Raw genomic sequence first — 115,343 nt, 5'->3', positions numbered from 1 at the left:
TAATCCACCAAAGGAGGAGGTGGAGGAGACAGATCAAATTATATGAGCCCCCCTTGTGCGACGCAAGAACATTTGCATTGCGAAATTCAATTTCATAATGCGGCAATCGCATTTCGCGATTTCCGTTTCGAGAATACCCTTTAAAATCAATCAGAAAAGACCGATCGGTCGGCCGCGCTGCTAGACATTGCCTAGAGTAAAACCCCTAAATCCGTCAGGGCATTCCCGAATCGGCCGCACATGCCGCATCGCAACACGCAAGCCGTCATCAGGCATAACTTGCGGCAAAAGTCGCTTCGGACGGACACTCAAACCCCGGGCTACAATGCCGTCTCGATATAGCGAAGCGCGGTGGAGCACAGCATGGAATGCAAAGTAAGCTGGATGGGGCAAGACGGGATGGCGTTTGCAGCCGAGACGGGCAGCGGCCATCTGGTGGCGATGGACGGCGCGCCTGAAGGCGGCGGCCGCAACCTCGCGCCGCGTCCGATGGAGATGGTTTTGCTCGGCACGGGCGGCTGCACCGCCTACGACGTCGTGATGATCCTGAAGAAAAGCCGCCAGGAAATCGCCGGCTGCTCGGTGACGCTAAAGGCCGAACGCGCCAGTGAAGACCCGAAAGTGTTCACCAGGATCCACTTCCACTTCACCGTGACGGGCAAGAATCTGAACCCGGCCACCGTGGAACGCGCGATCAACCTGTCGCACGATAAATACTGCTCGGCGTCGATCATGATCGCCAAGACCGCTGAATTGACGCACTCGTTCGACATCGTCGCGGGTTAAGCGCCATCTCGCGGTGGCGGCCGCGGTGCGCGCCCAAACGCCCGCCGCCTGACACGCGCACAAAGAAAAATGCCGACGTCCTGATGGACGCCGGCATTTTTTTGTCAGGTGGCAAAGCAAGCCGATAAGCCGGATTCTGTGCACGCGTCACGTCCGAAGACGCGACGCGCGTGGCAGCCATTCCTCTAGGCGCGCCATTACTGACGCGCTCAAGCTTCCTACCCGCAGACGTGACAGGGGCCCCGTCCTGCATCTCGAAGATGCTAGCCTGCCTACTTGGAATTGCTCCGGGTGGAGGTTACCTTGCCGGTCTGCCTTGCAGCAGCCGCGGTGCGCTCTTACCGCACCGTTTCACCCTTACCTGATCCCGGCTTGCGCCGGGCCATCGGCGGTTTGCTTTCTGTTGCCCTGTTCCGCGTGTTGCCACGGATGGCCGTTAGCCATCACCCTGCCCTGTGGAGTCCGGACTTTCCTCGCCCTCATTGGCCGAAGCCGCCAAGGCCGCGACTGCCTGGCCTGCTTTGCTGGGGCGGATTTTAACACTGCCGAAGCAGCAAGCCGGTTCAACGGCTGAAATAGCCAAACGGACAACGGATGCTCCGCCGAACCTTAGCGCGCTTCAGCGTGCGCGCCGCCCCGCGCGAAACACGGAAGTGTCGTCGTAAAACGCGTGCGATTCGTTCTCCGGCCACCAGCCTGGAATGCCCAGCACCGGAAGCGGCGCGAACATGCGGCTCGTCAATGCCTCGGTGTGCAGCAGCGCCGCGGCGACGGACTCGTCCAGCCACGCGTCTCGCTCCACAGCGTCCCACTCGAAATACGCCGCCGGCACATCGACGATCCACGCGTGCCCAGTGCAGGCCTTGAACGGCGCAATCAGCTTTTCCAGCAACGCATGACCGAAGCAGCGCACCTCACAACTCGCGCCCCACGCATCGCGCCGCGCCACCAGCAGCGTGAGCCAGTCGAACCCGCGCAATGCCGCGCTCAAAGCGGGATCGGCGCAAGCGAACAGCAGCGCGTTCTCGTCGAACAGGGTCAGCGTATCGCGTACGCCGCCGCGAGTCGGACCGACGCCCAACACGTCGATGGCCGCCGACTGCCGCGCGTTCAACGCCGCCTTGATGCGCGGAAAAGCAAACCACATCGACGCATTGAAGAAGTCGTGCAGATTGTGGCGCGTCGGCACGCAGCCAGTAGACGCGATATGCGCCTCGTACGCCGCGCCGGGCGGCAGATCGTCCTGTGCGATGAACGCGAGGCGTTGACCACGCCCCGTGGTCTGCCGCATCTCGCCGGCATCGGCGTTCATTTCGGCGAGCAGCGCCTCGTAGCTCGTCAGCGCGGCCTGCTGCCAGCGCTCGCCACGTCCGGCGAACGGCGCGAACCACGGTTTCGACCAGTCGATTGCAGCGAAGCCCGGCGGCTCCGCCTCATACGCCTGCATCTGGCCGATGCCTCAAACCAGACGCCAGCCGATCGACTCCCCGCCGCGCAGCGGCACGACCGGCGTATCGCCGGCCGGCAGTTCGGCCGGCAGAGTCCATTCCTCCCGACGCAGCGTGACCTTCTCCTCGCTGCGCGGCAGACCGTAGAAATCCGCACCGAAGAAGCTCGCGAAGCCTTCGAGCTTGTCCAATGCGTTGGCTTTGTCGAATGCTTCCGTATAAAGCTCCAAAGCGTGCAGCGCCGTATAGCAACCCGCGCAGCCGCACGCGTGCTCTTTCAGACCCTTCGGATGCGGCGCGCTGTCCGTGCCGAGGAAGAAGCGCGGATTGCCCGAGGTCGCCGCGTCGACCAGCGCCACGCGATGCGTCTCGCGCTTCAACACGGGCAAGCAGTAGTAATGCGGGCGAATGCCGCCCTGGAAGATTGCATTGCGGTTGTACAGCAGATGGTGCGCCGTGATCGTCGCGCCCAGCAGTTCCGGCGCCACGCCGGCCTCGCGGATATAGTCGACCGCGTCTTTGGTGGTGATATGTTCGAACACCACCTTCAGCGCCGGAAACGCGCGGCGCAGCGGCGTCATGACCCGGTCGATGAAGACCTTCTCGCGGTCGAACAGATCGATCGACGAATCGGTCACCTCGCCATGCACGAGCAGCGGCATGCCGACTTCCTGCATCGCCTCGAGCGTTCTGGCGCACTTCATGAGGTCGGTGACGCCCGCGTCCGAGTTGGTCGTCGCGCCCGCCGGATACAGCTTCACGCCATGCACGAAGCCGCTTTCGCGCGCGCGCCGGATTTCGTCGGGCGGCGTGTTGTCGGTCAGGTACAGCGTCATCAGCGGTTCGAACCTGGCGCCTTCGGGAATCGCGGCGACGATCCGCTCGCGATACGCCCGCGCCATCGCGGTGGTCGTGACCGGCGGTTTCAGGTTCGGCATGATGATCGCGCGGCCGAACTGGCGCGCGGTGTCCGGCAACACGGCGGCCAGCATTGCGCCGTCGCGGACGTGCAGGTGCCAGTCGTCCGGACGGGCGAGCGTGATGGAGTCGAGGGAAGCGTTGGAAGCGGTCATGGCGGCGGGGACGAGATTCGACGACAAAAGCCAATCTATGCAGTCAAACCGCAACGTTGCGGTATAAACACACGTCAATTTTGCTATTTGGCGTTTCTGGCTCGGTGATATGCTTGGAAAATCATCATTGTAACGGCTCGCCCCGTTCACAGGCTTATCCGCAACATGTGCCAACTTCTCGGAATGAACTGCGCCGCGCCAACGGATGTCACGTTCTCGTTCACCGGCTTTGCGGCGCGCGGCGGCGTCACCGATCACCACGCCGACGGCTGGGGCATCGCCTTCTTTGAAGACAAAGCCTGCCGCCTGTTCATCGACCATCAATCGTCGGCCACCTCGCCGATCGCCGAAATGGTCAAGCGCTACCCGATCAAATCGAAGAACACGATCGCGCATATTCGCAAGGCGACGCAAGGGCACATCCTGCTGGAAAACTGCCACCCGTTCATGCGCGAACTGTGGGGACGCCACTGGATCTTCGCGCACAACGGCGACCTCCAGGATTATTCGCCGGTCCTGTCGGGCGTGTATCAGCCGGTCGGCACGACCGATAGCGAGCTCGCTTTCTGCGCGCTGCTCGAAGGCTTGCGCAAGGCGTTTCCCGGCGCGCAGCAGCCGCCGCTCGACGAGCTGTTTGCCGCGCTCGAAACCCTCACGCGCGAGATCACGCAGTTCGGCGTGTTCAATTTCCTGATGTCGAATGGCCAGGCGCTGTTCGCGCATTGCTCCACGCATCTGCACTACATCGTGCGGCGCTGGCCGTTTTCCACCGCGCATCTCGTCGACGCGGACGTATCGATCGATTTCGCCAAATACACGACGCCCGAAGACCGCGTTGCGGTGATTGCCACCAAGCCGCTGACCGACAACGAAGTCTGGAGCGCCTTCGAACCAGGCGATCTGATGATGTTCCAGCACGGTGAGGTGATTGGGCGCGTCAACGTGCCGGTGCCGGCTTCGGTGCTGGAAAAGCTGCGCAATCCGGCTTTGGATGCGTCGGCTTCGGCAACCACGATCGCGGCTTCGGCTGAAGCGTTACCCGAAGCAGAAGCCGAGGTCGACCTCGAAGCGGCTGACGACGCGGCCGCATTCGAATCCTGAGCACTCGAGCATTCGCTCAAAAAATCGGTCCACCAGAAACAACAAAGCCGCTTCTTCCGAAGCGGCTTTTTTCTGCCCGCGCCACGCCGTCTAAACGGCGCGACGCCAAGACAACTCAGTGCAGGATCTTTGCAAGAAAATCCTTCGCGCGATCCGACTTCGGATTGGCGAAGAAGTCTTCCTTGCGGTCGTCTTCCACGATCAAGCCCTTGTCCATGAAGATCACGCGGTGCGCGACCTTCTTCGCGAAGCCCATTTCGTGCGTCACGCACATCATGGTCATGCCTTCCTGCGCGAGTTCGACCATCACGTCGAGCACTTCGTTGATCATTTCCGGATCGAGCGCCGAGGTCGGCTCGTCGAACAGCATGGCGATGGGGTCCATCGACAACGCGCGCGCAATCGCCACGCGCTGTTGCTGACCACCCGACAACTGGCCCGGAAACTTGTCCGCATGCGCACGCAGGCCAACGCGATCGAGCAGCTTCAAACCCTTCGCCGTCGCCTCGTCGTTCGAGCGGCCGAGCACCTTCACCTGGGCGAGCGTGAGGTTCTGCACGATCGACAGATGCGGGAACAGTTCGAAGTGCTGGAACACCATGCCGACCTTCGCGCGCAGCTTCGACAGATTGGTTTTCTTGTCGGTGAGCGACTGGCCGTTGATGACGATCTCGCCCTTCTGGAACGGCTCGAGGCCGTTGACCGTTTTGATCAGCGTGGACTTGCCCGAACCTGACGGCCCGCACACCACCACCACTTCACCTTTTTTGACTTCCGTCGTGCAGTCGGTCAGCACTTGAAACTGGCCGTACCACTTCGAAACATTCTTGATTGAGATCATCTTGCGACCTTTTTCTGAAGACCTTTGACGAGGCTCGACGCGACCACACAGATCACGAAATAACACGCGCCCGCGAACAGTACCATCTCGACATTCGTACCGTCACGGTCGCCAATATTCGTGGCGGTGCGGAAGAAGTCGGCGAGGCTGATCACGTAGACGAGCGACGTATCCTGAAACAGCACGATACCCTGCGTGAGCAGCAGCGGCACCATCGCGCGGAACGCCTGCGGCAGCACGATCAAACGCATGGCCTGCGAGTAGCTCATGCCGAGAGCGAACGCCGCGTTGACCTGCCCGCGCGGCACCGACTGAATGCCGGCGCGGATAATTTCCGAATAATACGCCGCCTCGAACAGCGAGAAAGCGACCATGGCCGACGCAAGGCGAATGTCGATATCCGGCGACAAGCCGAGCACGTTTTGCAGCACTTGCGGCACGATCAGGAAAAACCACAGCAGCACCATCACCAGCGGGATCGAACGGAAGATCGTCACGTAGCCTTTCGCAAACCACTCGAAAGGTTTGAACGACGACAGCCGCAACATGGCGAGAACCGTGCCCCAAACAATGCCGAACACGATCGCGATCAGCGTGATCTTAAGGGTGACGATGGCGCCGGTCCACAGCGTAGGCAACGCGCCCGGAATACCACTCCAGTCGAAATGGTGCATCACTTGCCTCCGATATAGCCGGGCAACCGGGTTCTGGCTTCGACCCAGCGCATGAGTTGCATGACGACCAGATTGATCAGCATGTACGCTATCGTGACCGCGATGAACGACTCATACGTCTGCGACGTGTAATCGACCAGTTGGCGCGCCTGAGCGGACAGATCGAGCAGACCGATCGTCGACGCCACCGCCGAGTTCTTGAAGATATTCAGAAACTCGGAAGTTAGCGGCGGCACGATGATCCGGTACGCGACCGGCAGCAGCACATAGCGATACGTCTGCCATTGCGTGAAACCCATGGCCAGACCCGCGGCGCGCTGGCCCTTCGGCAACGCGTTGATACCCGAGCGCACCTGCTCGCATACGCGCGCGGCGGTGAAGAGCCCGAGACAGATGATCGACGACGAGAAAAACTGCGCGCTCGGCGGCAGCTGCTTGAACCAGTTGCCCATCGAGGGAGGCAGCAACTCCGGTATCACGAGATACCAGATGAAGAACTGCACGATCAGCGGGATGTTACGGAAAATCGCGACATAGACGGTGCCGATGCCCGACGCCCATTTGTTCGGCACCGTGCGCAGCACGCCGAACAACGAACCGACGATCAGCGCGATCACCCATGCCGACAGCGATACCGTAATCGTCACCCAGAAGCCCGAGAGCAGCCAGCCTAAATAGGTGGTCGGCTCGCCGGTGGAGACGGGACTCAGCAGAATGCCCCAGTTCCAGTGATATGACATGACCAAGACTCCAGCAAAAAGAAACGGAAGAAGCGCGTGGCCCCTTCCGTTTCGTTCAGCGTTTCAAAAAAACAGCTAAGGTTTAATCGATTGCCTTGTCATTCGGGCTCTTGAAGAGCGCCTTCATGTCGTCACTTTCCGGGAAGTTGAGGTTCAGGCCCTTCGGCGGAATCGGCGATTCGAACCACTTCTTGTAGATCTGATCGGCTTCGCCCGAGGTTTCGACCTTGGCGATCGCATCGTCGACCACTTTCTTGAATTCCGGATCGTTCTTGCGGATCATGCAGCCGTACGCTTCATGCGATTGCGGCGCGCCGACGATCACGAAATCGCCCGGGTTGTTCGACTTCGCGCGTTCGCCCGCGAGCAGTGCGTCGTCCATCATGAAGGCAGCGGCGCGGCCCGTGGACAGCGTCAGGAACGACTCGCCGTGGTCCTTCGCGCTGATGATGTTCATGCCCATGCTCTTGTCCTGGTTCATCTTGCGAAGCAGGCGCTCGGACGTGGTGCCGGCGGTCGTGACCACCGTCTTGCCCTTCAGGTCGGCCCAGTCTTTGATGCCGGAGTCTTTCTTGGTCATCAGGCGCGTGCCGATCACGAAGATCGTGTTCGAGAACGAAGCCTGTTGCTGGCGTTCAGCATTGTTCGTGGTCGAGCCGCATTCCATGTCCACGGTGCCGTTCTGCACCAGCGGAATACGGTTTTGCGACGTGACCGGCGTGAGCTTGACCTTCAGGTTCGGCATGTTCAGCTTCTGCTTCACCGCCTCCACCACTTTCAGGGCGAATTCCTGCGAGTAACCGATGACGTTCTGCTTGTCGTCGTAATACGAAAACGGGATCGACGATTCGCGGTGACCCAGCGAAATGACACCCGTGTCCTTGATCTTTTTCAGCGTACCAGCGTCTTGCGCATGCGCGCCAACCGTAAACAGTCCGAGAGTCGCGAGCAGCAGCGCAGCTTTTTTAACCTTCATTTGTGATCTCCTTGGCAAGAACCGGCGCCAGTTTAGCAAAGTAATTATTCTGAAAGTATCGCTATAAACCATGTTGTTGCGTGTGCGCCGCTACAGACTTACGGCGCTTCGGGCCGGTCGGCCAGCCTTTTCCGCATATGCAAAGGCGGGCCGCATCGATACGATGCCGCCCGCCGGGTCGAACACGCCGTCTTGTGGACCGCGTTGAAGCAAGGGTTGGCGGCGGATCCGCGCGATAGCGAAACCGCCGTTTGAAACGGAAAGAAGCGGAAAGATCAGGGATACAGGCCGCGCAGTTCGCGTGCTTCGAGGATCCGCTTACACGCGACGATAAACGCCGCGGTGCGCACGGACACCTTCTGCTCGCTCGACACCTGCCACACCGCGGCAAATGCTTCACGCATCACGCGCTCGAGGCGCTGGTTGATCTCGTCTTCCGTCCAGAAGAAGCTCGAGAAGTCCTGCACCCATTCGAAGTACGAGACGGTCACGCCGCCAGCATTCGCCACCACGTCCGGAATCACGAGGATGCCGCGATCGTGCAGGATGTCGTCAGCCGCCGTGGTGGTCGGGCCGTTCGCGCCTTCCACGACGATCTTCGTCTTGATCTTGCCGGCGTTCTTTTCGGTGATCTGGTTTTCCAGCGCCGCCGGAATCAGGATGTCCGATTCGACAGCCCAGAATTCTTCGTTCGTGACCGCGTCGGCCTCAGGGAAACCACCCACGCCGCCCGTCCTGGCCACGTGTTCCAGCAACGCCACAGCGTCGATACCCGTCGACTTGTACAGCGAGCCGGTGTGATCCTGCACCGCGACCAGCTTCGAACCCGCTTCCTGGAACAGGCGCGCCGCGATACCGCCCACGTTGCCGAAACCTTGAACCGCAATGCGCGCGCCTTCGATGTCGACACCGATACGGCGCGCGGCTTCGGAGGCGACCACGAACACGCCACGGCCCGTCGCCTCGCGGCGGCCGAGCGAACCGCCCAGCGTGATCGGCTTGCCCGTCACGACGCCAGTGGCCGTTTGGCCCTGGTTCATCGAATACGTGTCCATCATCCACGCCATGATCTGCTCGTTCGTATTCACGTCCGGCGCGGGAATGTCGGTATTCGGTCCGATGATGATGCCGATTTCGCTGGTGTAGCGGCGCGTCACGCGCTCCAGCTCACCACGCGACAAGGTGCGCGGGTCGACACGGATACCGCCCTTCGCGCCGCCGTACGGCACGTTCACCGCGGCGTTCTTCACCGACATCCACGCCGACAAGGCCATCACTTCCGACAACGTCACGTCCTGGTGGTAACGCACGCCACCCTTGCCCGGACCGCGCGACACGTTGTGCTGCACGCGATAGCCTTCGAAGTGAGCGACGGTGCCGTTATCGAGTTCGATAGGCACGTCGACGACCAGAATGCGCTTCGGGCGCTTCAGGGTTTCGAGCCAGCGGGACAGCGAGCCGAGGTACGGCGCGACGCGATCGACCTGACGCAGGTAGTTGCCCCACGGGCCAAGATCGTCTTTATTCAGGTAGGAAGGAACCGACTGCAACGTTAATGCGGATTGTGCTGCTTGTTGCTGGGATGACATGAACGCTCCGGCGTTGATCGAGTAACAGCATTGTCGAAAAACGCCGTTTTGAAAGCCAATGCCGTTTCCTCATCCCGTTATGTTCTTTTTGCATAACCTTCAAGAACTCGCAAATTCGCGCCGCAGGGAGGCAGGATTTCAGCCCACGCCTTACGCTAACTCCCCCGACACCACGTCCCACAATTGACGCACGAGTATCTGTCGCGCGTCGTCGCCCTTCGCCGCAAGCTTGTCGCGATAGAGACGGATCTCCATGGTCAGCGTGAGCTGACCTTCCGGCGTGCCGCGCGTGGCGCGGTCGAGGCGTATCAGCTTGCCGTCGGCGACGGCGTCTTCCACCGCGCTATGTGGCAGGAAAGCGATGCCGTGGCCGGCCAGCGCCATCGCCTTGAGTCCTTCGGCCATATCGGTTTCATAGAGCCGGTCGAGGTACAGGCGCTCCGGCGCGTTGGCCAGAATCACTTCGGTCATGCGTCCCAGATAGGCGTTCGGTGTGTAGGACAGGTACGGCGCGGGCGCCTCGCCGGTACCCGGCAAAGTGTGGCGCGGCCGGCCGGCGCGGCCCGGCGCCGAGAACGGACTGATCGGCTCGTTGCCGAGCGTCAGCATGTCGTAGCGGCCGGGATCGAGCGCGACCGGATGGCTGGGATGGTGATAGCCCATCATCAGGTCGCAGCCGCCTTCCACCAGCGACAACGCCGCGTCGTGCACGTTCAGGGCTCGCAGGCGCGTGTGGATCGGACCCAGATGGGCTTCGATACGCTGCAGCCAGCGCGGGAAGTAAGTCAGCGAGAGCGTATGCGGCACCGCGAACTCGATGGTCGCCTGCGGCGTCGCCGTATGGCCGCGCAGCAACGCACGGGCCTCGTGGAACTGCGACAGCATCGCAAGCGCCTGCTCGTTGAACACCTGGCCGGCCGCCGTGAGTCGCGTCGGATAGACCGAGCGGTCGATCAGTTCAGTGCCGAGCCAGGCTTCGAGCGCCTGAATCCGCCGGGAGAACGCCGGCTGCGTGACATGGCGCAATTCAGCCGAGCGGCTGAAACTGCGCGTTTCCGCGAGCGAAACGAAGTCTTCGAGCCATTTCAGTTCCATGCGAAGCCTGCTGCGGACGGGAGAGAGGAAGTCAGCATTCTAGTGGGTGTCGTGCAACGGGCCGACGCGAGCGTGCACGAACACGCGTGATAGCCCGCGAATGCGAAATCGGATTGCGCCGATGGCGCCGCCCATTGGCGAGCCGCTATCTTGCTGCGCACACGACGCCCGGCCACCGCGCCGCGTCCTCCACAACCTCTTTCAACAACGCACCTTCCCGTGCGCGAGACCCTCCATGTCCTCACTCGTCTCCATCATCACGCCGACGGCCAATCGCGAGCGTCTGCTGCCGGCCATCGCCCGCTGCGTGCTTCGCCAGCAGGTCGACTGGGAATGGCTGATCCTCGACGACAGCCCCGAGCCGAGCGCGTCCATGCAAGCGCTGGCTTCGCAGGACACACGCATCCGCTACTTTCATTGCGCCACGCGCATGTCGATCGGCGCAAAGCGCAATGCTCTGATCGCCAGAGCGCGCGGCTCGGTGATCGCCCATTTCGACGATGACGACCACTACGCGCCGCACTACCTCGCGCACATGGTCAGGACGATGCAGGAAAACCGTGCGGATCTCATCAAGCTGTCGGGCTTTTTCATGTATGCGCCGCACACGCAATTCTTCGGCTATATGGACCTGAACGCCAAGGTTGGCCTGCACTACGAACTGAGCGGCCGCTCCGTCAGCCACATCGAATTCCACGAGAAAATGCAGATCGGCGCGGATTTCATTCTGTTCTACGGCTTCTCGTACGTGTACGACAAGGCGCTTGCCGCGATCTCGGCCTTCGACGATATCAACCTGTGCGACGACGAGAGCTTCATCCGCCGCGTGGTCGAGGCAGGCCGCAACGTGATCGCGGTGGACGATCCGCAGGCCAGTTGCCTGCATCTGGTCCATCCCGCGTCCACCTCGCGCTGCTTCTCGCGCTATTCACTGCCGCCCTTCACGCTGCACACGCTGTTTCCTGGCTACGAAGGCTACCCGGACTAGCCGCCATGCCGGCGCCGCATGGGCGCCGCGCCGGTCGCGGCGAAATCGGAGCAATTGGCGTCCGGTGGTAAAATTCGCGGTTCCGGCAGTTTCCTCCGCGTTTTCACCCTTGCGTTTTGCCCTCACCCGGCCCCCATCATGTCCGACACTCGCCCCGACACCCTGTTCGCGCTGAACGCGCTCTCCCCGCTCGACGGCCGCTATGCCTCGAAAACCGAAGCCCTGCGCGACTGGCTCTCGGAAGCCGCTTTCATGCGCAATCGCGTGACGGTCGAAATCCATTGGCTGATCGCACTCTCGCGCGCCGGTTTCGCCGAAGTGCCGCGCTTTTCCGAAGCGTCCGAACAATTCCTGCTGCAACTCGCCGAGCGCTTTACCGCGCACGACGCCGCGCGCATCAAGGAAATCGAACGTGTGACGAATCACGACGTGAAAGCGGTCGAGTACTGGCTGAAGGAATCGGTGAAGGGTCAGGCGGAACTGGAGCGTGCGAGCGAGTTCATCCACTTCGCCTGCACGTCGGAAGATATCAACAATACGTCGCACGGCCTGATGCTGGCTGGTGCTCGTGAACACGTGATTCTGCCGGCGCTGCGCTCGGTGCATCAACGTCTCGTCGCGCTCGCCCACGCGCACGCCGAACAGCCGATGCTGTCGCGCACGCACGGCCAGCCGGCCAGCCCGACCACGCTCGGCAAGGAACTGGCCAACGTCGCGGCCCGTCTGGAACGCGCGATCGACCGCATCGCGAAGGTCGAACTGCTCGGCAAGATGAACGGTGCGGTCGGCAACTTCAACGCGCATCTGTCCGCGTATCCGGAGTTCGACTGGGAAGCGTTCTCGCGCGAAGTGGTCGAACAGCGTCTGAAGCTCACGTTCAATCCGTACACAATCCAGATCGAGCCGCACGACTACATGGCCGAACTGTTCGATGCGGTGTCGCGCGCCAACACGATCCTGCTCGATCTGGACCGCGACGTGTGGGGCTACATCTCGGTCGGCTACTTCAAGCAACGCACCAAGGCCGGCGAGATCGGTTCGTCGACCATGCCGCACAAGGTCAACCCGATCGACTTCGAAAACTCGGAAGGCAACCTCGGCCTCGCGAACGCCACGCTGCGCCATCTCGCCGACAAGCTGCCGGTCTCGCGCTGGCAGCGCGACCTGACCGATTCGACGGTGCTGCGCAATATCGGCGTCGCCTTCGGTTACTCGCTGCTTGCGTACGACTCGCTGATCCGCGGTCTGGACAAGCTCGAAGTAAATGCACAGCGCCTGAACGAAGACCTCGACAACTGCTGGGAAGTGCTGGCCGAGCCGGTGCAAACGGTGATGCGCCGTTACGGCATCGAAAATCCGTACGAGCAGTTGAAGGAATTGACGCGCGGCAAGGGCATCACGCGTGAAGCACTGCAAACGTTCGTCAATGGCCTCGCGATTCCGCAGGACGCAAAAGACCGTTTGCTCGCGATGACGCCCGCGTCGTACATCGGCAAGGCGGTCGAGCTGGCCAAGCGCATCGCTTAAACGGCTTGAGTCTTGCATCGCCTCGTAACTTGAGGCGCAAAAAAACCGCTCCTTGCGAGCGGTTTTTTTTGCTGCGACTGCAACGAAGCAAACTTACTTACGCGCTTCAACCTGCCTCAGCACGTCGACGACGATTTCTTCCGGCGACAGTTCAATGCTCACCGTGATCGCCTCATCCGCACCCGGCTCTTCAAGCGTATCGAGCTGGCTTTGCAGCAACGACGGATCGAAGAAATGACCGGTGCGCGTGGTCAGACGCTGCTCCAGCACTTCGCGCGAGCCCTTCAGATACACGAAGCACACGTCCCGGTCGCCGTCGCGCAAAACGTCGCGATACGAGCGTTTCAGCGACGAGCACGTGAACACCGCCGTCTCGCCCGCCTTCTGCTTCTCGACGATCGCCGCGCGGATGGTTTGCAGCCACGGCCAACGGTCTTCGTCGGTGAGCGGAATGCCGTGGTGCATTTTCTCCTTGTTGGCGGCACTGTGAAACGCGTCGCCGTCGGTGAACGCGCAATGCAGGCGTTCCGCCAGCATTTCACCAATTCTCGTCTTGCCGGCGCCCGACACGCCCATTGCGATCAGAATCATCAAAAACTCCTTACACGACCGTCGCGAGAGCGAAGGTCAAACCCAAGCCCATCAGTGAAATGATGGTTTCGAGGAGCGACCATGTCTTGAAGGTCTGCCCCACTGTCATACCGAAGTATTCCTTGATCAGCCAGAAACCGCCGTCGTTCACGTGCGAGAAGATCAGCGAGCCCGAACCGGTGGCAAGCACCAGCAACTCCGGTTCGACATGCACGCCACTAGCTGAAGCGATCGGTGCGACGATGCCACACGCCGTGGTCATGGCGACGGTCGCAGAACCCGTGGCCAGACGAATCAATGCGGCCACCAGCCAGCCGAACAACAGCGGCGACAGATGCATGGCGGTCGCCACATTGACGATTTCCTTCGAAATCCCGCTATCCATCAGCACGCGTCCAAAACCGCCGCCCGCGCCGACGATCAGCGTGATGCCCGCGATCGGCGCGAGACAGTCGCCGCAGAACTTCTGGATCTGCTCGCGATTGAAACCGCGGCTCGCACCGAAGGTCCAGAAGCTGACCAGCACCGCGATCAGCAACGCGACGTCCGAATTGCCGACGAAGTGCAGCAGATCGTTAGGCAAGGTTTTCGGCGTGGTGAAGAGATCGGCCCAGCTTCCCACCAGCATCAGGATCACCGGCAGCAGGATCGTGAGCAGCGTGATGCCGAAGCTCGGCAGTTCGCGCTTCGGCGCGGCGTTTGGCGCGCCGTTTTTGTCCGCGTCTTCGTGTCCGAGAAATTGCGCGGCGAGCGCGTTGTCTTTCGGCAGCTTGATATAGCGGCTGATCAGCAACGCGAACAGCGGGCCGGCGACGATTGCGGTCGGCACGCCGACGATCAGCCCATAGGCGATGGTCCTGCCGATATCCGCGTGATACGCCTGCACCGCGAGCATCGCGGCCGGATGCGGCGGAAGCAGCCCGTGCACGACGGACAGGCCCGCGACCATCGGCAAGCCGACCAGCAGCAGCGACTTGTTGGTGCGCTTCGCGACGTTGAAAGCGATCGGAATCAGCAGCACGAAACCGACTTCGAAGAACACCGGCAAGCCGACGATGATCGCCACGATCATCATCGCCCAGTGAATGTTCTTCTCGCCGAAGAAGTTGATCAACGTGGTGGCGACACGCTCGGCGCCGCCCGATTCGGCCATCATCTTGCCGAGCATCGTGCCCAGACCCACCACGACCGCTATGTGCCCAAGCGTATTGCCATTACCCGTTTCGAACGATTTGACGATGGTGGCCATCGGCATGCCGGATGCAAGACCCAGCAGCAGCGACACGATGATCAGAACGAGGAACGGATAAACCTTGTAGCGCGTGATCAGCAGGATCAGCAATGCGATGGCGATCACCGCGAAGACCAGCAGCGCGCTGCCGTGGACAGCTTCCATGAAGCTCCTCCTTTTGCGTTATTGATTGTGTGAGTGCAGAACAGCCGGCACCCTTGTCTCACGGCGACCTGTGCGGCGCCTTGAAACCGGGCTGACCGCGTGGACGCTGAATTTTACTGTTTGTTGTCTGTAAACGTGCGCCAATTCCGCGCGCATATCGCAAAAGAGCCTCGCCAGGACAGCCCGAGCGGCTGTATCGACGAGGCTCCTTTGCGTAGGACCTTGATAACGTTTAGCGTGCGGGCCGCTTCAGCTCAATGGGCTGGCGCGGCCAACTGGCTCGCGGCACGCGCCAGACGCGTGACCTCGTCCCAGTTTTGCGCGGCGAGCGCGGCTTTCGGCGTGAGCCACGAGCCGCCCACGCACACCACGTTCGGCAGCGACAGGAAATGCGTGGCCGTTTCCGCCGTGATGCCGCCGGTCGGGCAGAACTTCAGATTCGGGAACGGGCCATGAAAAGCTTGCAGCATCGGCACGCCGCCGGCTTGCTGCGCCGGGAAAAACTTCACGATCTCGTAGCCGAGTTCGAGCGCCGCGATGATGTCGGAAGGCGTCATCACGCCCGGCAGCAGCGGCAAGCCCGCATCCTGTGCGGCCTTGTGCATGTCTCTCGTCAGGCCAGGCGAGACGCCGAACTGCGCGCCCGCCTTCTTGGCCTGAGCGCAATGCTCGGGTTTCGTAATCGTGCCGACACCGACCACGATGTCTTCGGCCAGTTGGCTCGCGCGTTCGATCGCTTCAAGGCCTGCTGCGGTGCGCAAGGTGATTTCCAGCACCTTCACGCCGCCCGCGTGCAGCGCGCGAGATACGTGTTCACCCTGTTCGGCGGAGTCGAACGCGAGCACCGGAATCACCGGGCCGAGGCGCACGATATCGCTTACTGTTTTCGATGTCATAGTCAGACTCCTTGTTCTGCAGCACTTAGCTAGCGTGAGTGGTGCTCGTGTGTTTTGCGGTGTGCGCTTTGGCCATTTCGCCGTGATGCGCCGAACGCTCGCCCACCATCGCGCCGAATACCGACGCACCCTGCTCCGCCGGCGCCGCCGCCGCGCGGAATACACCGAAAAGCTCACGGCCGAAGCCGACTTCGTTTTCCGCCTGATGTTGCGGCACGGCGTTAGGCCGGGCTGCCCATTCGGCTGCGTCGATCTCGATGTCGAGCACGCCGGCTTCGGCGTCGATCACCAGCATGTCGCCGGTGCGCACCTTGCCGATCGGCCCTTGCAGCAACGCTTCCGGCGACAGATGAATCACCGCCGGCACCTTGCCTGACGCGCCGGACATGCGGCCATCCGTGACCAGCGCGACATGGAAACCTTGATCCTGCAACACACCGAGCAGCGGCGTCAAACGATGCAGCTCAGGCATGCCGTTTGCGCGCGCGCCCTGGAAGCGCACGACGGCGATGAAGTCGCGCTTCAGCTCGCCCTTGTCGAATGCTTCCTGCACCGCTTCCTGCGAATCGAACACGATGGCCGGCGCCTTGACTTTGCGATGCTGCGCCGCGACCGCGGAAATCTTGATCACGCCGCGGCCGAGTTTGCCCTGCATCAGACGCAAACCGCCGTCCGGCTGGAACGGCTCCTTGATGCCGCGCAGCACCGCCGTGTCTTCGCTGGCCTGCGCCCCCGGCACCCATTGCAGCTTGCCGTCGATCAGCTTCGGCTCTTCCGTGTAGTGCTTCAGGCCCTTGCCCGCGACGGTGTTGACATCCTCGTGCAGCAAGCCGCCTTCCAGCAGATTGCGCACCAGGAACGCGACGCCGCCTGCCGCGTGGAAGTGGTTCACGTCGGCCTTGCCATTCGGGTAAATCTTCGCGAGCAGCGGCACGGCTTGCGACAGCGTGTCGAAGTCGTCCCAATCGATCACGATGCCCGCCGCGCGCGCAATCGCGACCAGGTGCAGCGTGTGGTTGGTCGAGCCGCCCGTCGCCAGCAACGCGACGATGCCGTTGACGATTGCTTTCTCGTCGACCACGTGGCCGATCGGCATGTAATGCCCACGCTCCACGGTCAGATCGAGCACACGGCGCGCGGCCTGCGCGGTCAGCGCATCGCGCAGCGGCGTGTGCGGATGCACGAAAGCCGAACTCGGCAGATGCAAACCCATCACTTCCATCAGCATCTGATTGCTGTTTGCCGTGCCGTAGAACGTGCAGGTGCCGTGGCTGTGATACGCGGCGGCTTCCGCTTCGAGCAACGCGCCGCGGTCGCACTGCCCGGTGGCAAACAGTTGGCGCGTCTTGGCTTTGTCGTCGTTGGACAGGCCGCTGCCCATCGGGCCGGCCGGCACGAAGATGGTCGGCAAATGGCCGAACTGCAACGCGCCGATCAACAGGCCCGGCACGATCTTGTCGCAGATGCCGAGGCACAGCGCCGCGTCGAACATGTTATGGGTGAGCGCGACCGCCGTGCTCATCGCGATGACTTCGCGCGAGAACAGCGACAGCTCCATGCCGGCGTTGCCTTGCGTGACGCCGTCGCACATGGCCGGCACGCCGCCCGCGAATTGCGCGACGCCGCCGTTTTCACGCGCGGCCTGCTTGATGATGTCGGGGTAGTTTTTGTACGGCGCGTGGGCTGACAGCATCTCGTTGTACGCGGACACGATGCCGATGTTCGGCTCTCGGATCTGCTTGATGACGAGCTTGTCGTGGCCTTCGAGGCCCGCGAAACCGTGAGCCAGATTGGCGCAGGAGAGCGCGCCGCGCGCCGGGAACTTGCCCTGCGCGTGGTGGATGCGGGCCAGATACGCCTCACGAGTCGGCTTGCTGCGCTCGACCACGCGTTGCGTGACCTTCAACAATTGCGAATGCGGGGAAACCATCGGAGCTCCTTCATCGCTGGCGTGAGGCGTGCGCGCACTATGCCAGGTAGGTATCGCGGGGATGTCGAACCAGTCGACCACGCCATCTTAGTAGAAAAACTACATGATCGCAATGACCTCCCCTGCTGCACTGCCGCATGTGCAAATCGCCGGAAACGCCCAACAGGCCTGCCATCTCACTTCACGGACAAAACCTAGGGATTACACCTACGGCTCGAAATGTAGTTTTTGTACATCTCCGGCAATCAGCTATAGTCCACGCATTCTTCAGCATAGTGCGAGTTTTCCAATGATGCTGTCTCAGGTGGAAGAGATGCGCGAGCAGTTGCGGCCGTCCGAGCGCAAGCTGGCCGACTACGTGATCGAGGCGCCGCGCGAAGTGCTCGATCTGTCGATGACGGAAGTGGCCGCCCGCGCAGGCGTGAGTCAGCCGACCATCGCGCGCTTTTGTCATGCGCTCGGGTTTTCAGGGTTTCGTGAATTCAAGATCCGGTTGGCGCAGGGAATTGCGTCCGGTGTACCGACCGTCTATCGAGACGTGCGGCCGGACGAAGGTGCGCCCGGCCTGATCGCCAAAGTATTCGACCGGACCATCGGCACGTTGATCGAGGTGCGCAACAGCCTGTCGCCGGATAGCGTCGAAGCGGCCGTGGAACTGCTGACGAACGCGGCACGCATCGAGTTTTACGGAGCGGGCGGCTCGGGCATCGCCGCGCAGGATATCCAGCACAAGTTTTTCCGGCTCGGCATGCCGAGCGTGGCGTACTCGGATCCGCACACCTATTCGATGTCGGCGGCCCTGCTCGGACCCGGCGATGTGGTGGTCGCCGTATCCAATACCGGACGGACTCGCGACATCATCGAAGCGGTGCGCTCAGCGCTCGCTCGCGGGGCGAAGGCGATTGCGATTACGCACGGCAGTTCACCTCTTGCCAAGGTCGCGTCAATCTGTCTGTTCTCGAACGTGGTGGAAGAAAACGATGTGTTTTCGCCGATGACATCGCGCATGTCGCATCTGGCGATCGGCGACATTCTGGCGGTCGGCGTCGCGCTCAGGCGCGGACCTGAGTTGGTGGAGCGGGTGGGACAGGCGAAAGGGGTGATCGGCAGATTGCGGATCGACGGCAAGACCTGAAGAGTTGCAGATAAAAAAGGCCTGCGCGATGGCAGGCCTTCGTGGTCAAACAATGCGCGTTGCTATTTACTCGGCGAACACGTGTACATCGACGCGGCGGTTCTGCATGCGACCTTCGGCCGTCGCATTCGACGCGACCGGATCGGCGCTGCCGAGACCTTGCGCGACGAACTGGTCGGCGTGGAGGCCGCCGTCGCGCAGATGCTGCACGACAGCTGCGGCGCGCGCCTGGGACAGTTTCAGGTTATGTGCTTCCGAACCCGTCTTGTCGGTGTAACCCGTCACCGTCACGCGATGCAGGTTGACGCCTCGGTTCACGGCTATGAAATGGTCGAGGTTTTCCTTTGCGGTCGGGCTGAGCGCCGCGCTATCAGTCGCGAAGTTCGCGTTGCCTTGCAGTAGTAGCCGAACCTGCGGCACCACCTGCTTTGCTTGCGGCTGCGGCTGAACCGGCTCTGGTGCCGGCTGCGACACCGGCACAACCGGCTTACCGCACATGAAGGTCATTTCGCGCGAATCCTTCACCGGTGCTGCGTTGTTGACGCCGTCAATCGCTTCCAGCCACCTCACAGGCTCAGCCTGGCAGGTTTCCTCAGCCACACGCACGCAACTGTTCGAACTTTCGAAGAGTCCCAGGCAGCTCACCCGGTAAGTAGGCGCTGCCTCGTTCGGCACGCTAACCGCGTGAAGTGTATAGGTCGGGCCCGACTGCGTGGTGCACGCGGCAAGGAACGTCACGAACGCGCCGAGCAGAGGCGCGCGGAGATATTTAAAAAGAGTCGTGTTCATTTTTGCGATCAGTCGATTGAAGCAGCGCCCTTGCCGTGTGTATCAGTGGACAAGAGCGCGCTTCCATTAGGTCAAAGGCAGAGCTGGCTGGCAGACAGGGCTTGCGCCCCGTCCGTCACGGCACTTACCACTGGTATGACGCACCCACGCCCACCGTCGCGCCACTCGAGCTAGTGCCCGCGCCGGCCTTCATCTTCAGGTTTTCGGTGATGCGTGCCGAGACGCCCAGCGCCACAGCCTGCGAGCCCTTGTACGTGCCTCCACCGATACCGACTGCGATCGTCTTGCCTTGATCGACGTCCGGGATCATCGTCAGCGCCGTGGCGGCTGCGATACCTGCGTAGGCGCTCTTCGCGACCTGGTTGACGCTGTTCTGCACCGAGTTGATCTGTTGATCGGTGTAGTTCTTCACCGCGTCCGTCGCCGCCGAACCGGCTGCCACGTTCGTGATGCGACGCTCTGCGCCCGCCGAGCCCACCGATACTTCACCATTGGCGGTCGAGGCCGTACCCGACAGCGTGCTGCTGCCCGGGTTGTAGCCCGCTGCCGTCAGGTCTGCGGTCGTCGTCGAGTTCGAACCCAGTGCCACCGAGTTCGCCGTCGTGGCCGATGCCGCACCGCCGATCGCCACCGCGTCCGTGCCGGTCGCCGACGAATCCGCCAGCGTCGAGTTCGCGTGGAAGTACTTGATGCCGCTACCGTTGGTGATGTTATTCACCGTGTTGCTGATGTTCGTGACATCGCCCGCGATGTTCGTGACGTTGCCGCTCAGGTTGTTCACGTTGTTGTTGATCGTGTTCACCTTCGCGTCTTCCGACTGCAACTGGCTCACGTTCACCGCATCCGTGGCGTTCAGGCCCGCTGCAACGTTCGTGATACGACGCTCTGCACCAGCCTTGCCAACGGATACTTCACCACCCGCAGCCGTCGCAGCCGAGATCGCCGTGCCGCCGGCCGGCGTGAAGCCTGTCGTCGCCAACGTCGTCGAATTCGCCACCGAGTTCGAGCCCAGTGCCACCGAGTTCGCCGTCGTGGCCGATGCCGCGCCGCCGATCGCCACCGCGTCCGTGCCGGTCGCCGACGAATCCGCCAGCGTCGAGTTCGCGTGGAAGTACTTGATGCCGCCACCGTTGGTGATGTTATTCACCGTGTTGCTGATGTTCGTGACATCGCCCGCGATGTTCGTGACGTTGCCGCTCAGGTTGTTCACGTTGTTGTTGATCGTGTTCACCTTCGCATCTTCCGACACCAGCTGGCTCACGTTCACCGCGTCCGTCGCCGCCGAACCGGCTGCCACGTTCGTGATGCGACGCTCTGCGCCCGCCGAGCCCACCGACACTTCTCCGCTGGCCGTCGAGGCCGTACCCGACAGCGCGCTGCTGCCCGGGTTGTAACCCGCTGCCGTCAGGTCTGCCGTCGTCGTCGAGTTCGAACCCAGTGCCACCGAGTTCGCTGCCGTCGCCTGCGCGTTGCCGCCGATTGCCACTGCATCCGTACCGCTCGCCGACGAGTCCGCCAGCGTCGAGTTCGCGTGGAAGTACTTGATGCCACCACCGTTCACGATGTTGTTCACCGTGTTGTTGATATTGGTGACATTGCCCGCAACGTTGTTCACCGTGTTGCTCAGGTTACTCACGTTGTTGCTGACGTTGTTCACCTTCGCGTCTTCCGACTGCAACTGGCTCACGTTCACCGCATCCGTGCCGCTCAGGCCCGCTGCAACGTTCGTGATACGACGCTCTGCCCCCGCCTTGCCAACGGATACTTCACCACCCGCAGCCGTCGCAGCCGAGATTGCCGTGCCGCCGACCGGCGCAAAGCCTGCTGTCGCCAGCATCGTCGAATTCGCCAACGAATTCGAGCCCAGTGCCACCGAGTTCGCCGTCGTGGCCGATGCCGCGCCGCCGATCGCCACCGCGTCCGTGCCGGTCGCCGACGAATCCGCCAGCGTCGAGTTCGTGTGGAAGTACTTGATGCCGCCACCATTCACGATGTTATTCATCGTGTTGTTGATGTTCGTGACGTTGCCAGACAGATTATTAAGGTTGTTGTTGATGTTGCTGACGTTGCTGTTGATCTTGCCCAGCGCCGTATCCACCGTGCCGAACGCCGAACCCACATTGGTCGCCGCACCGCTCGTGCCATCGATCGAGTTCGCGTTCGTCAACGCATAGCTCGGTGCGCTGATCGCGCCTGTCGTGGCGCTATACGCCGCGCCGCCGCCCAGTGCCGTCGCCGTCGTGGCACCGTTCTGATTGACCTTCGCGTCTTCCGACTGCAACTGGCTTACGTTCACTGCATCTGTTGCAGACGCACCGGCCGCGACGTTCGTGATGCGACGCTCTTGATTCGTCGTGCCAACGGACAATTCGCCGTAGGCTGGTGACGTGGCGCCCGACAGCGCGGAACCGCCTGGATTGTAAACGGGCGTCGCCAGGTTCGCGTTGGCGATTGAACCGTAGCCTAAAGCGATTGAATTTGCAGTGCTCGCGGTCGTGTAAGCCCCGATGCCGATCGCGTTCGTAGCCGTTGCGCTTGCAAAGTACCCGAGCGCAATCGACTGCACTCCCGATGCGACGGACACGTAGCCGAGCACAATCGCCCCAGTAGCGGTAGCGCTGCTGAAACGCCCCGCCGCCAGCGAGTTGGCCCCAGTAGCATGAACGTCGTCGCCAAGCGAAGTGGACCCGCCACCCAGGGCGGTTGAGTTATTGCCAACCGCGGTATTGTACTGGGTGCCGTCACCGCCAGCAGTCGAGTGCGAGGCATCCCCCCCGGCCGTAGTCGCCGCGGTAGTGCCATTCACGGAACTGATAGTCCCAGATATCGAAATGTTACCCGCGAACGCCGAGCTTGCCAGCGTGGATCCAGCAACGATTGCGGCCGTTGCGATAGCCTTGGCTGCACGCGAACAGCCGCTCCCCTTTTTGCGTGAATGTGCTTGTTCCGAAGCGACGCACCAAGTCTGGGTCGCTTCGTTCCATACCGTTTTGAATGTCTTGTTCATTTACCTAGGTTACCTAATTGAATACCCATGGACAGAAGGCCGCGGCGACGATTTATCATCGAAGCGAAACTAACCCGTCGGGCAATTGAGGGAAGCTGCGCAGATAGAGTTAACGAGGCCTTCCGGCGGCGGCATCTGCCGACCAAGACTCGGTCTTACCCGCACACGCATCAGGCGCTAAGTGCCGGAAGCCTGTCTGGGCATTTCCTCGGAATACATCTAATGGGCAATGAATTTAAGACATGCAAAGACGATCCTAAATAGGACCATTCCGAATAGCACATTTCCTAACGAAATCTCAATAATCCAAAACACCCGAAGATTGAGCTACTGTTGTTTGAATCCCGACGCGGACGTCGGAAGACTAAATTAAGACAATTCCCACCCAACTCTCGGTCTGCGAGTCTCACAATCACCAATATTGAGAACGTTAAGATGGGTGAAGAGAATGAAGCGAATTTGTATCACTGTGTTGTCCGCCATGTTTCTTATAGGTTCCGCGATGGCGACAGCACAGACCAACGACGAGCAAGCGCTGGCATCGCTCGAACAGCAGTGGGCAAAGGCGTGGCTGACCGGCGACAGAGTCGCCTTGAACAAAATTCTCGACGACTCTTACGTCGAGACGACGGCCAGAGGCGCTCAGCTTCACAAGACAGATGTAATTTTCGCCGCTCCGCCGCCGGGAACTGCTTCAGAAGTCTTGGAGTCCATCGAGCCTCGAGTGAACGGAGACACAGCCATAGTCACCGGAATCGGGCGTTATATCGAATCGCTCGGAAGCAAACCTGCGCGGTTCAAATTCACAGACGTCTTCGTCCGGCGAGACGGCACGTGGCGCGTCATCGCATCATCGACTTTATTGTTGGACCAGTAGGTGCGAAGCAGACTCGCACGTGGACGCGGACCTCGGGGCCGCGCACGATTCTCGGGCAGCAAGCGGCAACAAGTACGGTCACTGCACGAACACGCGCGCGTTCGCGTGCATCCGCAGATATACCGGGGTCTACCTCTAATAATTAACCGCAACCCCAAATTGCACACAAAGTTTGCCGCGAAAGGTAACGAACTCCGCAACAAGCCGGGCGATCGTCAAATTGGCCATCGTAGTCTGCGAAGACAATGGCTTCTCCAGCCCCTGTCATCTGCATCGATGCGTCTCGAGTAGAGAAAAGTAGTTCGAACGTGGTGATCGTTGGACTCCGAGCAGAAGCGGCACATCAACGTTAGTGCTCGGCGGCGTAACGGTGATGACATCGGTAGCACTATCGCCTGCCTCGACTTACATATGACGCAGAGGACGTCCAACATTACGGACACTATGGGTAGACCGGACAGCCACACCATCGGCTTGGTTCAACAGAATCAGTCGTCGCGCAACATTACAGTTGCGAACGCTGCACGATCAGGCCTCCGATCAACGCCGGCGGCACGACCCTGACTAGTCGGCGATGCTGTGGCCGACCCCGACACCTGTGTGACTCAAAACACTTCGTGCATCGAGATCATGGACAACATGCTGGACAGCACCACGATCGGCAACACTCGCATCAAACACTTCCATGCGAACTCGGAGCTGGCAGATTCATAGGTGTCGGGTGCAAATGCTGGCGCGATCGGCGGCAACGCTCAGACTTCGGCTGACAACCCGGTCGCGCCGGGTGCGAACTCGCCGGCGGATATGCAGACACGGTGCCGGCGGCCTCGAAGGGTGACGAGCGTCAAATCACCAACGGCGCAGCGGACATGCAAGGCACCGATGCCGATAAGGGAAGCGCACTCCGCGTCGGTGCAACGTACGGTTCGTCTAGCAGCACGGGCCTCGCAAACGACGCTGCGTCGGTACCTTGACGGGCAACGCAGACATTCGCGCTCAGGTCGACTAGAGTCCCCGCCTTGGCGAACCGGGGGGTTGGACGTCTGCGGCACCTGGGCGCTTTAGAAGCACATGCCCGAGAGAATCAGATTATCAGAAATTCAGAAGGGCTTAATCACCACCAACGCCACCGCCGCCAACATCCCCAGCACCGGCAGTTCATTGAACATCCGATACCACTTATCCGAGCGCCGATTCTCGCCACGCTCAAAAGTCCGCAGCAACACGCCGCAATACGCGTGATAAATGATCAACAACACCACCACGCCAACCTTCGCGTGAATCCACCCCTGCCCGCGGCCGATACCGATCACCAGCCACAACCACAAACCACACGCCAGCGCCGGCACCGCAATAAACGTCATGAAACGAAACAGCTTGCGCGCCATCGTCAACAGACGCGCCGTTGCGGCGGGTTCCGTCTCCATCGCCAGATTGACGAAGATGCGCGGCAGATAGAAGAGGCCCGCGAACCAGGAAGCAATCAAGACGATGTGAAACGTTTTTACCCAAAGCATCAGCGGTCCTTGTGCAATGTAGTGGCGTGAAGCGGCGCGCGCGGGCCGGCGCGCCTTGATGAAGACGAGGGGCGAGGCAGCTCTTACGGCTTATTGACGCCCTTCGCCGTGTCCCAGCACGATGTATTTCAGCGACGTCAGCCCTTCCAGACCCACCGGTCCACGCGCATGCAGCTTGTCGTTCGAGATGCCGATTTCCGCGCCCAGGCCGAATTCGAAGCCGTCCGCAAAACGCGTCGAGGCATTGACCATCACGCTAGCCGAATCCACTTCGCGTAGGAAGCGCATCCCGCGGTCGTGGTCTTCGGTGACGATCGCGTCGGTGTGCTGTGAGCTGTATTCGTTGATGTGTTCGATCGCTGCGTCGATTCCGTCGACCACCTTGATCGCCAGCACCGGCGCGAGATACTCGGTGCGCCAGTCTTCCTCGGTTGCATCGACGAGCGGACCAATGCCCGCGTCCGCCAGCACCGCACGCGCCGCCGCGTCCACCCGCAACTCGACTTCCTTGTCGCGATATAGCTTGCCCAACGGCGGCAATACCTCAGCCGCGATGCCGCGCGCGACCAGCAGCGTCTCCATCGTGTTGCACGTACCGTAGCGATGCGTCTTCGCGTTATCGCAAACGGTCAGCGCCTTGGCGAGATCCGCGCGGTCGTCCACGTAAACGTGGCAGATGCCGTCGAGGTGCTTGATCATCGGCACGCGCGCCTCGTTCATCAGGCGCTCGATCAGGCTCTTGCCGCCGCGCGGCACGATCACATCGACGAATTCGGTCATCGTGATCAGCTTGCCGACCGCCGCACGATCCGACGTGGCCACCACTTGCACCGCGTCTTGCGGCAAACCGGCTGCCGCCAGTCCTTCGCCGATCAGCTTGGCCAACGCCGTATTGCACTCGAGCGCTTCCGAACCGCCACGCAGAATCGTCGCGTTGCCCGATTTCAGGCAAAGCGCCGCGGCGTCGATCGTCACGTTCGGACGCGATTCGTAGATGATGCCGATCACGCCGAGCGGCACGCGCATCTGGCCGACCTGAATGCCGCTCGGGCGATATTTCAGATTGCTGATCTCGCCGATCGGATCGGCCAGCGCGGCAACTTGCCTCAGGCCTTCGACCATCGTCTTCAGCGCTTTATCCGACAGCGTCAGTCGGTCGATGAAAGCCGCGTCAAGGCCTTTCTCGCGAGCCCGCGCGACATCACGCGCGTTGGCTTCCTTCAGCAACGCGGCATCGCGTTCGATAGCCTGCGCAACGGCCGCGAGCGCGGCGTTTTTCGCTGCCGTCGACGCACGCGCCATCGCCCGCGAAGCGTGGCGGGCACGGCGACCGAGGTCGGTCATGTACTGGTCGATATCCATGGTGATTCTCGTGGTGCCGCGCACGTCGACGTGCAGCGGACAAGCAGAATTAGCGAAAGATGAAGCGATTGTAAGTCGGGCGAAGGCGCTTTGCTTGCGACGCAGGCGAGGTTGCCCAGAAGACGGCGCTCACTGCACGCCGAACGTGGCAGCCGCGAACGATCATGGAGACGCTGACACCGACATTCCCGAGATCGCCCGGGCAGGCCCTCAAAGTTGCCGGACCGGGACGTCTGGCGACGCGCCTCAGGCCGGCCTTCGCGACGGCGCGACAGAGGCTGGTCGAGGCCGAGCCGGCGGTACAGGCGCCGTTTTCGGCGCGGCTACCGTCATGGCCAGTTCGAACAAGCCGTCCCACGGATCGGGCGGCGGATCGTTGCGATGATTGCCCGGCGTGCCGCCAGACAGCCCTTTTACCTGCCGGTCCAGCCGCGCCGCCAACGCGAGCGCCTTTTCCAGCGCACTTTCCGTCACGCGCGACAATGCCGGCCCGATCAACCGTTCGCGCGGACCCCACACGCGGCTCTCGCGCACCAGCATTGCGAGCGGTTTGCCTGCCGCGACGCCGCGTTTGATCCGCAGCAGCGTGCGCACCTCTTCAACCACGGCCCACAGTACCAGTACCGCGGCCTCGCCTTCGCCACGCAGCCCATCGAGCATGCGCGACAAGCGGCCCACATCGCCCGCCAGCATCGCTTCGTTCAGCTTGAAAACGTCGTAACGCGCGACGTTAAGCACGGCGTCCTGAACCTGTTCGAAGCTCAACGAGCCAGCCGCATACAGCAGCCCGAGCTTCTGAATTTCCTGATGCGCCGCGAGCAGATTGCCTTCCACTCGCTCGGCGATGAACGCCAGCGCGCGCCGCCCTTCTTCGCCAGCGGCGACTCGCTGGCCCTGCGCGGCGAGCCGCTGGCCGACCCAATTCGGCAACTGCGCGCGCTCGACCGGATCGATCTTCAGTGCTACACCCGCGTCGGACAAAGCCGTGAACCACGCCGACTTCTGCGTTGCTGCGTCGAGCCGCGGCAGCGTGATCAGGGTGAGCACGTCGTCATTGACCGCCGCAGCCAGCGCTTTCAACGCATCCGCGCCTTCCTTGCCGGGCTTGCCCGACGGAATGCGCAACTCGACCAGTTGACGGTCGCCGAACAGCGACATCGACTGGCTCGCGCCCAGCAGCGAACTCCAGTCGAAGCCGCGCTCCACCGTGAACACGGAGCGGTCGGTGAAGCCGGCCGCGCGCGCCGTGGCGCGAATGCGGTCGCACGCTTCCTGCGCGAGCAGGTGCTCATCGCCGTACACGACGTACAGTGCGGCGAGTCCCTTGGCGAGATGCGCTTCGAGCGCGTCAAGTCGCAGTTGCATGGCTACCGTTCGGCGAGGTTGAACAAAGACGGCAAATCGGACAAAGCACGCCGCTCACAGCGGCGGCGGCGGCAACGGCGCACGCGGCGCAATCGACGGCACGCCTTGGCCCGGCGCCGGATGCATCGAGCGCACGACGCCCAGACGGCGCGTGAGCTGGTCGATCGCATCGTTTTCCATATCGGCGAAGAGAATATCGCTCTCGGCGGACTTCGCTTGCGAAAACTGATCGCTATAGGTCATCGCGCGATTCAGCGCGATCACGCTCGGCGGAATCAGCAGCGTGCCGTCCTTGCCCGTCAGCGAGTAGGTCATGGAAAGATTCAATTGATACTCTTCAACCACGCCCAGCGAGTTCAGCGTCAACGTGCCGATGCCGCGACCTTCCGTGATCTGCAGCGTGGCGTCGGCATTCGCGACCGAGGTGACCACGACCGTGTCGCTGCCGCCTTGCACGATACGCGTCAAGCGCGCGGCCGCCGCGGCGGAACCGCCGGAGATATACAGGCGTTTGAATGCGTAGTCCTGCTGACCGCGCAGCTGGAAGCCGCAGGCGGACAACATCAACACGCTGCAAGCCAGCGTCAAAAACGATCTGCGAGTCACATTGGCTCCTGGTTCGCAGTAGATTCCGCAGCGCGGACAACCGCCGCCGCGCGCGGCGGCGTCGTGCCTGCTGTCATTGCTTCGTTGATGCTCACACGACCACGTTCACGAGACGCCCCGGCACCACGACGATTTTCTTCGGCGCCTTGCCTTCGCTGAACTTCGCGACCATTTCGTGACCGGCCGCGAGCTGTTCGATCGCTTCACGCGGAGCGTCTTTCGACACCGTGATCGCGCCGCGCACCTTGCCGTTCACCTGCAACACGAGTTCGATCTCGGACTGCTCCAGCGCCTTCTCGTCGACCTTCGGCCACGGCGCGTCGAGCAGGGAGCCGAATTCGTCGGCGTAACCGAGTTCCTGCCACAGCTGGAACGTGAGGTGCGGCACGACCGGATACAGCACGCGCAGCATCACGCCGCAGGTTTCGCGCAGTACAGCCGGCCGTGCGCCCTTGGCGCTGTCGAGCGCGTTGAGCATCTTCATCGTCGCCGACACCACCGTGTTGTACTGCAGACGCTGATAGTCGAAATCAGCCTGCTTCAGCACGCTGTAGATCTCGCGGCGCAGTGCTTTCTCGACGTCGCTCAGCTGGGCAGCGTCGAACGTGCCGCCCTGGCGCAACGCGGCTTCGTTCGTCTGACTGAAGCTCCACACCCGGCGCAGGAAGCGGCTCGCGCCTTCCACGCCCGAGCCGGACCATTCGAGCGACTGCTCGGGCGGCGCGGCGAACATCACGAACAGACGCGCGGTGTCCGCGCCGTGCTGGTCGATCAGCAGCTGCGGATCGACGCCGTTGTTCTTCGACTTCGACATCTTCTCGACGCCGCCGAGCACGACCGGCTGGCCGTCCGCATTCAGGACGGCGCCGACCGGGCGGCCCTTGTCGTCGAACGAAACGGTCACGTCGGCCGGGTTGTACCAGGTCTTTTTGCCCGCTTCGTTTTCACGGTAGTAGGTTTCGTTGAGCACCATGCCCTGCGTCAGCAGGTTCCTGGCCGGCTCGCTGAATTTGACCAGACCCATATCGCGCATGACCTTGGCCCAGAAGCGCGAGTACAAGAGGTGCAGAATCGCGTGTTCGATGCCGCCGATATATTGATCCATCGGCGCCCAGTAGTCGGTGCGCTCGTCGACCATGGTGTTCGCATCCGGCGACGCATAGCGGTAGAAGTACCACGACGAATCGACGAAGGTGTCCATCGTGTCGGTTTCGCGTTTGGCCGCGCCGCCGCAGGTCGGGCAGGTGCAGTTCACGAACGCTTCGGACTTGGCGAGCGGATTGCCCGTGCCGTCCGGCACGAGGTCTTCCGGCAGCACCACCGGCAGATCTTTTTCCGGCACCGGCACGTCGCCGCACGTCGGGCAGTGGATGATCGGAATCGGCGTGCCCCAGTAACGCTGCCGCGACACGCCCCAGTCACGCAGACGCCACGTGATCTGCTTGTCACCGAGGCCGAGTTCCTTCAGATCCGCGGCGATCTGATCGACCGCCTGCACGTAGTCGAGGCCGTCGTACTTGCCGCTGTTGACCAGCGTGCCGGTTTTCTCGCCGTACCATTCCTGCCAGGCGTCCGTCGAGAATTCCTTGCCTTCAACGGCGACCACCTGCTTGATCGGCAGATCGTATTTCTTCACGAACGCGAAGTCGCGCTCGTCGTGCGCCGGCACGCCCATCACGGCGCCTTCGCCGTAGCTCATCAGCACGTAGTTGCCGATCCACACTTCGACCTGTTCCTGCGTCAGCGGATGCGTGACGTAGAAACCGGTGGCCATGCCCTTCTTTTCCATGGTCGCGACGTCGGCTTCAGCCACGCCGCCGCGCTTGCATTCCTCGATGAAGGCCTGCAATTCCGGTTTGTCTTTCGCGAGGCGCGTGGCGAGCGGATGCTCGGCGGCGATCGCGCAGAAGGTGACGCCCATGATCGTGTCGGCGCGCGTGGTGAACACGCGCAGCAGCTTCTGTTCGCCGTCGATCTCGTACGGGAAGCCGAAGTTCACACCGAAGCTCTTGCCGATCCAGTTCTGCTGCATGATCTTGACGCGCTCGGGCCAGCCGAGGCCGTCGAGGTCGTTCAGCAGTTCGTCCGCGTACTGCGTGATGCGCATGTAGTACATCGGAATTTCGCGCTTTTCGACGAGCGCGCCCGAACGCCAGCCGCGGCCGTCGATCACCTGCTCGTTGGCGAGCACGGTCTGATCGACCGGATCCCAGTTGACGGTGCCGGTTTTCTTGTACGCGATGCCCTTTTCCAGCATCTTCAGGAACAGCCACTGGTTCCACTTGTAGTAGTCCGGGCTGCAGGTCGCGACTTCGCGCGACCAGTCGATCGCGAGGCCCATGGACTGCATCTGCTTCTTCATGTAAGCGATGTTGTCGTAGGTCCATTTGGCCGGCGGCACGTTGTTGGCCATCGCGGCATTTTCCGCCGGCATGCCGAACGCGTCCCAACCCATCGGCATCAGCACGTTGTAGCCGTTCATCCGCAGATAGCGGTACATCACGTCGTTGATCGTGTAGTTGCGCACGTGACCCATGTGCAGCTTGCCCGACGGGTACGGCAGCATCGAGACGCAATAGAACTTGGGCTTGTCAGTGGTTTCCGTCGATTTGTACGCGTCGATGGCGCGCCATTGCCCTTGCGCGGCGGATTCGACGTCGGAGGGAACGTATTTTTCGTGCATGGTGTGATGGGATCGCTGGGTTCGGTGCTTTCGCACCGGCCGCTTTGGTGCTCTGCTGGATGAAATGGCGTCGTTTCCCCTTCGGCGGGGAAAGGGCTGATTATACCGTCCGCGGACGGGTACGCCGCGCGGCGTGGTGCATGCGACGGCTCGGCTCGGCTCGGCTCGGCTCGGCTCGGCTCGGAAAGTATTTGCGTCGCGCAGCGCTAAGGCAACACGCTCGCAATCCGGAATCGCAGCGGCGTGATCAGCCGGCCGCGCTGCTACGGCTTCACAGCCGGCGGCGGCGGGTCGGTTACGAAACCGATCCGCTCGAGGCCGGCCTGCTGCGCCGCGCCCATGACCTGCGCGATCACCTCATAACGCGTGGAGCGCTCGGCGTGCAACTGGATCTCCGGCTGCTCGGCCTGCTTGCCGGCTTGCACGAAGCGCGCGCGCATCTGCTCGAGCGTGATCACGTTGCTGTTCCAGTACAGCTTGCCTGCGGCGTCGATTGAAAGGGAAATGGTTTGCGGCGTCTGGCGCGCGGGCGCGGCCGCCACTTTCGGCAAATCGAGCCGGATCGCGTGCGTAAATAAAGGCGCGGTAATGATAAAAATCACCAGCAGCACCAGCATCACGTCGATAAGCGGCGTCATGTTGATCTCGGCCATGGGCGGGGCCGTCTGCTTTTTCTCGAGTCCGCCGAATGCCATATCGCCTCCTTCCGCCCGAGCGGCGCGCTTAGTGGGTCGAGGCCTGGTGAGCCCGCGCCGGCGCCGGCGCCTGACCCTGTTCCGCCGGCGCGCACACGTAGGCGTGCAAATCGTGCGCGAAGCCGTCGAGTTCCTCCGACAACTGCCGCACCATCCGCCCGAGCACGTTGTAGGCGAGCACGGCCGGAATCGCGACCACGAGGCCGAAGGCGGTCATGATGAGCGCCTCGCCGACCGGGCCCGCGACGTTTTCGATCTGCGCCTGGCCGCTCGCCGCAATGCTGCCGAGCGCGTGATAAATGCCCCACACCGTACCGAGCAGGCCGACGAACGGCGCCGTGCTGCCCACCGAGGCCAGCAGCACCTGGCCGAATTCGAGCCGCCGCTGCGACGCGCTGAGCGCCTGACGCAGCGCCCGTAACACCCGCTCGCCGCGCTCGACGCGGGCGAGGAGCGCGCCCGGAATATCCACTTCAGACGCATGCAGCGCCGCTTCCGCCAGCGGCGTGAAGACGCGCTCACGGTCCGCGCGCTTTAACGCAGCGACGCCTTCGGACAGCGTGGGCGCCTGCCAGAACAGCGCAATCGCTCGCGCGGCCTGACGTTTGGCGCGCGTAAGGATCCAGCTTTTGACGATCAGAAAGCACCAGCTCGCAATCGACATGGCCAGCAGCACGTAAGCGACACCATGCGTGATCGCGTCGCTGGTTTGCAGGTAATGGATGATGCCGCTGCTGCCTGCCATCTGACCTCGCCGTGGAATAGTGATTCAGGGGCGCGAACAGGGGACGCAATGTCCTTTCGGTTCGCTCACGTTTCGCTCAACGCAGACCGAGCACGTCCTGCATGTCGAAGAAGCCGGTTGCGTGGCCTTCGAGGAAACGCACAGCACGAAGCGCGCCTTGCGCGTACGACAGACGGCTGGCCGATTTGTGCGTGATTTCGATGCGCTCGCCGATGCCCGCGAACAGCACCGTGTGATCGCCGACAATATCGCCGCCGCGAATCGCCGAGAAACCGATCGTGGACGGGTCGCGTTCGCCGGTCACGCCTTCGCGGCTGTAGACCGCGCAGTCGTCGAGATTGCGGCCGAGCGCGTGGGCAATCACTTCGCCCATGGTCAACGCGGTGCCGGACGGCGCGTCGACCTTGTGACGGTGATGCGCCTCGATGATTTCGATGTCGTAGCCGGTCGCGAAGTGTTTGGCCGCGAATTCGAGCAGTTTCAGCGTGACGTTCACGCCCACGCTCATGTTCGACGCGAACATGATGGCGATCTTGTCCGCCGCGGCGCGCAGTTGCGCCTTCTGCTCGGTATCGAAGCCGGTTGTGCCGATCACCATTTTCACGTTGTGACGCTGAGCCGCCTCGAGATGCATCAGCGTGCCTTCGGGGCGCGTGAAGTCGATCAGGTAGTCGGATTCGGCGAACACACGCTCGACGTCGTCGGTCAGCACGACGCCCGTCTGTTTGCCGAGAAACGCGCCGGCGTCCTGACCAAGTTGCGGGGAGCCCGCACGGTCGAGCGCGCCGGACAGCGTGGCGTCGGAATCGTTAAGGACTGTTTCGATGAGCATGCGGCCCATACGGCCCGATGCGCCAGCAATGGCAATTTTCATGGCTACGAGGGTTCGAAAGGCAAAACCCGGCAAAGGCGGGCAAAAGCGGCGGCGGGCAGCACACCCAGGCGCCGCGCATGACTGAAAAAACGGAGAACCGGACGGACGCTTTGCGCGGTGAAGTTGCCCGCGCGCGGCGGCCGTCTTAACACACGGACAGCGCGATTAGCCGCCCGTTCCCGAAGCCGGCGCAGAGGTCAGCGGTGCGTTGTGCATCGGGCCGCTGTTGCTGCTCTGCGGGCCCGTCGGTCCGACCGGATTGCTGTTGTCCGTACCCGGATTTTGCGGCGGCGGCGGACGGTGGAACTGAAATTGCGGCTGACCCGCGGCCGTCGGGCCTTGCTGCGGGACACCACCGCCGTTGGCAGTCGGCGCGCTCGGCACACTTGGACGCGCATTGGGCGACAACTGCACTGCATTCGTCGCACGATTGGCGGCTTGAGCGGCTGCCGCGTTGGCGTCCGTGGACGGAACGCCCGCTGCGCCAGCGCCAGCGACAGACGGCGAAGGCGTGGTGTCCGACGCGGCCGGTGCGGCTGCAGCCGCCGGCGCGCTCGCGCCGCTGGCACTGCTTGCCACGGCCGCCGCGGCCTTCTTCTTGCCCGACTTGTCACCGTCGATTTCAGCCAGCAACTCGAGGTTGGACGGCAGATCTTCGCCGCCCGACCAGCTGGCGACACGGTCGCCCGCGAACAGGATCACGAAGTCGCGCTGCTGGACGACGTTGGTCGAGCCGCGCTTGAAATAGAACACATAGTCCCAGCGATCCGCGTGGAACATGTCGGTCAGGAGCGGCGTGCCGAGCAACTGCTTGACCTGCGCGCGGGACAAGCCGACCTGCATCTGTGCAGCCGCTTCTTTCGAGACGAAATTGCCTTGCACCACCGTAATCCGGTACGGCGTGATGCTTTGGGCAACACGCTGCGTCAGGCTGTCGTAAGTGGAACATCCGGCAAGAACCGCGACAGTCGCAACAGCGATCAAGGTACCCCGCATGCGGCTCCCCCGGTAGATCAATTGAGATTTTGAAATCATTTCACTCACCGTGCGGGCCCGCTGACGAGCCGCGCGAGTTTCATTCCATCGAAGATGACCAGAACGGCAAAAACACATTACTATGAGAGCCCAGCATTGTACTCTAGGGATCCCTTGTCATGACCAATCCAACCGATCTCAAGAATATCGGGCTCAAGGCGACCCTTCCGCGCCTCAAAATCCTTGAGATTTTTCAGCACAGCCCGGTGCGCCACCTGACGGCCGAAGACGTGTACCGCAACCTGCTGCACGAAGAACTCGATATCGGTCTTGCAACCGTGTATCGCGTGCTGACGCAATTCGAGCAGGCGGGCCTGCTCTCGCGCAGTAATTTCGAGTCGGGTAAAGCGGTGTTCGAACTGAACGAAGGGTCGCACCACGACCACCTCGTGTGTCTCGATTGCGGGCTCGTCGAAGAATTTTTCGACTCCGAAATCGAGAGCCGTCAGCAGTCCATCGCGAAAGAACGTGGCTTCAAGCTGCAGGAGCACGCTTTGGCGCTGTACGGCGCCTGCACGAAGGAAAATTGCCCGCATCGCAAGCATTGATGCGATGTCGGCCGCGCTGGGGTGCGCGGTCAGGCGGGCAAAAAAAGACCCGGCCGATGCGAATCGGCCGGGTCTTTTTTCATTTGGCGCGCTGTCTGTACGGGAACGGTTACGACCCTAATCCATCAGTTCCGCGCTAGCTTCGAACGTCAACCGCCAAGGTTCCGTCAATGAGAGTTCGTCGCAATTAGGCTGCTCACCGCCACGATCCACCACCACGAAATCGCTCACCTGATCGAGCGCGAGCAACGGGTGATGCCAGACGCCTTTCGCATAGTTCACGCCCTGCCACGCGTCGGTCCAGAAGGCGCGCATCTGCGTCGGATCGAACTCGCCGGCCGGCGCGACGACCACCAGATAGCGCCCCGCCGTTAAGGGAATGAAAGCCTGGCTGCCGAGCGGATGCCGCTCCATCATCGTGATCTGGACCGGCAGCGCGCGCGGCTGTGCGCGAAACAGGTTGATCAGCGGCCGGCCGCCGCTCTCCGTTACGTCGACACTGGCGAGATCGTGATAGCGCTCGGTCGTGCCGCCGTTGATGGCGAAATGCCGCGCGCCGTCCAGTTCGATCACATCGCCGAACGGTGCGAAGGCCGCGCGCGTGAGGCGTTCCATCTGCAATGTCTTCATCGACGCCACTCCGTTATGCGATTTCGCCCCACAGGCGCAGGCGCGACACGCCGCCGTCCGGAAAGATATTGAAACGAACATGCGTGACCGGGCCGAGCGACGCGAGGTTGTCCGCGAACGTGTGGACGTGGTCCATCTGCAGTTTCTGTTCGCCGAGCAACACCGGCCAGAACATCGCCTGCGTGACGAGCGAATCGTCCGTGCCGCCTTTTACCGACGCGGCTTGCAGCGAACAGCGGTCCGGGAAATTGCCCTTGAAGTGCGCCGTATCCACTTCGATCTTGCGGATCACGCCCGGCCGCGCCAACGCGACGATCGCCCAATCGTTGCCCGGCTCGCGACGGCGCCGGGTTTCCCAGCCGTCGCCCATGTTGACGCCGCGGCCCGGCATCAGCATCTGCGAGGCCGGCCCGAAGTGCTGATTGTTCGCCGCGACCAGATACGCGCCGTTCTCGATCGCCGCCAGATCCAGCAGCGTGCCGCGCTCCACCCGCTCCCAATCGCGCTTCGGCTGGCCATACACGCGCAGGCGCGCGAGGCCGCCGTCCGGGTACAGATTCACGCGCAGATGGGTGAAGGCGCGCGCGTCGCTCACGTCGACATAGTGGTGCTGGTTGCCCTGCAGCGTGGTGGCCGGCACGAGCGTTTGCCAATCGGCGTTGTCGGGCGGCGCCTCGCCGTCCACGTAGCAGGCGTCGATCGACGCCGCCGGCGGGAAGTTGCCGGTGAAGTGGCTCGTATCCAGATCCACGCCGTGCACGACGCCTGGGTGCGCGAGGCGGATCACGCAGTAGTCGTGGCCGGTGGTGCGCTTGCGGCGGGTTTCCCAGCCGTCCATCCACTTGCCGTGGTCGTCGTATTTGCCGGGGATGAACACCGCCGGTTGCGGCTCGAGCATGCGTTCTTTCGGCGCGAAGAATTCGTCGCTGGCGAAGAGCGCCTTCGCACCCAGACGCGGGTCGGCGAGGTTCATGTAGCGACGCGTGAAAGCGGGAGCGTTGGGGTCGAGGATCGGATTGGCCATAGTCTCTAGTCTCGGTCAGGCAGCGAAAAAGTGAAGGAGAGCCGGCGTTCGTGGGATCTGCCGGCGCTGGAAGCGCGCTGCATCGGCACGCGGATTCTGATAACGGATTCTCAGGTTCACACAGCCGGAGCGTGCTCGCCGTTGGCAGCGGGTTCGGCGCCTTCACCGGCCGGCACGTAACGCAACGCCGCGTCGCGGTTCAGCACGCGATGCGCGCGCGTCCGGTCGATATCGTTTTCCCACACGGCGACCACCACCGTCGCCACGCAGTTGCCGATCAGGTTGGTCAGCGCGCGGGCAATGCCGACGAACCAGTCGACCGGCAGAATCAGCACGAGGCCGAGCACGGGGATCGCCGGAATCGCGGACAACGTGGCGGCCAGAATCACGATGGCCGAGCCGGGAATGCCGTGCGCGCCCTTCGACGTCACCAGCGACACCAGCACCACCACGATCAGGTCATGCATGGACAGCGGCGTGTTGGTGGCCTGCGCGATGAAAATGACCGCCAGCGTGAGATAGATGGAGAAGCCGTCGAGATTGAACGAGTAGCCGGTCGGAATCACGAGCCCGACGGTCGAATCCTTGACGCCCATCCATTCGAGCTTGCGCATGATCTGCGGCAGCACGGCATCCGACGAAGCGGTGCCCAGCACGATCGACAGTTCTTCGCGCAGGTAACGGATCAGCTTGAAGATGCTGAAGCCGGCCAGACGCATCACGACACCCAGCACGACGGCCACGAACACGAAGCAGCTCACGTAGAACACGAGCACCAGCATGCCGAGCTGCTTGAGCGACTCGACGCCGTATGTGCCGGTGGTGAAGGCGATTGCCCCGAGCACGCCGAGCGGCGCGAGCTTGATGATGAAACTCATCACGCGGAAAAACACCCGCGACAGCTCATCAATCAGGCTGCTCACGCGCTGCGCCTTATTGCCGAGCAGCGACAGCGCCGAGCCGAACAGCACGGAAAACACGAGGATTTGCAGGATATCGCCGGTGGCGAACGCGTTGATCGCCGTGTCGGGGATGATCTTCAGCAGAAAGCCGGCCGTGTCCTTGAGGCTCTTCGCGTGCTCGGTGTAGGTCGAGAGCGAAGCCGGATCCAGCGAGTGCAGATCGATGTTCATACCGACGCCAGGACGCGTGACATACGCGAGGATTGCGCCGATCACGAGCGCAATCGTCGTCATCACCTCGAAGTAGACCACCGCCTTCAGGCCGACGCGCCCGACTTTGCGCAAGTCGCCGGCATGCGCCATGCCGCTGACCACAACGCAGAAGACGATCGGGCCGATCACCATCTTGATCAGCTTGAGAAAGCCGTCGCCGAGCGGGCGCAGCGATTGGGCGAAATGCGGAAAGACGGCACCGATCACGATGCCCGCCACCAGCGCTATGACGACCCGGCCAAACAGCGAATTGAAAAATTTCAACACGGCTTCCTCCTGGTTACGATTCACATCTGTTCAGACTGGTCCGACCAGTACTGTTATCTCGAATAGTAGGAAGCCGATATACTGACGTCAAGGATTCATAGAACGGTGTTTACCCGCTGTTTTTCAAGCGGGTTCGGGTCGTATCGACGGCGGCGAGCGGCAAGCCGCACGGGCGTTCGGACCACGTATTACAATGCTGGTCAGACCGCGCTTTCAAGTGAGCCAACAATGAAGAACGTCCCGCATACCGTCACCGATGCCGCCATCGCGACCATCCGCGAACGGATCGAAGCGGGCGCCTATCCCGTGGGCAGTTTGCTGCCGGCGCAGCGTCAACTTTCCGAAGAACTCGCGATCAGCCGCGCCTCCTTGCGCGAGGCGCTCTCAACGCTTGAAGCGCTCGGTTTGCTGGTGATCAGGCCCGGTAAGGGCGTCTATGTGGAAAGCGCGCAGGCCTCGGCTGCCCATGCGTGGCGCTTCGCGGAGCAGTCGTCGCTGCCGGACACCTATCAGATGCGTTTCGCGCTGGAAGGCTTCATAGCGCGCATGGCGGCGCTTGCGGTCAGCGACTCCGACCTCGCCTGGTTCGAAGAAAACATCACCGCCATGCAAACGGCGCTCGCCTGCGACGAACTCGACGAAGCCGCGCGCCTCGACTACGACTTCCACATGCGGATCGTCAACATTGCCGGCAACGCGGCGATCGAATCGATTCTGAGCAGCAGCGCGGAGATCATGAAGGAAAGCCAGCGCATGCCGTTCTACCGGCGCGAACTGGTGCTGTCCACCTACAACGAGCATCGCGTGATTCTGGACGCGCTCAAGGCGCGTGATTGCGCCGCGGCCGGCAAGGCCATTGAGACGCACATCTCGAACGCCGCACAGCGCGCTGGCGTCTATTTCCCGACGCCGCAGCCGCAGGCATAAAAAAACCGCTCCGAAGAGCGGTTTTTATTTGCCCTGCCGCCGCCGGCATGAAGCCGGAATTGCAGAGCCTCGCGCACGAAGCGCGATAACTTACTTCGCGTTGGCCAGCGCCACTGCTGTGTCCAGCATGCGGTTCGAGAAGCCCCACTCGTTGTCGTACCAGCTCGACACCTTCACCAGACGTCCCGACACCTTGGTCAGCGTGGCGTCGAACGTCGACGAAGCCGGGTTGTGGTTGAAGTCGATCGACACCAGCGGTGCGTCGTTGTAGCCGAGGATTCCCTTCAGCGCCCCTTCCGACGCTTCCTTCATGATCGCGTTGACTTCTGCGACCGTCGTGTCGCGCGCGGCGATGAACGACAGGTCGACCACCGACACGTTGATCGTCGGGACGCGAATCGCGTAGCCGTCCAGCTTGCCGTTCAGTTCCGGCAGCACCAGGCCGACCGCCGAAGCCGCGCCGGTCTTGGTCGGAATCTGGCTGTGCGTGGCCGAGCGGGCGCGGCGCAGGTCTTCGTGGTACACGTCCGTCAGCACCTGGTCGTTCGTGTATGCGTGGATCGTGGTCATCAGACCGTTCACGAGACCGATCTTGTCGTTCAGCGGCTTGACGAGCGGCGCGAGGCAGTTCGTCGTGCACGATGCGTTCGAGATCACCGTGTCCGATGCCTTCAGCACGTTGTGGTTCACGCCGTAGACGATCGTGGCGTCGACGTCTTTACCGCCCGGCGCCGAAATGATCACCTTCTTCGCGCCGCCCTTGATGTGCGCGCTCGCCTTTTCCTTGGTCGTGAAAAAGCCCGTGCATTCCATCACGACGTCGACGTTCAGCTCGCCCCACGGCAGTTCAGCCGGGTTGCGGTTGGCCAGCACGCGGATCTTGTCGCCGTTGACAACGAGGTAGTCGCCGTCCACCGACACTTCGCCCGGGAACTTGCCGTGTGCCGTGTCGTATTGCGTCAGGTGAGCGTTGGTCTTGGCATCGCCGAGATCGTTGATGGCGACGATTTCGATATCGTGCTTCTTGCCGTTTTCATAGAAGGCGCGCAGCGTGTTGCGGCCGATCCGGCCGTAGCCGTTGATTGCGACGCGAATCGTCATGGTCTATCTCCTGATGGCTGAAAAAATACGTCCAGGTTCGTCTGACTGACAGCGTTGCCGCGCGTTCGCACGCCAGCGGCAACGTTTGTTCAGGATCAGCCGAGTGCGGCTTTTGCCGTCTCTACCACGTGCTCGACAGTGAAGCCAAAATGCTTGAACAGCACGCCCGCCGGGGCCGATTCGCCGAACGTGTCGATGCCGACCACGCCGCCTTCCAGACCCACGTACTTGCGCCAGAAATCCGTCACACCCGCTTCGATCGCGACGCGGCGCACGCCATGCGGCAGCACGCGTTCGCGGTACGCGGCGTCCTGCTTGTCGAACACGGTGGTCGACGGCATGGACACGACACGTGCCGCGATGCCTTCGCGGGCCAGCGGCTCGATTGCGTTCAGCGCCAGTTCGACTTCCGAACCGGTGGCGATCAGGATGATCTTGCGCGCGACGATCTCGTCGTTCCAGTCGCGCAGCACGTAGCCGCCCTTCTCGATGTTGGCGATCTGCGCGTCGGTGCGTTCCGAGAACGGCAGGTTCTGACGGCTGAAGATCAGGCACGACGGGCCGTGGTGTTCGACCGCGTGGGTCCAGGCCACCGCAGTCTCGACGGTATCAGCCGGACGCCACACTTGCAGGTGCGGAATCAGACGCAGGCTCGCAACATGTTCGATCGACTGGTGAGTCGGGCCGTCTTCGCCGAGACCGATCGAGTCGTGCGTAAACACGAAGATCGACGGCGCTTTCATCAGTGCGGCGACGCGCAGCGCGTTGCGGCTGTAGTCCGAGAACGTCAGGAACGTGCCGCCGAAGGCCTTGAAGCCGCCGTGCAGCGCGACGCCGTTGATCGCGGCGCTCATGCCGAATTCGCGCACGCCGTAGTTGACGTAGTTGCCGGCGGCTTTGCCTTCCGCGTTCACACGCACAGGCTTGGCGGCCTTCCAGTTGGTCAGGTTCGAGCCGGTCAGGTCAGCGGAGCCGCCGAGCAGTTCGGGCAGCACGGCTGACAAAGCTTCGATGGCCTGTTGCGATGCCTTGCGCGTTGCGACGGTTTCCGCACGTTCGTTCGCGCCGGCGATGATGGCCTTGGCCTTGTCCTTCCAGTCGGCGGGCAATTGCTTCGCGTCGCGACGCTTGAATTCAGCGGCTTCCTGCGGATATTTGGCTGCGTACGCAGCGAACGCCTTGTTCCAATCGGCTTCGTTGCGCGCGCCGGCTTCCTTCGCGTCCCATGCCGCGTAGACTTCTTGCGGAATCACGAACGGCTCCCACTTCCAGCCGATCTTTTCACGCGTGGCCGCGACTTCCTTGTCGCCGAGCGCCGCGCCGTGCGAATCATGGCTGCCGGCCTTGTTCGGCGAGCCTTCGCCGATCACCGTCTTGCAGCAGATCAGCGTGGGCCTGTCGGATTGCTTGGCCTGCTTGATGGCTGCATCCACCGCATCGACGTCGTGGCCGACCACGTTCGGGATCACGTTCCAGCCGTACGCTTCGAAACGCTTGGGCGTGTCGTCGTGGAACCAGTGCACCACTTCGCCGTCGATCGAGATGCCGTTGTCGTCGTAGAACGCGATCAGCTTGTTCAACTTCAGCACGCCGGCGAGCGAGCACGCTTCGTGCGAGATGCCTTCCATCAGGCAGCCGTCGCCGACGAACACGTACGTGTGGTGGTCGACGATCTTCGCGTCAGGCTTGTTGAATTCCGTGGCGAGCAGCGACTCGGCGAGCGCCATGCCTACCGCATTCGCCAGACCCTGGCCGAGCGGGCCGGTGGTTGTCTCGACGCCCGGCGTGATGCCGTATTCCGGGTGGCCCGGCGTCTTCGAATGCATCTGGCGGAAGTTCTTCAGCTCGTCGATCGGCAGATCGTAGCCGGTCAGGTGCAACAGCGAGTACAGCAGCATCGAGCCGTGGCCGTTGGACAGCACGAAACGGTCGCGATCGGCCCATTGCGGGTTCTTCGGGTTGTGACGCAGATGACGCGACCACAAAGCCACGCCGATTTCGGCCATGCCCATCGGCATGCCGGGGTGGCCGGAATTCGCTTTTTGAACGGCGTCCATGGCCAACGCGCGGATTGCGTTGGCCATCAAAGTGGTGGGTGCGGGAGACGGGGTCGTCATGTCGAGTCCGGAGACAGAGTCAGAAGGCGGTGCGCGCTTGAGGCCCGGATGCTCGAATGCCGGTTCGCTTCGGCGCACGATGCGGCGCCAGGAGACGCGAAACGGGCAGAGCAAACGGACAAGGCTGAAAGGCTGACATTCTAACAGAACGTTGACCGCGCCCCGCTCCGAAAGCCGCCTGGCGACGCGGCGTGGCGCGCCCGCAGAGCCCACGCCGTGCTTCGGCGTTTACAATTGCACAACCAGAACCCACCGCGCTCCGGATGGAGCCCGCCATCCGTGAGCGCTCCGCTGCTGTTCCGACCGAGTCCCGACGCCGTCTACGGTTTTCCGCACGCGAAGCGCCTGGCGCGCGTCGATTCGCCTTATCAGCGGATCGAGGTCTGGGACTCGCCGCAGCTCGGCCGGCTCTTCACGCTCGACGGCCGTCCGATGACGTCCACCGGCGACGAGTTCATCTATCACGAATGCATGGTGCATCCGGCCGCGCTCGCGCATCCGTCGCCGAAAGCGGCGTTGGTGCTGGGCGGCGGTGACGGCGGCGCCGCGCGGCAATTGCTGCGGCACGCGAGTATCGAACGGATCGTAGTGGCGGAACTGGACGCCGAAGTCGTGCGCCTGACGCGCGAACATTTGCCCGAGGTGCACGGCGGCGCTTTCGACGAACCGCGCGTCGAACTGGTGATCGGCGACGCTGCGCGCTACGTCGACGCCGCAGCGCCGGCGCAGTTCGATCTGGTCGTGTTCGACCTGACGCCGCCGGACTCACCCGCCGCCGGTCTTTACACGCAAGCCTTCTATCAGCGGCTCAAGCGGGTCATGAGCCCGATTGCCGCAGTCTCCGTACACCTCGGCTCGCCGTATTTCCATGCCGAACGCATCGCGCACCTGCTCGACGATCTGCGCGCGGCCTTCGCCGTCATCCGCACCATGAACACCTTCGTGCCGCTGTACGGCTCGCTCTGGATGATGGCAACCGCCAGCGACACGCTCGATCCCGCCGCCCTGACCATCGACACGCTCACTGAACGCCTGGCCGCGCGTGGAATCGACACCTTGGTGCATTACGACGCGGCCGTGCACGCCGGACTGTTCTCGGCATCGCGCTCGGTGCGCGATAAACTAAGTCAATTCTTAAAGCCAGCAAGCTGACGCATGGGCAAAATGCAGGGTTCGGCCGGACTGCCCTATCGGCATATCGATACGCAAATGTCCACCTGAACTCGCCGCATGTGTCCCGCCAACCCCATAGATCCGGAGAATCCCATGACCGCCTCCCGCCCAGCCGGTGTGCCCTGGTTGACCCCTTATCTGACGGTGCGCGATGCACGTGCCGCGTCCGCGTTCTTCACAGCGGCGTTCGGCTTCGAAGTGCGTGACAGTGTCCAGGACGACGGCGTCGTGATGCATGTCGAGATGACCTATCAAGGCCAGTTGATTGTGATGTTCGCACCGGAAGGCGCGTTCGGCTCGGCGGCGAAAACACCCAAAAGCGCGGGCGCAATTGCACCGCAATCGTTCTATGTCTATGTCGACGATGTCGACGCGATTTACGCGCGGGCGCTGGCCGCCGGCGCCAAGTCGCTGAGCGAGCCACAGGATCAGTTCTGGGGCGACCGCTTCGCCCAGGTCGAAGATCTGGACGGCTACCGCTGGGCGCTCGCTCGCCACCTTTCATGAACCAATGAGTATTTTTTTGATGCCACGCTTCTTCGTCGGTACGCCTCTCCAGCCCGATGACATCATGCAGCTTCCCGATGACGTCGTTCGGCATGTGCTCGTGCTGCGCTTGCAGCCAGGCGATTCGATCGTCCTTTTCAACGGCGAAGGCGGCGAGTACAGCGCCGAACTCGTCGAAGTCGAACGCCGCTCGGCCAAGGTAAGAATTCGCGAATTCCGCAATATCGAAGTCGAGGCGCCGTATCGCCTCACACTCGCGCAAGGCATCGCCGGCGGCGACAAGATGGACTGGTTGATCGAAAAGGCCGTCGAACTCGGCGCGTCCAGTTTCGTGCCACTGACCACCACGCGCAGCGTCGTGCGCCTGGCGGGCGAACGCGCGCAGCGGCGGCATGCGCACTGGCAAGGCATCGTGCGGGCGTCGTGCGAGCAGTGCGGGCGCAATCGACTGCCGGAAGTCATGCCGGTGCGCGAGATTGCCACCTGGCTGGGCGCGATGCCCCGCACGCCCGAAGAAGGCGAGTTGCGCATCCTGCTCTCGCCACGCGCCAGCATCAGCTTTTCCGCCTTGCCCGCCGAGCCGCCGAAAGGACGTGTGACGGTGCTGGTCGGCCCGGAAGGCGGCTTTTCCGCCGCCGAGGAAGCGGCAGCCACCGATCACGGCTTCACCGCCGTCGGCCTCGGCCCGCGCGTGATGCGCACCGAGACTGCCGGCATCGCGGTGCTCTCGGCGCTGGCGGCCGGCTGGGGCGGCTGGTAAGTCGCCTGCGTGGCGCCCTTGCTTTCCTGGTTGAGGGCGGCACGCCGTTTCGACAGCAGTACCAAAAACAAAGGCCCGCCAATCGGCGGGCCTTTCTCATTTAGCCCAAGCAGGCAACGCTCAGGCAAAAACTCAACGAAAAAACTCAGGCGAACGAGTAGAACACCCGGAACGCCACCTTTCGCTCGGCCCAGAACTCAGCGGCTTCGCGGAAGACGTCCAGCAGCGTCTCGCGTCCTTCCTTGTCGAACTTTTGCGCGACCGGCAACTGCTCGAGCACGATCACAAAGCCCGGCTGCGCACCCGCCTTCTGGACCAGATCGGTCAGGCAGTCGTAGAGCGCGTCGTAATTCTTGCCGAAGTGTTTCGGAAACAGGAACGAGGTCGCGATGGTTTCGAGCACTTCCTGCTTGGACTGCGCATTGGCGCAATACGCATACAGAAAATGCTGGCCGAGCTGGTTGGCCTCGTCGGCCAGATCCTGCACGCGGAACGCGCGGATCGACTGTACGATGTTCGGTCGTACGGTCTTGAAAAGACTCATGGGCTCCTCGTTCGATGAAACCACAGTGCCTGTTTCGCTCTGGTTCTCGCGGCCCTGATCGCCGGCGCGCATCTGCATGACGCGTTGGAACAAATTGCCGTCGCCGGCCGCGAAAAGATCCGTCGCGACTCCGGAGTCGTGCGCGTAGACGTTGTCGCTCATGCCGTTCATCCCGATGTCATTCAACAATACGATTAAAACTGGTGTAGTGGTCGTCCGAGTAGTAACAATTATCGGTTCGCTTCAGCGGACCTCCGCAGACGATGCGACGCGCCCCGCGATTACGTGAACGAGGCGTGGGAACGGTGTATTCGTGGTAGTAGCCGCGCCGATGGGCCGGCAGCAACCGTTCGCGATTGCCGAATACGATGCCGTCCTTCTCATACGGGTAAGGCCCGCCCGCGGCAATCAAGTTCAAAGTATTGACCGCTTCGCGCGGCAACTGCGCCAGCGCGACGGTGCCCTGCAACTGCGTGTCCGCTTCGGCGGGCGCCGTGGAGTCGCGCGCAAACGCGCCAGGCACGGGACCGGATAAAGCGCACAACGTGAGAGCACCGACCAGCACGCCTTTCATGCGTTGCCACTTGCGTGCCATGTATCAGGGTTCCCCGCTGTTAGATCACGAGTTTGACGACCATGAAAGTCGTAAGGGTATCGCTAATGGCCCCCGGAATCAACGTTCGCCGGGCGCGCGACATCCCCCGATCAGGCGCGAAAGGGCCACCGGAGCGGCTTTGACGACTTTTGACAGAATATTTAGCCCAGCCAAGCTAAACTTAGCCTGACGGTGCGAATCGAGGCGCAGGTGGACAAGTGGAGGCGGACTGCAGCCCGCTTTGCATGAGTCTGCAAACGGCTTGATTGCCCGTGGCAAGGGTCTTGAGCCCTTGAGCGCTCTGGAGGCGCAATTTTTGTCTGGTCTGCCGTTTTTTAGGGTGGCAATCCCCTGTTCACCCTGAGGCGTGTCCGTTGCGGACACGCCTTTTTTTTGCATGGCGCGCAGTCCTACACCAGCGCCATACTTCGTCTGGATCGCGGATTAACGGGCCGCGATCACATCGGCCACCAGCAGCGCCGTCATGTTGACGATCCGGCGCACCGTCGCCGAAGCCGTCAGCACGTGCACCGGCTTGGCCGCGCCCAGCAGCATCGGACCAATCGCGATGTTGTTGCCCGCGGCGGTCTTCAGCAGGTTGTACGAGATGTTGGCCGCGTCGATGTTCGGCAGCACCAGCAGGTTCGCATCGCCTTCGAGCGTCGAATCGGGCATCACTTCGCGGCGCAGATTCGCGTCGAGCGCAATGTCGCCGTGCATTTCGCCGTCCACCTGCAGGTCCGGTGCGCGTTCGCGCAGGATCGCCAGCGTGTCGCGCATCTTCTGCGCGGTCGGCGCGTTGCTCGTGCCGAAGTTCGAATGCGACAGCAGCGCGATCTTCGGCTCGATCCCGAAACGGCGCACTTCCTCCGCCGCCATGAGCGTGATTTCAGCCAGCTGCTCCGGCGTCGGATCGACGTTCACGTGCGTGTCCACCAGGAAAATCTGCCGGTTCGGCAATACCAGCGCGTTCATCGCCGCGTAGACCTTCGCGCCCGCCTTCTTACCGATCACCTGATCGATGAAGTGCAGGTGGCGATGCGTGGTCGACACCGTGCCGCAGATCATGCCGTCGGCCTCGCCCTTTTCCACCAGCATCGCGCCGATCAGCGTGGTGCGGCGGCGCATTTCGAGCTTCGCCATCTGCGCACTGATGCCCTTGCGCGACATCATCTTGTGATATTCCTGCCAGAAGTCGCGGTAACGCTCGTCATGGTCGGTGTTCACGACCGTGTAGTCCTGACCCGCAACCAGACGCAGGCCGTAGCGCGCAATGCGCTGCTCGATCACCGCCGGACGGCCGATCAGGATCGGCCTGGCCAGCTTTTCGTCGACGATGATCTGCATCGCGCGCAGCACGCGCTCTTCTTCGCCCTCCGCGAACACGATGCGCTTCTTCTCCGGCTCGACGCCACGCGCGAGCTGGAAAATCGGCTTCATGGTCGTGCCGCTGTGATACACGAACTGCTGCAGATGCTGTTCGTACGCTTCCATGTCCTCGATCGGACGCTCGGCCACGCCCGAATCCATCGCGGCCTTCGCCACGGCCGGCGCGACCTTGACGATCAGACGCGGGTCGAACGGCTTCGGAATCAGATATTCCGGCCCAAACGAGAGATCCTGGATGCCATACGCGGTCGCGACGATGTCGCTCTGCTCCTGGCGCGCCAGTTCGGCGATCGCGTTGACCGCCGCGATTTCCATTTCCCGCGTGACCGTCGTCGCGCCCGCATCCAGCGCGCCGCGGAACAGGAACGGGAACACCAGCACGTTGTTCACCTGATTCGGATAGTCGGTGCGGCCCGTGCACAGCACCGCGTCCGGACGCACTTCGAGCGCCAGTTCCGGCAGGATTTCCGGCGTCGGGTTGGCCAGCGCCAGGATCAGCGGCTTGTCCGCCATCTGCCTGACCATGTCCTGCTTGAGCACGCCGCCGGCCGACAGCCCGAGGAACACGTCCGCGCCGCCGATCGCTTCGGCGAGCGTGCGGGCGTCGGTTTCACGCGCGAAGCGCTCCTTGTCCGGATCCATCAGTTCGACACGGCCCTTGTAGACCACGCCGGCCAGATCCGTGACGGTGATGTTCTCGAGCGGCAGGCCGATATCGACCAGCAGGTCCAGACAGGCCAGCGCCGCCGCACCCGCGCCCGAGGACACCAGCTTGACCTCCCTGATGTCCTTGCCGACCACCTTCAACCCGTTGGTGATCGCCGCCGCGACGACGATCGCCGTGCCGTGCTGGTCGTCGTGGAAGACCGGAATCTTCATGCGCTTGCGGCATTCGCGCTCGACGATGAAGCAGTCCGGCGCCTTGATGTCTTCGAGGTTGATGCCGCCGAAGGTCGGCTCCAGTGCTGCAATCACATCCACCAGCTTGTGCGGGTCGGACTCGTTCAGCTCGATATCGAACACGTCGATGCCGGCGAACTTCTTGAACAGCACGGCCTTGCCTTCCATGACCGGCTTCGAGGCGAGCGGCCCGATGTTGCCCAGACCCAGCACCGCGGTGCCGTTCGTGACGACACCGACCAGATTGCTGCGTGCCGTGAAGCGCGCGGCGTTCAGCGGGTTCTCGACGATTTCCTCACACGCGAACGCGACACCAGGCGAGTAGGCCAGCGCGAGGTCGCGCTGGTTGATCATCTGCTTGGTCGGGGCGATCGCGATCTTCCCGGGAGTCGGGAATTCGTGGTAATCGAGGGCGGCTTCGCGGAGTTTGGTATTGACGGGAGTGGACATAAAGGCGGGCTTCTAAGGGCGGATTAGAATAGACGTTCGACGGCATTGTAGCCCCAATTGCCAGCCCACTTCCTTCAATACGGGTACAACTGCCGCGACTGAAACATAACGAAAGGCTGACGCGGCATGTTGCGGCCGAACGCGACCCGAATCGGAGTTGCAGGCGGATCACGCGTTTACCCTTGGCCCACTCCGCACAATGCGCGCCGTTAGCCGCGGTTCGCGATAATTCTCCGTCCACCTATCGCCACCATGCTCTCCGAGTTTTCGCTGATCGATCGTTTCTTTGCCCGCCGCGCCGCCGCCCGGCCATCCGACGCCGCGAACGGCACGCTCGGCATCGGCGACGACTGCGCGCTGCTCGCGCCGCGCGCCGGCGAGATGCTGGCGATCTCGACGGACATGCTGGTCGAAGGCCGCCACTTTTTCGCCGATGTCGATCCCGAGGCGCTCGGTCACAAAGCGCTCGCGGTGAATCTGTCGGACCTCGCCGCCATGGGCGCGCAACCGCAGGCGTTCACGCTGGCGTTCTCCTTGCCGAAGGCCGAGGAAGCGTGGCTCGCCGCGTTCAGCGAAGGGCTCTTCGCGCTGGCTGAACGCCACGGCTGCGAGCTGATCGGCGGCGATACGACCGGCGGTCCGCTCAATCTATGCATCACGGTCTTCGGCAGCGTGCCGCCGCACGCGGCGCTGCGCCGCGACGCCGCCCAGCCGGGCGACGAGATCTGGATTTCCGGCACGCTCGGCGACGCGCGCGCCGGTCTCGGCGTGCGGCGCGGCGAGTGGTCCGCCCATGCCAGCGACACTGCGACGTTTAGTCGCGCCCTCGAGCGTCCGGAGCCGCGTGTCGCCCTCGGCCTGGCGCTGCGCGGCATCGCCCACGCGGCGCTCGACCTCTCGGACGGCCTCGCCGGCGACCTGCTGCATATTCTCGAACGCTCGAACTTGCGGGCCGCGGTCGACATCGAGGCCGTGCCACGTTCCGCCGCGCTGCGCCGCCTCGCGCCCGAGATCCAGCGGCGCTGCACGCTCGCTGGCGGCGACGACTACGAACTGTGCTTCACCGCGCCGCCCGCGGCGCGCGCCGCGGTGGAAAAGGCCGGCCACGAGGTGGGCGTGCCGGTCACCCGCATCGGTACAATAAGCGCTCTCGAAACGGCGGCCGACCGCCCGGCGATCACCTGGCAAGATGCCGCCGGCGCGCCCCTCACTCTGACGTTGCAAGGCTTCGACCACTTTCATGCAGACTGATCCCCCGCTCGGCCCGGCCGACAAACTCATCGGCGCCGAGCCGTCCCAGGCGCCGCGCGCGCCTGATCCACGCCCGCCGGGCCGTCAGCCGCGCCGCGCCACCGCGCGTTTCATGCTGTCGCATCCGCTGCACATTCTGTCGCTGGGGTTCGGCAGCGGCCTGTCGCCGGTTGCGCCGGGCACGATCGGCACGCTGTTCGCGTGGGCGTCGTTCGCTGTCCTGAGCCGCTACCTGACCGTGATCGAATGGGGCCTGCTGATCGTCGCCGGCTTCATCGGCGGCATTGCGATTTGCGGATTTACCGCCAAGAAGCTCGGCATCGACGATCCGTCGCCGGTCGTGTGGGACGAAATCATCGCGTTCTGGCTGGTGCTGCTGATGGTCACGCCGGTCACGCTGACCGGCCAGTTGTGGGCGTTCATCGTGTTCCGCTTCTTCGACATGGTGAAGCCGCCGCCCATCGGCTATTTCGACCGTCGTCTGAAAGGTGGCTTTGGCATCATGTTCGATGACCTGGTCGCCGCGTTTTTCACGCTGCTCGTGGTTGCGCTCTGGCGCATGTCCGTTTGACTGCTGCCCGGCGGCCGCCGCGCCGCCGGGCATTCACCGCCAGCCCCCGTTTTCCGGATTGACGCCATGCCTACCGATTCCGTCGTTCACCAGCTCGCGATTCGCGTGAGCAACCGTCTGCGCGACGAGCGCCTCATGCTCGTCACCGCCGAGTCCTGCACCGGCGGCATGGTGGCGACCGCGATCACCGACATTTCCGGCAGCAGCGGCTGGTTCGAGCGCGGCTTCGTCACGTATTCGAATCAGGCGAAGAGCGAAATGATCGGCGTGCCCGCCGAGCTGATCGACAAGCACGGCGCGGTCAGCGAACAAGTGGCGCGCGCCATGGCCGAAGGCGCGCTGCGCAACAGTCGCGCGCAGGTCTCGCTGTCGATTACCGGCGTCGCCGGACCGGGCGGCGGCACCGAGACGAAGCCGGTGGGCATGGTCTCGTTCGGCTGGAGCAACCGGCTGCATACGTCGGTGGAAACGAAGGTTTTCAAGGGCGACCGCGAAAAGATCCGTGTGCAGGCTGCCGCGCATGCATTGCGCGGAGTCCTCGCCTTGCTCGACGAGCGCGAGCATTAACCCCGATTCGAAGCGGGAAGCCGATGCCTGATTCGTACGCACTCAAAGACGAACTGATCCGCCGCCTGGGTCTCGAGCCGCATCCCGAAGGCGGATTTTTCAGCGAGACGTACCGCTCGGCGGAGCGCGTGATCCGTGACGGCGGCGACGACTCAGTGCAAACGCGCTCCGCCTCCACGGCGATCTATTACCTGCTATGCGACGGCGCGCATTCAGCGTGGCATCGGATCAAATCCGACGAGGTTTGGCATTTCTACGCGGGCGAACCGTTGAACGTCCACGTGCTCGACGAGACGGGCGCTTTGGTGACACATAAGCTCGGCAACGCGCTGACGCACGCGGATGCCGTGTTCCAGGCCGTGGTGCCGGCAGGTTTATGGTTCGCCGCTGAATGCGCCGATCCGGCGACCTTCGCGCTGGTGGGCTGCACCGTAGCGCCGGGCTTTGAATTCAGCGAATTTGAACTGGCGGACGCCGGCGCGTTGAAAGCGCGACATCCGCGGCATGCGGCGTTGATCGAGCGACTGGGGCCGGCCTGAACCCCATCCGTTGATGAAGCCGTCCTCGGCAAAGACAGTCTGCGATTACCGGAACGCGTTGATCCGGTCGCGCGTTTCCATGGCGGCCTTCGCGGCGGCTGCGGCGAAATCATCGCCCTTGCCTGCATAGATAATGGCCCGCGACGAGTTGATCAGCATGCCCGTGCCGTTCGCGGTGCGGCCGGCGTTGACCGTCGCTTGCACGTCGCCGCCTTGCGCGCCGATGCCCGGAATCAGCAGCGGCATATCGCCGACTATTCCACGCACCACTTCGATCTCCTTCGGGAAAGTCGCGCCCACCACCAGACTCAGCTGGCCGCTTGCATTCCACTTCTGCGCCGCCAGTTGCGCGACGACCTGATACAGCGGACGGCCGCCCGTCTCCAGGAATTGCAGGTCTGAGCCGCCCGCGTTCGAGGTGCGGCACAGCACGATCACGCCTTTGCCGTCGTGCTCCAGATACGGCTGGATCGAATCGAAACCCATGTACGGATTCACCGTCACCGCGTCCGCCTGATAGCGCTCGAACGCTTCGCGCGCATATTGTTCGGCGGTGCTGCCGATGTCGCCGCGCTTCGCGTCCAGAATCACCGGCAGGCCCGGATGGTTCGCGTGAATATGGGCGATCAGCTGCTCGAGCTGGTCTTCCGCGCGATGCGCCGCGAAGTAGGCGATCTGCGGTTTGAACGACGACGCGTACGGCGCGGTCGCGTCGACGATCGTGCGGCAGAAGTCGAAAATCGCCTCGGGACGCCCCGCGAGCGCGCCCGGGAATTTGCTGGGCTCGGGATCGAGGCCGACGCACAGCAGCGAGTTGGTGCGCTGCCAGGCGTCGTTGAGTGTCTGGATGAAATTGGACATGGTGGGTCTCGCGGCGAGCGGGAAAACGGAAGAGGCGCGTATTTTACCCGTCCTGCGCGGCGGCCCGCGCCAGCGGATGCGTTCAGGCGCGCGCACGGCGCCGGATCGCTACCCTTTGTCCCGTGGCCCGCGCCACCCGCCCGCTACTGCCGCCGCTTCGAGCCGCGCGCGCCCGGCATCGAACGCAAACCGGTGCGTTCGACGGTGAAGCGGAACGTGCGCGTCAGTCGCTCGCCACGTCCCAGCAAGGTCATGCCGTTTTCGCTCGCGCCGCCGGCCAGGTTCATCGCGTTGATCGGATGATCGACCGGTTCGAAGCAGAAGAAGTCTTCGCCGGGGGGCGTGTACAGCACGTAGTAGTCGGTGTCCGCGGCGACGTTCAGCGACAGGCGGCGCTTCGGCCACACCACCGCGGCCTGGCCGCTCCAGCCGGTAAAAGCGTGATTGACGATGGTTTCCGGCAATGGATACGCCACGCCGAATTGCCAGGCTGGCGGCGCCTGCACGTGCCGCACCGGCAGCCAGTCGTCGCCGGAGAGCCACAGGCCGCCGGCCGCGGCCGACAACTCGGTGTCCGCGTCACGTACAAAGAAGGGATGCACGCCCAGCCCGAAAGGCAGCGCCTCGCGGCCGGTATTCTCGATTTCGAGCGTGACGACGAGCGTCGGGCCGTCCAGCGTATAGGTTTGCGTCGCGCGGTACGTGTACGGCTTGCCGTCGCGGCGGTCGAGCGTGAGGCGGACGTTCTCACGGTCCGACTCGGCGACCTGCCAGGCCGATTGCCAACCGTCGCCGTGAATCGGCAAGGGTTCGTCGGCGCGATTGCGCGGCACGTCGACGCGCCGTCCCGCCACATTGAAATGGCCGCCGCCGATGCGGTTTGAATACGGCAGCAGCGGATAACAGGACAACTGGTTCGGCTGCGTGTCGGCCGCCACGTGGCGGCAGCGCCGGAAGATCGGCGTGAGCGCGCCGTCGTTGCGCCAGTCAAAACGGGTGACGCCGCCGCCGAGCGTCGGCGCGACGTCGAGACGCAAATGCGCGTTGGCGAGCGTAATGCACGCGACATCGCCGGCGCTGCTTTCGCCGACGGCCACCGCCGACGTGCTGGGACCCGGGAGCACCGGATTGGCCGCCGCCGCGAGTCGCGAGCGTCGGCTCTGGGAAGTCTGAGGGGAGGAGGAAACAAGATTTGCAACAGTCATATCTGGCTCCATCGAGAGGCTTGGGACGTTGCCGTCATTGCTGACGGATGCTGTTGGGCGATTTTCTTGAACTGGTCGCCTCTGGGTCCGAACTGCATGCTGCCGATTTGCTGCCACTGAGATTGCAACATCAACTTGCGTTTCACTTTCAGATCCATTACCTCGCTGCACTTCATTGCTTGATTGGCTGATTGCCGCCACGAGAGCGAAGCAGCGTCATTCTGCGCTAAGCGGGCGCGCCTTGGAACACCGGCTCCGGCAAACCTTGCCGTCCGGGCGTGGCGACGAACACACCGCCCGCCCACAAATCGCCGGCGAGCGCCGCGGCGTCGAGGTCGCAGCGCGCGCTCGTGATGTACAGCGTGCCGAGCTGCGGGCCGCCCAACGCGACGCAACTGGGCTGCGCAGTCGGCACGTCGACACGTTCCGTTTCCACGCCGTCGGGGCCGTACCGCACCACCCGCCGGCCGCCCCACTGCGCATTCCACAAGCCGCCATCGCGGTCGACGGTCGAACCGTCGGGTTCGCCCGTTGCGTCGGTGAGCCGGGTGAACAGGCGGTCGTTGGCGATGCCGCCGTCCGCGCGATAGTCGCACACGCGGATTTCTCGCGTAGGCGAATCGCAGTAGTACATCGTCGCGCCGTCGGGACTGAACGCGATGCTGTTCGAGATCGCCGGCGCTGGCAACGGCAAACGCTCCAGCGACAGATCGTGATTGAGCCGGTAGAACCCGCCAACCGGCTGCACCGGCGCGCTTTCATCTTTGGTCCCGAACACGAAGCGGCCCTGACGGTCGCAGCGGCCATCGTTCACGCGCGTGTTCAGGCCGGGTTCGACGTCGATGATGCGCCGCGTCTCGCCGGTGGCCAGTTCGAAAAAAGCGAGATGCGTGGCGAGGCCGAGCAACAGGTAACGCGGATCCGCGCACAGCGCGAACGTGGCGAGACGTTCGGGCATGCGCCAGGACATGTTGCTGGCGTCCCTCGGGTCATAGCGCCACAAACGCGCGCCTTCGATATCCGTCCAGTAGAAACGGCCGGTTTGCGCGCACCATGTCGCGCCTTCGCCGAGCGTGCATTTCGTGTCGAGCAGCAGCGCGGCCGTGGCTGGTGAACCGCCCGCACTCACGCCCAGCCTCCGTCGACGATGAGGTCCTGCGCGGTGATCATCCGGCTGTCGTCGGCGGCGAGGAAGAGCGCCATGCGGGCGAGGTCGGCCGGTTCCAGCTCAGCGTCGATGCACTGCCCTTCCTTGATCGAACGACGGCCCGCGTCGTCGAGCCACAATCGCTTCTGCTTCTCGGTCATCACCCAGCCCGGCACCAGCGTATTGACGCGGATATTGAAGTGACCGAGGTCGCGTGCGAGACCGCGCGTCAAACCCTGCACTGCGGACTTCGACATCACGTAGACCGGATAGCCGCCGTTCTTCAGCATCCAGCTGATCGAACCGAGGTTGATGATCGAGCCGCTGTTGGCGGCTTTCATGTCCTCCATCACCGCTTGCGCCGCGAAGAACTGGTGACGGATATTCACCGCGATGCCCGCGTCGAACGACTCGCGCGTGACTTCGCCGACCGTGTGGCGTCTGTCGTTTGCCGCGTTGTTCACCAGCACCTGGATCGGACCCAGCGCGGCCTTCACGTCGGCGATCGCTTTTTGCAACGCGTCGATGTCGGTCAGATCGCACGGCAGAAACAGCGGCTTGTGTTTCGAATCGCCGAGTTCGTCGGCGAGCGCTTCGCCGGCGCTCACGTCGATATCGAAGAACGCGACGCGCGCGCCTTGCGCCGCGAAATGCTCGACGAACGATGCGCCGATACCCGTTGCGCCGCCCGTGATCAACACCGTGCGGTCGACGAGGCTCGGATAGCGCGCGAAGGCGTGGTCCGCGAGACGGACATTTGCATTAGCCGGAGACGACATCGTTCGATTCCTTTTAGAGCAAGTGAGTGGGTCGCGGGTTTAGTCCCGCGATCCGCGGTTCTTCAACTGGTCGAGCAGCACGGCGGCGAGCAGGATCGCGCCACGCACGAGGTACTGATAGAACGCGTCGATGTTCATCAGGTTCATCACGTTCTCGACCGTGCCCATGATCAGCACGCCGATCACGACGCCGGAAATCGTCGCGCGGCCGCCGAGCAGCGACACGCCGCCCAGCACGCACGCCGAGATCACGTTCAGCTCGAAGCCTTCCGCCGCATTCGGCTGACCCGACGTGATACGCGAGGCCAGAATCACACCGGCCAGCGCGGTTACCGCGCCCTGAATCAGGAAGATGTAGACGCGCGTGCGTTCCACATTGATACCCGCCAGACGCGAGGCTTCCGGATTGCCGCCGATGGCGAGCGTATTGCGGCCGTACACGGTCTGGTTGAGCATCACGCCGAACACGATGAAGCACAGCAGCGTGACCCAGATCGGCAGCGACACGCCGAAGAAGCTCAACCCGCCCAGCGCAATAAACGTATCCGACGACACGCCCACCGCCTGACCATGCGAGACGATAAAGCCGAAACCGCGGACGATCTCCATCGTGGCGAGCGTCGTGATCAGCGCGTTGATGCGCAGATATGCAATCACCGCGCCGTTGACGAAACCGATCACGCCGCCCGCCGCCACCGCCGCGACGATCGCGATGAAGGTGTTACCGGTGGCGTTGAGCACCATCGCGCACAACACGCCGGCGAACGCGACCGTCGAGCCGACCGACAAGTCGAAGTCGCGCGAGGCGAGACAGAACATCATCGTGCAGGCGACCATGCCGATCTGCGAGATCGACAGCGCGAGGCCGAGCATGTTCTCGATCGAGAAGAAGTGATCGACGGTCAGCGACATCGTCACGAACATCACGACGAAGATCACGATCAGGCTGTACTCGGTGATCTGTTGCCACCATTTCGCCTTGTCGTTGGACTGCGGAATCAGCGCATCGGCGGCGCTCTTGGCGGCCTGTTGCGCGAGGTTTTCTCTGGCTTGCATGTTGAAGACTCCTCCCGTTCCCCACGGGTTGCCGGACTTTCGTCCGAATGATGTTCAGGCCGCCTGTTGGGCAGCGGCTTCCGCTCCGGGCAGTGCGGTCGAGCTTTGCGGCAGCGCGAGGCTCAAGACCGATTGTTCCGTTGCATCCTTGCGCGCCAGCTCGCCGGAAATCCGGCCCTGGCGCATCACGACGATCCGGTCGGACACGCCGAGCACTTCCGGCAACTCCGACGAAATCATCACGATCGCGCAGCCGCGTTCGGCAAGCTGATAGATCACGTTGTAGATTTCATGCTTCGCGCCGACGTCGATACCGCGGGTCGGTTCGTCGAGAATCACGACTTTCAGATCCGGCTCGGCCAACCAGCGCGACAGAATCGCCTTCTGCTGATTGCCGCCCGAGAGGAAGCGAATCTTCTGGCGGCGGCTCGGCGTCTTGATCTTCAGCAGCTTGATGAAACGGTCGGCGGTGTCCGCTTCCTTCTTGCGATCGAGGAACATCCCAGCGCGCAGATAGTGACGGCGGCAACTGATGTTGATGTTCTCCGACACCGTCGCCATCGCGACAATGCCCTCCTCCTTGCGGTCTTCCGGGCACAACACGATGCCGTGCCTGATCGCTTCGCCCGCGCTGCGCACCTTGATCGGCTTGCCGTCGAGCATCAACTCGCCGCCCTTCTTGTGATCGGCGCCGTACACCAGATGCATCAGTTCGCTGCGGCCCGCGCCCACCAGACCGAAGAAGCCGACGATCTCGCCGCGCCGCACTTCGAAGCTAGCCGGTTGCGCGAGCGCATGGCCCTCGATCGCTTTCGCCGCGAAGCGCACTTCGCCGAGCGGCCGTGCCGAGTAGTTATAGATGTCCGAAATTTCACGCCCCACCATCTCGCTGACGATGGTGTCGCGCGACACGCCTTCGAGCGTCGGGTGCGAGGCGATCTTGCGGCCGTCGCGGAAAATCGTGCAGGCGTCGCACAACTCGTAGATCTCGTCCATGCGGTGCGAGATGTAGATCATCGCGCGGTTGTCGGCGCGCAGATCGCGCACCAGCTTGAACAGCACTTCGGTCTCACGGTGCGACAGCGAGCTGGTCGGCTCGTCCAGTGCGATCACGCGCGCGTTGCGCAGCAACGCCTTGCAGATTTCGACCATCTGGCGCTGCGCGATCGAGAGCTTTCGCAGCTTCGCATTCGGGTCGAGCGCCACGCCCATCGCTTCAAGGCGTTCGCGCACGAAGCGTTTCGCTTCGCGTTTGTTGACCCAGCCGAGCGAGTTCGGCAGTTGCCCGAGCAGCAGGTTTTCCGCGACCGTCAGATCGGGCACGTATTGCAGTTCCTGGTGAATCACCGCAATGCCCGCCGCGATCGACGACGCCGCGCTCGAGAAGCGCACCTCGTTGCCGTCGATCATCACGCGGCCCGAGTCGGGCTGATATTCACCGCCGAGAATCTTCAGCAGGGTCGATTTCCCTGCGCCGTTTTCGCCCATCAGGCCGTGCACCTGGCCGACGTTGACGTCGAAGGACACACCGTCGAGCGCGCGCACGCCTGGAAAGACTTTGCCGATATTGTCAAAACGTAGCGTCGCTGACACTTCGCCTCCTATGTCGACAGGAGTTAGTGCTTTAGCTGTCGGCCGGAGTTAGCGCTTTAGCGCTTACTCCGGTCCCATGCAAAGCTCTTACTCCTGTCCCATGCAAGTTATTGCAGCTTCATGTGAACCGTACCTTGCTGTGCCTCGTGGGCAGCAGCGCAAAGCATGGCCTGTCTCTACTGCTGATCTTTTATTGCTGCTGCCGACACATGCCCTCTTTTGCGAACGAGAAACACGCGCCGGCAGTTCACTTCATGTCACCGCGAGTTGAAACAAATCGCTCAATTCGCCGCGAGGCCCATCTTCTGGCGCACGTCGGCGACGTTGTCACGCGTGGCCAGCATGCCGGTCGTCAGCGTCAGTGCCGGCGGTGCCTTGCCTTGCGTGATCCAGTCGTACATCAGCGTCGAGGTTTCTTCGCCATGGCGCTTCGGGCTGATGATGACCGTGCCGTAGAAGCCCGTCGGCGACGGCTTCTTGAACTCGTTGAGCGCCGAGTCCGAGCCGCCGATGCCGATACCGATCATGTTGTCCGCCTTGAAGCCACGGCCTTCCGCAGCACGCACGGCGCCGAGCACGGCTTCGTCGTTCAGGCCGTAGGCGATCCAGTGCTTGAAGTTCGGATTCTTCGTCAGCGCGATGTTGGCGGCGTTGAACGCGTTTTCCGTATCGGTCTTCGCTTGCGGCGCGGCGATGATGTTCGCCTTCGGGAAGCCGGCGGCAATCAGTGCGTCGGTTGCGCCGCTGGTGCGGTCATGCGCGGTCGGCAGTTGTTCGTAGGTCACGTCGATCGCGCCGACGTCCTTCATGTCCCAGCCGCGCTTCTTGATTTCCGCGGCCAGGCCGTCGCCGACCTGCTTGCCGATGTTGTACGCCGAGATGCCCATATGCGGCACCGATGCGATCGGCTTGCCCGCGCCGTCCACCAGACGATCGTCCACCGTCATCATCTTCAGGCCGTCGGCCTTCGCCTTCGCGACGATGCCCGGTCCGAGCTTGACGTCAGGCGTGCAGATCACGAAGCCTTGCGCCTTTTGCGCCGACAGGTTGTCGATTGCGCTCATCACCTTCTCGCCCGACGGCGCGCCGATCTTCACCAGCGTGAAGCCCTTTTCCTTGGCGGCGATTTCGGCGAACTTCCACTCGTCCTGGAACCACGGTTCTTCCGGCTGCTTCACGAGGAAGCCGATCTTCACCGGATCGGCGGCTTGTGCGACCGGTGCGTTGAAGAGCACACCCGTCGCCGCTGCTGCCAGCGTGAGGAAAATTCTACGTTTCATGATGCGTGTCTCCTGACTAATTGATAACGAGAAGGTATCGGCCGCGTCTTCTTGTACCGGGTATGACACACGCGGCCAGCGCGTCGTCCGGTGTACTCTTTGCGCCCCTGCGCAATCTGAGTCCTGTAAAAATCAGTCGTGATACAGCGCCGAGCGCCCGCCATCCACCGTGATGCAAGTGGCGTTGATGAACGGCGCTTCGTCCGAGGCGAGAAACACCGCCGTCATCGCCACTTCTTCCGGGCGGCCAATGCGTTTCATCGGCTGCAAATCCAGTGTGGCCTGCTGCGCCGCTGCCGGATCGGCCTGTTCGTTCCACCAGTCATGCGTCAATTGCGTTTCGATGTAACCCGGCGCGATCGCGTTGACGCGCACATTGCGCGGCGCGTATTCGATGCCGAGCGCGCGCGTCAGGCCGATCACACCGTGCTTGGCCACCGGGTACGGAAAGCAGCCCGGAATGATCTTGAACGAATGTGTCGACGCGATATTCACAATACTGCCCGCGCCGCGTTCGACCATGCCCGGCAACGCCGCGCGGCAACCGTTCCACACGCCGTCGAGATCGACCGCGAAGCAGCGGCGCCAGTCGCCGTCGGTCATGGTGAGCGGGTCGCAGAACACGTTGATGCCGGCGTTGTTCACCAGCACGTCGAGCGCGCCGAATGCGCGTTCGGCTTCGCTCACCGCGTGCTGAACCGACGCCGCTTGCGTCACGTCCGTGTGCACCGCGAGCACGCGCGCGCCGGTCTGCGCCTTGATGTGTTCCGCCGTCTGCTGCGCGGTGTCGAGATCCAGTTCGGCCAGCACGACTGCCGCGCCCTCGCGCGCGAACGCATGCGCGATCGCCGAGCCGATGCCGCGACCGGCGCCGGTGACCAAGGCGACTTTACCGGCGAGCCGTTTCATTTCTTGACACCCGCGCGGGCGATGCGCAAACCGTTGATGAACGCCTTCGCGTGCGATGCGGTCACGGCCGCGCTTTGACCCGGCTTGTACAGCGCCGAGCCAAGACCGAAGCCGTTCGCGCCCGCGCTGAGGAACGGGCCCATGTTGTCTGGCGTGATGCCGCCGACCGGCACCAGCGGCACTTGCGCCGCGATCACCGCGCGCCATGCCTTCACGACCTGGCAGCCGAGCTGTTCGGCGGGGAACATCTTCAGCACGTCCGCGCCGTTCTTCAGCGCGATGAATGCTTCCGTGGGCGTAGCGACGCCCGGCGCGCAGGCCATGCCTTGCGCTTTCGCGGCGCTGACAACTTCCGGATCGCTATGCGGCATGACGATCAACTCGCCACCCGCCGACTTCACGTCGCTGACGAAACTCGGATGCAGCACCGTGCCCGCGCCGACGATCGCATCGGCCGGCAACACCTTGCGGATCGCGGCGATGCTGTCGAATGGCTGCGGCGAATTCAGCGGCACTTCGACGATCCGGAAGCCCGCTTCGTAGAGCGCCTGGCCGTGCTCGGCGGCATCGGCGGGCGTCACGCCGCGCATGATCGCGATCAGCGGACACGCCTCGAACGCCGCGATCAAACCCGCGTGCGGCATGTACGGCGCGGGCAGATTGATGTGAGGTTGCATGTCGGTTCCTTGTTTCGTGGACGGCGGCGCTGCCGGTTATCCGGCGCGTGCAGTGTGGGTGGCCGGTTTGACGAGCCCCGCCTGAGAAGCGACACGCCACAGACCGCGCTCGGTGGCGTGCTTGACCAGTTCCGCCTGGGTGCAGCCGAATTGCGCCAACGCGATGCGGTAGCGCTCGCACAGCGCTTCGTTGCCAATCAGGCGCAGGCTTTGTCCGGCGAGCGCGCTCCGTTGTTGAGCGAGCACGGCGTCGAGACCGGCGAGTTCGTGGCCGATCAGCAATCCCGACAGATAGTCGGGTTGTTGTTCGCGTGAAAGTTGTCCGGTGAGGCCGAGCGTGCGCGAGCTGAATACGGTCGCGAGCACACCCGCCTGGCCTTTTTCCCGGGCGATGTTCACGCCATGCAGGAACGCGACGGTGTCCGGACGATCCGGCGTGAGCATCGTGCGGCCGAGGATGGTGTGTTCGCGCAATGCCGCGAACACCTCGCCGGTCATGAAGGTGTGGAAACGTTCGATGCGGTCCGCCTGGACCACCGCCCATTTCGCGTGGGTGCCGGGCAGACCGATCAGGGAGCGCTTGCCGCTGTCGGCGGTTACGGCCGTCGAATCCGTGCTGCCGGCAGCGCGCGCGTTACTCGTGGCATGAGCCGCGTTCGACGCCGTGGCCGCGTTCGAATCCTCGGCAAGCGCGCCGAAGATTTGCGTTTCCTCGCCGCGCATCACGTTGGGCAGTTCGCCGCGTTGCAGGACGCCCGGCACGATATGCAGCATCACGCCGCACGCCGCCTTGACGCGGACGATGCCGGCCACCAGCGCATCGGCGCTCGCCGGCGTGTCCACATAGGGCGCTTCCAGCCAGCCTTGCGCGCTGCCGACCATGCCTGCCGCGATCACCGGCGCGGCGGGCGCGTGTTCGAGCCAGGCGCCGCAGGCGTCGTCGAAGGCCGCGTCGAAGCCGCCCTGCTCGGCGCTGCGCGGCAGATTCATGATGCCGGCCGTCGATGCGCGCGTCGCCAGCACATTGCCGGACGCGTCATACAGATAGGCGCGCAGCGAGGTGGTGCCCCAGTCGAGCGCGATCAGCGCGGCGTGCTCGTGGCTGGCGTCGACCGCAACGGCTGTGGCGTGGCTGGCTGCCGGGGTGGGAGAACCCGCTCGCTTCATCGCTTGATCCTGCGGGTTGCCGGTTGCGGGGTGCGCCAGCCGAGTTCTTCCGAGATCGCGCGCGCTTCGCGCTGCACGACCGGAATCAGTTCGTCCATGCGTTCGAGCGACATGTATGGAATCGTGCTCGCCACCGACAGCGCCGCCACCACCGCGCCCGACGCATCGCGCACGGGAGCCGCGACGCAGCGGATCGACGCTTCGTTTTCTTCGAGGTCGAAGGTGTAGCCGCCGGCCGCGTAGTTGGTCATGCGCTGCATGAAGGTCTGCGCGTCGGGACGGTTGTCCGGCTTGAAGCTGACGCTGGCGAGCGCGCGGCGCGATGCGTCGAAGAGCGACTGCCAGACGTCCGGCGTGAGGTCGAGCATCATGGCCTTGCCGATTCCGGTCGACGCCAGCGGCATGCGGTGACCCACACGCGAACGCATTTCGAGCCCGCGAGTGCCGGGGATTTTGTCGATGTACAGGACGTCGTCGCCGTCGCGCACGCCGAGGTGGATCGTGTCGAGCGTTTGTTCCGCGAGCGATTCGAGGTGCTGACGGGCGACCGCGGTGAGCGGCATCTGTTCGAGCGCGATCGTGCCGAGTTCGATCAGCTTCGGGCCGAGCAGGTAGCCGCCTTGCACCTGGCGCAGGTAGCGGGCTTGCACGAGGCTGCTCACCAGACGATGCGTGGTGCTGCGGGTCGTGCCGAGCGCGGCGCCGAAGGTGCGGAGGTCGCGGACGCCTGCTGCTGCCGCTTCGAGAATCGCCAGGCCGCGCAGGAGGGTTTGCGTGCCGGCTTGCTGCGGGGTGATGTCGAGCAGCGTGCTGGGCAGTGCGATTCCGTCCACCGGGGCCGGGTGGAGGCTGGCGTTCGCGCGCGCTGCTTTGGCGGCGGGCGCCGACGGAAGCGGCGGCGTGGCGCTAGTCGCGTGGTCGACGGGCGGCGACAGGTCGGCTTCGGATTCGCTCGCTGCGCGAGTAGGCATCGCTTTGTTCATGGCGATTCGCTTTTCGATGGTTTTTTTGCGCTTACAGCGCGGGGCCGGAGAGTGGGCCTTGATTGTTCGCGGTGTCGCTCGCGGTGTTGCTCGCGCGGCGGCGATGCCTTTGGGTTTTAGGCATGGTTGGGCTTGTCTCCGGTTTTTTTGCTGTTGCTTTTCGGCGCCTGGCGGCGGATGAGTTCCCTTGCCGATGCGGCGCTTTTCGCGTGTTGGGTTGGATTGTAGGGCGGTTTTTGAGAAAGCTCCAATATGTGAGTGTTTGATTCAGATAATGGGATTTGGTGTTGCCGTGGGCTTTTTGGGGATGTGTTCTTTTAGGTGTTGGCCTTTCCTTGATTTCTTAGTGGTCTATTAGCGTCGCCCCTGTGCGGGGCGGCACCTACTTTCTTTGCCGCGGCAAAGAAAGTAGGCAAAGGAAGCCGCTTCACACCGCCAGCTCATAAGCAGAGCCCCCGCGCAGTCGCGGTAGTGGTACATCTGGAATCTGTCCCCTCGCACATTCCGCACTCGTGACACAGCAGTCATATTTCCCGCCTCGCGCCGTGCGCTCGCCGGAATGGTCTGCTTAAAACCAATGGGGTTGTTTCTGCCCGGTGGGGGCCGTCGGCTTCGCCTCGGCGTGGTGCCGAAATGCTGATTTTGGAAGTTGTCGTCGAGAATGAATGGCTGGCAATTTTGCGATGTCTTGCCCCGCGCCTCACCACGTTATGGCGCCTAAAAACCAACGGTTTGACGGCATTTCGCCGAGGCGAAGCCCGACGGCCCCACGCCGCACAAGCAAATCCACTGGTTTTAGGTAGACCGTTCCGGTGAGCGCGGAGCGCGAGACGGGAGGTATGACGGCCTTGTCACCGAGGCCAAATGTGCGAGAACACAGATTCCAGATGCGCCACTACCGCGACTGCGCGAGGGACCCGCCTATAGGCTGGCGGTGTGAAGCGGCTTTCTTTGCCTACTTTCTTTGCCGCGGCAAAGAAAGTAGGTGTGTAGTGGTCAAGCCTCTTTGGACACCCACAAAGAGGTTTTTCAATAAATCGAAGTTTCGTATCGCACTGGAGGCAAATTGTTTGCCGCCGAATGAATGCGCCGGTAGTTGTAGAAGTCTGCGATGTAGCCCGCGATGTCGCGGCGGGCGACTTCGTGGCTGCCGTATTCCTGTTCGCCAATCCATTCACTTTTCAGGCTTCTGAAGAAGCGCTCGACCACCGCGTTGTCCCAGCAATTGCCCTTTCTGCTCATGCTCTGGACGATCCCGTTCGCCTTCAGATCGCTCACAAAGCGCTCGCTCGTGTACTGGCAGCCCTGATCGGAGTGGAACATCAGCCCCGCTGCCGGGCGCCGCTTCTGCCGGGCCTGCTGTAGCGCCTGGATGACCAGTTCCGTATCCGCCTGCAAGGCGAACGCCCAGCCTACGATGCGGCGCGAGTGCAGATCCATCACGATGGCCAGATAGGACCACCCCTGACGCGTTCTCACATACGTGATATCGCCCGCCCATACCCGGTTGATCGCGCCCGGCTCGAATTGCCGCTCAAGCAGGTTAGGTGCAATCAGGGCTTCACCCCCGGCCTTGCGGTACCGGTGCGTTCGCCGCCTGGCCACAGCCAGTTGCGCCTCGCGCATCAGCGAACGCGCCCGGTAGCGTCCGATCGCGTAACCCTGCTGCTGCAGTGCCTGCGCCATCCGGCGACTGCCGTAACTGCTGCGGCTTTCGCTGTGAATCTGACGCACGGCCTTCAGCAGTGGAGGCGATGCGACTGGTTTGCGTGGCCGCGCAGCAAAGGCGTAATAGCTGCTTCGCGGCACTTTCAGCAAACGGCACATCAGACTCACCGGCCAGGCCTTCTTCAGCGAACGGATCACTTCGAGGAGCGATCCATTTCCTTGACGAAGAAGGCCGTAGACTTTTTTAGTATCTCGCGCTCCCGCTCAAGCTCCATCACGCGCGCTTCCAGCTCACGGATGCGTCGCTGGTCGCGCTGGATCTGCATGTCGCTGCGTGGCGGCTCAGCCTGCTGCGCACGCCACTGCGCCACCCAGCGCCGCAAAGCCGAGTCGCCCACGCCCAGCGCCTCGCAAGCCCTGGTGATCGAATAACCCTGCCCAACCACCAGTTGCACTGCCTCTGCCTTGAATTCGTCAGTCAGGTTCCGTCTGCCCATGTCTCTCACCTCAGTTGGAGAATTATCCCCTTTAGAGGTGTCCAGAGCCATTGGATCACTACAGTGCCGCCCCGCACAGGGGCGACGCTAATAGACCACTAAGAATTCAAGGAAAGGCCAACACCACAAAAAACCACAACCAAACCGCCGAGCAGGCAAAACCCAGATCAATCCGGCAACTCCGCCGCCCCCATTCTCCGAGCAATCACGCGCGAGCGCTGCGCCAAATACTGCGACCCCCGATGCTCATCAAAATACTTAGGCTGCGGCAGCATAACCGCCAAACGAGCCGACTGCGCAGCAGTCAACTTACTCGCCGACGTCTTGTAATAATAATGAGCGGCCGCCTCAGCCCCATAAACCCCATTCCCCCACTCAACGGAGTTCAGATAGATCTCGAAGATGCGCTCCTTATCCATCAAGGTCTCAAGCATCCACGTAATGATGAGTTCCTGCCCCTTCCGGATATAACTCTTTTCCCGCGACAAAAACAGATTGCGCGCCAGCTGCTGAGTAATAGTCGACCCACCGCGCACAATCTTGCCTTTAGCCTTATTCCGCTCCCAAGCCTGCAAAATAGCGTCGGTCTCATACCCATTGTTATTAACAAAATTCGCATCCTCAGAAGCAATAATCGCGCGCTTCAGATTCCGCGAAATCTGGTCATACGGCACCCAGGTATGCTGCACTGAAAGATCCGGCCGGTCCTGCGACAAACGCCACGCATCCGAGCGCATGAACGACGTACTCCGCGGATTGACGTAGTTCCACACCGCGATCTGTCCGAAATAAAATGCCTGCGTCGCGAGCCACGCAATCGCCACCACGGCGCCCAGATAGAACATCCACTGCACCGGGCCTGGCCGGTTCACGCGCCGCGTTGCTCTCATCGTGCTCCCAATCCTCGTGCGGGAAAGTGCTTTAACGTAGTACGCGGGCGTTAGGTGTGCGACGGCGCCGTCAACAGCGCCCGCAATTCGGCCAGCACCGGCGCACCGTCAGGCCGCACACCGCGCCACACGTAAAACGATTCAGCCGCCTGCTCGACCAGCATGCCGAGACCATCGGCACCACGCGCGCCGAGCTTCCGCGCGTGTTCCATGAAAACGGTCGGATGCGCGCCGTACATCATGTCGTAGGCGAGCGTGCCGTTGCCGAACGCGCCGTCGTCGCACTCGGGCAACGAAGCATCCAGACTGCCCGCCGTCGCGTTGACGATCACGTCATACGCACCCGCTTCGATCGCTCGTGCGCTGCCGCCGCTCAGACGGCACGCGGCATCGCTCGCGGCTTGTGCGAACTGGTCGACCAGCGCCTCGGCCTTCTGCGCCGTGCGATTGACGATGGTCAGCGTATGCGGCGCGCGATCAAGCATCGGCGAAATCACGCCACGCGCGGCGCCGCCCGCGCCCAGCAACAGAATGCGCGCGCCCTTCAACGACACGCCGAGATTCACCTCGATGTCGCGCACGAGACCGAAGCCGTCGGTGTTGTCGCCATAAACACCATTCGCGTCGATGCGCAACGTGTTCACCGCGCCCGCCGCCGCCGCGCGCGGCGAGAGCGTATCGGCGAACGCATGCGCGTCAAGCTTGAACGGCACAGTCACGTTCAGGCCGCGCCCGCCTGCTTCAATAAAAGCCCGCACGTGCGGCACGAATGCGTCGACAGGCGCGAGCAGATGACCATACTCGACAGGCTCGCCGGTTTGCGCGGCAAAGCGTCCATGAATGAAGGGCGATTTACTATGGCCGACCGGGTTGCCGATCACCGCATAGCGGTCGCGTGAATCCTGAGTGCTCATCGTCCCGGCTCCGCAATGTGCTGATGGGTTGCGGCACCGTCCGCGCCATCACTGTTTTCGGCGTCGTCCTTCACCGCAGCCGCGTCGTTGCCGTCGAGTTCGGCTTCGGCCTGCGCCTCGGCTTCGCCTTCGGCGCTCTCATCCGGAGCGTCGATGATTTCCTCTTCGCCCTCGTCCGCTTCTTCAGCCTCGCTGCCGCTCGTCACGGTCGGCGCGTCGAGCACGTGCAGGAGACGCACGGACGCCTCGACGGTCAGTTCGTCGAGCGACATCACTTCCATCTGCAAACGCGTGCCGCGCGCGTGCACGCCGAGGCCCGGCACGTGAAGCAGCAACGGAATCTCTTCGAGACGCACCAGATCGCCCTTCACCACCGACGCCACCACCTGCTTCCGGTTCTCCTGCTTCAGCCAGCGCAGACACCAGAAGTACTCCATGCGCCGCTGATGATCGGCGTACGCGGTGTACGTGTCGTCGAACCCTTGCACGACGGCGAACAGATCGGCGTCTTTGGGCTTGAACGGCGCAGCCAGCTTGGCGGTCACGCCATGCTGTACGCACGCGATCAGCTGCCACTGGTTCACGAGATCGACGTAACGACGCAGCGGCGACGTGCTCCACGCGTACTGCGTGACGCCGAGGCCTTCGTGCGGCGCGGCGTTGGTCTGCATGCGCGTGCGCTTGGGACCGGTCGGCGCGCCGAATGCGCGCTGCGTGCGATAGATGCCCGGCACGCCATGGTCATGCAGAAACGCGCCCCACGACGAGTTCGCGAGAATCGCCAGTTCGGCGACGATCGTGTCGAGCGGCGAACCGCGCCGGCGCGGCGTGATCGTGATGTGCTCGCCTTCCACGTAGAAGTTGAAGTCGGTATTGCGCTGCACTTCCCGACGCAAACCGTAACCGGCACGCGCGGTCTGACGCTTTTCGAACAGCGCCTGCGCGAACGGCCACAGCACAGCGATATCTTCCTTGTGCGCATAGTCGCCGGTGCCGGCGGCGAGCGCCTCTTCAGTGACCAGTTCGTCGAGCGTGTTGTGGCGCAGGTTGTTCTTCACGAACACGCGCTCGGCGCGCGTTTCGCTCGCGACGATCTCCTGCGTCTCACGATTCACGATCACATACAGCGAGAGCGCCGGACGCAAACCGCCTTCGGCCAGCGTGAACGCTTCGACGACGCTGTCGGGCAGCATGGTGATCTTGTCGCCCGGCATGTACACGGTCGACAGACGCGTGCGCGCAATCGCATCGACCTCGTCGCCACGCTGAATGCCAAGCGCCGGCGCGGCGATGTGCACGCCGATCCGCACACGGCCGTCGGCCAGATGCTCGACGGAGAAGGCATCGTCGATTTCAGTGGTGGTGATGTCGTCGATCGAAAACGCCTGCACGTTCGCTTCGGGCAGATCTTCCGGCAAGGTGCCGACGGCGACCGGCGGAAAGCCGGTGCCGTGCGGGAAGAACTCGGAAAGGAATTTCGCCTCATGCAACGCGCGCGCCGACGGAATGGCGCCGTTTTCAAGCATCAGACGCGCCTGGGAAATACCGCGTGCCGCCGCGGCGCCTTCCAGCGCCTTGTATTCGATCGTGTTCTTGTCGGGCCTGGTGAGAAGTCCCAGCGCCTTGCTGCCAGTGAAAGCTTCCGGCAAACGCCCGGCTTTCAGCTCATCTTCGTAGCCAGCCTGCACCAGCGCCTGCTGACGCTTGCGCTCCAGTCCGGCGAGCGCCATCTTCAGTTGCTCCTGCGGCGCGCGCTGATACATGCCGCGGCCCTTGCGGCGGAAGTACACCGGCGAGCCATGCATGCGCAGCACCAGCGCGGCGCGCTCGATCGAGCCGAAACGCTCGCCGAAGTACTCGGCGCCGAGCGTGGCGAACGGGAATTCGTCGTCAGGCGCGCATTCCCACAGGAAGTCCAGATCGATCTCCTGCGCGGCGGCCTCGGCCTGCTGCATCAGTTCGGCCGCACTCGGCTTTTCGAACTCGATCAGCACATCTTTCGCGCGCACCTTGGCGCGGCGCCCGCCGGGCAACTCGACCTGAAAAGCATCGCCCTGGCGCGACAGCACGCTGCCCGCCTTGAAACTGCCCGATTCCTCGAAGAAAACGTTCACTCAATACTCTCGTTCTGACTTGCATCTGCCGGCGCGCCCGATCCTGCTTGGCGATCGGTCACTGCGTGCGCGGCACGGCAACGTGTTCGTGATAGTGGATCCGCGGCGCGATACGCGCGCGCCGGCGGCGGTATGAATCTGTTGCGCGGCAATCGCCTCGCTGCCCGAACGCGCGGCCTCAGGCGGCTTCGCGCGGCGCGGGCGGCTCGACGTCTTCCGCGTCGCAAAAGGCCAGCACCTCGTCGACGTATTGCGCGAACTCGCTGATCGCGTGGTCGCTCCCTTCGATCAGCGTAGTGCGTGCGCCGGGATAGTGCGCGAGCATTTCGCGGTAGTCGAGCACTTCGTCGCCGGTGGCGGCCATCAAATAATAGCGTTCGGGCCGCGTGATCGACGCGACGCCGAGCGCGCGCAACTCGTCCAGATGATGCGGCTCGACGACGATACTGCCCCCACCGTGCCACAACGGCTGCTCGCCGAGATAGGCGCTGAGATCGCGCTGCGGTACGACCGCCGGGTTGAGCAGCACCGCCGGCCAGCCATGCTTTTCCGCGAGATGGGTGGCGAAATAGCCGCCGAGCGAGCTGCCGATCAGCGTGACGTTTTTCGGCTGGGCGGCGGCCACCAGCGATTCGGCGAGCGCCACCGTCTCGAACGGCGAAACCGGCAGCACCGGGCAGCACCATTCGTCGCTGCGGCCAAGCTCGACGAGCCGCGCCGCCAGCACGCGCGCCTTGAACGAATTGGGTGACGAGCGGAAACCGTGCAGATAAAGGATCACGAAGCGCCTCGCGCGGAAAGAGCGTCGAGCAGTTTCTGATGCACGCCGCCGAAGCCGCCGTTGCTCATCACCAGAATCTGGTCGCCGGGGCGCGCTGCGTGGACTACTGCTTTGACCAGCGCGTCGAGATTGTCGAAAGCCTGCGCTTTGCCGCCAAGCGGCGCGAGCGCCTCGCCGAGATTCCAGCCGAGCGCGTCGCGACCGGTCGGCGCGCCGTAGCCGAATACGAGATCGGCCTCGGCGAGACTGGCCGGCAATTGCGCTTTCATCACGCCGAGCTTCATGGTGTTGGAGCGCGGCTCCAGCACGGCAAGAATCCGCGTATTGTCGCGGCCCACACGGGCGCGCAAGCCGGCCACGGTCGTATCGATAGCGGTCGGATGATGGGCGAAGTCGTCATAGACGGTCACGCCGTCGACGCTGCCGCGCACTTCCATACGCCGTTTGACGTTGCGAAAGCTCGCCAGCGACCGGGCGGCCTGCGCCGGCGGCACACCGACATGGCGCGCGGCGGCAATCGCGGCCAGCGCGTTCATGCGGTTGTGCTCGCCTTGCACCTGCCACTCGACCACGCCGACGCGCTCGCTGTTGTGATAGACAGCGAAACGCTCGTCGACCGGCACGCCGTCTTCCGCCGGCAAGGTTTGCCAGCCGCCCTGCACGCCGAAGCGCTCGACTTCGCTCCAGCAGCCGCGCGTCAGCACGCGCTCGAGCACGTCTTCACGGCCGTTCGTCACGACGCGGCCGATGCCCGGCACGGTGCGGATCAGATGGTGGAACTGCGTTTCGATCGCGGCCAGATCCGGGAAGATGTCCGCATGATCGAACTCGAGGTTGTTCAGAACCGCGGTCTTGGGCCGGTAGTGCACGAACTTCGAGCGCTTGTCGAAAAAGGCCGTGTCGTACTCGTCGGCTTCGATCACGAAGAAGCTCGAATCGGTCAGCCGCGCCGAAACGCCGAAATTCAGCGGCACGCCGCCGATCAGAAAGCCCGGATTGAGGCCGGCGTCTTCGAGCAGCCAGGTCAGCATGGAGCTGGTGGTCGTCTTGCCGTGCGTGCCGGCCACCGCCAGCACCCACTTGCCGTTCAGCACATGCTCGCCGAGCCACTGCGGGCCGGAGACATACGGCAGGCCGCGGTCGAGAATGGCTTCCATCAGCGGGTTGCCGCGCGAGACCACATTGCCGATCACGAACAGGTCCGCGTTCAGGCCGTTCAACTGGTCCGCGTCGTAACCTTCTATCAGCCCAATGCCTTGCGCCTCGAGCTGCGTGCTCATGGGCGGATAGACGCCGGCGTCGCAACCCGTCACGGTGTGGCCCGCGCCGCGCGCGAGGACCGCGAGACCGCCCATGAACGTGCCGCAGATACCGAGGATGTGGATGTGCATAAGCCTGTCGTGCCGCGCGGGCGTTTTTCCTGGAAGGGCCCCTAACCTGCCGCTTCGCGCCAGGCCCCCGAGGGGGCAAGAAAACCTGGGGCGGCCCAGCGTTTCCTTGAGAGGGATGGGAGCGCAGAAGAGCGGCCGAAACGACCGTCTGCAAAGGACGCTATTGTAACCGACGCCTCCGGATCGCCCTATGCGCGCGCGCCCGCGCAACCTTGCCCGGCGCGCGCTGCGACCCGCCAGGAAAGGCCGTCATCAATCTCTAGTATGATCGAGGGATGGTTCGCAAATCACACTTCGATCCGCAGCGCGTGCGCGAGGAAATCGCCATTGCGGCTGCGCGCATGATCGCCGAAGACGGTCTGGACTACGCCACGGCGAAGCGCAAAGCGGCCCGGCAAGTTGTCGGCGAGAGCCGCGTTGCCGGCGAATGGCTGCCGGATAACGACCAGATTGAAGAAGAAATCCGGGAATACCAGTCGCTGTTCCAGGGCGACAGTCAGCCCGTGCTGCTGCGGCGACTGCGCCGCATTGCGGTCGACTGGATGGAGCGGCTCGCGCCGTTCAATCCTTATCTGACAGGCGCAGTGCTCGGCGGCACCGCCGGCGAACACTCGGACATTCACCTTCAGGTGTTCTGCGACAATCCGAAAGAAGTCGCAATCTATTTTCTGAACGCCGACATTCAGTACGACGTCTCCGAAACGCGGCACTTCGCCGGCCGCGGCTACGTCGAGACACTCAGCTTTCTTTGGCGCCCCACGAATGAAGGGCGCGAGGCGGAACCGGTCGGCGTGCACGTGGCGCTCTACGAAACGGACGACCTGCGCGGCGCGGTACGCGCCGACGCGCGCGGCCGCACGGCGCGCGCCAACCTGCAAGCCGTGCAGACGCTGCTCGACGGCAGCGACGTCGCTCCTTCAACCAACTAGACTGACCAAGAAGATGAATATGAGACGGATTCTGGCGGCCGCATGTGTTGCCATCGTCGCCGCGGGCGGCGGTGTGCTGGCCAACCATTGGCTGAACGGCAACGCCGAAGTGGCGCACGCTGCGCAACCGGCCTCCTCCGAAAGCGCGGTCGCGCAACTGTGGGCCGCGCCTGTCACGACCGTGGACGGCAAGCCGCAAACGCTAAGTTTGCTCAAAGGACACCCAATCGTCGTCAACTTCTGGGCGTCGTGGTGCGGCCCCTGCGTCGAAGAAATGCCCGCGCTGTCGCAACTTCAGCGCGACTACGCGAAAAAAGGCATCCAGTTCGTCGGACTTGGCGTTGATTCGGATAAAAACGTTCAGGCGTTCCTGCAGAAAGTGAAGGTCGCGTATCCCGTCTATGTGACCGGCTTCGGTGGCGCCGACCTCGCGCGCGCGTTCGGCAATACTGCGGGCGGGCTGCCTTTTACCGTCGTAATCGACGCAAAAGGCAACATTCGCTCGACAAAATTAGGACAAATCGACCCGCAAGCGCTGAAACAAACCCTCGACGCGCTCTAAATTTCACATTCTTTTGAGACTCAATTAGCGCTCAAACGCGAGAAAATAGGCGCAAATCGGCCGGTTTTGAGAGAAGATAGGCACCCGCAGCGGCGGCAAAACGACGCTGCAATCGCTCCGTACGCGCGGGAAACTAGACAAGTTTCTCTAATCAGCGCTAAAGTGCGCCCAATTCCACGGAAAAAGAAGCGACCATGACTCGACTGCTGGTACTGCACGGGCCCAACCTCAACCTTCTCGGCACCCGGGAACCCGAGGTTTACGGTCGCGTGACCTTGCCACAGATCGATCAGGCGCTGGCGGACCGCGCAGCGGACGCGGGCGCCGAACTTGCGTCGTTCCAGAGCAATCACGAAGGCGCTCTGGTGGACCGCATCCAATCCGCGCGGACTGAAACAACCGATTTCATACTGATCAATCCCGCCGCGTACACGCACACCAGCGTGGCCATTCGGGACGCACTGGCGGGGGTCGGCATCCCGTTCGTCGAGATTCATCTGTCGAACGTGCATCGTCGCGAACCGTTCCGGCATCACTCGTATTTCTCCGACCAGGCTGAGGGCGTGATTTGCGGCCTCGGCTGGAAGGGATATCTGTACGCGCTCGAATTCGCGCTCGACCGGCTGTCCGCCGGCTCGTCGCGCGGCTGATTCCAAACACGTCTAATTTGCGCCGGCTGCGCACGCGCCGGCACTCTACGCATTAAAGGGGCTGCCTGATGGATCTACGTAAACTGAAAACTCTGATCGACCTCGTCTCGGAGTCCGGTATTTCCGAACTCGAAGTGACCGAGGGCGAAGGCAAGGTCCGCATCGTCAAGAATGCGCCGCCGGTTTACGTGCAACCGTCCGCCTCGTACGCGCCGCAGTACGCGCAACCGGCGCCGGCAATCGGTGGCGAAGCGCCGGCCGCTGCCGCAGCCGCCGCGCCGGCCACGCCGGCCGCCGTTGCGCCGCAAGGCCATGTGGTGACCTCGCCGATGGTCGGCACCTTCTACCGCGCGCCGTCTCCGGGCGCCGATCCGTTCGTCCAGGTGGGCGACACGGTCAAGGAAGGCCAGACGATCTGCATCATCGAAGCGATGAAGCTGCTCAACGAAATCGAGTCGGACAAGTCCGGCGTGGTGAAGGAAATCCTCGTCGAAAACGGTCAGGCGGTCGAGTACGGCCAACCGCTGTTCGTGGTCGGCTGACGCGGCACGCTTTGCGCATGCCGCCCGCGCGCCGTCGTCCCCAGGCGCGCGACCGATCCTCTGAGGCAGCCGGCGTTGTGATCAACCCGGCGCCCATTGATGAGTCGAAAACCCGCTATGTTTGAAAAAATCCTCATTGCCAATCGTGGCGAGATCGCGCTTCGTATCCAGCGCGCCTGCCGTGAACTCGGCGTCAAGACCGTCGTCGTTTATTCCGAAGCCGACAAGGAAGCCAAGTACGTGAAGCTCGCGGACGAGGCGGTCTGTATCGGCCCGGCGCCTTCGAACCTGAGCTATCTGAACATGCCCGCGCTGATCAGCGCGGCGGAAGTCACCGACGCCGAAGCGATCCACCCCGGCTACGGCTTCCTCTCCGAAAACGCCGACTTCGCCGAACGTGTCGAACAGTCCGGCTTCACCTTCATCGGCCCGCGCCCGGAAACGATCCGGATGATGGGCGACAAGGTCACGGCCAAGCAGACCATGATCAAGACCGGCGTGCCTTGCGTGCCGGGTTCGGAAGGCGCGTTGCCGGAAGATCCGAAAGAGATCGTGAAAATTGCCCGTCAGGTCGGCTATCCGGTCATCATCAAGGCGGCCGGCGGCGGCGGTGGCCGTGGCATGCGCGTGGTCCACACGGAAGCGGCGCTGGTCAACGCGGTCAACATGACGCGCGAAGAAGCCGGCCGTGCGTTCGGCAACCCGCAGGTCTACATGGAGAAATTCCTGGAGAACCCGCGGCACATCGAAATTCAGGTGCTGGCCGATTCGTTCAAGAACGCCGTGTGGCTGGGCGAGCGTGATTGCTCGATGCAGCGCCGTCACCAGAAAGTGATCGAAGAGGCGCCGGCGCCGGGTATCGCGCGCCGCCTGATCGACCGCATCGGCGATCGTTGCGCGGACGCCTGCAAGAAGATGGGCTATCTCGGCGCGGGCACGTTCGAGTTCCTGTACGAAAACGGCGAGTTCTACTTCATCGAGATGAACACGCGGGTGCAGGTCGAGCATCCGGTCACAGAACTGATCACGGGCGTCGACATCGTGCAGGAACAGATCCGCATCGCGGCCGGCGAGAAGCTCGCCTTCCGTCAGCGCGACATCGTGTTCAAGGGTCACGCGATCGAATGCCGCATCAACGCGGAAGATCCGTTCAAGTTCATTCCGTCGCCGGGACGTCTGACGTCGTGGCACATGCCGGGCGGCCCCGGCATCCGCGTCGACTCGCACGCCTACAATGGCTATTTCGTGCCGCCGAACTACGATTCGATGATCGGCAAGCTGATCGCTTACGGCGCCACGCGCGAGCAGGCGATCAAGCGCATGCGCATCGCGCTGTCGGAGATGGTGGTGGAAGGCATTCAGACCAACATCCCGCTGCACCGCGAGCTGATGCTGGACGCGAAATTCGTCGAAGGCGGCACCAGCATTCATTACCTCGAAAACCGGTTGGCCGCGAAGCTGCAGGCCGCGCCGGAAGAAGCGTAACTCATGAGCTACCGGGAACTGATCGCCGAGCTGGCGCGCGAGCACGCGGAGGAATTCTCCGACGCGCTGCTCGAGTTGGGCGCATTGTCCGTGTCGGTCGAAGATGCGGACGCCGACACCCCCGACGAGCAGCCGCTGTTCGGCGAGCCCGGTCTTACGCCGGATCGCACGGCGTGGCAGCGTTCGCGCGTGATCGCGCTGCTCGCGCCGGAACATGAGCCGGCCGTGTTGCTCACCGCCGCGGCTAATGAAATTGGTCTGGAGGCTGCGCCGTCGTTCACCGTGCGTGAAGTCGAGGATCAGGATTGGGTGCGGCTCACGCAGTCGCAGTTCGATCCGATCAAGATCGGCGAGCGCATCTGGGTCGTGCCGTCGTGGCACGATGCGCCGGACCCCGAAGCACTCGTGCTGGAACTGGATCCAGGCCTCGCCTTCGGCACCGGCAGCCATCCCACCACGCGGCTTTGCATGGAATGGCTGGAACAATCGGTGCAGTCTGGGCAATCCGTGCTCGACTACGGCTGCGGTTCCGGCATCCTCGCGATCCTCGCGAAAAAGTGCGGCGCGAATCCTGTGTACGGCATCGACATCGATCCGCAAGCGGTCGAGTCGGCGCGTCACAACAGCGAGCGCAACCGCGCGGAAGTCACCTACGGTTTGCCCGACGAATGCCCCACCGGCGAGTTCGATATCGTGGTCGCCAATATCCTGTCCAACCCGCTCAAGCTGATGGCCTCGATGCTCTCGTCGAAGGTCAAGCCGGGCGGCAAGATCGCGCTGTCCGGCATTCTGGCGCGGCAAGCGGACGAAGTCGCGCAGGTCTACGCACGATGGATCGACATCAGCGTATGGCGCGAACACGAAGGTTGGGTGTGTCTGTCGGGAACCCGTCGCGAAAGCCATTAGAATAAGGCGTATTGTCCAACCAACGGCCTTCCGGCTTATCGGCTCAATATGCTCCTGGCAACACGTTGCCCCTTCTGCGAAACCGTCTTCCGCCTGCAAACGGAACAACTTGCGCTGCGCCGTGGCCTGGTGCGCTGCGGGCATTGCCAAGAAGTATTCGACGCGTCGAGCAGCCTGTTCGACATCAGCGAAGGCGGTGATTTTTCCACCGCCAAACCGGTCGCCGCTGCCGCGGCGATCGAAGCGCTCTCAGGCGTGCGGCCGAAAGGCCCCGACTTCAGCGCTGAAGCATGGGACCCCTGGGCGCCGGCACCCGACGCCGCCATCGACAACCGTCTGCGCCATCACGCCGGCAACGTGCCGCTCACGCCGGTCTCCACCGGCGCGGGCGTCGCGGTCACGCCGCGTCACGCTACGGAGCCCGAACTGCCGCCTGGCGCATTCACCGTCCCGAACCCGCCCGACGAGGAACCGCTACTGGCGGACGCGCCGCTCGACCCGTTCGCCTATCACCTCGATCCGCCCGAAGAAGCAGCGCCGCGAGTCTGGCACAGGACCGAGCGCGCTTCCGATGCGCCGCCGGACGAGCCGCTCGAAGAGCCAGTCCTGGACGAACCGGTTACCTTGTATGGGATTCCTGACAATGAGCCGCGTTTCGGCGCGGCCGGCTTAGGTGCGACCGGCCCAAGTGCGACCGGCTCGGGCGCGGCGAGCGTAGGCGCGGCTGTCGGCGCAGGCGCGGCGGGCTTTGCTGCTGCCGTCCCGGCCGCCACTACTGGCCCGGTCTCCGCGAGCGGCGAGCCCTTCTCCGTGCAGCCGGTCAACGACGGCCCTGATCCCTTCCCCGTGGTGCGCGAGACCCGCCCGCCCGAACCGCGGCGCATGGGCTGGATCATCGCCGGTTCGGTGGTGGCGGCGCTGTTGATCATCGCGCTGCTCGCGCAGCTCGCCTGGTGGCAACGCGAAACGGTGATGGTGTACTTCCCGCGCTCGCAGACGCTCTATGCGAAGGCCTGCTCGACGCTCGGCTGCCAGGTCACGCCGCCGCACGACATCGACGGCTTGCAGGTCGAGCCGTCCGATCTGCGGCAGATCGACGGTCCGCACAAGCTCGAACTGAAGATGCCGCTGCGCAACCGCTTCAATATTGCACTCGCCTATCCGGCCATCGAACTCACGCTGCTCGACGACCAGAACAACGTCGCGGTACGCCGCATACTGTGGCCGCAAGACTACGTTCCGCCCGGCACGCCGATCGCGGCTGGCCTGCCCGCGCATACGACCCAGACCATGATCGTGCATCTCGACACGGGCAATGCGGTCGCTTCCAATTTCCGCGTACAGATTTTTTATCCGTAACGCGTCCTCGCGCGCCCGGCATTGACCGGGCGCGTTCACCGTCATTACTGACGAATTTTCGGAGCACGACAACATGAGTCAAGTTACGCTGGGTGGCAACCCGATCGAAGTAGCCGGCACGTTCCCGTCGGTGGGCCAGGCCGCTCCCGCTTTCTCGCTGGTCGGCAAGGATCTGAAGCCGGTGTCGCTCGCCGATTTCGCCGGCAAGCGCAAAGTGCTGAACATTGTCCCGAGCCTCGACACGCCGACCTGCGCCACCTCGACCCGCAAGTTCAACGAAGCCGCGGCCAAACTGACCAACACGGCCGTGATCGTCGTGTCGGGCGATCTGCCGTTCGCCGCGTCGCGCTTCTGCACGACGGAAGGCATCGAGAACGTCGTCACGGCGTCCACGTTCCGCGGCCATGAGTTCGCGCAAGCCTACGGCGTTGACGTGACGAGCGGCCCGCTGACCGGCCTGACGGCACGCGCCGTGGTGGTCGTCGACGAGAACGACAAGGTCGTTCACGCTGAACTGGTCGGCGAAATCAAGAACGAACCGAACTACGACGCAGCCCTCGCCGCGCTGAAGTAAAACCTTCGCGCACGAACCCGGCGCCGCGCTTCATGCGCGGCGCTGTCACATCGTCGCGCCCATTCTCTTTATCGTTTTTTACAGGAACGCTCGCCTTGGCTACGCTGATTTGCGGCTCGCTCGCCTACGACAACATCATGACCTTCGAAGGCCGGTTCCGGGAGCACATCCTGCCGGAGCAGGTCCACATCCTGAACGTCAGCTTTCTCGTGCCGACCATGCGCCGCGAGTTCGGCGGCTGCGCGGGCAACATTGCCTACTCGCTGCATCTGCTGGGCGGCGACGCGCGCATCATGGGGACGCTCGGCTCGGTCGACGCGCAGCTCTACATGGACCGGTTCAAGCAGCTCGGCCTGTCGACGGAGAGCGTGCTGGTGGTGCCGGACGCCTATACGGCGCAGGCGATGATCACCACGGATCTGGAAAACAATCAGATCACCGCATTCCACCCCGGCGCGATGATGCAGTCGCATCTGAATCGCGCCGACGAGGCCAAGGGCATCACGCTCGGCATCGTCGGGCCGGACGGCTACGACGGCATGATCCAGCACGCCGAGCATCTGGCGGCCGCGGGCGTGCCGTTCATCTTCGATCCGGGCCAGGGCCTGCCGCTCTTCGACGGTGCTTCGCTGCAGCGCATGATTGAACTCGCTACCTATGTAGCGGTCAATGATTACGAAGCCAAACTGGTGAGCAACAAAACAGGTTGGTCGATCGAAGAGATCGCCGGCAAGGTCGAGGCGCTGATCGTCACGCTCGGCGAGCAAGGCGCGCAGATCCATCACGCGGGCGGCATCGAAGAGATTCCGGCGGTCAAGGCACGGCAAGTGCTCGATCCCACAGGTTGCGGCGACGCGTTCCGCGGCGGTTTGCTCTACGGCATCGAGAACGAGCTCGGCTGGGCTACCACAGGGCGTCTCGCGAGCCTGATGGGCGCGCTGAAGATCGAACACCAGGGCCCGCAAAACTATGCGCCCAGCCGGACCGAGATCAACGAGCGGTTCAAGCAGGCGTTCGGATACGACCTGCCGTAGTACCGAGAGCTATTGGAGTTTAGGGAATGAGAACAACGAGTCGCCTGGTCGTGGCCGTCTTGATTGCCGGCTCGCTGGCCATGTCGGGGTGTGCGTACAACAGCAGCTCTGCGGACGTTTACACGGCGTCGCAGGCGCAGCGTGAAGAAACGGTCCGCATGGCCACCGTCGACAGCGTGCGCGCCGTGAAGATCAGTTCGAACAACGGGCAGCCGAGCGGCATCGGCGCGATCGGTGGCGGCGCCCTGGGTGCGGTGGCCGGCAGCACGATCGGTGGCGGCACCGGCTCGATCATCACGGGCATTATCGGCGGTCTGGCGGGCGCGGTGGCCGGCAATGCGGTCGAGAACGGCGTCGCGGTGCGCGACGGTCTCGAGATCACCGTGCTGCTCGATAACGGCGACATGCGCGCCATCACGCAAAGCGCCACCGGCGAGATCTTCCGCGCCGGCGAGCGGGTGCGGCTGCTCTCCAGCGGTGGCGTCACGCGCGTCACGCACTAAGTTTCCCCTCTCGCGCGGCGAGGCTGTCTGCCGCCGCGACGACCTCACACGCATGCCCTCCCCTGTGCATGCGTTTTTTTTCGCCTGCAAGTTTCTCGCCGGTGAATTGTTCGGGCGAAAAAAATCCCGTCGCCGGAAACCGGCAACGGGACCCTGACCGAGTAGCGCTCGCCACGTTACTCAAGCGCTACTCGATCATCGGACACATCATGCGACGTGTCTAAGTGCTTCTACCGCTCAGCGTCCAACTTACGGACGGCTGCCCGTCGGGAACGGCCATGCCGCTGCCGGGTTCAGCGCGGTCTTCACCGTCGCCGCCGGTGCGCTCGAGACAGAAGTCGCAGCGGGTGCAGGAGCCGCCTTCTTGGCGACAGCCTTCTTCGCAGGGGCAGCCTTCTTGGCAGGAGCAGCGGCCTTCTTCGCGGCAGCCTTCTTGGCAGGCGCAGCCTTTTTAGCGGCAGCCTTTTTCGCGGGCGCAGCCTTTTTAGCAGCAGCCTTTTTCGCAGGCGCAGCCTTCTTGGCAGCAGCCTTCTTAGCCGGCGCAGCCTTCTTCGCTGCTGCCTTCTTGGCCGGTGCTGCCTTCTTTGCTGCAACCTTCTTCACAGCGGCTTTCTTAGCCGGTGCTGCCTTCTTCGCCGCAACCTTCTTCACTGCGACTTTCTTGGCAGCAGCCTTCTTGGCCGGAGCGGCTTTCTTCGCTGCAACCTTCTTGGCCGGTGCTGCCTTCTTCGCTGCAACCTTCTTCACTGCCACTTTCTTGGCAGCGACTTTCTTTGCCGGAGCAGCTTTCTTAGCCGGAGCAGCCTTCTTTGCTGCGACCTTCTTGGCTGCGGGTTTCTTAGCGGCGGCTTTTTTTGCAGTTGCCATCATTTTCTCCTTCAGGTTTTCAGATGAGAGTCAGTTCAAACTACACCCTTCGTCAAAACCCGCTTCCCGCGGACGCTTCTCAGGGCGCGCGCTACGAAGCGGGCTATTCATCGGCGTACGCAGGTGCTGCGCGCTTACGCTAATGAATGCGGTAAGGCGCGCCGTGCCAAAAGGCACCGCGCGCCAGATCTGTTCGGCGTGAAAGCTCAACGCCGGCAATTGCTTGATCGAGCCGCCGGCAATCACGCCAGCGGCTTTTTCCGGGGGGAAGTTTGCCCATCCCACTGAAGGGTTCGCAAAGTGCCTGTCATAGTTGTGGGCCGCGAAGGCACGCGGCGCACCGGGCATGCTTTGCATCAGGCGGTTCTGCTCCTAGCCAAAATTGCCGCGGCCCCAGCCGACGGCATCCCCATCGATGAATGCATCTGCAGCACGAACCCGGATCACTCCCAGGTCAGCGCGCCGCCAGTCTGATATTCGATCACTCGCGTCTCGAAGAAGTTGCGTTCCTTCTTCAGGTCGATCATCTCGCTCATCCACGGGAACGGGTTTTCCTCGTTCGGGTACAGCGGATCGAGACCGATCTGCTGGCAACGGCGGTTGCAGATGAAGCGCAGATAGCTCTTGAACATCGACGCGTTGAGGCCGAGCACTCCGCGCGGCATCGTGTCTTCTGCGTAACGATATTCAAGTTCGACCGCTTGCTGGAAGATCTCGCGGATTTCCGCGCGGAACTCAGCCGTCCAGAGTTGCGGGTTTTCGAGTTTGATCTGGTTGATCAGGTCGATGCCGAAGTTGCAGTGCATCGACTCGTCGCGCAGGATGTACTGGTACTGTTCCGCCGCGCCGGTCATCTTGTTCTGGCGACCCAGCGCCAGGATTTGGGTAAAGCCGACGTAGAAGAACAGCCCCTCCATCACACAGGCGAACACGATCAGCGAGCGCAGCAGCGTCTGGTCTGCCTCGAGCGTGCCGGTCTTGAAGGCCGGATCGGTCAGCACGTGGATGTACGGAATCAGGAATTCGTCTTTCGCGCGGATCGAGGAGACCTCGTGATACGCGTTGAAGATTTCGCCTTCGTCGAGGCCCAGGGACTCGACGATGTACTGGTAGGCGTGCGTGTGGATCGCCTCTTCGAACGCCTGGCGCAGCAGGAACTGGCGGCATTCGGGCGCCGTGATGTGGCGGTAGGTGCCCAGCACGATGTTGTTGGCGGCGAGGGAATCGGCCGTCACGAAGAAGCCCAGGTTGCGCTTGACGATGCGGCGCTCGTCTTCGGTCAGACCGTTCGGGTCTTTCCAGAGGGCGATGTCGCGCGACATGTTCACTTCTTGCGGCATCCAGTGGTTGGCGCAACCAGCCAGATACTTTTCCCAGGCCCACTTGTATTTGAACGGCACCAACTGATTGACGTCGGTCTGGCCGTTGATGATGCGCTTGTCGGCGACGTTGACCCGCGCTTCCGAAACGGCAGCCGTTTCAGCAGCAGCGTTGGTCACATGAGCGACGGGAGCGACAGCGATGTCGTTCGCGAAGACGTCTTGAGCCGAGGGAGCATGAGGAGCGGAACGCGTTCCGACTTGCGAACCGACAGCCGATCCCGCAGCGTTGCGCAACACATTCTGTTGCGTAGCGCTCGAGGGAGTTACGGCAGTGATCTCGTCATCCCAGTTGAGCATAAATGTCACCATCAATTTAGAACGGTTTGTACCATCTTTTCACGAGCGATAAAAGAGTCCGCTCACGAAAAATCCTGTTTTCGATTCGCGTTGCTACGTTCATACAACACTTTGTTCAACGGAGTGTGTGCGTCACCTCATGTGAGGCGTGTTGAACGTGTGTCGTCGAGGTGCTTCGCGAGCTCGAAGAGCAACGTGTCAAAGCGACATTTCGCTGCTCTATCTATCTGTATTGCGGAGCGTGCCTGTAGCGTCTTGCGACTGCTGACTGCTGCCTCGCGTTGCTCGTCGCGATGGCCCGCGCTTGCTTCGCGCTAGCCTCGCGAGTGTTTCGCGTTTGCTTCGCGTTTGCCTGTTCGTCAGTGCTGGCGAGGTGAAGTTCAATGCCATGTCGAGCGATGCATCGAGCCGACTGTGTTGATCGGCCCAACGATCGAAGCGTTTGCTGCGCGCACTGTGTCGCGCGCTTCGTCGGGTGCTGCCGATTGCTGACTGCTGACTGACCGCTTCAAGACTTCAGTGACCTGCCCTGCTTCGCTGCGTTGCGATGAGCGGCGCGCCTCGTACTTGACTTGCCGCGCTGCTCATCGGCTCCGCTTCCACTTCACTTGCATCAGCTTCGCTGCTCGCTGCATGCGGGTCACTACCTACGACCCGTCAGCAAGCAGCGATCCTGCTTCCTACTGGCAAGCTTCGCACTCGTCGAAGCCAGGGTCGCCCGGACGCATCATGCACACCGGACCATCCGCTTCCGGCGCTGCTTCAACCGCGACTGCCGGAGCTGCGGCCGCTGCCTGAATACCGCCCGAAGCCGCGCCGCCACTCACGCCGAAGCCGCCGGCCGCGCCACCTGCGGCACCGCCCGAACCTTCGCCGCCGCCCGAGCTCACCGCGTTCAGTGCGCCGTGCGCCACCGTCGACTTCTCGACGTGGGTCGCCGCCATCGTGCGGAGGTAGTAGGTCGTCTTCAGACCGCGCACCCAGGCGAGCTTGTAGATCTCGTCGAGCTTTTTACCCGACGCGCCGCCCATGTAAATGTTCAGCGACTGCGCCTGGTCGATCCACTTCTGACGACGCGATGCCGCTTCGACCAGCCACTTCGGATCGACTTCGAACGCGGTGGCGTAGATCGCGCGCAGGTCGGCCGGAATGCGGTCGATGCGCGAGAGCGTGCCGTCGAAGTACTTCAGGTCGGCGACCATCACTTCGTCCCACAGGCCGCGTGCCTTCAGGTCGCGCACCAGGTAGTCGTTGACCACCGTGAATTCGCCCGACAGATTCGACTTCACATACAGGTTCTGGAAGGTCGGTTCGATGCAAGCCGACACGCCGATGATGTTCGAGATCGTCGCCGTCGGCGCGATCGCGACGCAGTTCGAGTTGCGCATGCCGTAGGTGGCGATGCGCGAACGCAATTCGGTCCAGTCCATCGACTCGCTCGAATCGACTTCGACGTAGCCGCCGCGCGCGTCGGCCAGCAGCTTCACCGAGTCTTGCGGGAGGATGCCGCGATCCCACAGCGAGCCGCGGTAGCTCGAGTAACGGCCGCGCTCCTGCGCCAGTTCCGTCGACGCGTAGTAAGCGTAGTAGCAAACCGCTTCCATCGACGTATCGGCGAACTTGACCGCTTCTTCCGACGCGTACGGCGTGCGCAGCAGGTGCAGGCAGTCCTGGAAGCCCATGATGCCCATGCCGACCGGACGGTGCTTCAGGTTCGAGTTACGCGCCTTGGCGACCGCGTAGTAGTTAATGTCGATCACGTTGTCGAGCATGCGCATGGCCACGCTGACGGTGCGCTTGAGCTTGTCGTGGTCGAGCACGAGCGTGCCGTCGGCCTGTTCCTTCAGGTGAGCGACGAGGTTCACCGAGCCCAGGTTGCAGACGGCGATTTCAGCGTCGCTGGTGTTCAGCGTGATTTCCGTGCACAGGTTCGACGAGTGGACGACGCCGACGTGCTGTTGCGGCGAGCGCACATTGCACGGATCCTTGAACGTGATCCACGGGTGGCCGGTCTCGAACAGCATGCCCAGCATCTTGCGCCACAGTTGCGCCGCCGGAATCTTCTTGAACAGCTTGATCTCGCCGCGCGCGACCTTGTCTTCGTAAGCCGTGTAAGCCGTTTCGAACTCGGCGCCGAACAGGTCGTGCAGGTCCGGGCAGGTGGACGGCGAGAACAGCGTCCAGTCACCGCCTTCCATCACGCGCTTCATGAACAGATCGGGAATCCAGTTCGCCGTGTTCATGTCGTGCGTGCGGCGGCGGTCGTCGCCGGTGTTCTTGCGCAGTTCGAGGAATTCCTCGATGTCCAGGTGCCACGATTCCAGATACGCGCACACCGCGCCCTTGCGCTTGCCGCCCTGGTTCACGGCGACCGCCGTGTCGTTGACGACTTTCAGGAACGGCACGACGCCTTGCGACTTGCCGTTGGTGCCCTTGATGTGCGAACCGAGCGCGCGCACGCGCGTCCAGTCATTGCCCAGACCGCCGGCGAACTTCGACAGCAGTGCGTTTTCCTTCAGCGCTTCGTAGATGCCGTCGAGGTCGTCATCGACCGTGGTCAGGTAGCACGACGACAGTTGCGAGCGGCGCGTGCCCGAGTTGAACAGCGTCGGCGTGGACGACATGAAGTCGAAACTCGACAGCACGTTGTAAAACTCGATCGCGCGCGCTTCACGGTCGATCTCGTTCAGCGACAGACCCATTGCGACACGCATAAAGAATGCCTGCGGCATTTCGATGCGCACGCCGTCGTGATGCAGGAAGTAGCGGTCGTAAAGAGTCTGCAGACCGAGGTAGCCGAATTGCAAGTCGCGGTTGTTGTCGAGCGCGGCGCCGAGGCGCTTCAGGTCGAACTGCAGCAGCTTGTCGTCGAGCAGCTCGGCTTGCACGCCGCGCTTGATGAACTGCGGGAAGTACTCGGCGTAACGCTCGCCCATTTCCGTTTGCGTGACTTCCTCTTCGAGGATCTCGCGGCGGATCGTGTGCAGCAGGATGCGCGCGGTGACCTGGCTGTACGCCGGGTCCTTTTCGATCATCGTGCGGGCAGCCAGGATCGCCGAGTCGTAGACCTGGCTCATCGGCACGCCGTCGTACAGATTCTTGACCGTCTCCGCGATGATCGGATCGGCGCTCACGGCGTCGCCCAGATTCGCGCAAGCCAGTTCGATGATGCCGCGCAGCGCGGCCATGTCCAGCGGACGCGTGACGCCGTTGTCGGTCACGTTCAGACCCGGCGTGTTCGCCACGATCTGATCGTCATGACCGCGAGCCTGTGTGCGCTTCTCGCGATACAGCACGTAAGCACGCGCGACGTTGTGCTCGCCGCCGCGCATCAGCGCGAGTTCGACCTGATCCTGAATGTCTTCGATATGGAACGTGCCGCCGTTCGGACGGCTGCGCACGAGTGCGCGCACCACGTTCTGCGTGAGCTGCTCGACCAGTTCGCGCACCCGCGCCGACGCGGCGCCTTGACCACCGTTGACGGCCAGAAATGCCTTCGTCACGGCGATGGCGATTTTCGACGGCTCGAACGACACGACGCTGCCGTTACGGCGGATCACCTTGTAGTCGGCGAAGGTCGCTTGCGGCGCGAGCGCTTGTGCGCCTTGTGCCTGGCCGAAGGCCTGGCCAGTCGGTGAGCCCTCGTACCGGGTCGTCACGTTGTCGGTGGTTTGCATGTGCAAAGCTCCTGGTCCTGGAAATGTTGCGGGAAGATCCGCGGATTAAAACGAACGCTGCGCCGCCGCGTGCGCGAGCGATGAGGTGCAGAAAAAGGACCGGCTGAGCCGGTTGGCGGGATGCGAATGCGATGAAGCCTGGTTCGAATTGATAACGGTCTTCATCATGTGTGTCGCGATCACTTGCTAAGCCCCTTTCCTGAATGCTTCTGGATGCCGCCGGTGGTCTCTCCGGCCACGCCACAGGAATATTTTTTTCGCTGCCTGAAATGCTTGCGGCGCCATGCTCGGAGAGCGGACGCCGCTGACTTATTCACCCAGTTGTGCACCTGGTTATTCACATGGTTATGCACAGCACAACACAAGATATAGTGCGAAACTGGATTTGTGGCACCAAGTATAGTGGAGAATCGAGACAGGTCAAATCGTTTTATTTGCTTTCGAAGTCTTGACTTTTGCTTAGCGCGGCGCGAAGCCGACTCCCCGGAGAACAAGGCGGCGCCTTGCTCTCCTCGCATCACGCGAAGTCGCGCGAAGGGCCGTTACGGCGTTTTGGAAAACTTGAGATAGGGGAAATACTGAGCGGCGAGCGAGGTGTCGCGCTGCAGACGCGACCACTCGAACTGCGGCCCTGGATCGGTCTTGCGACCGGGGGCGATGTCCGAATGTCCGGCGAGCGCCGCGACCGGATAGCGGGCCTTGAGCGCGCTCACCAGGGCACCGAGCGTACTGTATTGAGCTGCTTCGAAAGGCGTGGTGTCGCTGCCCTCCAGCTCGATGCCGATCGAGAAATCATTACAGCGCTCGCGGCCGAAGAAATTCGACGGGCCGGCATGCCACGCGCGCTCGTTGCACGACACGAATTGTTCGAGCGCGCCGTCGCGATGGATCACGAAATGCGCCGACACCCGCACACCGCGCAGGTGCGAATCGTAGTACGGGTGAGCGTCGCAATCGAGCGTGTTGAGGAACAGTTCGGCGATCGCGGTGCCGCCGAATTCGTTGGGCGGCAGGCTGATGTTGTGAACCACGATCAGCGTGGGCACGGCCCCGTCGGGCCGCGCTTCGAAATTCGGCGATGGCAGTTTGCGTGCGGCGGCGACCCAACCGTCGGCATCGACGGTGAACTCGACGCTCATCGGGCGTCGCGGCCCGCGGGTCGCGCGCCGTGACGCTGCGCGTGGGCGGCGCTGCAGAACGGCTGCCCCGCCACCACCACGGAATCGCTCTTCGGCGCGTGCACGCCGCACTCGACGCAACGGATCATCGGCTCGGCGAGTTGCGCCGGCGCGGAAGCGGACGCGCGCGCGCCGCCGTTCGAACCATTCGCGCCATTCGCACCTTTGGCACCCGCGGCGCCATTGGCGCCGGTGCGTTGGGACGCCTGCGCGTCATGACGACGCAGCGCCTTCACCAGCCACTGGCCGACGATGAACAACACGATCAACAGAAATATTTGTCGCATGGGACACGCTCACACTACAGCACGGTGCAACAGCACCTCGAAAACAAAACGGCTGCCGACGTACGCCAGCAACAGCGCGACGAACGACGCCAGCACCCAGCGCAATGCCGCACGGCCGCGCCAACCGGAAACCTTGCGCGCGGTCAGCAGCGCGCCGAACATCACCCACGAAAGAATCGCGAACACGGTCTTGTGATCGAGCCGCAACGCGCGGTCGACCAGTTGCTCGCTGAACACGATGCCCGACACCAGGGTCAGCGTCAGCAAGACGAAACCCGCGCCGATCAAACGGAACAACAGCTTCTCAAGCGTCAGCAGCGGCGGCAGCGTATCGAGCCAGCTCGACAGCCAGCCGTTGCCCGCCGCGGCCGCGTGCCGCTGCGCCATGCCGCCGCGCATGGCATGCAAACGCCGCTCGACCAGCAGCATCAGAACGGCGTGCAGCGCGGCGATTGCGAACAGACCATAGGCGACGTTGGCGATCAGGAAGTGCAGCTTGAACATCGGCGCGGCTGAATACGGCAGCACGCGCACGCCGTTGAACGCCAGCGGCAACAAGGAGGCGACGCAGGCAAGCGGCAGGACCAGCAGGCGCAGGCCGTCGAGCGGAAAGAAAAAGCTCTCGATCCAGTAGATGCCGGCGCCGAGCCAGAACATGGCTGACAGCGCAAAAGCGAAACCGAACACCATGGCGTTCTGCGGGAAGATGGTGGTATGCAGCAGCACGCCGTGAGCGAGCAGCGCCACGAACAGCAGCGCGCGACCCGAGGTGCCCATGCCCGCAGCGGCCGACACGCCCGCGGCGGCAGGCACCGGCGGCACGCTTTCGAGCATGGGGCGCAACGCGGCGTGCCGGTGCGAGCGCCAGCCGGCCACGGCTAAACCGCCGTAGAGGAGCGCAGTGAGGGCATACAGTACAATATCCATATTCGAAGTTTACACTAGGCCCCTGATGCGCGACGTCTTCTACTTCGTGCGCTGCCCGGGCCGCACTGTTCATCGCTCCCCATGCTCGACAATCTGACTCAACGGATGGCGCGCGTCGTCAAGACGCTGCGCGGCGAAGCCCGGCTCACCGAGGCGAACACCCAGGAAATGCTGCGCGAGGTGCGCCTGGCTCTCCTCGAGGCCGACGTGGCACTGCCCGTCGTGCGCGAGTTCATCGCCAAGGTGAAGGAAAAAGCGCTCGGCGAGGAAGTCATCAGTAGCCTCTCGCCAGGTCAGGCGCTGGTCGGCGTGGTGCAGCGCGAGCTGACCGCGATCATCGGCGGCGACTACGAAGGCAAGGCGGTCGAACTCAACCTCGCCGTCACGCCGCCGGCCGTGATCCTGATGGCGGGTCTGCAGGGCGCGGGTAAGACGACCACCGTCGGTAAGCTCGCCAAGCTGTTGCGCGAGAAGTATAAGAAAAAAGTGCTGACCGTGTCGTGCGACGTTTACCGCCCTGCTGCTATCGCGCAGTTGAAGACGGTGACCGAGCAGGTCGGCGCGGATTTCTTCCCGTCGGAACCGGATCAGAAACCGGTCGACATCGCGCGCGCCGCCGTGGATTGGGCCAAGCGTCACTATCACGACGTGCTGCTGGTCGACACGGCCGGCCGTCTCGGTATCGACGAAGCGATGATGCAGGAAATCACCGCGCTGCACAGCACGCTGAAGCCGGCGGAAACGCTGTTCGTGGTCGACGCGATGCTCGGCCAGGACGCGGTGAATACCGCCAAGGCCTTTAGCGACGCGCTGCCGCTCACCGGCGTGGTCCTCACCAAGCTCGACGGCGACTCGCGTGGTGGCGCGGCGCTCTCCGTGCGCCATGTCACGGGCAAGCCGATCAAGTTCGTCGGCGTCGCGGAAAAGCTCGACGGCCTCGAAGTCTTCTACCCGGATCGCATGGCGAACCGGATTCTCGGCATGGGCGACATTCTCGCCCTTGTCGAAGAAGCGCAACGCGGCGTGGACGTGCAAGCCGCGCAGAAGCTTGCCGACAAGGTCAAGAAGGGCGGCGACTTCGATCTGAACGATTTCCGCGCACAGTTGACGCAAATGAAGGGCATGGGCGGCCTGTCGTCGCTGATGGACAAGCTGCCCGCGCAATTCCAGCAGGCCGCCGCCGGTGCCAACATGGACCAGGCGGAAAAGCAGATGCGCCGCATGGAAGGCATCATCAATTCCATGACGCCGCTGGAACGCGCCAAGCCCGATCTCATCAAGGCCACGCGCAAGCGCCGCATCGCTGCCGGCGCGGGTGTGCAGGTGCAGGAAGTCAACCGCATGCTGAATCAGTACGATCAGATGCGCACCATGATGAAAAAGCTCAAGGGCGGCAATCTGCAAAAGATGATGCGCGGCATGAAGGGCATGTTGCCCGGCATGCGCTAAGCTTTAGCAAGACGGCGGCGCGCGTTCCGCGCATGGACCAGGGAACGCGCGGCTGACTCGGGATTCGTGCGGGTTTATTCTGTACCGCGCGCCGCCGATCTCACCCACACTATGTATACAGTCACCGCCCGTCAGACGTCATGAACCGCGAAGAAGCTCTCCACATATTTAGCCACTCCGAAGAAATCGTTTCGGCCAGCGACGTCAACGCGTCGATCAGCGGCATGGCGGCCGCCATCCGCGACGAGATGAGTGAGGACTTCCCGCTCGTGCTGTCGGTCATGGGCGGCGCCGCGGTGTTCACCGGCATGCTGTTGCCGCACCTCGATTTCCCGCTCGAATTCGACTACATCCATCTGACTCGCTACCGCAACACCACCAAGGGCGGCAACGAGATGCAATGGCGCGTGGCGCCGGCGGAGTCAGTGAAGGATCGTGTCGTGCTGGTGCTCGACGATATCCTCGACGAAGGCGAGACGATGGCCGCGATCCGCGACCGAATCCTCGCGATGGGCGCGAAGCGCTTCCTGAGCGCGGTGCTGTGCGAGAAGATCATTCCGAAGGCCAAGCCGCTGCGACCGGATTATTGCGGGTTCGAAGTGCCGGACCGCTATGTGTTCGGCTGCGGCATGGACGCGAAGGGTTATTGGCGCAACCTGCCCACCATTCGCGCGTTGACCGAAGGGGCTTGATGAGTCTTTGAGGCAGCCGCCGGCGGGCGGTGAATCGACATGGAAAAAGCGGCCCACGGGCCGCTTTCTTTTTGGCTTCACGGGGCTCGACGTCCCGCCGGCTCCGGCATCACAGTTGATGCACGAAGGACCGGATACCGCCGAGCATCATCTCGACCGAGATCGCCACCAGCACGAGACCCATCAGCCGTTCGAAGGCCATCATGGCGCGCTCGCCGAGCCACGCCTGAATGCGCTCCGCCAGCATCAGCACGATCGCGCAGACGATCATCGTGACGGTCAGCGCACCGATCCACTCGAGCATCTTGCCGGGTGCCTGCGACGTCAACAGCATCACAGTTGCCAGCGCCGACGGACCCGCCAGCGCCGGAATGGCGAGCGGCACGATCAGCGGCTCGCCGCCGCGCGAGTCGCCGCCGAGCGGACCGTCCGGATGTGGAAACACCATTCTGAGCGCGATGAGGAACAGCACGATCCCGCCGCCGATGCGCAACGACTGGTCGGTCAGGCTCATCATGCGCAGAAAGCCGTCGCCGACCACCATGAAGGTCAGCAGGATCAGGAAGGCGATCGCTACCTCGCGGAGGATGACGATCGTGCGCCGCTTCGGCGACACACCGCGCAGACAACTGACGAAGAGCGGAATGTTGCCGAGCGGATCGGTGATAAGAATCAGCAGGACGGTCGCAGACAAGAAGGTGTACTCCACCGTCCGCTCCGCTTAGCGCGCCAACGCTGCGCGAACTTTCCCGATCACTGTTTGCGCGGCGTCTTCGACCGGCAGCAGCGTGGCCTCGGCGTCGCGGCGGCCCTGATATTCGAGCTTGCCTTCCTTGAGGCCACGGTCGCCGATCACGAGGCGATGCGGCACGCCGATCAGCTCCCAGTCGGCGAACATCACGCCCGGGCGTTCGCCACGGTCGTCGAGGATCACGTCGATGCCTGCTTCGACTAGTGCCGCGTACAGCTTGTCGGCCTCTTCGCGCACGGCTTCGCTGCGGTCATAGCCCATCGGGCAGAGCACGACTTCGAACGGCGCGATCGATTCCGGCCAGATGATGCCCTTGTCGTCGAAATTCTGTTCGATCGCGGCACCCAGGATACGCGTGACGCCGATACCGTAGCAGCCCATTTCCATCGGCCGCGGCTTGCCGGTTTCGTCGAGGCAGGTCGCATTCATCGCTTCGGAATACTTGGTGCCGAGTTGGAACACGTGGCCCACTTCGATACCACGGCAGATGTCGATCACGCCCTTGCCGTCCGGCGACGGGTCGCCCTTCTTCACGTTGCGAATGTCGGCGACGACCGGTTCCGGCAGATCGCGGCCCCAGTTCACACCGGTGGTGTGGTAGTCCACCTCGTTCGAGCCGACCACGAAGTCGCTCATGTTCGCGACCGTGCGATCCGCGACGACCTTGATCGGCTTCTTCGTGTTGATCGGGCCGAGATAGCCCGGCGGCGTACCAAACGTCTCGATGATTTCCGCTTCCGTCGCCATGCGGAAGTCGGCCAAGCCCGGCAGCTTGCTCGCCTTGATCTCGTTCAGATCGTGGTCGCCGCGCAGCATCAGCAGCCAGATGGTCGGCTCGGCGCCTTCATTTTCGGTGGCGAGGACGATCGACTTGATTGTGCGTTCGAGCGGGATGTTCAGCAGTTCGGCCACCGCTTCGCACTTCGCCTTGCCCGGCGTGGCGGTCTTCTTCATCTCTTCGGCGGGCGCCGCGCGTTGCGCGTAGAGCGGCAGCGCTTCAGCCGCTTCGACGTTCGCCGCGAACTCGGAGGTCGGGCAATAGGCGATCGCGTCTTCGCCCGTCTCGGCGATCACGTGGAATTCGTGCGAGCCGCTGCCGCCGATCGAACCGTTGTCCGCCGCCACCGCGCGGAAGTCCAGACCGAGGCGCGTGAAGATGCGCACGTACGCGTCGTACATCTTGCGATACGACTCGCGCAGACCTTCCACGTCCTTGTCGAACGAGTACGCGTCTTTCATGATGAACTCGCGGCCGCGCATCACGCCGAAACGCGGACGGATCTCGTCGCGGAACTTGGTCTGGATCTGGTAGAAGTTCACCGGCAACTGGCGGTAGCTCTTGATCTGATTGCGCGCAATATCAGTGACCACTTCTTCGTGGGTCGGTCCGATCACGAAATCGGACTGTTTACGGTCCTTGAAGCGCAGCAGCTCAGGGCCGTACTTCTCCCAGCGGCCCGATTCCTGCCACAACTCGGCCGGTTGCACGGCCGGCATCAACAACTCGATCGCGCCCGCCCGGTTCATTTCTTCGCGCACGATGGCTTCCACCTTGCGGATCGAACGCAGGCCGACCGGCAGGTAGTTATAGATACCGCCGGCGACGCGCCGGATCATGCCGGCGCGCACCATGAGCTTGTGGCTGACGATCTCGGCGTCGGCAGGCGCTTCTTTGAGGGTACCGATAAAGAAACGGGAAGCTTTCATTCAGATTATCCAAAAGCGGCGGCTCCGGAGGGACCGCCCGAAAGGTGAAAACGGTGGGGAAATCGACACAGATCCGGCTCTGAGCCGGCGCGGCTCACCTGAAAATGACAATGACGCCAGCACAACGCAGCCCGACCGCGGCGCCGAAGCCGCCGCGCAAAGCCTTTGCACAAGGGATAAGGCACGGAAAGACTGACAGGCTACCGCAAACGCGGGCCTTTGGCGGCGAATCGTTCCAATCTGGTGCGAATCGGTGCGTCAGGCCCGTTATCTGTTTATAATCAAAGCAATTTTAAAGGATTCGAAGGTGGTTGTATGCTGGATCGTGAAGGCTTTCGCCCGAACGTCGGCATCATCCTCTTGAACGCGCACAACGAGGTGTTTTGGGGCAAACGGCTCCGTGAACATTCCTGGCAGTTTCCGCAAGGGGGCATCAAGTACGGAGAGACCCCTGTGCAAGCGATGTATCGGGAGTTACACGAAGAAACCGGGCTGCTTCCTGAGCACGTCAAGGTGATTGGTCGCACGCGCGACTGGTTGCGTTACGAGGTGCCTGACAAGTTCATCAAGCGCGAAGTACGCGGTCATTACCGCGGCCAGAAACAAATCTGGTTTTTGCTCCGGATGGTTGGACGCGACTGCGACATCTGCTTGCGCGCCACCGACCACCCTGAGTTCGATGCGTGGCGCTGGAACGAGTACTGGGTGCCGCTCGACTGTGTGATCGAGTTCAAGCGGGATGTATATCAGTTGGCGCTGACGGAGCTATCCCGTTTCATGCGCCGGGCTGCGCCGCGTGCGGAAAAACCTGGCGGGCACCATGGGCCGCGTTATCCCCGGATAGCGTCGTCAATGGAAAGTCCGCCGGATTCCACGGTAATGACGGTGACCACCGTAACCTCGGTGACATCTGTCAGCATCGAAACATCGGTTCACGCAACGATCGCGTCCGATTGCGGTCCGCGCTCCGGTTCAACGGCCGAGGTAGGCGCCGCGCCGGAACACGAAGACGAATCGGCAGGCGAAACGGCCGGCTCGCTGTTCCGCCCGGGCGTGCGCAATTAACAACTCTGTGCGGCTGTCCACGCCGCCTCTCTCTGGCGCGGCTCGGCGAGTCGCGCCAGTGTTTCGAGGAAATCATATTGAAAGCACTTGCTCTCGTCGTGGCGTGCGTCGCCACCGGCGCCCTGCTGGCTGGTTGTTCGAGCGCCGGCAAATCTACCAATAAAGACGACAGCGCATTTACCTATTTGCTGGACCGGCAGAGCAACTGGGTTGAGAACAAGGTGGACGCTCTGCCGCCGCTGCCACAAGACTCGAATCTGCTGCCGTTCGAGGTCTCCGGCAATACGCCGTTGCACTTCGCGGTCGACCGGAAATCCCTAACCGTCGGTACGGACGGCGTGGTTCGCTTTACCGTCGTCGTGACAAGTCCGACTGGCGCTCGTAACGTAATCTACGAAGGGATTCGCTGCGACACGTACGAATGGCGCCAGTATGCTGGCCTGAATTCTGATCACGACGGCTGGGACACGACGGTCGCGAACAACTTCACGCGCATCGAGAACGGCGCGCTGAACGCCTATCAGGCGGCGCTGTATCAGGATTATCTGTGCGCGAACAAGATGCCGACGGGGAACGCGAGCACGATTCTGGAGAACATCCGCTACAAGCGTACGGCGACTTCTTTGATCCACTGATGGGCTTTCCTGGGCGCGCTTTGAATGTGGGCGCGTTGCGTTGTCGACATGAAAAAGCCGTTCCAGCTTCCGCTGGAACGGCTTTTTCACATGCCGTGTGCGCCTGCGCCGTTCAGTGACTCAGACCAGCACCAGGTTATCGCGATGAATCAGCTCCGGCTCCAGCATATAGCCGAGCACCGATTCGATTTCGCCACTCGGGCGTCGTTGAATCAGCTTGGTTTCGGCGCTGCTGTAGTTCGTCAGGCCGCGCGCCACTTCACGCCCCGCGGCGCTCAGGCAAGCAATCACTTCACCGCGCGCAAATGCGCCCTGCACGCCGACGATACCGATAGGCAGCAAGCTCTTGCCACCTTCGGTCAGTTTTTCGACTGCGCCGTCGTCGATCACCACATGACCACGTACCTGCAGGTGATCCGCCATCCATTGCTTGCGCGCCGCGATGCGTGCCGTGCGCGCGATCAACTGCGTGCCGATCGCCTCACCCGAGGCCAGCCGTGACAGCACGTCCGCTTCGCGTCCGCTTGCAATCACCGTATTGGCGCCGCTATGGGCGGCGCGCTTGGCAGCGAGAATCTTGGTCAGCATGCCGCCGCGACCGAGACTCGAACCCGCGCCGCCCGCCATTGCTTCGAGTTCCGGCGCACCGGCATCGGCTTGCTGGACGAGCGTGGCGGCCGGATTCTTGCGCGGGTCGGCGGTAAAAAGCCCTTGCTGATCGGTGAGGATGACGAGTGCATCGCCCTCGATCAGGTTTGCGACGAGCGCGCCCAGCGTGTCGTTGTCGCCGAATTTGATTTCGTCGGTGACGACCGTGTCGTTCTCGTTGATGATCGGCACCACGCCCAGGCGCAGAAGCGTGAGCAGCGTGGAGCGCGCGTTCAGATAGCGTTCGCGGTCGGCCAGGTCGGCGTGGGTCAGCAGAATCTGCGCGGTCTGAATGGAATGCTCGGCAAAGCGGCTTTCGTAGACCTGCGCGAGACCCATCTGGCCGACGGCCGCGGCCGCTTGCAGTTCGTCAATCTCTCGTGGCCTCTTGGTCCAACCGAGCCGTTGCATTCCTTCGGCAATGGCGCCCGAACTGACGAGCACCACTTCCTTGCCTTGCGCGCGCAGGGCGGCAATCTGTGCGGCCCAGCGGCCGATAGCAGCATGATCGAGGCCGCGCCCGTCATTCGTGACGAGGCTCGAACCGACTTTCACTACCAATCGCCGTGAATCTGCGATGACGGAACGCATTGTGCGCGGTCTCCCTGGATGACGCGTGATGCATGCCGGCAGCCCGCCTGGGCGCCGGCGCTGGAGCTTTTTATTGCTGCGGGTCGATGCTGGAGTCGTCCGCGGCGGCCGGAGCTTCCGGCTTCTCGCGAAAGCGCACGTCGGCGGCGAGATCTTCGGCTTCAGCTGCGCGCTGCGCGTCCGAATGCGCCGCAATGTGGTCGAACACCGCATAGCAAAGGCTTTCACAACCCTGGCCGGTCAACGCCGAGATTTCGAACACTGGACCGTCCCAGCCGAACCCTTCGAGGAACGCCGAGACACGCGCTTCGCGCTGGTCTTCGGGGACCATGTCCAGCTTGTTCAGCACCAGCCAGCGCGTCTTTTCATACAGCAGTTCGTCGTACTTGCGTAGTTCGTTGACGATCGCCTTGGCTTCCGCGACCGGATCGACCGCGTCGTCGAACGGTGCGAGGTCGACGATGTGCAGCAACAGGCCCGTGCGCTGCAAATGCCGCAGGAACTGGTGGCCGAGGCCCGCGCCCTCCGCCGCGCCTTCGATCAGACCAGGAATGTCCGCGATCACGAAACTGCGGCTCGGCCCGACGCGCACTACGCCGAGATTCGGCGCGAGCGTCGTGAACGGATAGTCGGCGATCTTCGGCTTCGCGTTCGACACCGACGCGATGAAGGTCGATTTGCCGGCGTTCGGCATGCCGAGCAGACCGACGTCCGCCAGCACCTTCAGCTCGAGGCGCACCATGCGGCGCTCGCCCGGCTTGCCGTCCGTCTTCTGACGCGGCGCGCGGTTCGTACTGGATTTGAAATGCAGGTTACCGAGACCGCCCGCGCCGCCCTGAGCGATCTGCACGCTCTGGTTGTGCTCGGTCAGATCGGCGATCAGTTCGCCGGTCTCCATGTCCGTGATGGTCGTGCCGACCGGCATGCGCAGCGTGATGTCGTCGCCGCCCTTGCCGTAGCAGTCCGCGCCGCGGCCGTTTTCGCCGTTGCGCGCCAGATGTTTTTTCGCGTAGCGGTAGTCGATCAGCGTGTTGATGTTGCGGTCCGCGACCGCGATCACACTGCCGCCCCGGCCGCCGTCGCCGCCATCCGGGCCGCCGAACGGAACGAATTTCTCGCGGCGCATCGACGCGCTGCCATCCCCTCCGTCGCCGGCGATGACTTCAATCCTCGCTTCGTCAATGAACTTCATGCGTAACTCCGTCCCGTGGTGTGCTGCCAGATGGTGCTGCTAAATTTGATGCTACTGGATGATGCTATTTTGCCGCGCCCGCCGCGCGCCGATCAATCGACCGAACGGCATACGGCGTGTCGGGATGAAGGAACGTTGTCGCCCATTCACCCGACGAAAAGCGCCGGAATAAAAAAAGCCCCGCTAACTTCGCGGGGCCTTTTCCGGTCCTGAAGCCCGTGCCTGAGTAAGCTCAGACTGCTGCCGGGACGACGTTGACCATGTGCTTCTTCGCTGCGCCCTTCGTCGAGAAATTGACGTGGCCGTCCGTCAGTGCGAACAAGGTGTGATCCTTGCCGATACCGACGTTTTCGCCCGGGTGCATACGCGTGCCACGTTGACGAACGATGATGCCGCCAGCGTTGATGGCTTGACCGCCATAAACCTTGACGCCGAGACGCTTCGATTCAGAGTCGCGGCCGTTGCGGGATGATCCGCCTGCCTTTTTGTGTGCCATTTGATTTGCTCCTTAACCGTTGCGCTTACGCGTTGATCGCGTCGATGCGCAGTTCGGTATAGTTCTGGCGGTGGCCGCCATGCTTCTGGTAGTGCTTCCGGCGACGCATCTTGAAGATGGTCACTTTCTTGTGACGACCTTGCGACACGACGGTAGCCTTGACGGAAGCCCCACTGACCAGCGGCGCACCGAACTTAATCGATTCGCCTTCGCCAACTGCGAGAACCTGGTCGAGCGTGATTTCAGCGTCAATGTCTGCCGGTATCTGTTCTACTTTAAGTTTTTCGCCGACGGCAACTTTATACTGCTTGCCACCGGTTTTTATGACCGCGTACATTGAGAACCTCACTCTGTGTTCATTTTTCCCGCGCACCGCGCGCGGAAACCCGTGATTATACATAGAGTTAGCTGCTCGGTCAAAACTCATTGAGGGCCGCTGCGCGCAGCGCCGGGCGCCTTGCCTCACGGCCCTGACGCCAGGCTCTGGCGCCGCCCGGAACGCGCCGCGCCGCAGCCTGCGACCCGGAACTGTCGCGATTCGCCTTATAATTCGCGGCACTACCCAATTCAGCCATCATGTCGTCGACTGCCACCCCCTCCTCCAACGCCGCCAGCCTGCTCGCTCCGATCGCCGAAGACATGCAGCAGGTCAATCGCGTCATCCGGCACCGTCTTGCGTCCGACGTGATGCTGATCAATCAGATTTCCGAGTACATCATCAGCGCGGGCGGCAAACGGCTGCGGCCCGCGCTGCTGCTGCTGGTGGCGGGCGCGTTGGGCGAAACCACGGGGCACCGGCATGAACTGGCAGCGGTCGTCGAATTCATCCATACGGCCACGCTGCTGCACGACGACGTGGTCGACGAATCCGACCTGAGGCGCGGCCGGCAGACCGCCAATGCGCTGTTCGGCAACGCCGCGAGCGTGCTGGTGGGCGATTTCCTGTACTCGCGCTCGTTCCAGATGATGGTCGGCGTGGGCAAGATGCGCGTGATGGAGATTCTGTCGGAGGCGACCAACATCATCTCCGAAGGCGAAGTGCTGCAACTGCTCAACATGCACGACGCCGACGTGGACGAAGCCCGCTACATGCAGGTGATCCGCTACAAGACCGCTAAATTGTTCGAGGCCGCCGCCCAACTCGGCGCTGTGCTGGCCGGTTCGGACGCAAAAACGGAAGCCGCCGCGGCGGAATTCGGCCGTCGCATCGGCACCGCATTCCAGATCATGGACGATTGGCTCGATTACACGGGCACGGCGGAATCCATGGGTAAGAACGCTGGCGACGACCTTCGCGAAGGCAAACCCACGCTCCCTCTGATCTATCTGATCGAACGCGGCACGCCGGAGCAATCAGCGCTCGCGCGGGAGGCGATCGAACAGGGCGGCACGGCCCGATTCGACACCATTTTCGAAGCGATCACGCGTTCCGGCGCGCTGGACCACACGCTCGAATGCGCGAAGCAGGAAGCGCAGGCCGCAGCAGCAGCAATTTCTTCATTTCCCGATTCCATTTTTAAAGAGAGCCTGCTAGAATTATGTTCTTACTCGACGGCGAGGCAGTCTTGAACGAGACTGAAATGCCGACTTAGTCTGAATCGAGTTCGCAGTACAAATCGGGGTGTAGCTTAGCCTGGTAGAGCGCTACGTTCGGGACGTAGAGGCCGGAGGTTCGAATCCTCTCACCCCGACCAGATTTCTCCTTGTGAATCAAGGACATGAGCCCAGCACTCGCTGGGCTTTTTTGTTTTCCGGACCGAATCTGCGCCACATCTGCGCCAGCGGACCCCGGCAGACCGCAGCCCGGCACACCGCCCCGCGTCGCGCCCGGCCGCTTATCTAAAGACTTCCAACCACTAAAATTTTAGCGGTGCAGTCACCGGCGGCGGCCGTCACTACACGTAGCTCCCCTTCTTCAGGAGCTACCATGGCTACCGTTTCCAACCGTTCCCGTTACCGCGTCACCGTTTCCGGCCAGGAGGCCTTCGGACGCGACTTCCCCTACTCGGCCCGCGACGCCGTGCGGGCCTATGTCGACACGCTGCGTACCGACGGCCACCGGCCGCGCGTCGCCCGCACCGACGACTGCTACGAAGTGCGCATCCGCAACAAAGGGTTTCCCGAGCTGCACACGACCGTGGCGTCCCCCGACGCGGCCGACACCCTCATCAAGTTTATCGAAGGCCAGCGCGCCACCGGCCTCTATATTGACTACGCGAAGGCGCTCAAGGTGACCTTCGCGGACCTGCTGGTGCGCTACCTGCGCGAGGAAGCGCCGCGCCAGAAAAGCTTCGAGATGGTGGCGTACAAGATTAACGGCCTGCTCGAGGACGCGGGCCTGGCGCGCGTGGACCCGGCCGGGGTGCTGCGGGCCCATCCGGCCCCCCATCCGTCCCTCACGGTGCGCGCGCCACGCCGCGCAACCGGCGTCACGGTGCGCACGCCGACCGGCAACCTCGCCTGGCTGCACCGGCCGTTCGCGCAGCTGATGCCGACCGACATCAACGATTACATCGACGAGCGCTGCCAGTGGGTGGAACCGGCGACCGTGGACCGTGAGCTCGACATCTTTTCGTCGGTCTGCCACCTGGCAATGGAGACCTGGCGCATCGAGGTGGCCCGTTCGCCGATGGACGGCGTGCGGCGCCCGCGCTATTACAACGAACGCGACCGGCGGTTGCGCGGCGACGAGGAGGCGCGCCTGCTCGACGCCGCGTATGACGAGGACCGCCGGCGCAGCATCGCCCAGCGGCTGGAAGAACTGATGGCCGACGCACGGACCGAGGCCGAACTGGCGCCCACGGTCTACCAGCAGAAGGCCATCATCCGCGAGGCCCGCGAACGCTTCCTGCCCGAGGCCGAGGCCGGCTACACGCACGTGCCGCTCATCGAGGCGTTCGTGCAGTTCCAGCTGATGACGGCGGCGCGCCGCAGCGAGACGCTCGCGGTGCAGTGGCAGCATGTGGACCTTGACGAGCGCACCGTGTTTCTGCCCGAAACCAAGAACGGCCGGCCTCGCAAGCTCCCCGTGCGCGCGGCGCTCGTCGAGCTGCTCGCGGCACTGCCGCGCACCGACGCGCGCGTGTTTCCGCTCACCGCGGACCACCTGCGCAAAATCTGGACGCGCCTGTGCGCGGCCGCCGGCATCGAGGACCTCCGTATGCATGACCTGCGGCACGAGGCAATTTCGCGCGTGGCCGATACGGGCACGATGTCGCTGGTGGATTTGCAGGCGTTTTCCGGGCACCGGGACACGCGCATGCTGCTGCGCTACGCGCACCTGTGCGCGAAGCACCTCGCGCACCGGCTGGACGCCGCGTTCGGCGCGACGCCGACCGCGCATCGCGGGCTGCGCCGCCTGCCGCGGGGGGCCGCGCTGACGCTCACGGACCTCGTGCGGGAGAGCGCCGCGGCGGCCTCGGGCGTGGACGCCTGCGCGCTGCCCGCGAACGTGGTGCGTTTTCCGGGAGCGCGTCAGGCAGCCCGCTAGGCAACGAACGCCGGAGGACCCCGTCCCGTAAGTGTCTGCGGGGTCGGTCATCGCCATTTTCTTCCGGAGCAGCGCGCTTGCCTATGCTATATTTAGTGCCATTGAAACTTTGATGCACTATATTTTGTATGCTGAGGCGGGAGTAACCGATGACGGCAACATGCGCGCAGACAATCGCATATCCCCGGATGACACCATGACGCTCCCGCCGGCGCCTTTCCTTTTGGGCAGCCTGAACCGCGAGCCCATTACGCGCATTTCAGGATGCGCTCATCCCGTTGTACGCGGTCGGGTCCATGTGCCTGTGCACACCGGCAGCGTCGATGCCTTCATCAAGCTCTTGCCGCCGCGTGAATTCGCTGTGGAATCGGTCTGTGAATGGCTGGCGCGCGAGGTTGAGCTGCCGATGCCGGAGCCGCTCTGGGTAACGGTGCATCGCCAGCGCATGCGCACGGTCTGGCCATTTGGCAACGATGAGACGCAACTGTGCTTCGGGACGCAGGCGTTCAATTTGGCGAGACCCGTACATCTCGGGGACCAGAGTCGGTCCGTGCTCGCTCAGGCGTATGGACTCGATTCACTGTTGCTTGCGAAAATCGCGCTGTTCGACGAACTCATCGGCAACGACGACCGTCATGCCGGCAACCTGCTGCTCACGCCGCGCGGGACAGTTGTGCTGATTGACCACGAACGCGCTCTCGGCGGCACCGGGCTCGCCCTTTTCTCGACGGCACCGCCCCCAGGGCCCAACCAGTTATTGCATCGGGTCCGGGCGTTGTCCGTGGCCGAGCGGGCAACCCTCAAGTCGCCGCTGCGCGCGTTCTGTGCGGCTTGCACAACCGCCGCCTGCCGCATACCGTACACGCAACTGGTCAACGCCGAAGCCCTGCACGAGCCAATGCGCGTCTATCTCGAATCGCGCGCGGAAAGGCTGTTCGATACGCTGGAAGAGACGTTGGGCATTCGCGACCTGCCGGGACTGAACCCGGCCGGCTTCCATCCCCTCGCTCCATGACCTGGCCTATGCAACCCGACCTCTTTACCTTAGAGCCTCCTGCATGCACGGCATCTGCACGCCTTGTGCGGCTGGAGCTTGATGTCAGCGGTGAGTCCATCGCAATTGCGGTGGTGGGCCAGTTTGATTCCGGCAAACCCTTTGCCCGGGCCGTTACGACCCGCGTTCTGAAATGTCTTCCCCAGGAGCTGGGATACGCCTGCTACTCGTTCGGCTCGCTCCTGGTCGCCGATTACCTGTCGACTCCTGATGGCCAGCACTGGCACCCGCCCCTCGCAGGTATAAATGTTGGCCCGTCGTTCAGCGTCGAAGCCGACGACGAGGAAAGCACCATCCACACTGCGCTTGAGCGCTGCGCATTGTTTCATCCGGCCGCCTCGCCGCAGATTGAACCCGTCTCGGTCGGGGACCCAATGCCCAGGCCGGCAGAAGAGAGCCGCTTCGTCCATGCTGTCAGGACGGAGGTGTTGCAACGCAAGCCGACGCTCGAGCCAGGATTTAACCGGCCGTTCAGTCTAACGGGCGCCAGCAGCGGATTTTCGATTGACTATATCGGGCACTCCTATGCCACCTGCTATGCGGCCATCAATCCTAAAGGGCGAAGTCCCGTCCGGCTTCGCACCGCGTCCGCCGCGCTGTGGCGGCTTGCCAGGGCCCGCGATGCGTTCGGATTTGCTACCCCGGACCGGGTCGAACTGACGGCGTGGATTCCCGCACCCGGACTACCGATATACCGCGACAGCGAATACGCTGCGCTCGAAGATGCGGTCGCTGAGCTGAGAGCACAGGCGCATCGCGAGCACCTGCAGGTCTTCACGGCTCACGACATTTTGTCAGCGAGTCGACGCCTGATTAATGAAGAGCTGATGACCGTCAACTAGGAAGCGTCTGTCCGGAACGGCCTCTGGGCATTCTGGACGTATCCGGCAAGTATATAAATCACGGTACCTAGAGGTTCTAAAAGAAGCTTCTTCGCTATTAAAAATAGCCTCTTCTCTTAAAAACAAAGAAAAAAGAGCCTCTTTACCGGACAAGCGGTGGACGTCCGGACGACAACAAGGTATCCGACACGTATATAAATCACGGTACCTAGAGGTTCTCAGAAAAGCTTCTCCGCCATTAAGTAAGCCTCTTCTCTTAAAAACAGAGAAAAAAGAGCCTCTTTACCGGACAAGAGGTGGATGTCCGGACGACAACAAAGTCAGACATCCACCCAGTCCGAGACAATGGAACCTGCCGGAGGAGCCCTGGAGCCAGCAGGTATTTCCAAAAAGCGGTCTGACGCATGCACGTGATGGGGGCGCACATCTATCTGCTTCAATCGCATGCGTAACACTCACTGGCAGGATGTCCGCAGCCGCCGTACGCCATGGTTCGCCATTCTATGGAGAGACCAGCCGTACCGGCATTCCGCGCGGAATTTATCTGGCGCGGAACCGTAATGCCAGGCACTGACAAACCTAATCCCGGCCGCAAGGGTTATCTAAAATTTTAGGGGCACCGCGTGAAGCCCTCTGGTTGCTTTACTGGTTAGTGCTTCCTTGAGCGTGTTACGGGAGGCACTGACAGCCAGTTCACACCGGAGCCCTTATGCTTAGAATTTCACGTCGCCGCTACTTCAAACTCATGGACGATATCATCGTCAATCATTGCTGGGAATTTTCCGACCAGCCCAATTACCCTTTGATGAGGGAAGTTGCAGAAACGGAGCGCCAGTATCGAAGAGAAGCCTGGCCCCGTCCGCTCGGCGTTATGTATCACATCATCATTCGCGAGTATCTCGTGGAAATCGAAAGGAACGTATTGCAGCAGTTTTCGCCCGATGCCTTTGCGGGAACTCCGCTGCCTGCGAGGCCTGTCCGAAACCCGAAGGGATGCACGCGCGGTGCCTGGATGGAAGACCTGCCGGCCGACATCCCTTACTGGGACCCGTTTGGAGTGCATCGCGGCCATCTCGACCTGCTATGCGGCCTGCATCGCCTGGAACGCCAGTATCTTGGTAAGGCGGATTACCGTTTTCTTGAGTTCTGAGCCTCGCGACGGCGGTGACCTTCGAAGCACCTGTCGCTGGTTTTTTATGCCTTAACGCAGCGCGACATCGTGCAGGGGCCCTGCTCGGCTATGAAGGCGGCAAGGCCGTCGAGTTCCGAGACCAGCGTCAGCCATGCTTCGGCGCAGGTGGGCGCCGATGCTGTCTCGCTTTCACCCGTCCATGTGTTTTTGCCTTGACGGTTGACTGCTGTGAAGACCCATTCGCCGGATGTTGGCTGGCCGGCCACCCAGCCAGGTGCATTGGCTTAGGCAACGGGCTTGCCATTGCTCTCCCTCTTCTCGTTGGAGCGACGCGGTTTCGCAATAGCACTTCAGAATTCAAGTAAGTGAAGCCCATCCCGCTGACGGACCAGCGGTTGACCGACTAGGTGATTCGAGGCCGAAGAGCACCGAATACCAATTGACACCTCAGGTCTGTTGCGATAGTGTTCTCCACCTTCGGCCTTCTGCGGAAAGAGAGTCTTTCCAGAGCGGGCCGGATGGTAAGGCACCGGATTGATACTCCGGCGTAGGGGGAAACTCCTTAACGGGTTCGACTCCCGTGCTCTCCGCCAAGCCCCCTCCATTAACGAATGCCCTGGTGTATCGTTCGTTAATGGAGGGGGCTTGTTCGGTTTACGGCGAGAGAATTTGAAGGGGTGCCTGCCCGCAATCCCGTTCGAGCCCTATGCGGCATTGGCCGACGCTCGCCGTGTCAAGGAGAGCATCGTGCATTCGCGGCCGTGCACGACAGCCGCCCCGACGGACCAGACGCGGAATAGGGGCGGCGAAACTCCTTATTGAAGGCGACTCTTGATTGCCGTATGGATTCCTGGTACGTCAATCCTCAGATGAGCGTCGTCGACGAGGTAGATATCCTTAAGGCCTGCACTCGTCCGGACGCTCGACTCGGTGACGAGCGACGGGTATGTCGCAACGGTGAGCCGCCTTTCGCCCTTATGGACAATCATAGGCACATCAGCTTTCTCGGCGGCGCCTCCACAGACAAATCCGTCTAGCGTCAACATTTCTCGAAGGGTACGCAATTGCCTTCTCTGCTCATCGAGCGGCGCCGGTGCAGGTATCGAACCGTATATCGCATACCGAAGGAGACTGGATGCCAGCCTTCTATCGAGCAGCGATTTCAGATGCTGATTGTGGAAATGGTCGAGACATTCTGTGCATGATGTGTCACAGGAGCAGTTCTCCAACAACTCCAGAGTCGTTTCCAGAATTTCGCTTAGGTACTTCTCAGCAAGCTCCGAATAGCCGGCACCTCCGGCTAATGTGTCGTAGAGATATACATCCAATATGACGTCACCGTCCGCGCCTGCTCTCGGTAGCAGACGGTGTCCTGCGCCAAATTCTGTCGCGTCGAGGTCCAACTGCGGATGGCGACTTGCAGCCAATCTGAGAGCTTCCGCAATGGAATATGCCGCGCTCTCTAGCGTCCTCACGACTCTTTTCGACGATAGGTCGGATACCAAAGGCGACGCGATTTGGAAGCGAAGCAGCACCAAATCCGTACGGAAGTCATATCCGAGAAAGACGCTCTCGAATTCACCATTGCACTCGGTTGGCACTTGCTTTCCGTTATACAGATAAGGTCGTTTATGCTTGCCTGCGCGCGGCTTGATGCCATCGAACGCGCTAGCACATCCGCAATCCGAGCAAACCTGAAATCCTTTCGACTCTCCCCCTTGCGTCAGTCCTTTGTTAACCGTAAGGAGTCTACGGTCCGTGGCGTGAGTGTAGACAAGCCGTTCCCCGGCCGACTTGAACGCAAACTCCTCGGCGTTCGTAGGCTGCGGGAACTGCGCCATCGTCGCGTAAGTGATGTCTTGCTCTCGGTCTTCCTCCCTCAGTTCTCTAGCATCCTCTGGGCCAAAAACCTCCGGTGTAATCATCTTTTGCCTAAGGAGCTTTTGTTGGCAGACAGGGCAAGATACGGGAATCGCACCCTTGGAGTTCGGGTCGTAGACGAATGAGCAATCAGTGCACGCTACTAGCTCTTTTGAGTTCTTAAACAGCTTCCGAGCGCGATTAACCTCCCCAAGCGGTGTACTCGCGAAGACCCCGCCCGACCGGTATGTCGCTTTGTTGATGACGACAAGACGTCCGGGCGCGTATTCGCTGAGCGCTTGCCCTGTCGACTGCTGCGGGCGCTGCAGGACTCGAATCTCCCGGATACCACGGGCATTTGGCTCCCTCTTTTCGATTTGAAAGCTACATAGTTCGGTCGGAAACGCGTAGGTTGGAAGCAAGCCATGGAAAAACAGGAATTCCAGGAGGTCTGCATGTTCGTCTACGGCGTCCGCCGCAAGCGAATCGTCCTGTTCATCGTCCAACACATCCGAGTCTTCCGCTGCGTCGGCTAATGCGGTGCCTTTTAAGTCGGAGAGCCTACTAATGAGACGCGTTGCAACATCCGACACCCACTGCTCAAGCGACGGCGCTGAAATCCAGAGATTCGGAGGTAGCCACGAGGCGATGGTCTCCCGCAGCGGATGCGGAGGTGTGACGATACGCTCCGAGACCCATCGCTCAAACGAACGAAGATTTGGCGATTCACTGGTCGAGCCCTCGAAAAAGTCACGGGTCAATCCAAGAGACTTCTGCAATATCGCGCTTCCGGTGCCTTCGTGCTGCCGTTCCGTGAAAAATGTCTGGATTAAGTACGCGTGAACGTGGCGGCGAGCAATTTTCTCATTCTGTACCTTTAGCTCCGGCGACCTGGGTGTCCCTCTAACCATGGAAGGCGGGTTAAGAAAGTAGAAGCTATCGTGAGGTCCATTCTGAGAATATGTGACCACCGACGAAACCGAGGCTCCTCGGCGTCCGGCACGACCAGCTCTCTGTTGATAATTTTCACGCTGCGGAGGAACGTTTCTAAGAGCAACCGCGACAAGAGAACCAATGTCGATACCAACCTCCATCGTCGTCGTGCAGCTCAAGACGTCGATAGGCTTCTCCTTTTCATCGAGAAGAATGTCCTGGAAGCGGAGTTCGTGCTTCTCGGTCGTCGAATAAACGCTACGGTGGTCTCGATTTGATAGTTGTGCCGTATGCTCCTCAACGTACAAATTCGCTACCTTTCCATTCGGCGATAGTGCGTCGATGACGGGATGTCGCCAGTAGCCCTTTCGAGCGACAAGATACTGGTCTCGCTTCGGGTCCGCTTCGCGGACATCCGAACCTCCGCAGCTCAAGCAGAAACCTTTGAATAACACCGGCGAAAGCGACGTGCAGGCTTTGCACTGAAACCACGTCTTCTCAAGGTCTACAACCAATTTCAGGGCGTTCGGGCTCAGGAATAGGCCGCCCGAATCAACTGCCAACGTACTCGACATGCAGCTCTCAATCTTCTGAACAGCAGCCTCTGTGAATACTCCGTTGGCGACGATTCTAGACCTGAAGCGTGAGAAGAATTTCCCGCCGCCGCCCCAGCTTGGGCGAGGAAACCCATACGCTTTCGTTCTAGCGTATTCTGGGATATCTGCGTCAAACGCGAACTCGGACAGCATTTCATCTATCCATGCAACCGCGAGACCGCGAATGTCCTCTTCGGCCAGGTGAAACTCTGCAAACGCTGTGACGAGTTTCTTCAGCGCGTGCCGGCCTGGTTCCACGTAGCCTACAGTTGTGCCTGATAACGAGTAGTACGAGCCGCAAAGCAATTTTAATAGTGCGACTTTGTATCTAAATGGCGGCTGACCGGGGTCGTGCGGGCCTTCAAAGGCATCATCCAAGTTTTCGCAACTCGACTTGAACATGTCCACATGCAGGTCAATCGTGTGCGATTCCGTATCGAACATCGAAAGCTTTCGTTCCGCCAGAGTCGCTATATAGGCAAGATAGAGGCTGCTGGTTGTTGGCTTAGGTTCACGCTCCAGCGATGTCAGTTCTTTGACTGCGAGTGCGATGGTTTGCCGAAATAGGTCTAGCTCCATATCCCGTGGCATATCACGTGCGAGTCGTGCTGCCTTCTGCCGGCCATCGGAGAATATGAGAACTTTCTTCCCCTCATTGGGAAAGCGGTCCGCCTTTGCCTTTGACGCGGGCTGATACCGAATCTGCCCTCGAACCAAAGTAGCGAACGGCGCCTCGCCTTTCGTCACGTGGTCCATAATCTTTGACGGGTCGTCTTTGGACGACCTCGTCTTTTTCGAGCATGCGGGGCAAACGTCAAAGGTCATCGCCTTTTCCGCTGCCAAGTCCTTATCGGGAAGCCACACCGACCGAAATCCGTCAAGCGTCGCCGGTCGCGTGCCTTCAAGACGCCCAGTCGATATGTGCAGCCAGTATTGCACCGCTTTCATACCGGGCTGCGGTTTATCTTCGACATACATCTCGACTTCGTACAAGCTTCGCTGCGAGTCCGGGGTCAACGACCTGTCGGGTTCGTGCCATACAAAATTCTTTTTTAAATCGACCCAACCTCTAATAAATGACGCGCCGCAATCGCGATGCGTCAGATATTCAAAAACTCGACCGTGATTTTGACAGCCGCAGGAAAGCGCCGGTTTCGTGTGAAACGAACCCAGAACGGTGGGCGCGCTATTGGCCAACCTTTGGGTGCATTGCGGGTCAACGCACGCGTACAAGCCCGGCAACCCTCTGAAGAAAAGATGAAGGCGTGCGGGAAGTAAAGGTCGACCATCCTTCATTCGGCGCGCAAACGCACACAGGGCGAGCAGTGAATCAAGCGCCGGCTGAGCTTCTGCCGCTGAACAGTTCGGAAAAATTTCAGTTGTCAACTCTGACAGACTGGCAGCGCGTCCCGACGCGCGGGAAATTAAGAGTTGAGCCGGTCCGAACGTCCAGAGGTGCTTGAACAGATAGTCACGCAGCTCGTCAGGTCCGGAAGGCGCAATGTCCCACCCGAAAGCCCTACTGAGGGCTGCAATCGCGAGCGCAGCACCCTCCGGCTTAACAGCGTATGAAGAGAGTGCCGACTGGTCGAATGTCGCCAAGAGGCGACTTTCGTCTGCGGACGCTGCAGCAGCGTCAGGACGTGTCTCCAATTCTCCAGTAACGACAACGAACTCGTGTCCTTCGGGGGCGCCTGTCAAGTCAGTAGCAAACGCCTTAATTTCTTCGATTGCCTTCTCCCCGCTACCCAAACTCGCACTCGTCAGGATGAAGCGTACGCGGCTTCGACTGACGCCGAGTCTTGCAACGAGTCTCCGAATCAGTAAGGCAACCTCTGCTCCGCCCGCGCCGCGATACATGTGGGCTTCGTCGAGAACCACGATTAGTTCGTTTTTCTCGTCGGATTTCAACCAATCGGCGGTCTGCTCGAAGATGGTGCGCTCAATAGGCCGCATGAGCATGTATTCGAGCATAGAATAGTTCGTGACAAGGATGTCAGGACATTCCCGCTGCATCTCGTCACGAGTCATCAGTTCCCGGTCGCCCGGCTGAGTCTTGAGTCGCTGGTTCCAGTTAGGTGCTGGTGCCAGTTGTCCCTTAGACTTGCCCCTGGCAATCGTTCGCTCGCCGATGGCGCTCTCGCCATAGAAACCTATCAAGTCCTTGCTAGGCCATCTCCCGATAGATTCCAGTTTCGCCTTGTCTTCCGGGGCCGCCTCAAGCTTGCTGAAGAATTCATCGAAGAGGGGCGCGATGTGCGTAGCGTCTTTCGCATCGCTTCGGACTCCCGGGTACGGAGTGCGCCCGGTGTAGCTTCCGAAACGGATGGGCCGCTTACGAGACCCCCGAATCGTCGTATTGACCTCGTCATTGCCAATCAAACGTCGAATTCGAGCAACTTGGTCATTGACCAGTGCATTCATCGGGTACAACAGAAGCGCTCTAAAGCCAGGCACTGCTGCTGAAGCTGGCCTCTCTGCGTTCTCTATTGCGAGAGCGCCAACGATTGGCATCAAAAAGCTCTCGGTCTTACCTGAACCCGTGCCGGTTGCCACGACAAGGTCAGTTCGTTTGTTGCCGAGGAAGTCCGTTAAGGCCCTGCACTGATGCACATATGGCCGAGGAAATACACCGACACCATCGATTTTTGAAATCCTGGTTAGCGCATCCTTAGCCGCTTGCGGTATCGCTAGCTTGTCGTAAGCCTCGCCCTGAGCGTAGACCGCTGTTGATTCGACATATGCTTTCTGAGCTATGACAGTTTCTCGGTCGAGTAACAGCGACCGCTCGGCGACAAGTGCCAAATCCTTGATGTGGTATTGCGCCTCAATGTAACGCTTCAGTTCGCTATGGAGGCCGGATACGGTTTGATGTACGCCTTCGGAGGCGATTTGGTCTTCGCGCATTTGACTAGCTCGTCCGGATATTCACGTTGTAGCCCAACACTTCGAGGGCTCCAGCGAGAAGTGGATATAGTTTTGAAGAAAAGCAATACGTCCGCGGCCAGAGGTTAGTGTGCTCCGAGTTCAGCGACCTCCATCCGAGGTAAAGCAGCTTGCTCTCAGGCTCAGGCAATGGCCAGAATACCTTCACGCTGCAATGCGCCCCGCTGACATCGCATTGCAGAGTCGGACGCTGACCTTCACTCCCAACCAACAGCGGCTGCAACCGCCGCGCATCGTGCCTTTCGATTCTTGCTAAAGCCTCAACGGCGGGGAGTTTGTTTAAGACAGCCTTTAAAGTGCAGAGGTAGTACTGAAACGATGGGTTGCCGTAGAACGATACGGCGCGCCGGGCTAGGCGATACCCGAACGGGCCCGCAAATTTTGCCAGCGGCATCCAGCCTTGCTCGTTCAGTACCAAGAGATTCTCGACTTCGCCATCGAGTGGCCTCGTGAGCTTTAGCGAGTCGATGAACTCCGTGCTCCACGCTTTGACACTTTCCCGAGGTAGCCCCAGCCAACTCTGCAGCGTCTGCTCTGGCATGGACTCTAGCGCTGAATCGCAACTGTCAGACATAGTCAAGATGCGCGCTCTGCCTGCTTGCTCAATGTTTCTGCGCACATCTTTGGGCATCAGCCGGGTTGCGCCGCCTCCGATGAGAAGTGACGCTTTCTCGTCGATAGCGAGGAGCCTTGGAGGTGCGGCGGCGTATCCCCCCATCACGGACCGCCATATCTCGTTCAGACTGACCATCGCGTCAATCTCATCTGAAATCAATAACTCTCGGCCGTCTTCGTCCGTGATTGCAAAGAGAGGCTCTACCCTGCGCCGAATCTCCATCGCCAACTTTTGCGGCGAAACGTCGGCCGGGCCATTCTCCCCGTGTGCAATTGATGCCCCATCAACAACGCCTCGAATATGCTCCGCAATCAGCGCAACTTTCGTTGCTTCTGGAGCACCTCTGTACTTAAATTCAGCCTCCAGTGAACCACAGAGCGAAGCGAACGTGATTGCTTCGAATCTCATTGAATCGCGTCCGTCGCGTCTGCGAGTGTTCGCTCGATAACGTTCTCGTCAAGCCAATCGCCTTCAGTCTTCGCCAGCAGGTCACGCAATAGTTCAATCGTCATCCCATTCGCGCGCACCCAAGGGAGCAACCAATGCATCAAGAAATTCGCTGAGTGCTCCGCACCCACAAGTTTGTCTAATCTGCGAAGAATAAGTAGAGCATTGCGCGCAGTGCGCTCCCAAAGCTTCATGGAGAAGCTGAAACTCGGTAGAGCCCGTATGACATGTTCGATATCTTCGTCTGTCTTCGCTGGTTCCACCAGGTCGGCCCAAGACACAGAGCTTAGCCGTCCGATTGTTACCGTTGCGTGCTTGTTGGCTCGCCCCCAGACTAATGCGTCGGAATCAATACTTGGCCCAAGGCAGCAGAACTCGGGACCTGGCGGCAAGACGCCGGAACCGCCCACAAATGTCGCCATGAGGGGCACATTCGATATCGGGCATTTGATACCAAGTTGCATCTTCGCGACAGCGCTTGTTAGCCTGTCTCCATACACTTCGAACGCGGACTTATTCGCGCCGATTACGGCAATGCAGCCTGTAGCCATTCGGTCAGTCGACATCCGAGAAAGCACGAAGTCGGTCTCGCTACCGTCCTGAAGGCCAAGCGGCACTCGCCAAGAGAGCATCGGGCTATCACTCAATGCAGCAGCAACAGCTTCGACAACCAACTCGGCAAATGCCCCCTTAAATTGGATAAGTTGTCCTGCGACGATACCGGCCAGCACAGTTGCCGCGACAAGGCCTGCGTCATCCTTGCGTACGCCAATTGCGGATAAATTCCTCGTAATAACGCTGAGCGCCGTCTTTGCGTCAACGACGGGGGTGACTGTCAAATCCGCCGGTTCCGTCGCAATCGAATGCGGTGTGAGCTGCACATCGGGGACCCGGTTCGAGCTGTTGGCAATCGGCACCAAGGCATCGCTAATCGGAGACGAAGTCGGCATGTCGACACGTTCTTGTATCGACGTGAGGACTTTTTCCAGTCGTTCCGTTGCCTCCTGATTCACCGCGGCGTTCGATGTTAGGTTCCCGGTCTCTTCGGTGATGTGTGCAAATCCCGATTTCAGTTCTTCTGTCGCAATCGACAGCCGGTTCTCGAGTTTGCGGACTTCCTGCTCGAATTTCCGCGCCAACTCACCATTCCTCGACTGTATACTGTCTTGCCTTAACTGAAACGCCGAAAGCTCGGCCCGCATCTCGGAAATTTGACCAAACGAATCAGCGAGCCTAAGTTGCAAGCTTTCGGCTTCGGCGCGGATTGCATCGGTTGTGCCGCGCAACTCTGCGATTTCGGTCTCGCTGGACCTTAGTTGCTTTTTCAGGGATTCGACCTCGGCAGGAATCTTTGCCGCCTTCTTTGCCTGGTCCAGCGCGCTGCGCGTCGGTATCCAACTGAGGTCAGTCGAAGACCTGTCTGTCAGTGCGAATCCGCTAAAAATCAGAAGCCGCTCAACATCTTCTCGACAGACGGTGAAGTTTTGTTCCGGAACGAGCTTCCTTATGAAAGTAGCAACTGCTTCGTGTTCGTCGACGATAGGTTCGTCCGGAGAGCCTGGGAAATGCGACTGGAATCTATGATTCCCCCAACTTAGCCAGGCAAAGCTAAAAGCAGTCCACTCTGCGGTGTGTGACTTAGAATTTGGGTCAGGCACCTGAGTGAGTACGGAGACGAATCTACGTCCTTTCTCCTTCAGTGCGGACTCGGAGTCCGGGCGAAACCCGGTAACCGATTTGATGCAGCCATACGCAGTTTTTCTGTCAGAAAGAGGAATCTCGGCCAAGAATCCAGCGATTTGCTTACTGCCGAGCTCTGCTATCCGCTTCTTGGCCTCCTGAGAATAGGTCCAGGGAGCCCTCGGGTCTCTCGCATTCATTGTGTAACCCCGTCAACATAGCGGGCAAGCTCGCGCTCAAGGTATCGCCTTGTCGCGGCGTTACCTTTCATCCCACGACTACTGTTAAACAAGCCAATAAGTTCGGAATCAGACATTCGCATATCTGGCCGGGGCCAAACGGAAGTCGAACCGAACTGAAAAAGGTATTTTTTCAACAACGCTCGAACTTGCTCTGGCAGCTCAGCGGCACCGGTAACTCCCTTGCGGTGTAGTGCCTTCAAAATCGCCGGCAGCGAAACATAGCCGAAGGCACCAAAGTCTACAACGACATCTGCATCAGCCTTGCAGACCGCATCGACGAATAGGACAACATCTTCGTCGCTAGGTTGGAATCCGTTCTTCGTCCCCGCGACGCTCTTATTCGTGGCGCATATGAGGTGCTCGATAGCGGCGTCTCCCAGCCCAACGCGTACCCGTCCTTGAGCAGCACGAGGCATGGAAACGTAATCTAACTTGGCGTAGCCATGTCTGATATCCAAGAGCGCCTGTGTTGCATAGCGGCTGTGCAAAGGTGCTGACGTGCTGATACCCTCGTTGGAAGTGAGTCTGAGCACTACCGCAGCGTTCAGAGCGAGCCAGGGTGTTGCGGCCGGAAGAGAAAATTCGACGTCGAGCATCGCGCCGGACCCATTTGGCGTCAGGAAGCGGGCCGTTGGTTTGCCGGCGGGTTCATACCGGAAGAAGGTCCTCGCGCCCGGAATTCCCCCAGCGGCGCGCTCGTCACCGTCGCAACGAACAAATACGCTGGTTGCCTGGCGAACGTCAATTTCGTCCAGCGCAACGACAATTGCGTTATCTCGAACGGACTGGATTGACTGGCTCGTTATTCTGTTTGATATTGGCGGCCAAACTTGAACAATATTTTGAATCTTGTGTACAGCAGGGAGTTGTAGATTAGCTTTAATCCAGTCCAAACTTGCCTGCGACAGGAACTTGGGGATGAATACGAGGGTCGCGGAGAAATCCCCCCTTGTCTCCAAGGTTTCACATTCCCAATCGACTGGAAACTGGGCGGCCTTGTCGTTTCGCCAAACGACGGCGTATGTCCTGCCACCGTCAATCTTTTCGGCGCGGTGAAAAAGTGCGTGTCCGGCTCGCCCGACAGCAGTAAACGCGGTCATCCCCACTCTACGCAAACCGTCGCAATTTCTGCCTTCGAATACGGCCGCCTGGCTATGAGGTGGCGAGACGGACAGTATGCGATAGGGCGCCTGCTGCGGTTCAACGACGACTGTGTAGTTTGAAAGTCGGTTACCGGTCAGGTCAACAGCCGTTTCACGGCCTCCCACATCTATCAAGATGTGACCTTTCGAGACGTCCTTGACACCAAGGTCAAGCTCGAGGCCCCAAGACATAGGTCGGCACTTCAGGTATAGGCGAAGTCCAAGTTGCAAATCGCCAGCCCGGCTGCCGTGGTCCAGATGTGCTGCGTACTGAGTCTCCGTTCTGTATATCGATTGGAACGAGAGCTCACAATCTTCCCGCGCAACGTTATGCGCAAAATGGGCTACCCGCTTTGGTCCGTCTCTCAGATGAACCGTCTCAAAGCATATTGGACAGATAAACGCGCCAAAAGGAATGGCTCGCGCTTTTGAAGCGCTAACGAGCTTACGCGTCCAGCTATCGAGCGCGGCGTCCAATTGCAGCTCCCCGGAGGTCTCTCAGGTTTCGAGGTGCCCTTTTTCTATGCGGCCCTCGCGCTTATATCCGTTTGCCTCTGCCGGTATGAGGCTTTGATTAGCTCTGGCAGTTGGGCAGCGTCCCAAGCAAGGTATTCCGGCCGAGTGGCTGCTCGACGTGTCAGCCATCTTTCGATGGCAAGCGCTCCGACTTCGTCAACGGATAACAACCGC

The 115,343-nt window shown here is 62.1% G+C and carries 100 protein-coding genes, 1 tRNA gene, 1 other RNA gene and 1 pseudogene (1 of these 103 only partly in view); 35 read left to right on the top strand and 68 right to left on the bottom strand.

The features are described from left to right. Positions 1-363 precede the first annotated feature (363 nt). Complete coding sequence (locus RI103_RS02915) at positions 364-786, top strand: OsmC family protein (RefSeq protein WP_035549512.1); 423 nt, start codon at positions 364-366, stop codon at positions 784-786. A gap of 109 nt (positions 787-895) precedes the next feature. On the opposite strand, the gene rnpB is transcribed toward RI103_RS02915, so the two are convergent. The 3 genes from rnpB to pyrC form a co-directional block, all read right to left on the bottom strand. Then, an RNA gene (rnpB, locus tag RI103_RS02910) (RNase P RNA component class A) lies at positions 896-1,309 on the bottom strand. A gap of 96 nt (positions 1,310-1,405) precedes the next feature. Continuing rightward, positions 1,406-2,233 carry a DUF3025 domain-containing protein gene (locus RI103_RS02905; RefSeq protein WP_310813936.1) on the bottom strand — a complete coding sequence of 276 codons (828 nt, stop codon included), beginning with the start codon at positions 2,231-2,233 and terminating at the stop codon, positions 1,406-1,408. A gap of 12 nt (positions 2,234-2,245) precedes the next feature. After that, a complete protein-coding gene (pyrC, locus tag RI103_RS02900; RefSeq protein ID WP_310813935.1) occupies positions 2,246-3,307 on the bottom strand; it encodes a dihydroorotase in 1,062 nt (353 codons plus the stop codon). 165 nt (positions 3,308-3,472) lie between these two features. Here pyrC and RI103_RS02895 point away from each other — a divergent pair, with 165 nt between their 5' ends. After that, positions 3,473-4,408: a class II glutamine amidotransferase gene (locus tag RI103_RS02895; protein WP_310813934.1), complete on the top strand. Its 936-nt coding sequence runs from the start codon at positions 3,473-3,475 to the stop codon at positions 4,406-4,408. Positions 4,409-4,523: 115 nt separating this feature from the next. On the opposite strand, the gene RI103_RS02890 is transcribed toward RI103_RS02895, so the two are convergent. The 6 genes from RI103_RS02890 to RI103_RS02865 form a co-directional block, all read right to left on the bottom strand. Further along, the gene (locus RI103_RS02890; protein WP_012434314.1) at positions 4,524-5,249 is read right to left on the bottom strand and encodes an amino acid ABC transporter ATP-binding protein; all 726 of its coding nucleotides are present in this window, start codon (positions 5,247-5,249) and stop codon (positions 4,524-4,526) included. Further along, entirely contained in the window at positions 5,246-5,923 is a 678-nt protein-coding gene (gene gltK / locus RI103_RS02885; RefSeq protein ID WP_132373115.1) for a glutamate/aspartate ABC transporter permease GltK, read from the bottom strand. The genes RI103_RS02890 and gltK overlap by 4 nt, the downstream gene beginning before the upstream one ends. Next, a complete protein-coding gene (locus RI103_RS02880; protein ID WP_310813933.1) occupies positions 5,923-6,663 on the bottom strand; it encodes an amino acid ABC transporter permease in 741 nt (246 codons plus the stop codon). Before RI103_RS02880 ends, gltK begins: the two co-directional genes overlap by 1 nt. 82 nt (positions 6,664-6,745) lie before the next feature. Beyond that, a complete protein-coding gene (locus RI103_RS02875; protein WP_310813932.1) occupies positions 6,746-7,639 on the bottom strand; it encodes a glutamate/aspartate ABC transporter substrate-binding protein in 894 nt (297 codons plus the stop codon). Between the two features lie 275 nt (positions 7,640-7,914). Next, the gene (locus RI103_RS02870) at positions 7,915-9,228 is read right to left on the bottom strand and encodes a Glu/Leu/Phe/Val dehydrogenase (protein WP_310813931.1); all 1,314 of its coding nucleotides are present in this window, start codon (positions 9,226-9,228) and stop codon (positions 7,915-7,917) included. A gap of 150 nt (positions 9,229-9,378) precedes the next feature. Beyond that, on the bottom strand, positions 9,379-10,323 hold the full coding sequence (locus RI103_RS02865; protein ID WP_310813930.1) for a LysR family transcriptional regulator: 945 nt from the start codon (positions 10,321-10,323) through the stop codon (positions 9,379-9,381). Between the two features lie 235 nt (positions 10,324-10,558). Between RI103_RS02865 and RI103_RS02860 the strand changes: the two genes are divergently transcribed. Both RI103_RS02860 and purB read left to right on the top strand, forming a co-directional pair. Continuing rightward, on the top strand, positions 10,559-11,311 hold the full coding sequence (locus RI103_RS02860) for a glycosyltransferase family 2 protein (protein WP_310813929.1): 753 nt from the start codon (positions 10,559-10,561) through the stop codon (positions 11,309-11,311). A 138-nt stretch (positions 11,312-11,449) separates the two neighbouring features. Then, entirely contained in the window at positions 11,450-12,838 is a 1,389-nt protein-coding gene (gene purB / locus RI103_RS02855) for an adenylosuccinate lyase (protein ID WP_310813928.1), read from the top strand. A gap of 93 nt (positions 12,839-12,931) precedes the next feature. Here the strand turns inward: purB and RI103_RS02850 are convergent, their stop codons facing one another. The 4 genes from RI103_RS02850 to edd all read right to left on the bottom strand — a co-directional run bounded on the left by RI103_RS02850 (position 12,932) and on the right by edd (position 17,651). Further along, complete coding sequence (locus RI103_RS02850) at positions 12,932-13,429, bottom strand: gluconokinase (RefSeq protein ID WP_310813927.1); 498 nt, start codon at positions 13,427-13,429, stop codon at positions 12,932-12,934. Between the two features lie 10 nt (positions 13,430-13,439). Beyond that, entirely contained in the window at positions 13,440-14,825 is a 1,386-nt protein-coding gene (locus tag RI103_RS02845) for a GntP family permease (RefSeq protein WP_310813926.1), read from the bottom strand. A 254-nt stretch (positions 14,826-15,079) separates the two neighbouring features. Then, a complete protein-coding gene (eda, locus tag RI103_RS02840; RefSeq protein ID WP_310813925.1) occupies positions 15,080-15,721 on the bottom strand; it encodes a bifunctional 4-hydroxy-2-oxoglutarate aldolase/2-dehydro-3-deoxy-phosphogluconate aldolase in 642 nt (213 codons plus the stop codon). A 25-nt stretch (positions 15,722-15,746) separates the two neighbouring features. Further along, positions 15,747-17,651 (bottom strand): phosphogluconate dehydratase, encoded by a 1,905-nt coding sequence (edd, locus tag RI103_RS02835; protein ID WP_310813924.1) that lies wholly within the window; start codon positions 17,649-17,651, stop codon positions 15,747-15,749. A gap of 289 nt (positions 17,652-17,940) precedes the next feature. Between edd and RI103_RS02830 the strand changes: the two genes are divergently transcribed. Further along, positions 17,941-18,786: a MurR/RpiR family transcriptional regulator gene (locus tag RI103_RS02830; RefSeq protein ID WP_310813923.1), complete on the top strand. Its 846-nt coding sequence runs from the start codon at positions 17,941-17,943 to the stop codon at positions 18,784-18,786. A 66-nt stretch (positions 18,787-18,852) separates the two neighbouring features. Here the strand turns inward: RI103_RS02830 and RI103_RS02825 are convergent, their stop codons facing one another. The 3 genes and pseudogenes from RI103_RS02825 to RI103_RS39590 form a co-directional block, all read right to left on the bottom strand. Then, a complete protein-coding gene (locus RI103_RS02825) occupies positions 18,853-19,575 on the bottom strand; it encodes an OmpA family protein (protein WP_310813922.1) in 723 nt (240 codons plus the stop codon). Positions 19,576-19,699: 124 nt separating this feature from the next. Then, positions 19,700-22,381 (bottom strand): YadA-like family protein, encoded by a 2,682-nt coding sequence (locus RI103_RS02820; protein ID WP_310813921.1) that lies wholly within the window; start codon positions 22,379-22,381, stop codon positions 19,700-19,702. Positions 22,382-22,504: 123 nt separating this feature from the next. Continuing rightward, positions 22,505-22,582: pseudogene (locus RI103_RS39590) on the bottom strand (ESPR domain-containing protein); the annotation flags it as partial. A gap of 502 nt (positions 22,583-23,084) precedes the next feature. Between RI103_RS39590 and RI103_RS02815 the strand changes: the two are divergent. Continuing rightward, positions 23,085-23,459: a nuclear transport factor 2 family protein gene (locus RI103_RS02815; protein WP_310813920.1), complete on the top strand. Its 375-nt coding sequence runs from the start codon at positions 23,085-23,087 to the stop codon at positions 23,457-23,459. Between the two features lie 1,100 nt (positions 23,460-24,559). Here RI103_RS02815 and RI103_RS02810 read toward each other — a convergent pair. From RI103_RS02810 to RI103_RS02770, 9 genes are all read right to left on the bottom strand, one after another. Beyond that, on the bottom strand, positions 24,560-24,976 hold the full coding sequence (locus tag RI103_RS02810; RefSeq protein ID WP_168795207.1) for a CopD family protein: 417 nt from the start codon (positions 24,974-24,976) through the stop codon (positions 24,560-24,562). Between the two features lie 90 nt (positions 24,977-25,066). Next, positions 25,067-26,338, bottom strand: coding sequence for a glutamate-5-semialdehyde dehydrogenase (locus RI103_RS02805; RefSeq protein ID WP_310813919.1), 1,272 nt, complete (start codon positions 26,336-26,338; stop codon positions 25,067-25,069). A 246-nt stretch (positions 26,339-26,584) separates the two neighbouring features. Further along, on the bottom strand, positions 26,585-27,703 hold the full coding sequence (holA, locus tag RI103_RS02800; protein ID WP_310813918.1) for a DNA polymerase III subunit delta: 1,119 nt from the start codon (positions 27,701-27,703) through the stop codon (positions 26,585-26,587). 54 nt (positions 27,704-27,757) lie between these two features. Further along, on the bottom strand, positions 27,758-28,309 hold the full coding sequence (lptE, locus tag RI103_RS02795; protein WP_310813917.1) for an LPS assembly lipoprotein LptE: 552 nt from the start codon (positions 28,307-28,309) through the stop codon (positions 27,758-27,760). A gap of 91 nt (positions 28,310-28,400) precedes the next feature. After that, entirely contained in the window at positions 28,401-30,992 is a 2,592-nt protein-coding gene (leuS, locus tag RI103_RS02790) for a leucine--tRNA ligase (protein ID WP_310813916.1), read from the bottom strand. A 263-nt stretch (positions 30,993-31,255) separates the two neighbouring features. Then, the gene (locus tag RI103_RS02785) at positions 31,256-31,687 is read right to left on the bottom strand and encodes a biopolymer transporter ExbD (protein ID WP_310813915.1); all 432 of its coding nucleotides are present in this window, start codon (positions 31,685-31,687) and stop codon (positions 31,256-31,258) included. Positions 31,688-31,715: 28 nt separating this feature from the next. Beyond that, the gene (locus RI103_RS02780; RefSeq protein ID WP_310813914.1) at positions 31,716-32,432 is read right to left on the bottom strand and encodes a MotA/TolQ/ExbB proton channel family protein; all 717 of its coding nucleotides are present in this window, start codon (positions 32,430-32,432) and stop codon (positions 31,716-31,718) included. Positions 32,433-32,508: 76 nt separating this feature from the next. After that, entirely contained in the window at positions 32,509-33,306 is a 798-nt protein-coding gene (gene dapB, locus RI103_RS02775) for a 4-hydroxy-tetrahydrodipicolinate reductase (protein ID WP_310813913.1), read from the bottom strand. Positions 33,307-33,471: 165 nt separating this feature from the next. After that, on the bottom strand, positions 33,472-34,302 hold the full coding sequence (locus RI103_RS02770) for an outer membrane protein assembly factor BamE (RefSeq protein ID WP_310813911.1): 831 nt from the start codon (positions 34,300-34,302) through the stop codon (positions 33,472-33,474). Between the two features lie 158 nt (positions 34,303-34,460). Here RI103_RS02770 and fur point away from each other — a divergent pair, with 158 nt between their 5' ends. Then, positions 34,461-34,889 carry a ferric iron uptake transcriptional regulator gene (gene fur, locus RI103_RS02765; RefSeq protein WP_012434340.1) on the top strand — a complete coding sequence of 143 codons (429 nt, stop codon included), beginning with the start codon at positions 34,461-34,463 and terminating at the stop codon, positions 34,887-34,889. Between the two features lie 117 nt (positions 34,890-35,006). On the opposite strand, the gene RI103_RS02760 is transcribed toward fur, so the two are convergent. The 3 genes from RI103_RS02760 to RI103_RS02750 all read right to left on the bottom strand — a co-directional run bounded on the left by RI103_RS02760 (position 35,007) and on the right by RI103_RS02750 (position 37,985). Continuing rightward, entirely contained in the window at positions 35,007-35,519 is a 513-nt protein-coding gene (locus RI103_RS02760; protein WP_310813910.1) for an ureidoglycolate lyase, read from the bottom strand. A gap of 13 nt (positions 35,520-35,532) precedes the next feature. Further along, entirely contained in the window at positions 35,533-36,543 is a 1,011-nt protein-coding gene (gene alc, locus RI103_RS02755; RefSeq protein ID WP_310813909.1) for an allantoicase, read from the bottom strand. A 116-nt stretch (positions 36,544-36,659) separates the two neighbouring features. Then, positions 36,660-37,985: a C4-dicarboxylate transporter DctA gene (locus RI103_RS02750; protein ID WP_310813908.1), complete on the bottom strand. Its 1,326-nt coding sequence runs from the start codon at positions 37,983-37,985 to the stop codon at positions 36,660-36,662. A gap of 228 nt (positions 37,986-38,213) precedes the next feature. Here RI103_RS02750 and RI103_RS02745 point away from each other — a divergent pair, with 228 nt between their 5' ends. Beyond that, complete coding sequence (locus RI103_RS02745) at positions 38,214-38,912, top strand: FadR/GntR family transcriptional regulator (protein WP_310813907.1); 699 nt, start codon at positions 38,214-38,216, stop codon at positions 38,910-38,912. 90 nt (positions 38,913-39,002) lie between these two features. Here RI103_RS02745 and gap read toward each other — a convergent pair whose 3' ends face one another. Both gap and tkt read right to left on the bottom strand, forming a co-directional pair. Then, positions 39,003-40,013, bottom strand: a complete 1,011-nt coding sequence (gene gap, locus RI103_RS02740) for a type I glyceraldehyde-3-phosphate dehydrogenase (protein WP_310813906.1) — start codon at positions 40,011-40,013, stop codon at positions 39,003-39,005. A 95-nt stretch (positions 40,014-40,108) separates the two neighbouring features. Next, positions 40,109-42,130, bottom strand: a complete 2,022-nt coding sequence (tkt, locus tag RI103_RS02735) for a transketolase (protein ID WP_310813905.1) — start codon at positions 42,128-42,130, stop codon at positions 40,109-40,111. Positions 42,131-42,409: 279 nt separating this feature from the next. Between tkt and speE the strand changes: the two genes are divergently transcribed. The 3 genes from speE to RI103_RS02720 all read left to right on the top strand — a co-directional run bounded on the left by speE (position 42,410) and on the right by RI103_RS02720 (position 44,570). After that, complete coding sequence (gene speE / locus RI103_RS02730) at positions 42,410-43,282, top strand: polyamine aminopropyltransferase (RefSeq protein WP_310813904.1); 873 nt, start codon at positions 42,410-42,412, stop codon at positions 43,280-43,282. Positions 43,283-43,396: 114 nt separating this feature from the next. Beyond that, on the top strand, positions 43,397-43,810 hold the full coding sequence (locus RI103_RS02725) for a glyoxalase/bleomycin resistance/extradiol dioxygenase family protein (RefSeq protein WP_011489849.1): 414 nt from the start codon (positions 43,397-43,399) through the stop codon (positions 43,808-43,810). Positions 43,811-43,829: 19 nt separating this feature from the next. Then, positions 43,830-44,570: a 16S rRNA (uracil(1498)-N(3))-methyltransferase gene (locus RI103_RS02720; protein WP_310813903.1), complete on the top strand. Its 741-nt coding sequence runs from the start codon at positions 43,830-43,832 to the stop codon at positions 44,568-44,570. Between the two features lie 145 nt (positions 44,571-44,715). Here RI103_RS02720 and RI103_RS02715 read toward each other — a convergent pair whose 3' ends face one another. From RI103_RS02715 to RI103_RS02705, 3 genes are all read right to left on the bottom strand, one after another. Continuing rightward, positions 44,716-45,276, bottom strand: coding sequence for a barstar family protein (locus RI103_RS02715; protein ID WP_310813902.1), 561 nt, complete (start codon positions 45,274-45,276; stop codon positions 44,716-44,718). 16 nt (positions 45,277-45,292) lie between these two features. Beyond that, positions 45,293-45,709, bottom strand: a complete 417-nt coding sequence (locus tag RI103_RS02710) for a ribonuclease (RefSeq protein WP_310813901.1) — start codon at positions 45,707-45,709, stop codon at positions 45,293-45,295. 444 nt (positions 45,710-46,153) lie between these two features. After that, positions 46,154-48,448: an NADP-dependent malic enzyme gene (locus tag RI103_RS02705; RefSeq protein WP_310813900.1), complete on the bottom strand. Its 2,295-nt coding sequence runs from the start codon at positions 48,446-48,448 to the stop codon at positions 46,154-46,156. Between the two features lie 252 nt (positions 48,449-48,700). Between RI103_RS02705 and thiL the strand changes: the two genes are divergently transcribed. From thiL to RI103_RS02685, 4 genes are all read left to right on the top strand, one after another. Beyond that, a complete protein-coding gene (gene thiL, locus RI103_RS02700) occupies positions 48,701-49,699 on the top strand; it encodes a thiamine-phosphate kinase (RefSeq protein WP_310813899.1) in 999 nt (332 codons plus the stop codon). Next, positions 49,689-50,270, top strand: a complete 582-nt coding sequence (locus RI103_RS02695) for a phosphatidylglycerophosphatase A (protein WP_310813898.1) — start codon at positions 49,689-49,691, stop codon at positions 50,268-50,270. The genes thiL and RI103_RS02695 overlap by 11 nt, the downstream gene beginning before the upstream one ends. Positions 50,271-50,336: 66 nt before the next feature. Further along, positions 50,337-50,837: a CinA family protein gene (locus RI103_RS02690; RefSeq protein ID WP_012434355.1), complete on the top strand. Its 501-nt coding sequence runs from the start codon at positions 50,337-50,339 to the stop codon at positions 50,835-50,837. A 23-nt stretch (positions 50,838-50,860) separates the two neighbouring features. Beyond that, complete coding sequence (locus RI103_RS02685; protein ID WP_310813896.1) at positions 50,861-51,376, top strand: cupin domain-containing protein; 516 nt, start codon at positions 50,861-50,863, stop codon at positions 51,374-51,376. 45 nt (positions 51,377-51,421) lie between these two features. On the opposite strand, the gene pyrF is transcribed toward RI103_RS02685, so the two are convergent. From pyrF to mpl, 17 genes are all read right to left on the bottom strand, one after another. Next, positions 51,422-52,237, bottom strand: a complete 816-nt coding sequence (gene pyrF, locus RI103_RS02680) for an orotidine-5'-phosphate decarboxylase (protein WP_310813895.1) — start codon at positions 52,235-52,237, stop codon at positions 51,422-51,424. A 143-nt stretch (positions 52,238-52,380) separates the two neighbouring features. Continuing rightward, the gene (locus tag RI103_RS02675) at positions 52,381-53,442 is read right to left on the bottom strand and encodes an aldose 1-epimerase (RefSeq protein ID WP_310813894.1); all 1,062 of its coding nucleotides are present in this window, start codon (positions 53,440-53,442) and stop codon (positions 52,381-52,383) included. A 226-nt stretch (positions 53,443-53,668) separates the two neighbouring features. After that, a complete protein-coding gene (locus RI103_RS02670; RefSeq protein WP_310813893.1) occupies positions 53,669-54,571 on the bottom strand; it encodes an SMP-30/gluconolactonase/LRE family protein in 903 nt (300 codons plus the stop codon). Then, on the bottom strand, positions 54,568-55,368 hold the full coding sequence (locus RI103_RS02665) for an SDR family oxidoreductase (protein ID WP_310813892.1): 801 nt from the start codon (positions 55,366-55,368) through the stop codon (positions 54,568-54,570). The genes RI103_RS02670 and RI103_RS02665 overlap by 4 nt, the downstream gene beginning before the upstream one ends. A gap of 39 nt (positions 55,369-55,407) precedes the next feature. Further along, a complete protein-coding gene (araH, locus tag RI103_RS02660; protein ID WP_310813891.1) occupies positions 55,408-56,424 on the bottom strand; it encodes an L-arabinose ABC transporter permease AraH in 1,017 nt (338 codons plus the stop codon). Positions 56,425-56,478: 54 nt separating this feature from the next. Next, positions 56,479-58,017, bottom strand: coding sequence for an L-arabinose ABC transporter ATP-binding protein AraG (araG, locus tag RI103_RS02655; RefSeq protein ID WP_310813890.1), 1,539 nt, complete (start codon positions 58,015-58,017; stop codon positions 56,479-56,481). Positions 58,018-58,298: 281 nt separating this feature from the next. Beyond that, positions 58,299-59,297, bottom strand: coding sequence for an arabinose ABC transporter substrate-binding protein (locus RI103_RS02650; RefSeq protein WP_310813889.1), 999 nt, complete (start codon positions 59,295-59,297; stop codon positions 58,299-58,301). A 132-nt stretch (positions 59,298-59,429) separates the two neighbouring features. Further along, positions 59,430-60,206 (bottom strand): SDR family oxidoreductase, encoded by a 777-nt coding sequence (locus RI103_RS02645; protein WP_310813888.1) that lies wholly within the window; start codon positions 60,204-60,206, stop codon positions 59,430-59,432. Continuing rightward, positions 60,203-60,883 (bottom strand): 2-dehydro-3-deoxy-6-phosphogalactonate aldolase, encoded by a 681-nt coding sequence (locus RI103_RS02640; protein ID WP_310813887.1) that lies wholly within the window; start codon positions 60,881-60,883, stop codon positions 60,203-60,205. The genes RI103_RS02645 and RI103_RS02640 overlap by 4 nt, the downstream gene beginning before the upstream one ends. Positions 60,884-60,919: 36 nt before the next feature. Next, positions 60,920-62,050, bottom strand: a complete 1,131-nt coding sequence (locus RI103_RS02635) for a 2-dehydro-3-deoxygalactonokinase (RefSeq protein WP_310813886.1) — start codon at positions 62,048-62,050, stop codon at positions 60,920-60,922. Next, complete coding sequence (locus tag RI103_RS02630; RefSeq protein ID WP_310813885.1) at positions 62,047-63,033, bottom strand: IclR family transcriptional regulator; 987 nt, start codon at positions 63,031-63,033, stop codon at positions 62,047-62,049. Before RI103_RS02630 ends, RI103_RS02635 begins: the two co-directional genes overlap by 4 nt. Before the next feature lie 1,029 nt (positions 63,034-64,062). Continuing rightward, positions 64,063-65,198 (bottom strand): IS3 family transposase gene (locus RI103_RS02625; protein WP_310812323.1). Its coding sequence is split into 2 segments (ribosomal slippage): positions 64,063-64,940 and positions 64,940-65,198, totalling 1,137 coding nucleotides; the frame shifts between segments, so codons are not numbered across the junction. Between the two features lie 167 nt (positions 65,199-65,365). Further along, positions 65,366-66,088: a monofunctional biosynthetic peptidoglycan transglycosylase gene (mtgA, locus tag RI103_RS02620; RefSeq protein WP_310813884.1), complete on the bottom strand. Its 723-nt coding sequence runs from the start codon at positions 66,086-66,088 to the stop codon at positions 65,366-65,368. Positions 66,089-66,138: 50 nt separating this feature from the next. Then, entirely contained in the window at positions 66,139-67,002 is an 864-nt protein-coding gene (gene aroE, locus RI103_RS02615) for a shikimate dehydrogenase (RefSeq protein WP_310813883.1), read from the bottom strand. After that, the gene (locus RI103_RS02610; protein WP_310813882.1) at positions 66,999-69,116 is read right to left on the bottom strand and encodes an RNB domain-containing ribonuclease; all 2,118 of its coding nucleotides are present in this window, start codon (positions 69,114-69,116) and stop codon (positions 66,999-67,001) included. Before RI103_RS02610 ends, aroE begins: the two co-directional genes overlap by 4 nt. Positions 69,117-69,294: 178 nt before the next feature. After that, on the bottom strand, positions 69,295-69,897 hold the full coding sequence (locus RI103_RS02605; RefSeq protein ID WP_310813881.1) for a YqiA/YcfP family alpha/beta fold hydrolase: 603 nt from the start codon (positions 69,895-69,897) through the stop codon (positions 69,295-69,297). Continuing rightward, a complete protein-coding gene (gene mpl / locus RI103_RS02600) occupies positions 69,894-71,288 on the bottom strand; it encodes a UDP-N-acetylmuramate:L-alanyl-gamma-D-glutamyl-meso-diaminopimelate ligase (protein ID WP_310813880.1) in 1,395 nt (464 codons plus the stop codon). Before mpl ends, RI103_RS02605 begins: the two co-directional genes overlap by 4 nt. A gap of 275 nt (positions 71,289-71,563) precedes the next feature. Here mpl and RI103_RS02595 point away from each other — a divergent pair, with 275 nt between their 5' ends. The 10 genes from RI103_RS02595 to RI103_RS02550 all read left to right on the top strand — a co-directional run bounded on the left by RI103_RS02595 (position 71,564) and on the right by RI103_RS02550 (position 79,832). After that, positions 71,564-72,217 carry a UDP-N-acetylmuramate--alanine ligase gene (locus tag RI103_RS02595; RefSeq protein WP_310813879.1) on the top strand — a complete coding sequence of 218 codons (654 nt, stop codon included), beginning with the start codon at positions 71,564-71,566 and terminating at the stop codon, positions 72,215-72,217. Positions 72,218-72,230: 13 nt separating this feature from the next. Continuing rightward, positions 72,231-72,779 carry a TlpA disulfide reductase family protein gene (locus RI103_RS02590; RefSeq protein WP_310813877.1) on the top strand — a complete coding sequence of 183 codons (549 nt, stop codon included), beginning with the start codon at positions 72,231-72,233 and terminating at the stop codon, positions 72,777-72,779. 194 nt (positions 72,780-72,973) lie between these two features. Beyond that, complete coding sequence (gene aroQ / locus RI103_RS02585) at positions 72,974-73,429, top strand: type II 3-dehydroquinate dehydratase (RefSeq protein ID WP_310813876.1); 456 nt, start codon at positions 72,974-72,976, stop codon at positions 73,427-73,429. A gap of 68 nt (positions 73,430-73,497) precedes the next feature. Then, the gene (gene accB / locus RI103_RS02580) at positions 73,498-73,971 is read left to right on the top strand and encodes an acetyl-CoA carboxylase biotin carboxyl carrier protein (RefSeq protein WP_310813875.1); all 474 of its coding nucleotides are present in this window, start codon (positions 73,498-73,500) and stop codon (positions 73,969-73,971) included. A gap of 117 nt (positions 73,972-74,088) precedes the next feature. Further along, a complete protein-coding gene (gene accC / locus RI103_RS02575; protein ID WP_012434380.1) occupies positions 74,089-75,456 on the top strand; it encodes an acetyl-CoA carboxylase biotin carboxylase subunit in 1,368 nt (455 codons plus the stop codon). Between the two features lie 3 nt (positions 75,457-75,459). Next, complete coding sequence (gene prmA / locus RI103_RS02570) at positions 75,460-76,362, top strand: 50S ribosomal protein L11 methyltransferase (RefSeq protein WP_310813874.1); 903 nt, start codon at positions 75,460-75,462, stop codon at positions 76,360-76,362. Positions 76,363-76,410: 48 nt separating this feature from the next. Continuing rightward, a complete protein-coding gene (locus RI103_RS02565) occupies positions 76,411-77,721 on the top strand; it encodes a DUF3426 domain-containing protein (RefSeq protein ID WP_310813873.1) in 1,311 nt (436 codons plus the stop codon). A 73-nt stretch (positions 77,722-77,794) separates the two neighbouring features. After that, entirely contained in the window at positions 77,795-78,295 is a 501-nt protein-coding gene (gene tpx / locus RI103_RS02560; RefSeq protein WP_134457779.1) for a thiol peroxidase, read from the top strand. A 95-nt stretch (positions 78,296-78,390) separates the two neighbouring features. After that, positions 78,391-79,329, top strand: a complete 939-nt coding sequence (locus RI103_RS02555; RefSeq protein WP_310813872.1) for a carbohydrate kinase family protein — start codon at positions 78,391-78,393, stop codon at positions 79,327-79,329. Between the two features lie 26 nt (positions 79,330-79,355). After that, entirely contained in the window at positions 79,356-79,832 is a 477-nt protein-coding gene (locus tag RI103_RS02550) for a glycine zipper 2TM domain-containing protein (protein ID WP_310813871.1), read from the top strand. Positions 79,833-80,081: 249 nt separating this feature from the next. Here RI103_RS02550 and RI103_RS02545 read toward each other — a convergent pair whose 3' ends face one another. The 7 genes from RI103_RS02545 to RI103_RS02515 all read right to left on the bottom strand — a co-directional run bounded on the left by RI103_RS02545 (position 80,082) and on the right by RI103_RS02515 (position 88,447). Next, positions 80,082-80,699, bottom strand: a complete 618-nt coding sequence (locus RI103_RS02545; RefSeq protein WP_012434386.1) for a histone H1-like DNA-binding protein — start codon at positions 80,697-80,699, stop codon at positions 80,082-80,084. A gap of 30 nt (positions 80,700-80,729) precedes the next feature. Continuing rightward, positions 80,730-81,056 (bottom strand): hypothetical protein, encoded by a 327-nt coding sequence (locus RI103_RS02540; RefSeq protein ID WP_132372986.1) that lies wholly within the window; start codon positions 81,054-81,056, stop codon positions 80,730-80,732. Positions 81,057-81,142: 86 nt separating this feature from the next. Beyond that, a complete protein-coding gene (locus RI103_RS02535) occupies positions 81,143-82,378 on the bottom strand; it encodes a ribonucleotide-diphosphate reductase subunit beta (protein ID WP_310813870.1) in 1,236 nt (411 codons plus the stop codon). Between the two features lie 680 nt (positions 82,379-83,058). Next, the gene (locus tag RI103_RS02530; RefSeq protein ID WP_310813869.1) at positions 83,059-86,055 is read right to left on the bottom strand and encodes a ribonucleoside-diphosphate reductase subunit alpha; all 2,997 of its coding nucleotides are present in this window, start codon (positions 86,053-86,055) and stop codon (positions 83,059-83,061) included. Between the two features lie 542 nt (positions 86,056-86,597). Beyond that, complete coding sequence (gene ampD / locus RI103_RS02525; protein ID WP_310813868.1) at positions 86,598-87,194, bottom strand: 1,6-anhydro-N-acetylmuramyl-L-alanine amidase AmpD; 597 nt, start codon at positions 87,192-87,194, stop codon at positions 86,598-86,600. Further along, positions 87,191-87,520, bottom strand: a complete 330-nt coding sequence (locus RI103_RS02520) for a PP0621 family protein (RefSeq protein ID WP_310813866.1) — start codon at positions 87,518-87,520, stop codon at positions 87,191-87,193. Before RI103_RS02520 ends, ampD begins: the two co-directional genes overlap by 4 nt. A 9-nt stretch (positions 87,521-87,529) precedes the next feature. Next, positions 87,530-88,447: a cytochrome c biogenesis protein CcsA gene (locus tag RI103_RS02515; protein ID WP_310813865.1), complete on the bottom strand. Its 918-nt coding sequence runs from the start codon at positions 88,445-88,447 to the stop codon at positions 87,530-87,532. 81 nt (positions 88,448-88,528) lie between these two features. Here RI103_RS02515 and ffh point away from each other — a divergent pair, with 81 nt between their 5' ends. Both ffh and RI103_RS02505 read left to right on the top strand, forming a co-directional pair. Continuing rightward, on the top strand, positions 88,529-89,896 hold the full coding sequence (ffh, locus tag RI103_RS02510) for a signal recognition particle protein (protein ID WP_310813864.1): 1,368 nt from the start codon (positions 88,529-88,531) through the stop codon (positions 89,894-89,896). A gap of 140 nt (positions 89,897-90,036) precedes the next feature. Further along, positions 90,037-90,588 carry a hypoxanthine-guanine phosphoribosyltransferase gene (locus tag RI103_RS02505; protein WP_042320806.1) on the top strand — a complete coding sequence of 184 codons (552 nt, stop codon included), beginning with the start codon at positions 90,037-90,039 and terminating at the stop codon, positions 90,586-90,588. Positions 90,589-90,697: 109 nt separating this feature from the next. Here the strand turns inward: RI103_RS02505 and RI103_RS02500 are convergent, their stop codons facing one another. Both RI103_RS02500 and RI103_RS02495 read right to left on the bottom strand, forming a co-directional pair. Beyond that, positions 90,698-91,297, bottom strand: a complete 600-nt coding sequence (locus RI103_RS02500) for a MarC family protein (protein ID WP_310813863.1) — start codon at positions 91,295-91,297, stop codon at positions 90,698-90,700. 12 nt (positions 91,298-91,309) lie between these two features. Further along, positions 91,310-93,046, bottom strand: a complete 1,737-nt coding sequence (locus RI103_RS02495) for a proline--tRNA ligase (protein ID WP_310813862.1) — start codon at positions 93,044-93,046, stop codon at positions 91,310-91,312. A gap of 315 nt (positions 93,047-93,361) precedes the next feature. Between RI103_RS02495 and RI103_RS02490 the strand changes: the two genes are divergently transcribed. Together RI103_RS02490 and RI103_RS02485 are read left to right on the top strand one after the other, a co-directional pair. After that, a complete protein-coding gene (locus RI103_RS02490; protein WP_310813861.1) occupies positions 93,362-94,111 on the top strand; it encodes an RNA pyrophosphohydrolase in 750 nt (249 codons plus the stop codon). A 77-nt stretch (positions 94,112-94,188) separates the two neighbouring features. Further along, entirely contained in the window at positions 94,189-94,746 is a 558-nt protein-coding gene (locus RI103_RS02485) for a CNP1-like family protein (protein WP_310813860.1), read from the top strand. Between the two features lie 120 nt (positions 94,747-94,866). On the opposite strand, the gene proB is transcribed toward RI103_RS02485, so the two are convergent. The 4 genes from proB to rplU all read right to left on the bottom strand — a co-directional run bounded on the left by proB (position 94,867) and on the right by rplU (position 98,010). Next, positions 94,867-95,985, bottom strand: coding sequence for a glutamate 5-kinase (proB, locus tag RI103_RS02480; protein ID WP_310813859.1), 1,119 nt, complete (start codon positions 95,983-95,985; stop codon positions 94,867-94,869). A gap of 70 nt (positions 95,986-96,055) precedes the next feature. Next, positions 96,056-97,177 carry an Obg family GTPase CgtA gene (cgtA, locus tag RI103_RS02475; RefSeq protein WP_310813858.1) on the bottom strand — a complete coding sequence of 374 codons (1,122 nt, stop codon included), beginning with the start codon at positions 97,175-97,177 and terminating at the stop codon, positions 96,056-96,058. Positions 97,178-97,409: 232 nt separating this feature from the next. Beyond that, positions 97,410-97,673 (bottom strand): 50S ribosomal protein L27, encoded by a 264-nt coding sequence (rpmA, locus tag RI103_RS02470; RefSeq protein WP_007180330.1) that lies wholly within the window; start codon positions 97,671-97,673, stop codon positions 97,410-97,412. A gap of 25 nt (positions 97,674-97,698) precedes the next feature. Further along, a complete protein-coding gene (gene rplU / locus RI103_RS02465; RefSeq protein WP_006051835.1) occupies positions 97,699-98,010 on the bottom strand; it encodes a 50S ribosomal protein L21 in 312 nt (103 codons plus the stop codon). A 239-nt stretch (positions 98,011-98,249) separates the two neighbouring features. On the opposite strand from rplU, the gene RI103_RS02460 reads away from it, so the two are divergent. The 6 genes from RI103_RS02460 (at position 98,250) to RI103_RS02435 (ending at position 104,209) form a co-directional block, all read left to right on the top strand. Beyond that, the gene (locus RI103_RS02460) at positions 98,250-99,242 is read left to right on the top strand and encodes a polyprenyl synthetase family protein (RefSeq protein WP_310813857.1); all 993 of its coding nucleotides are present in this window, start codon (positions 98,250-98,252) and stop codon (positions 99,240-99,242) included. Positions 99,243-99,290: 48 nt separating this feature from the next. After that, positions 99,291-99,367, top strand: a tRNA-Pro gene (locus RI103_RS02455). 233 nt (positions 99,368-99,600) lie between these two features. Next, positions 99,601-101,163, top strand: a complete 1,563-nt coding sequence (locus RI103_RS02450) for a site-specific integrase (RefSeq protein WP_310813856.1) — start codon at positions 99,601-99,603, stop codon at positions 101,161-101,163. A 112-nt stretch (positions 101,164-101,275) separates the two neighbouring features. Continuing rightward, positions 101,276-102,178, top strand: a complete 903-nt coding sequence (locus RI103_RS02445; RefSeq protein WP_310813855.1) for a HipA family kinase — start codon at positions 101,276-101,278, stop codon at positions 102,176-102,178. A gap of 8 nt (positions 102,179-102,186) precedes the next feature. Then, entirely contained in the window at positions 102,187-103,059 is an 873-nt protein-coding gene (locus RI103_RS02440) for a hypothetical protein (protein WP_310813854.1), read from the top strand. Positions 103,060-103,768: 709 nt separating this feature from the next. Further along, positions 103,769-104,209: a hypothetical protein gene (locus RI103_RS02435; protein ID WP_310813853.1), complete on the top strand. Its 441-nt coding sequence runs from the start codon at positions 103,769-103,771 to the stop codon at positions 104,207-104,209. Positions 104,210-105,006: 797 nt separating this feature from the next. Here the strand turns inward: RI103_RS02435 and RI103_RS02430 are convergent. The 5 genes from RI103_RS02430 to RI103_RS02410 all read right to left on the bottom strand — a co-directional run. Further along, entirely contained in the window at positions 105,007-110,487 is a 5,481-nt protein-coding gene (locus RI103_RS02430) for a DEAD/DEAH box helicase (protein WP_310813852.1), read from the bottom strand. A gap of 4 nt (positions 110,488-110,491) precedes the next feature. Then, positions 110,492-111,550: a hypothetical protein gene (locus RI103_RS02425; protein WP_310813851.1), complete on the bottom strand. Its 1,059-nt coding sequence runs from the start codon at positions 111,548-111,550 to the stop codon at positions 110,492-110,494. Continuing rightward, entirely contained in the window at positions 111,547-113,469 is a 1,923-nt protein-coding gene (locus RI103_RS02420) for a hypothetical protein (RefSeq protein WP_310813850.1), read from the bottom strand. The genes RI103_RS02425 and RI103_RS02420 overlap by 4 nt, the downstream gene beginning before the upstream one ends. Continuing rightward, positions 113,466-114,845: a hypothetical protein gene (locus RI103_RS02415; RefSeq protein WP_310813849.1), complete on the bottom strand. Its 1,380-nt coding sequence runs from the start codon at positions 114,843-114,845 to the stop codon at positions 113,466-113,468. The genes RI103_RS02420 and RI103_RS02415 overlap by 4 nt, the downstream gene beginning before the upstream one ends. Before the next feature lie 329 nt (positions 114,846-115,174). Beyond that, positions 115,175-115,343: the end of a Druantia anti-phage system protein DruA gene (locus RI103_RS02410; RefSeq protein ID WP_310813848.1), read on the bottom strand. 1,028 nt of this gene lie beyond the right edge of the window; the window shows 169 of its 1,197 coding nt (coding positions 1,029-1,197); its start codon lies off the right edge, out of view; its stop codon occupies positions 115,175-115,177.

Source organism: Paraburkholderia sp. FT54, assembly GCF_031585635.1.
Classification (GTDB): domain Bacteria; phylum Pseudomonadota; class Gammaproteobacteria; order Burkholderiales; family Burkholderiaceae; genus Paraburkholderia.
Note: the sequence above shows the minus strand (reverse complement) of the source record. Positions and strands in the feature narration are given on the sequence as shown.

Coding starts and splice junctions, on each gene's coding strand:
- RI103_RS02690 (WP_012434355.1), top strand. CDS start 50,337: ATGCCTACCGATTCCGTCGTTCACCAGCTCGCGATTCGCGTGAGCAAC.
- alc (WP_310813909.1), bottom strand. CDS start 36,543: ATGGCCAATCCGATCCTCGACCCCAACGCTCCCGCTTTCACGCGTCGC.
- RI103_RS02870 (WP_310813931.1), bottom strand. CDS start 9,228: ATGTCATCCCAGCAACAAGCAGCACAATCCGCATTAACGTTGCAGTCG.
- araH (WP_310813891.1), bottom strand. CDS start 56,424: ATGCAAGCCAGAGAAAACCTCGCGCAACAGGCCGCCAAGAGCGCCGCC.
- cgtA (WP_310813858.1), bottom strand. CDS start 97,177: ATGAAGTTCATTGACGAAGCGAGGATTGAAGTCATCGCCGGCGACGGA.
- RI103_RS02630 (WP_310813885.1), bottom strand. CDS start 63,033: ATGAACAAAGCGATGCCTACTCGCGCAGCGAGCGAATCCGAAGCCGAC.
- RI103_RS02915 (WP_035549512.1), top strand. CDS start 364: ATGGAATGCAAAGTAAGCTGGATGGGGCAAGACGGGATGGCGTTTGCA.
- fur (WP_012434340.1), top strand. CDS start 34,461: ATGACCAATCCAACCGATCTCAAGAATATCGGGCTCAAGGCGACCCTT.
- RI103_RS02640 (WP_310813887.1), bottom strand. CDS start 60,883: ATGCAACCTCACATCAATCTGCCCGCGCCGTACATGCCGCACGCGGGT.
- RI103_RS02810 (WP_168795207.1), bottom strand. CDS start 24,976: ATGCTTTGGGTAAAAACGTTTCACATCGTCTTGATTGCTTCCTGGTTC.
- pyrF (WP_310813895.1), bottom strand. CDS start 52,237: ATGTCCAATTTCATCCAGACACTCAACGACGCCTGGCAGCGCACCAAC.
- thiL (WP_310813899.1), top strand. CDS start 48,701: ATGCTCTCCGAGTTTTCGCTGATCGATCGTTTCTTTGCCCGCCGCGCC.
- RI103_RS02495 (WP_310813862.1), bottom strand. CDS start 93,046: ATGAAAGCTTCCCGTTTCTTTATCGGTACCCTCAAAGAAGCGCCTGCC.
- RI103_RS02565 (WP_310813873.1), top strand. CDS start 76,411: ATGCTCCTGGCAACACGTTGCCCCTTCTGCGAAACCGTCTTCCGCCTG.
- prmA (WP_310813874.1), top strand. CDS start 75,460: ATGAGCTACCGGGAACTGATCGCCGAGCTGGCGCGCGAGCACGCGGAG.
- RI103_RS02635 (WP_310813886.1), bottom strand. CDS start 62,050: ATGAAGCGAGCGGGTTCTCCCACCCCGGCAGCCAGCCACGCCACAGCC.
- RI103_RS02460 (WP_310813857.1), top strand. CDS start 98,250: ATGTCGTCGACTGCCACCCCCTCCTCCAACGCCGCCAGCCTGCTCGCT.
- gltK (WP_132373115.1), bottom strand. CDS start 5,923: ATGCACCATTTCGACTGGAGTGGTATTCCGGGCGCGTTGCCTACGCTG.
- ampD (WP_310813868.1), bottom strand. CDS start 87,194: ATGAGCGTCGAGTTCACCGTCGATGCCGACGGTTGGGTCGCCGCCGCA.
- aroE (WP_310813883.1), bottom strand. CDS start 67,002: ATGAGCACTCAGGATTCACGCGACCGCTATGCGGTGATCGGCAACCCG.
- RI103_RS02435 (WP_310813853.1), top strand. CDS start 103,769: ATGCTTAGAATTTCACGTCGCCGCTACTTCAAACTCATGGACGATATC.
- RI103_RS02505 (WP_042320806.1), top strand. CDS start 90,037: ATGAACCGCGAAGAAGCTCTCCACATATTTAGCCACTCCGAAGAAATC.
- RI103_RS02645 (WP_310813888.1), bottom strand. CDS start 60,206: ATGAAACGGCTCGCCGGTAAAGTCGCCTTGGTCACCGGCGCCGGTCGC.
- RI103_RS02710 (WP_310813901.1), bottom strand. CDS start 45,709: ATGGCACGCAAGTGGCAACGCATGAAAGGCGTGCTGGTCGGTGCTCTC.
- accB (WP_310813875.1), top strand. CDS start 73,498: ATGGATCTACGTAAACTGAAAACTCTGATCGACCTCGTCTCGGAGTCC.
- RI103_RS02420 (WP_310813850.1), bottom strand. CDS start 113,469: ATGAATGCGAGAGACCCGAGGGCTCCCTGGACCTATTCTCAGGAGGCC.
- rpmA (WP_007180330.1), bottom strand. CDS start 97,673: ATGGCACACAAAAAGGCAGGCGGATCATCCCGCAACGGCCGCGACTCT.
- RI103_RS02890 (WP_012434314.1), bottom strand. CDS start 5,249: ATGATCTCAATCAAGAATGTTTCGAAGTGGTACGGCCAGTTTCAAGTG.
- RI103_RS02535 (WP_310813870.1), bottom strand. CDS start 82,378: ATGCTCAACTGGGATGACGAGATCACTGCCGTAACTCCCTCGAGCGCT.
- purB (WP_310813928.1), top strand. CDS start 11,450: ATGTCCGACACTCGCCCCGACACCCTGTTCGCGCTGAACGCGCTCTCC.
- pyrC (WP_310813935.1), bottom strand. CDS start 3,307: ATGACCGCTTCCAACGCTTCCCTCGACTCCATCACGCTCGCCCGTCCG.
- RI103_RS02830 (WP_310813923.1), top strand. CDS start 17,941: ATGATGCTGTCTCAGGTGGAAGAGATGCGCGAGCAGTTGCGGCCGTCC.
- proB (WP_310813859.1), bottom strand. CDS start 95,985: ATGCGTTCCGTCATCGCAGATTCACGGCGATTGGTAGTGAAAGTCGGT.
- RI103_RS02760 (WP_310813910.1), bottom strand. CDS start 35,519: ATGAAGACATTGCAGATGGAACGCCTCACGCGCGCGGCCTTCGCACCG.
- RI103_RS02530 (WP_310813869.1), bottom strand. CDS start 86,055: ATGCAAACCACCGACAACGTGACGACCCGGTACGAGGGCTCACCGACT.
- RI103_RS02490 (WP_310813861.1), top strand. CDS start 93,362: ATGCTGGATCGTGAAGGCTTTCGCCCGAACGTCGGCATCATCCTCTTG.
- rplU (WP_006051835.1), bottom strand. CDS start 98,010: ATGTACGCGGTCATAAAAACCGGTGGCAAGCAGTATAAAGTTGCCGTC.
- RI103_RS02415 (WP_310813849.1), bottom strand. CDS start 114,845: ATGTCTTGGGGCCTCGAGCTTGACCTTGGTGTCAAGGACGTCTCGAAA.
- RI103_RS02880 (WP_310813933.1), bottom strand. CDS start 6,663: ATGTCATATCACTGGAACTGGGGCATTCTGCTGAGTCCCGTCTCCACC.
- RI103_RS02860 (WP_310813929.1), top strand. CDS start 10,559: ATGTCCTCACTCGTCTCCATCATCACGCCGACGGCCAATCGCGAGCGT.
- RI103_RS02875 (WP_310813932.1), bottom strand. CDS start 7,639: ATGAAGGTTAAAAAAGCTGCGCTGCTGCTCGCGACTCTCGGACTGTTT.
- RI103_RS02450 (WP_310813856.1), top strand. CDS start 99,601: ATGGCTACCGTTTCCAACCGTTCCCGTTACCGCGTCACCGTTTCCGGC.
- RI103_RS02745 (WP_310813907.1), top strand. CDS start 38,214: ATGAAGAACGTCCCGCATACCGTCACCGATGCCGCCATCGCGACCATC.
- RI103_RS02715 (WP_310813902.1), bottom strand. CDS start 45,276: ATGAGCGACAACGTCTACGCGCACGACTCCGGAGTCGCGACGGATCTT.
- ffh (WP_310813864.1), top strand. CDS start 88,529: ATGCTCGACAATCTGACTCAACGGATGGCGCGCGTCGTCAAGACGCTG.
- eda (WP_310813925.1), bottom strand. CDS start 15,721: ATGACATCGAAAACAGTAAGCGATATCGTGCGCCTCGGCCCGGTGATT.
- RI103_RS02425 (WP_310813851.1), bottom strand. CDS start 111,550: ATGAGATTCGAAGCAATCACGTTCGCTTCGCTCTGTGGTTCACTGGAG.
- RI103_RS02445 (WP_310813855.1), top strand. CDS start 101,276: ATGCACTATATTTTGTATGCTGAGGCGGGAGTAACCGATGACGGCAAC.
- tkt (WP_310813905.1), bottom strand. CDS start 42,130: ATGACGACCCCGTCTCCCGCACCCACCACTTTGATGGCCAACGCAATC.
- RI103_RS02705 (WP_310813900.1), bottom strand. CDS start 48,448: ATGTCCACTCCCGTCAATACCAAACTCCGCGAAGCCGCCCTCGATTAC.
- RI103_RS02785 (WP_310813915.1), bottom strand. CDS start 31,687: ATGGCATTCGGCGGACTCGAGAAAAAGCAGACGGCCCCGCCCATGGCC.
- RI103_RS02780 (WP_310813914.1), bottom strand. CDS start 32,432: ATGGCAGGCAGCAGCGGCATCATCCATTACCTGCAAACCAGCGACGCG.
- RI103_RS02695 (WP_310813898.1), top strand. CDS start 49,689: ATGCAGACTGATCCCCCGCTCGGCCCGGCCGACAAACTCATCGGCGCC.
- tpx (WP_134457779.1), top strand. CDS start 77,795: ATGAGTCAAGTTACGCTGGGTGGCAACCCGATCGAAGTAGCCGGCACG.
- RI103_RS02845 (WP_310813926.1), bottom strand. CDS start 14,825: ATGGAAGCTGTCCACGGCAGCGCGCTGCTGGTCTTCGCGGTGATCGCC.
- RI103_RS02815 (WP_310813920.1), top strand. CDS start 23,085: ATGGCGACAGCACAGACCAACGACGAGCAAGCGCTGGCATCGCTCGAA.
- RI103_RS02825 (WP_310813922.1), bottom strand. CDS start 19,575: ATGAACACGACTCTTTTTAAATATCTCCGCGCGCCTCTGCTCGGCGCG.
- RI103_RS02850 (WP_310813927.1), bottom strand. CDS start 13,429: ATGATTCTGATCGCAATGGGCGTGTCGGGCGCCGGCAAGACGAGAATT.
- RI103_RS02805 (WP_310813919.1), bottom strand. CDS start 26,338: ATGGATATCGACCAGTACATGACCGACCTCGGTCGCCGTGCCCGCCAC.
- RI103_RS02515 (WP_310813865.1), bottom strand. CDS start 88,447: ATGGATATTGTACTGTATGCCCTCACTGCGCTCCTCTACGGCGGTTTA.
- RI103_RS02895 (WP_310813934.1), top strand. CDS start 3,473: ATGTGCCAACTTCTCGGAATGAACTGCGCCGCGCCAACGGATGTCACG.
- RI103_RS02430 (WP_310813852.1), bottom strand. CDS start 110,487: ATGCGCGAAGACCAAATCGCCTCCGAAGGCGTACATCAAACCGTATCC.
- edd (WP_310813924.1), bottom strand. CDS start 17,651: ATGGTTTCCCCGCATTCGCAATTGTTGAAGGTCACGCAACGCGTGGTC.
- RI103_RS02770 (WP_310813911.1), bottom strand. CDS start 34,302: ATGCGGGGTACCTTGATCGCTGTTGCGACTGTCGCGGTTCTTGCCGGA.
- RI103_RS02520 (WP_310813866.1), bottom strand. CDS start 87,520: ATGCGACAAATATTTCTGTTGATCGTGTTGTTCATCGTCGGCCAGTGG.
- RI103_RS02685 (WP_310813896.1), top strand. CDS start 50,861: ATGCCTGATTCGTACGCACTCAAAGACGAACTGATCCGCCGCCTGGGT.
- mpl (WP_310813880.1), bottom strand. CDS start 71,288: ATGCACATCCACATCCTCGGTATCTGCGGCACGTTCATGGGCGGTCTC.
- gap (WP_310813906.1), bottom strand. CDS start 40,013: ATGACGATTCGCGTCGCAATCAACGGCTACGGCCGGATCGGCCGCAAC.
- RI103_RS02675 (WP_310813894.1), bottom strand. CDS start 53,442: ATGACTGTTGCAAATCTTGTTTCCTCCTCCCCTCAGACTTCCCAGAGC.
- RI103_RS02865 (WP_310813930.1), bottom strand. CDS start 10,323: ATGGAACTGAAATGGCTCGAAGACTTCGTTTCGCTCGCGGAAACGCGC.
- RI103_RS02440 (WP_310813854.1), top strand. CDS start 102,187: ATGCAACCCGACCTCTTTACCTTAGAGCCTCCTGCATGCACGGCATCT.
- dapB (WP_310813913.1), bottom strand. CDS start 33,306: ATGAAAATTGCCATTGCTGGCGCATCGGGCCGTATGGGCCGCATGCTC.
- RI103_RS02650 (WP_310813889.1), bottom strand. CDS start 59,297: ATGAAACGTAGAATTTTCCTCACGCTGGCAGCAGCGGCGACGGGTGTG.
- mtgA (WP_310813884.1), bottom strand. CDS start 66,088: ATGAGAGCAACGCGGCGCGTGAACCGGCCAGGCCCGGTGCAGTGGATG.
- RI103_RS02905 (WP_310813936.1), bottom strand. CDS start 2,233: ATGCAGGCGTATGAGGCGGAGCCGCCGGGCTTCGCTGCAATCGACTGG.
- leuS (WP_310813916.1), bottom strand. CDS start 30,992: ATGCACGAAAAATACGTTCCCTCCGACGTCGAATCCGCCGCGCAAGGG.
- accC (WP_012434380.1), top strand. CDS start 74,089: ATGTTTGAAAAAATCCTCATTGCCAATCGTGGCGAGATCGCGCTTCGT.
- RI103_RS02725 (WP_011489849.1), top strand. CDS start 43,397: ATGACCGCCTCCCGCCCAGCCGGTGTGCCCTGGTTGACCCCTTATCTG.
- RI103_RS02665 (WP_310813892.1), bottom strand. CDS start 55,368: ATGTCGTCTCCGGCTAATGCAAATGTCCGTCTCGCGGACCACGCCTTC.
- holA (WP_310813918.1), bottom strand. CDS start 27,703: ATGCAACTGCGACTTGACGCGCTCGAAGCGCATCTCGCCAAGGGACTC.
- RI103_RS02545 (WP_012434386.1), bottom strand. CDS start 80,699: ATGGCAACTGCAAAAAAAGCCGCCGCTAAGAAACCCGCAGCCAAGAAG.
- aroQ (WP_310813876.1), top strand. CDS start 72,974: ATGACTCGACTGCTGGTACTGCACGGGCCCAACCTCAACCTTCTCGGC.
- RI103_RS02590 (WP_310813877.1), top strand. CDS start 72,231: ATGAATATGAGACGGATTCTGGCGGCCGCATGTGTTGCCATCGTCGCC.
- RI103_RS02540 (WP_132372986.1), bottom strand. CDS start 81,056: ATGCAAAGCATGCCCGGTGCGCCGCGTGCCTTCGCGGCCCACAACTAT.
- RI103_RS02720 (WP_310813903.1), top strand. CDS start 43,830: ATGCCACGCTTCTTCGTCGGTACGCCTCTCCAGCCCGATGACATCATG.
- RI103_RS02595 (WP_310813879.1), top strand. CDS start 71,564: ATGGTTCGCAAATCACACTTCGATCCGCAGCGCGTGCGCGAGGAAATC.
- RI103_RS02550 (WP_310813871.1), top strand. CDS start 79,356: ATGAGAACAACGAGTCGCCTGGTCGTGGCCGTCTTGATTGCCGGCTCG.